The following is a 115,343-nucleotide window of genomic DNA, read 5'->3' on the forward strand; positions in this document are numbered from 1 at the left end:
TCGTCCGCGCCGTCCTCCGTGGGTACGACCTCGACGAGCCCACCGAGACCGACGCCGTACGGCTCCTCGGCAGCACGATCCACGGCTACATCACCCTGGAGCTCGCTGGTTCCTTCTCGCACAGCGAGCCCAGCGCCGGCGACAGCTGGCCACGCATCATCGACGCCCTCGACACCCTCCTCCGCAGCTGGAGCTGACATGATCACCACCCCCATCTCCCCCCGCCTTCTCCGCGGTGCGCTCGACCTCGAGCAGACCGACCGCGGCATCCTGCCGCACCGCCTGCCGGCTTGGGCGCGAGCGCAGTACGACGACGGCCAGATGTCGATGGTCGAGTCACAGCCCTCCGGCGTACGCCTCGTCTTCCGTACGTCGGCCACCGTCGTCGAGCTGGAGACGCTGCCGACGAAGCGGGACTACGTCGGCGCTCCCCCACGTCCGGACGGCGTGTACGACGTACTCGTCGACGGCCAGCTGGTGACGCAGCTCACCGCCAGCGGCGGCGATGTGATCACTATCGACCTGATGACGGGCGCCACCGAGACCCGGCCCGGTCAACCCGACACGCTACGAGTCGCCGGGCTGGCCGCCGTACCGAAGACCGTCGAGATCTGGTTGCCGCACGACGAGACCACTGAACTCGTTGCCCTGCGCACCGATGCTCCGGTCGAGCCGGTGCCGGCCGCGCGCCGGGTCTGGCTGCATCACGGGAGCTCCATCAGCCACGGCTCCAACGCCACCCACCCGACCGGCACCTGGCCGGCCCTGACCGCCGCTCAGGCCGGTGTGGAACTCGTCAACCTGGGCTTCGGCGGCAGCGCGTACCTGCAGCCGTTCATCGCCCGCACCATCCGCGACACGCCCGCCGACCTGATCAGCCTCAAACTCGGCATCAACATCGTCAACAGCGACGGACTGCGTCTCCGCAGCTTCACCCCGGCCGTCCACGGCTTCCTCGACACCATCCGCGACGGCCACCCCGACACGCCGCTGCTGGTCGTCTCCCCCATCCTCTGCCCGATCCACGAGGACACCCCCGGACCGACCAGCTGGGACCTGTCAGCCCTGGCTGCCGGCGAACTCCGCTTCACGGCCACGGGCAACCCCGACGAGATCCCGGCCGGCAAACTCACCCTGTCGATCATCCGCGCCGAACTCGCCCGCATCCTCACTCAACGCGCCCTGACAGACCCGAACCTCCACCACCTCGACGGCCGCGAGCTGTACGGCGAGGCGGACAACCTCGCCCATCCACTCCCCGACGACCTCCACCCCGACGGCCCCACCCAGCAACTCATCGCAGACCGGTTCACCCAGCACGCCTTCACCCCGAAAGGCCCCTTCACCGCCTGACCAATTTGGTCCCGCGGGCGTCGGGCTGCTCGACAGGCGCTGTGCTGGTTCGGCCGGCTGCGAGCGCGAGGCTCGGTTGCAGGCGGCGGACCACGTCGAGATGCGCATTGGTCCACAGGATCCGGATCGCTGTCGGCGTTGCTTGCCCGTCGGCGTCGTACAGGTCCTGCCGTACGGCCTCCACCAGACGGCGCTTGCCGACAAGATCGTGCGGCAGCGGCTCGGGCACGCGGCCTTGGCCGTCCAGGGCGGCGGCGAGAGCGGAGTACCACTGCAGCAGCCGGTCCGCCGACGCAACGAGCGTGGCCTGCGCGGCGGCGCGGTCGTCGGACGGCGGCCGGCCATCGGCGTACCGTTCCCACAGCTCGAGTACGGCGTCAGCAGCCAACCGGATGCCCACGACACCGGTGACGAGCGCGGTCATCTCGCTCAGCGGCACCGGCTTCGCGCCACGCTCGGTGAGGTACGTACGGAACGTGTCATCCAATCGACGCGCCGCGGCCGCTGCCCGTCGCCCGTCCTGTGGCGCCGGCGGCCCGGGCGCGCAGCAGGAGACCGCATACCCGACGACGCTGACGAGGTACTGCGCGCTGTCGACGTACGCCTCCGCCAACGCTTTCCCGACCGCGGTGGACGCGCCGCGCGGCCAGAACAGCAGGCCGACGAGCAGACTCACCGCGCAGCCGAGCGCGATGTCCTCGATGCGGAACAGGAGCAACGACCAGCCTTCCGGCTGCGCGATGTTGAAGAGGATGACCAGCGTGACCGTGAACGCGGCCTGCCCGGTCGCGAACGAGATCGCCGCGGGCACGATGCCGGCCAGCAGGACCGCGAGCGGGAGCAGCACCCACAGGACCACCTGGTTGTCGCCGATGAGGAGCAGGAGAGCTGCGCCGACGATCGACCCGACCACGGTGCCGCCGACGGCGCGGTACGCGTTCTGGCCGGTGTTGAGCGCGTTCGATCGCAGTACCGACAGCGTGCCGAGGATGACCCAGAAGCCGTGCTGGACCCCGGTGAGGTTCGCGAGCGCGACCGCGGCGGCAAGACCGGCCGCGCCGCGGATGCTGTTGTGCAGCCAGACCGAATGCGACTCGAGATGGGCGGCAGCCCGTTCGGCGGCGCTGACGACCGGCCCGGCGAGTGACTGTGGTTCCCGGCCGAGCAGGCGATCCGTCCAGCTGCGCTGGTCAGCGATCCGGGCGGTCTCCACGTTCTGGGCGATCAGCAGCACGCCGAAGGCGATCTCCTGAGCTCTGAACGGCACGTTGAGTCTTCCGAGAAGGTCGGCAGGCGATCCGTACGTCGACGGCAGCCGACCTACGGCCCGCTCCTCGAGGGACGCCACGGCATCCTGAAGTACGTCCTTCGCTGCGGAGAGCCCGTCGAGCTTCGGGTCCTCGAGCACTTCCGCGCAGCGTTCCAGGACCTCAGCGGCCGCGAGGTGGACGGCGGCGGACTCCGCGTCGTCCACAGGAGGAGCTGCAGGACCGGGATCGTCGAGAATCGCGCTCAGCCAGGTCAGTTCGTCGACCAGCCGCACCAGCGCCCTGGACCCGGTCGACAGACCGGTCGGCCGATAAGGCGTGGCGGTGAACGTACGCCGCAGCTCGTCGATCAGGGTCGCGGTCTGTTCCGTGCGTACGGCGCAGACCTCGATCGAGTCCCGCGCCTCCGAACGCAACTGCGCCGCCGCCGCTCGACACACGCGTGCCGCCGGCGCCGCGAGCGGGTCGGCCCACGGCTTCGGCCAAAGCAGCCAGACGGCGAAGACCGCTGCCACAGCAGCGATCGAGACGCCGGCCAGCCGATCCGGCAGCGTCGACAGCGGGGCCGGCGTGGAGACCGAGAGGATGAATGCGAGCAGCAACGACGTACCCGCGCCGGCCAGGACCGAGCTGACGACCCCGGAGAACAGGACGACGAACCCCACGACAGCTGTGGCCATGATCGCCGACCAGACGGACCGGCCCGCGACCGTGCCCAGCGAGACCAGCACGAGCCAGGCCAGTGCCAGCTGAACCTGCGCCCGGATCCGCTGAACCATCGACCCCGAGAAGTCGACCAGCAGCAACATCGCGAACGCCCCGAACGCCGCGAACGTCGCCACCGCAGGAGCCTGCAGAACCACGGCGCAGAACGCGAACAGGACCGGCATGACAACGGCGGTCCGCGCGGCCCGGCGCGTCGCACCAAGCCCGGGATCCCGCCCCCGCAACCAGGCGACGAGACGCCGACCGAGCAGCTGCACCCCGCACCCCGCCTCTCGCCCGAAGCCTCGAAGCCGACTGCGCCAGTCTCCTCCAACCAACGCCGCCGGTCACGCCCCTTGGCTGTGCTGACCTCCTGCCGCACCTAACCCAGGTGCCGCGGGATGTGGGGCTACTTCTTGTCGGGGTCGATGACTTCGCCTTGGACCACGTCATCTGTTGGGCGTTGTGGGCCGGGGGTGCCGGCGCCTGGGATGAAGGTGCCGAGGCCGGGGCCGCCTAGTTGGGTGGCGACGCGGCGGCCGAAGAAGGCGGTCATGGCGCGGCGGGCCAGTGGGCGCGTGAAGGGGAGGACGAAGAAGAAGCCGAAGATGTCGGTGATGAAGCCCGGGGTGAGCAGCAGCGTCCCGCCGACCAGGACCAGGGCGGCGTCAGCCAGCTCCCGGCCGGGCATCTTCCCGGTCTCGAACGAGCTCTGCAGCGCCCGCCACGCCCGCCGGCCCTCGCGCTTGATCAGCCACGCGCCGAGCGCGCTCTCCACCAGCAGCAGCGCGACCGTCGGCCACCCGCCGATCACCTGTCCGACCTGGATGATCACGAAGATCTCCGCAATCGGCACTACCAGCAACGCAAGCGCCACAAACCACGGCATGTCCTACCCCTTCCTGCCTGAGACACCAGCGTACGGAACGAGTGGGCACAGCAAACCCTGAGTGAACCCTGACTCAGACCGGGACCTTCTCGCGGCTGGGCGTCGCAGCCGGCGGCGGGGTCTTGTCCGTGCGCCCGCGGCGGCGCTTGACCAGCGCCAGCGCGAGACCGAGCAGACCGAGTCCGGTGAGGACCCACTCCGGCCAGCCGCCGAGGATCGTCGCCAGCGTCTGACCGTCCTGCACGGGAACGGTCGCGACGTACACGTCCGGCACGAACTGCGCCGACTTGTGCTCGACCGTGCCGTCCGGACGGATCACGCCGGAGATCCCGCTCGTCGACGCGATCAGCACAGTGCGCCCGGTCTCGATCGCCCGCATCCGGGTGATCGCGAACTGCTGCTCGGGCTGACCGGTTCCGCCGTACGTCGCGTTGTTGGTCTGCACGATCAGCACCTGCGCGCCGCCCTTGACCACGTCGTGGATGACGTTGTCGTACGCGAGCTCGAAGCAGATCACGTCGCCGTACGTGACCCCGCGGATCGGCATTACGCCCGGACCGACGCCCGGCACGGTCTGGGCCCCGATCATCTCGAGCCGCTTGATGTAGGGCAGCAACTGGTCGCGGAACGGGATGTACTCACCGAACGGCACCGGGTGCCGCTTCGCGTACCGCTGCCCGGGCCCCGTCGCGGGATCCCAGACGATGCCGGTCGTCTGCCGCTCGTTCTCCCCGGGCCCCTCGGTGACGGCGCCGACCAGGATCGGTACGCCGACCGCCTTCACCGCGGTCTCGATGTCAGCGCGGGTCTCCGCGTCCTTGTAGGGGTCGATGTCGGTCGAGTTCTCCGGCCAGATCACCAGGTCCGGCTTCATCTCGGTGCCGGCCTGGACCCGCTTCTGCAGGTCGAGGGTCGCGTTCATGTGGTTCCGCGTGACAGTCCGGGCGCGGCCGAGGAACTCCAGCCCCTTGCCCGGCACGTTGCCCTGCACCATCGCGGCCCGCACGGTCTTGCCGTCGCCCTCGATCGACAGGTGGATCAAGGCACTCCCGAACACGATCGCCAGCCCCGCGACGAGAGCCACGGCGCGCAGGCGCAGCGCGGTCCCCCGGCGCAGTACGGCGTACAGCAGGACGCCGACGAACGCGACGACGAAGCTCAGGCCCGGGATGCCGACGTACGCGGCCAGCTTGCCCAGGGACTCGTCGGAGAACGCCCACGCGAGCCGGCCCCACGGGAAGCCGCCGAACGGCACCGACGCGGTCGCGAACTCGGTCGCCACCCACAGGCACGGGATCCACAACGCCCACAGCCGAAGCTTCAGCACCTGCGTCGCGAACAACCCGAAGACCGCGTAGAACAGCCCCTCGAGGATCGCCAGCGCGATCGCCGCGTCGCCCCCGATGATGCTCAGCCAGGGGACCAGAACGGCGTAGTACGCGATCCCGAACCCGGCGCCGACCAGGAAGCCGGCTTTCATCGAGATCCCGTTCAGCGCGGCCAGGAACAGCGGTACGGCGATGATCGTGAGCCAGGGGTGGTCGTGCGGCTCGAACGCGAAGCCGAGCAGACCGCCGGCGACCACGGCCACCGCCACCCGCGGCAGCAGCCGCCCCAGCGCCTTCAACCGGTCCACGCCGTACCCCTTGTCCTCACTCCACCGGCGGACGCCGGTCGCATGACCGTACAACGTCCGGGGCACGCCAATGTATCCGGTCAGTAGCCAGAAGGTGTCCGGACCGAGGGGCGGAGAACTACACGCCTGGGATTCGGAGGGCGGGGGCCGGAAGGGAGGAAAGAGGCTCGGCGTGCCTTCGGACCAACCGTCGATGCGCTGGCTGCGCACTGTCGGGCTGTTGTCTACTGGCCGCCGAGCCTCTTCCACCTCTGCCCCGCGGGGGGCTCACCGCCGGCGATCTCAGCCCCCGTCGACTCAAGCCTGGCTTTGGCCTGGTCAGCGTCGCGGGATCATCCGGCGGCCGAACTTCGTGTGACCGTTGCACAAACGGGTTATGACGACTCCCAAAACGATGCTCGCTGGCGGCGACGGTGTCAACCTCTCCCCCGGCTCTTTGAGCCCGTTGTAACACTATCGCCTGCCCTACAAGGGAAAACGAGGATCCTTCAGCCGAGTCACGTTACAGAGCGGTATCGGCACTCCACGTGATCGTTACCCTGGGCAACCAATCGTCACCCAACCGGTACGACGACGGTTCCCTTGGCCCTCGTGATCTCCAACGGTTCGGCCAGCACCTCGGCCGCCGATTCGGATTGGTCCGGACGTCCGCGGCACACGACGTACGCGCTGAAGTCGAGGTCGCGGCTGCGGTTGCCGACCCGGGTGATGACTGCCTTCACCTCGACGACGTCACCGGCCCGCAGCGGCTGCAGGAACTGCACGTCGGAGTACGACGCGAACAGTCCCTCGTCACCGTCCGCCTGGATGCACACCTCGGTCGCGACGTCGCCGAACAGCGCGAGCACGTACGCGCCGTCGACCAGGTTCCCGGCGTAGTGCGCATGGCTGTACGGAACGTACCGGCGATGCGCGACGGTCAGTCCAATGGTTGCCTTAGACACCTTTATGCGACCCCGCTTCTAGTTGAATGCAGCCTGTAGGCATGACGCCGGGTCACCAGCGCGTCGACGAGATAGCTGGCCACTTCACCCGGAGTCGTTCCGCGGCCGAACACCCGGTCGACGCCGAGCTCGCCGGCCATCTGCTCGGTGAAACGGGGGCCGCCGGCAACAAGTACAGGCCGCGCGTCCTCGGCGTACGCCTCCCGGAACGCAGCGGACATCTCCTTGGTGTTGAGTACGTGCGCCTCGCGCTGCGTCACCACCTGCGACACCAGGATCGCGTCGGCCTTGTCGGCCTTGGCCCGCCGGACCAGCTCCGGTACGGCGACCTGCGCGCCGAGGTTCACGACCTTCACCTCGCGGTAGTACTCCAGGCCCTTCTCCCCCGCGAATCCCTTGATGTTCAGGATCGCGTCGATACCGACCGTGTGCGCGTCGGTGCCGATGCAGGCGCCGACCACGGTCAGCCGGCGGCGCAGGCCCTTGCGGATCGCGAGGTTGACCTCCTTCGGCGACAGCAGCGGGTAGTCGCGCTCGATCACCTCGACCTTCGACGTGTCGACCAAGTGGTTCACGGGCCCGTAGACCACGAAGAACGTGAAGTCCGGGCCGATCGGCTTCGAGTGCACGACCAGGGCCGGATCCATGCCCATCTTGTTGGCCAGCTGGACCGCGGCACCCTCGGCGCGCTTGTCGTGCGGGACCGGCAACGTGAACGACAGCTGCACCATCCCGTCCCCGGTGGTGTCGCCGTACGGCCGGATGATGCTCACTGGCCCTCCTCCAACAGCTCGATCGCCGGGTTGTAGTACGCCGACGACTTGCGCGCGACCCCGTCCAGACCACGACCGGCGTCCTGCGGACGTTTCATCAGGCCGAAGGTGCCGTCGCCGATCGCGTTCAGCAGGCCGTCGTCGACGATCCGGTCCAGCAGCTCGACCGACTCGCCGAGGACCTGGCGGGCGCGGGACGCGATGAACCCGTTCGGCTCCGGCCGGAAGTCCTCGTGAAGGTTGCCCGCGGCACCCAACACGTAGCGGACGTTCTGCAGCGCCAGGTCGCGGTCCGAGATCCACGGCGTCACGACGGCCTCGGTCATCATGCCGACCAGCAGGATGCCCTGCCCGGTCATCGCACCGACCAGGTTGAAGAACCCGTCCAGCAGGTACCCGCGGAACACGTCGCCGGTCATGTGCCGGGTCGGCGGCATCCACTTCAGCGGCGCGTTCGGGAACAGCTGCCGCGCCAGCATCGCGTGCGCGAGCTCGAGCCGGAACGAGTCCGGGATGTCCGGGTTGATCTCGAACGCGTGCCCGAGACCCAGCTGCCAGTCCTCGAGCCCGGCCTCCTTGGCGAAGTACTCGTTCAGCAGCTGCGAGACCGTCACCGTGTGCGCGGCCTCGACCGCGTCCGCGGTGGTCAGGTAGTTGTCCTCGCCGGTGTTGATGATGATCCCGGCGCGGGCGTGGATCTGGCGGCTGAACCGCTGGTCGACGAACGTCCGGATCGGGTTGATGTCGCGGAAGAGGATCCCGTACATCGAGTCGTTCAGCATCATGTCGAGCCGCTCGAGCCCGGCCAGCGTCGCGATCTCCGGCATGCACAGGCCGGACGCGTAGTTGGTCAGCCGCACGTAGCGGCCGAGCTCCTTCGACGACTCGTCCAGCGCGGCCCGCATCAGCCGGAAGTTCTCCTGCGTCGCGTACGTGCCGGCGAACCCTTCGCGGGTCGCGCCCTCCGGCACGTAGTCGAGCAGCGACTGACCCGTCGACCGGATCACCGCGATGATGTCGGCGCCCTCGCGCGCGGCTGCCTGCGCCTGCGGGATGTCCTCGTAGATGTCGCCGGTGGCAACGATCAGGTAGATCCACGGCCGCTGCTCCGGGTCACCGTGGCGCTTGATCAGCCGGTCCCGCTCGCGCCGCCGCCCGTCGATCCGCTTCATCCCGGCGGCCGCCGCCTTGCGTGCGGCGGACCGAGCCCGTACGGCGTCACGGCCCTCGGGCATCCGGAACGTCACGGAACCCGACGCGGCCTTCTGCGCTAGCACTGCTAGGTCCTCAGCCTCGCCACGGAGCAGCGCATCCCACACGGGCAGCGCGAGCCCGTGGTCGAGGCCGACGTCCGCGCGCACGGTGTCCGCGAGCCGGTTCACCCACGGGATGCCTTCGGTGTCGGCACCGGTCAGCCCGGCGAGCCGCAGTACCGCTCGCTCGACCGACACCGTGGTGTGCTGCCGGGCGAGGTTGACGATCGGCTTGCCCGCCTTGCGCGCGAGGCTGCGCGCCTTCCGGACAGTGACTGGATCGAGGTCCAGCTTCTTCATGTTGGCCATCCCTCGGCTTCGTACACGACGCGGCCGCCAACGGTCGTCCGCAGGCAGGTAGGTGTTCCCTGGGTCAGATCCGGCAGCACCGGTACACCGGCACGCGGGTCCGTCGACCACGCAGCGACGCGCGTGTCCGGTGTCTGGACGACGAGGTCGGCATCGCTCTGCCAGATCGCGTACGTCGCGGCCGTGCTGGGCGCGAGCACTCCGGCGTCATCGATCCCCGCGGCCCGCCAGCCGCCTCGTGTATGCGCCTGGAACGCTGCGCGGACGGTGATCCGCTCCGACTGCTCATGGTGGAACGCTGCCGCCCGCACGGCCTCCCAGCCACCCACCTCCGTCACCGGTGCATCGGAGCCGAACGCGAGTACGACGCCCGCACGGGCCAGCGAACCGAACGGGTTCATCCCGCGCCAGCGGTCGCCGACGCGCTCGGCGTACATGCCGTCCGGGCCGCCCCACAGGGCGTCGAACCTCGGTTGCACACTCGCCACCACGCCGCAGCGCGCGAGCGTCGCGATTGTTGCCTCGTCCGCCATTTCGACGTGCTCGAGCCGGTGCCGCGCCGCAACGAGCGCCTGCACGCCGACCTTCTCGGCGGCGAGCTCGAAACCGCGCGCGATGTTGTCGAGCGCCTGGTCGCCGATGCAGTGGAAACCTGCCTGCACGTTCCGCTCGGTGCAGGCGATCACGTGCTCGGCGATCTGCTCCGCCGTCAGGTACGCGTGGCCGCGGTGGTCGGCGCGATCGGCGTACGGCTCCCGCAAAGCCGCCGTACGCGAGCCGAGGGCACCGTCTGCGTTCAGGTCACCGGCAAGACCGGCGAGGCCGTAGGTGCCGAGGTGCTCGAACGCGCCCGGTTCGCCCCAGTACAGCGTCGCGGCCAGACCGAGCTGCTCGGCCGTCTCGCGCACGATCGGCAGTTCCCACAACGGCCCGATGTGCGGTGCGGCCATCTCGTGGAACGCACCGATTCCCTTGGCTGCCATGGCCTTCAGCGCGGCCTCGATGTCCTGCCGCCGCTGATCCGGTCCGATCAGGTCGCCGAGAGCATCCCGTACGGCGTGATTCGCGGAGCGCTCCACGCGGCCGGTCTCGTCGTACCCCTCTTGATCCTTCGCCACGGGGACGAGGGCCGACGAGATGACGCCGGAGTGGCCGTCGATGCGGGACAGATAGACGCGGCGGCCGCCGCCTGCGCGGTCGAGCTCCTCGACGGTCGGCGGGCGACCTTCCGGCCAGGCGGTCTCGTCCCAGCCGGCGCTGTCGATGACCGCGTCCTCCGGGAGGTTCGCGGCGAATGCTGCGAGCCGATCGAGCGCGTCCGTCAACGAGGTCGTGCCGGCAAGGTCGAGTCCGGTCAGCACCGCGCCGGCACCGGCCGTGTGGACGTGGGCGTCGACGAACGCCGGCGTCACCAGCTTGCCGTCGAGGTCGATCACCTCGTCCGCGCCGTCGGCGTACGAACTCGCGCCGGTGTCGTCACCGAGCCAGGTCACCACCCCGTCGTCGAACGCGATCGCGGTCGCGTGGGGGTCGGCGGGCGAGTAGACGGAACCGTTCGTCAGAAGTGTGCGCACGGCCTAATCCTCCGCCAGCCTGCTCTCGAACAGACCACGGACACCCGGCTCGGTCCGCAACAGCTCCATCGCATAGTCCGCATGCCCGGGCACGTACCCGTTGCCGACCAGCATCGTGACGTCGGCGGCGAGCCCCTCCGCGCCGAGCGCGGCCGCGGAGAACGAGGTCGCCATCGAGAAGAAGATCACGGTGCCGCCGGCCGCCGTCGACAGGACGGCTCCGTGCTCACACCCCGGTACGTCGACGCACACCACGGTGATGTCCGCGGGTCCACCGGCCTCCTCGACCGCCTTCGCCAGAGCCACCGGATCGCGGGCGTCGGCCAGCGTCACGACATCGGCCAGACCGGCTGCGGTCAGGCGATCCTGCTCATGCTCGACCGGCACCACACCGATCGTGCGAGCAGCCCCGGCCGCGCGGGCGGCGGCCAGCGACAGCGACCCGGATTTACCTGCGCCGCCAATTACTGACACGACAGGCTTTATGCCTTTATCGACATACGATCGCACCACCCGAGCGGTCAGCGCCGGGGCGCCGCAGACGTCCATCACGGCCAGCGACAGCTCCGGCTTCAGGTCGTCGGGCAGCTTCGCGACGATCGACCGCGCGAACAGGATCGCGTGCCCCTGCGCGGGTACCTGCTCGCTCTTGCCGTCCCAGTCCCGCAGTTCGTCGGTGATCTGCAATGGGGTCAGCGTGAGCGAGACGAGGGTCGCGACCCGGTCGCCCTTGCGGACCCCGAGCGGCGAGTCCGGGCCGGCCTCGTCGACCACGCCGACGAGCATGCCGCCGGAGCCGGTGACCGGGTTCTGCATCTTGCCGCGGGCCTCGATGATGTCCAGCACCGCGCGGCGGATCGCCGTACCGTCACCGCCGTGCTGTTCGGCGAGCTGGCGGTACGACGCGGCGTCCAGGTTCAGCCGCTCGACGGCGATGCGGACCTCGTCGGGCCAGATCCCGGGACGTGCGTCGAGTCTCTCCGCCGCCTGCGGCAACACGCCGGACGGCGCGAGTACACGGTGCAGTCCTACCGGGCTCGATGACACGGATCCTCCTGTGCGGCCAAGGCTGTGCGGTCGGGCAAAATACTACTCACAGCGCGTCGTGACGGGAATTCTTGCGGCGTACTGTTGCATATAGGGGAAGTTCTATCGCTATCCTCACATGAGACAGCAATACCCCCGAAGCCCCGCGGAGGACCCGTGACCGACCTGATCACCCCGGAGCTGGCTCGTTCGGAGCAGCCTGGCGACGGTCAGCCGTACCTGTACCGGCGTGCCGAGCTGGTCGAGCCGGACTGGACCCGGCTGCCCGGCTGGAAGGACGTCACGGCCGAGGAGTGGCGCTCGGTGCAGTGGCAACGGTCGCATTGCGTGAAGAACGTGAAGCAGTTGCGTGAGGTCATGGGCGACCTGCTCGAGGACCGGCTGTACGACGATCTGACCCGCGACCAGGCCGAGCGCGCCACGATGTCGATGCTGCTGCCGCCGCAGATGCTGAACACGATCGTTCCTTCCGGTGCGGCCGACTACACGGAGGCGTTCTACGCCGACCCGGTCCGCCGCTACATGCTGCCGGTGTTCAGCGACCGCCGTTCCGACTGGCCGTCGCACCCGCACGCGGCCCGGGACTCGCTGCACGAGCACGAGATGTGGGCCACGGAGGGGTTGACCCACCGCTACCCGACCAAGGTCCTCGCGGAGATCCTGCCGACGTGTCCGCAGTACTGCGGTCACTGCACCCGGATGGACCTGGTCGGGAACTCGACGCCGGTGATCGACAAGCTGAAGTTCGTCGCCAAGCCGCAGACCCGGCTCGACGACATGCTCGACTACCTACGCCGTACGCCGGGAGTCCGGGACGTCGTCGTCTCCGGCGGCGACGTGGCGAACATGCCCTGGCCGCGGCTCGAGACGTTCCTGACCAACCTGCTGGAGATCGAGAACATCCGCGACATCCGGCTGGCCACCAAGGCGCTGATGGGGATGCCGCAGCACTGGCTGTCCTCCGACGTCCTGGGTGGGGTGGAGCGGGTGGCGCGGCTCGCGCGGGATCGCGGCGTCATGCTCGCGATGCATACGCATGTGAACGCGGCGCAGTCCGTGACGCCGCTGGTCGCCGAGGCGTCGAAGGCGATGCTCGAGGCCGGTCTGCGGGACGTGCGGAACCAGGGCGTGCTGATGCGCGGCGTCAACGACTCGATCCCGCAGCTGCTCGACCTGTGCTTCGCGTTGCTCGACGGCGCGAACATCACGCCGTACTACTTCTACATGTGCGACATGATCCCGTTCTCGGAGCACTGGCGGGTGTCGGTCCGCGACGCACAGCACCTGCAGCACGGCATCCTCGGCTACCTCCCCGGCTTCGCGACCCCGCGGATCGTGTGCGACGTCCCGTACGTCGGCAAGCGCTGGGTGCACCAGCTGTCCGAGTACGACGAGGTCCGCGGCATCTCGTACTGGAAGAAGAACTACCGCACCGGCATCGAACAGCAGGACCCTGAGGCGCTGAACCGCACCTACGAGTACTACGACCCGATCGACACCCTCCCTGCCGAAGGCCAGGACTGGTGGACCCAGCACGCCGGCAACCACCTGGCCGAAGCCGAAGCCCGCGCCGCCGCCTCCCGCACCGCCGCCGAGGCCCAGAAACTCCTCGACATCAACTGACCCCCAGGCCGCCTTCGGTGCCACTTATGCAGGGGATGGCACCGAAGGCTTGCAACTTCCTGCAATTCGCTCTTCGTGACCCACTAGATGCACACGGCAACCGTTAGCATCTCCGATCGTCCGGTCAACCGATCTGGGGAGCGCCTGATCACGGACGTCCAGACGGGCGATCTACTCCGGAGTACAGCGGCTATCCGATGCGGTTCGTTGCCTCAAGTAACAAACAGCTCAGTGTCTGGGAACGGCCGTCGGCCGGAGCCGGCTGGCGGTTGACCTTCATCGTGCCGCCCAGCGCAGGGCAGAAGGTGCCGGACGTCGGCAGTGTGAGAGAGGTCGCACCAACTGCGGCAGCCGGACTGGTCGAGTCGCCGTCGGTCGCGGCCACGAAGTTCGCAGGCCTCCTCACGGTCGGTGCGAAGTCGCCGGACGCGACGTTGTTCGCACCAACTCCAGAGGTCAGCAAGCTGCAGCAGAATCTGGCGACCGACCACGCGACAGTCGACACTCGCTACATCCTCGCGGTGACGGACACCTTCAGGTGCTCGCCTTCTTCACGCTGACCGACGCGAATGTGATGCCTTCGCGGTTCGGCGCGATGTGGCCCGTTGGTCAGACGGGCGGGTACTGACGTCTGGACTTGGTGCGGGTTGTAGGCCCGGGGCGTTCGGTGGGCTGGGGTGGGGTTAGCATCACGCGTCTGTTTGTCGAGCGGTGTGTCTGGGGCATGCCGCGAACTCGGGAGTTCTTGTGCGGGTGATCCGCAGGATATTCGGCGTACTGCTGGCTTTGATCGGGTTGATCGTCGCGGTTGTTGGTGGTGCGGCGGCGTTCTGGTTGATCGGGCCGGACAACACGGTTCAGTCTGGTGAACAGCATCTGAGCAGCAAGGGGCTTGCGATCGCGAGTACGCCGGATCTGCTGAACCGGCATGGTCCGGTACTGCACGTCGACGTACGGTCGACGAAGAATCAGCCGGTGTTCGTCGGGGTGGCTCGGGACTTCGACGTCAGCAGCTATCTGAAGGGTTTCGCGCACACGAAGCTCGTGCAGGTGCAGTATCCGATCGCGTTGTCGACGCAGGACGAGAAGGGTACGGCGGGTCCGCTCGCGGCGCCGGACACGCTCGACTGGTGGGTCGCGAAGGCGAACGGCACCGGTACGCAGTCGATCGCGTGGCCGATCGAGGACGGCCCGTACGACGTCGTCGTCATGAACGCCGACGGGAAGACGGCTCCCGACGTACAGGTCGACCTGGGCATCGAGATCCCGAAAGCGTTTGCGAGCGCGCTGGGCGTGTTCGCCGTCGGGATCGTTCTGCTTGCCCTCGGCATCCTCCTCGTCCTCTTCCGCCGCCGTCCAGCCAAACCCCAGCACGGCGAGCCGGCGCATCTCCCCCACGCCCAGGACAACTCTCAGTCCCCGCAGGCTCAGTACCCACCGACCCAGCCCGCGCCGGTCCAGTACCCGCCCGCGCAAGGTGCACCGCCCGCACGTCCCCCGATGCCGACCGGTCCACAACACCAGGGCCAACCAGTCCAAGGCCAGCCTGTCCAGCAACCACCCCACGGTCAGCCTCAGCGGCCTGCGGGTGGTGGGGCGATTCGTCGGGTGATTGTTGGCGGGCTGGCGTTCGGGTTGGTGTCGGGTTGTGCGGCGGTTCCGCAGGCGGACAGTGTGACGGCGCTCACCCGGCCGGCGATCACAGACTCGGCCGCGGTGGCGGTGATCAAGCACTACAACGTCGTGAACAACAAGGCGAACAGCACCCGCGACGACAAGCTCATCGCGACCGTTGAAGGCGGCAACCTTGTTCGCGAGAGCCAAGCCGGATACGAAATCGACCGCGTCGCCAAGGACAAGCCCACAGGCCCATTCGTCTACACCAACCCGGTGATCGGCGCGCCGCAGTCCGCCGCCTATCCGATGAGCTTCGTCAGCAACTCAGGCATCTCAACCAACAAGGCCTACCGCCACCTCGGCGTGTGGGAGCGCGAGACCGCCGGCAGCCCGTGGATGATCACGTTCGCCGCAGGTGTGAAGACGGCCGTCAAACTCCCGGACTTCACCGGCCTCCGCGCAGCGACGAAGGCCGACGACACCAGGCTCGCGGCCGCCCCGCAGGTCGCCGCGACCAGCCTGGCGACGTACCTGACCGGCGGTGCCAAGTCACCGCGCGCCGCCGCGTTCCAGCCGAACGCGGACATCACGGAGATGCTTGCGGGCATCGTGAGCAACAGGGCCGCGAAGGCGAAGAAGCGCGGATCAACCCTGAGCATCAGCGACACGTTCACGGCACCAGAGCAGTCGCCCGCGTTCGTCACCAAGTCCGGTACGGCGGTGGTGTTCGTCTCGCTCAACCACGAGTACACGCTGGTGCCGGGCGTCAACTGGCGCTACTGGTGGGACGGGATGCCGGAGAACGCGTTCAGCCCGAAGTCGGTCATGTACTACAACCGCCTCACCTCGGAGACGATCCACGACGCCGTGCTGGTCATCCCGCCGAAGGGCAAAGGCAAGATCCAGGTCGCGTCCTTCGAGTCCCAGGTCGTCGCCGCCGGCGGTTCCTGAGCCAGGTCAGGCGAGATAGGTCGTGAGTTCGGCGTACGTCGTGATCGTCGGGCCGGACCAGCTCGGGTCGCTGTCGGCGTGCTCGATGGTGCGGATCGCGTGCATGCCGAGGGAGGCGGCGGCCGGGAGCTCGTTGTCGTTGCCGTCGCCAACGTAGATGCAGTCGCCGGGGTCGGCGCCGAGTGCCGCGCAGGCGGTCTCGTAGATCGCCGGCTCCGGTTTGGCGGCGCCGACCTCGGCGGAGAACGCGGTCGCGTCGAAGTACTGAGCGAGCGGGCTGGTCGGCCACTGGACCTGGGTTTCGGCGGTGATGTTGCTGACCAGCCCGATCCGCCAGCCCGCCGCCTTGAACGCGGCCAATGTCTCCAGCGTCGCCACAGGCGCTCGGCCGAGCAGCCGCTGGGCGAGCGCCCGGCGCAGGCCCGTTGCCTCCTGCACCTGTTCGTCGGTCGGCGTACCACCGCACCGCTCGGCGATCACCCGCAATGTGCTCGGCAGATCGCCGTACGCACCGATGAACCGCTCGTACGACGACGCGTCGAACGCTCGCTGGAACGCCACGGCATCGACCCCGAGCACGGCGCCCATCCGCGCATTGACTCCGTCCCGCTCGGCGTCCCCACCCGAGACCAGCGTGCTGAACAGGTCGCTGAGCAGGACCTTCACAGCGCCGGTGGGCGGCGTTCGTACGGCGTACTCAGCACGATCGTCGTGGTCGTGGAGACGTTCGCGCGGGCCCGGATCACGGCCAGCAGGTTCTCCAGCGCGGCCGGTGAGGCGACGCGGACGACGAGGACGTAGCTGGAGTCACCGGCCACCGAGTAGCAGGACTCGATCTCCGGGACCTCCCGCAGCCGCTCCGGTGAGTCGTCCGGCTGCGACGGGTCGATCGGCCGGATCGAGATCAGCGCGGTCAGCGGCAGGTCCAGTGCGGTGTGGTCGACGGTGGCGGCGTACCCCTGGATGATCCCGCGCTGCTCGAGCCGCTTCACCCGCTGATGTACGGCCGACGTGGACAGGCCGGTCGCCTTGCCCAGGTCGGTGAAGCTCATCCTGCCGTCGGACGCGAGCAGCCCGACGATCTTGCGGTCCAGGTCCTCCATCCTGGAGACCCTACTGCCGCGAGCGCCCGGCATGAAAGCATCTCCCTATGGCTGAGACACAGCGGCTGATGCTGCTCGACACCGCGTCGCTCTATTTCCGGGCGTTCTTCGGCGTCCCGGACACGATGAAGGCCGCCGACGGTACGCCGACGAACGCGATCCGGGGGCTGCTCGACTTCATCGCCCGGCTGGCCGACAACCACAAGCCGACCCATCTGGTCGCCTGCTGGGACGACAACTGGCGCCCGTCGTGGCGGGTCGCGCTGATTCCGTCGTACAAGGCGCAGCGGGTCGAGTTCGTGTCGGCGAAGGGCGAGCAGGTCGAGGACGTGCCCGACCGCCTGGAGGCGCAGATCCCGTACATCCGGGCCTGCCTGGAGGCGATCGGGATCACTGTCGTCGGCGCGGCCGACCACGAGGCCGACGACGTGATCGGCACGCTGTCGCATCAGGCGACGATGCCGGTCGACGTCGTCACCGGGGACCGCGACCTGTTCCAGCTGATCGACGACAGCCGCGGCATCCGCGTCGTCTACACGGCCGCCCGCGGCGTCGGCCGGGCCGAGGTGTACGACGAGAAGGCGCTGCTCGCGAAGTACGAGGTCCCCGCCCAGCGGTACGCCGACTTCGCGACGCTGCGTGGTGACGCGTCCGACGGACTGCCCGGCGTGAAGGGCGTCGGCGAGAAGACGGCCGCCTCGCTCGTCACGGCGTACGGCGACCTGGACGCGATCCGCGCCGCGGCCGCCGACCCGAGTACGCCGATGGCGCCCGGGGTGAAGAAGAAGATCGTCGCCGCGGCCGACTACCTCGACGTCGCGCCGAAGGTGGTCGCGGTGGCGAAGGACGCACCGGTCGGAACGTACGACGCGACGCTGCCGCGCACCATCAAGGACCCGGAACGCTGGCTGGATCTCGTCGAACTGCTCGAGCTCGGCAGTAGCGCCCAACGCGTCATGGCGGCCCTCGACCTGGGCCCGAAAGCATGAGGACGCGCGAGCTGGCGGAGCAGTTCCGCGAAGAGATCGTCATGTTGCGCCGGGCGCTGCACCAGGTCCCGGAGTACGACCTCGACCTGCCGAAGACGCAGCAGTTGATCCTGGACGCGCTCGAGGGTTTGCCGCTGGAGATCACGCTCGGTAAGGAACTGTCGTCGGTGACCGCCGTACTGCGGGGCGGTGGCGGGCCTGGTCCCGTCGTACTCCTGCGCGGCGACATGGACGCGCTGCCGGTCACCGAGCGGACCGACGTACCGTTCGCGTCCCAGCATCCCGGGATGATGCACGCCTGCGGCCACGACCTCCACGTTGCCGGGCTCGTCGGCGCCGCGAAGGTGCTGTGTGCGATGCGGGACGAGCTGCCGGGGGACGTGGTGTTCATGTTCCAGCCGGGCGAGGAGACAACGGGTGGTGCGCCGATCATGATCCGCGAAGGGGTGCTCGACGCGGCCGGCCGCCGGGCGGATGCGGCGTACGGGCTGCATGTCGGGGCGTCGTCGCAGCCGTTGGGGATGTGGAGCAGCAAGCCCGGATCGTTCATGGCCGCGGCCGACCAGTTGTCCGTGCGCGTCGTCGGCGCCGGTACCCACGGCTCGACGCCGTACCGCGGTAAGGACCCGATCCCGGTGCTGTGCGAGATCGTGACCGCGTTGCAGATGATGATCACGCGGCAGTTCGACGTGTTCGACCCGGTCGTCCTCACCGTCGGCCGGATCGCGGGCGGCACCAAGGAGAACATCATCCCGGACGACGCGTTCTTCGACGCGACCGTGCGGACGTTCTCCGAGGAGGCCCGGGCGAAGGTGCAGGAGGCGTCGGTCCAGCTGGCCGAGGGGCTCGCGGCCGCACACGGGCTGCAGGTCGAGGCGGAGTACCGGGTCGGGTATCCGGTGACGGTCAACAACGAGGCGGAGTACGAGTTCGCTCGGGACACCATCGTCGACGTCTTCGGCCCGGACCGATTCCGCCAACGCCCGAACCCACGCTGCGGCGCCGAGGACTTCTCCTTCATCCTGCAGGAGGTCCCCGGCGTCTACCTCAACCTCAGCGCCTGCGCCTCCCCCGACCCCGACGCAGCCGCCGACAACCACTCCCCACTGGCCAACTTCGACGACTCAGTCCTCCCCGACGGCGCGGCCCTCCTGGCCGAACTCGCCGTACGCCGCCTCCGCCGTACCCCTGCCTAGGAGCTCACTTGACGCTGACATACCGACACCTGACCGGTCCTGAGGAGATCGAGCTGTTCTGCCGGCTCACCTATGTCCTCGACCACGAACTGCCGGACGACTTCGCCAACGGCTGCCGGCGCCCCGAGTGGACCTGGGTGGCCGTCGACGGCGACCGTGTCCTCGCCCGGCTGGCCTGGTGGACGACCCCGGGCGGCGACGTCCCGCTGCAGTTCGACTTCTTCGACATCGACGACACGCTGCCGCAAGCCGACCGCGACGAGATCGGCCTTCAGCTGTTCGAGACGGCCAGGGCGGCGGTCTTTCCGGCTGGCGCGAAGCTGCCGGGGTACGGGCGCTTCGTCCCGCCTGACTGGCGTGAGAACCCCGCGGCCCGCGAGGTGGTCGAGTCCCGCACGCGCGTCCTCGAGAGCACGGGCGCGCGGCTGCTGGTCGAGCGGCTCCGGTTGGAGTGGACGCCGTCGTCCCTGCTCCCAGAGTCCAAGGGCCAGCTTGTGTTCCGGCCGGTGGCCGACCGCGAGGATCTGCTCGCTCTCATGACTCCGGTGATGGAGGGCACGCTCGACGCCCACGGCCAGGCGGACCTGGCCTCCGGGCTGAGCGCGCGCGAGGCGGCGGAACAGCACTACGACGAGGAGTTCGCCGGGTTCAAGAGCCCGCACGAATGGTGGCAGATCGCCGAACTCCCCGACGGGGGCGGTCCGGTGGGCTTCGTGGTGCCCGCCCGCAACAACTACCACCCGATCATCGCGTACATCGGCGTACTCCCCGCACACCGCGGCCACGGCTACATCGACGAGATCCTTGCCGAGGGCACCCGCATCCTGGCCGCCGAGGGCGTCGACCGGATCCGGGCCTCGACGGACCTGGGCAACGTGCCCATGGCGAAGGCTTTCGCCCGCGCCGGCTACGTCAACTTCGAACGCGCACTCAACCTGGTCTGGGACTGAGGGCGTCAGCTCAACGCCTTGTCCAGCCAGGCCATGAAAGCCGAGTAGTCAGCCGATACCGACATCGCGATCTCGACCCCGTCGGCGCTCGGCGTCATCCGCGCGATGGAATCCAGCGCGACGCGCTCACGCACGAAACGCACCCCCGGCCAGAGCAGCGCGGCCGCCAGCGTCAGCGCGTCGTGCTGGATGCACGGGTACTTCGCCATCCAGCGATCGAAATGCTCCCGCAGCACCCGCTCCCACGGCCGTGCGTCCGGCGCGGCCCACCGTTTGTAGAGCGGCGACTCGGCCGTGATTTCGATGGCCGGATTGAACGTCACGTCGGACAGCACGAACGTCGGCGGTCCCCAACGCCCCAGGGTCGGCAGGATCTCGATCGCCGCGTCCGGATCCGCCCGAAAGTTGTGCTCGGCCCGTAACGGATCCCGGTAGTTGATCGCCCCGCCCATCTGCGTGACCACCATCCGGGCCACCAACTCCGGCCGCTCCCGCTGCACGGTCGCCAGATTCGACAACGGCCCCATCCCCACCCACCGAAGCCGGCCATCCAGCCCAGCAAAGATCTCACTCACCGCCGCCACAACGTCCGTCTCCTGCCGAGGCACGCCGGCCGGACACATCCCCCCGACGACAAATCCCCTCCGGTTCCCCACATCGGACCCCGCCACGACGCGAACATCCGATCGCCCCGCGAGATCCAGCAACCACCGCACAAACCGAGCTCGCTCCCCATCGAACTCGTCACTCGTGACCACCAGCGCCAACTCCGGCACCAACCGAGCCGCCACCACCAACGCCACACTGTCGTCGGGATCCCCACCGGCGTCCGTGTCGATGATCATCGGCGCCCGAGCAATCGCGGGCACGCCGAAAGGAGGCGGAGGCCCGCCGACGAGCAGCGGACCGGACTCGTCAGAGGTCGCGTCCATCCACGCGAGGGCCATCCACTCGTCCTCGGGATCCCTCTCGCTGTCCTCGCCCATCCCCACCTCCGCCCGTTCGCATCGAGTTGAACACATTCTCGACGAACACCCGTTTGTCCCCGTCACTCCCGCACCGCTCGTACGCGGCCCAGATCGCCTCCCTGTCACGTTCCGGTACGTGCGCGCGGTCCAACGTCTTCTGCAGTGCTTCCACCTGCTGGTTGTCGGCCCTGTACACGAACGAGTCGAGCATCTCCGCAAGCCGCGGATCGGTCGATCCACCTCTGATCCACGCGCGGATCTCGCTGCGATACCGCCCGGCCCAGTCGTCCAGCCAGCCCCGGTAGTTGCTCCCGGCATCACGCAGTACGGCGACATCCCGCGCCAGATCCGCGACCGCCTTCAGATTCACCACTTTCACGCCCTCCCGTACGCGAGGCTCACGCAGCCGGGGCGACAGCCGCACTCGGCTCAACCCCCTCAGGAGCTCCGGATCGTGGCGTTGGCCGGACTGCTCAGGTCCATGGGCGCCGATCCGTTCCGGGCTTGTCATCGGGCCGTTCAGCAACTTCTCGATGCTGTGCAGGGCAAGCCGGTGCGCGAACGTCTTCGACTCGTCGGCGGGGAGGACCTCGAGAGCTCGCCCGTGCTGCGTCTCCGCCACGGACAGGTGCACCTCGTATCCCTTCTTGCTCCCTGGATGCGGGTCGTCCGGCGACTCGCCGTAGAAGGCGTACCGCCCGAGGAATTCCGTCTCCGGGTAAACCGCGGCGAGCAGCTCCTGCACGCTGCCTTTGAAACTCGTGTCGACCAGAGCCACCCGGCTCCCCGGCCGGCCAACCGGCACCTGCTCGTCGTGGAGGTAGTCGGTAAGCATCCGAAGCCCACCGATCGTGTTCGCAGGATTCACTCGTGGCGCCGCGCCCCGAAATGTCTGCAGCTCGGGAAACGTCAGGCCCTGATGACGCTCCAGATCCTGAAGCGCGTTCTCGACGAGGATCCGTGACAGGACCAGGTTCGACCCGTGCCGACGGAAGAACTGCCCGTCGAGTTGCTCCATCGCCAGCGCAAGATGATGTCCGTCGCGGCCGAGCGCGACGACCCGATCGACCTTCCGCGTAGCGACGTCGTCGCGAAGGTCGGCGAGCATGTCGTCGGCGACCCTGACCATCAGCGGGGCCGGAAACTCGTAGGCAACGAGGTACGCGTCCCGCAGCGTCGTGATGTCTGCGAGGTCGGAGATGCTCAACTGCGCAGCAACCCGGCGCGCGGTCCGGGCGCTGCGTTCAAGTGCGTGGGCTGAGTTCTCGGGCACGCATCAAGTACCGCACAGTTGACGATGCCGCCGCGGAAGTTATCCACAGGTCACCGCGAACGGGCGGGGACGCTCGGCTGCGTCCCCGCCCGTTCGTGGTCAGCGGGCCATTGGGCGGCCGGCTGGGGTGGCTACTGGGGTGGCGATGGCTGCTGCTTCTTCGTCGATGTCTACTACCGCGCCGCTGAACTGGGCGTTGTAGAGGCGGGCGTAAGCGCCGTCCAGGGACAGGAGTTCTGTGTGGTTGCCCTGTTCGACGATGGCGCCGTTCTCCATGACGAGGATCAGGTCCGCGTCGCGGATGGTGGACAGGCGGTGGGCGATGACGAAGCTGGTGCGGTCGGAGCGCAGGGCGGCCATGGCGCGCTGCACCAGGACCTCCGTGCGGGTGTCGACCGAACTGGTCGCCTCGTCGAGGATCAGCAACTGCGGGTCGGCGAGGAACGCGCGGGCGATGGTGAGCAGCTGCTTCTCACCGGCGCTGACGTTGCTGCCTTCCTCGTCGATGACCGTGTCGTACCCGTCCGGCAGGCTGTGCACGAAGCGGTCGACGTACGTCGCCTTCGCTGCCGCCAGCATGTCCTCCTCGGTGGCCTTGAGGTTGCCGTAGAGCAGGTTGTCCCGGATCGTGCCGCCGAACAGCCAGGTGTCCTGCAGGACCATGCCGATCCGCGAGCGCAGGTCGTGCCGGGTCAGGTCGGTGATGTCGACGCCGTCGAGCGTGATCCGGCCGCCGTTCAGCTCGTAGAACCGCATGATCAGGTTGACCAGCGTGGTCTTCCCGGCACCGGTCGGGCCGACGATCGCGACCGTCTGACCGGGTTCGGCGACCAGGCTCAGGTCGGTGATCAGCGGCTCGTCCGGCTTGTACGAGAACGACACGTGCTCGAACTCGACCCGGCCGCGCGAGTCCGTGACCTTCTCCGGTGTCGCGTCGTCCGGCACCTGCTCCTTGGCGTCCAGCACCTCGAACACGCGCTCGGCCGACGCCACGCCGGACTGCAGCAGGTTTGCCATCGAGGCCACCTGGGTCAGCGGCTGTGTGAACTGCCGCGAGTACTGGATGAACGCCTGGACGTCACCCAGCGACATGGTGCCGGAGGCGACCCGCAGACCGCCGACGACCGCGATCACCACGTAGTTCACGTTCCCGATGAACATCATCAGCGGCATGATCAGACCGGAGATGAACTGCGCCCCGAACGCGGCCTTGTACAGCTCCTCGTTCTTCTCCGCGAAGCTCGTCTCGATCTCCTTCTGCCGGCCGAAGACCTTCACCAGCTCGTGCCCGGTGAACGCCTCCTCGATCTGCCCGTTCAAGGCGCCGGTATGCCGCCATTGCTGGACGAACCGCACCTGCGACCGCTTGGCGATCGCCGCCGTCAGGATCATCGAGATCGGGATCGTGACGAGTGCGATCAGCGCCAGCAGCGGCGAGATCACGAACATCATCGTGACCACCCCGATGACCGTCAGCAGTGACGTCAGCAACTGGCTCAGGGTCTGCTGCAGGCTGGTCGAGATGTTGTCGATGTCGTTGGTCACCCGGCTGAGCAGCTCACCGCGCGGCGCACCGTCGAAGTAGCTCAGCGGCAGCTTGTTCAGCTTCTCCTCGACCTCGGACCGCAGATCGAGAATGGTCCGCTGGACGACGCCGTTCAGGATGTAACCCTGTGCCCAGGACAGGAAGAATGCGCCGACGTACAACCCCAGCGCCAGCAGCAGAACGTTGCGCAGGGCATCGGTGTCGATGCCGACCCCGGGAATCAGGTCGATCCCCTGCAGCAGCTCCGCCAGCCGGCCGTTGCCGGACGCGCGGGTCTGCTCGATGATCTGTTCCTTGGTCAGGCCGCGCGGGAACTGCTTGCCGATCGCGCCGGAGAAGATGATGTCGGTCGCGCGACCGAGGATCTTCGGACCGAGCACCGACAGGCCGACGCTGAAGATCGCGAGCAGGACGACACCCGACACCTGCACCCGGTGCGGACGCAGCCGCTTGAGCAGCCGCTTCGCCGAGGGCAGGAAGTCCATCGACTTGTCCCCCGGAATCCCTCCCGGAGGCCCGAACGCGCGCCCGGTGTTCGGCCGCTCGGTCGCCTTGACCGTCTTGCTGTCTGTCGTGCTGTCCGTCTTCCCGTCTGCCGTGCTCCCGGAAGCAGGCTGCTCCGACTCACTCATGCCGCCTCCTCCGCGGAACGCTGGGACTCGACGATCTCGACGTACGTCGGACACGTGTCGAGCAACTCCTGATGGGTGCCCTTGCCGACGATCGCGCCGTCCTCGATCACCACGATCTGGTCGGCGTCGATGATCGTCGAGACCCGCTGGGCGACGACGACCACGCACGCCTCCCGGGTGACCGGCCGCAGCGCCGCCCGCAGCCGGGCGTCCGTCGCCAGGTCGAGCGCCGAGAACGAATCGTCGAACAGGAAGATCTCCGGCTTCCGGACCAGCGCCCGCGCGATCGCGAGCCGCTGCCGCTGACCGCCGGACACGTTCGTGCCGCCCTGCGCGATCGGCGCGTTCAGTCCTTCCGGCATCGCCTGGACGAAGTCCTTGCCCTGGGCAATCTCCAGCGCCTCCCAGAGCTCCTCGTCGGTCGCGTCCGGGTTCCCGTACCGCAGGTTGCTGGCGATCGTTCCGGAGAACAGGTACGGACGCTGCGGCACCAGACCGATCCGCTCCCACAGCGCCTCGGGCTCCATCTCCCGTACGTCGATACCGTCGACGAGCACCCGTCCCTCGGTCGCGTCGAACAACCGCGGCACGAGCGACAGCAGGGTGGTCTTACCCGCGCCGGTGCTGCCGATGACCGCAGTCGTCTGGCCCGGCGACGCGACCAAGCTGATGTCCTGCAGGACCGGCTCGGCGGCACCCGGGTACTTGAACGAGGCCCGCTCGAAGACCAACTGCCCACGACCGGTGAAGCTCTTGATCGGCGTGACCGGCGGCCGCACCGACGAGTCGGTGTTCAGCACCTCGGAGATCCGGTCCGCGCAGACCGAGGCCCGCGGCACCATGATCATCACGAACACGCCCATCATCACCGAGAACAGGATCTGGATCAGGTAGCTCAGGAACGCGGTCAGCGCGCCGACCTCCATCGTCCCGTTCTCGATCCGGGAGGCGCCGAACCACAGCACCGCGATACTCGACACGTTCAGGATCAGCATCACCGTCGGGAACACCAGCGCCATCAGCCGGCCGGCCCGGATCGCGGTGTCGGTCAGGTTCTGGTTCGCCTCGCCGAAGCGCTCGACCTCGTGCGGCTCACGAACGAACGCCCGGACCACCCGGATGCCGGAGATCTGCTCGCGCAGCACCCGGTTCACCCCGTCGATGTTCTTCTGCATCTTCCGGAACTGCGGGACCATGCGGCTCGCGATGAACCCGATGCAGATCGCCAGCAGCGGTACGGCGACAGCCACCAGCCAGGACAGGCCGACGTCCTCACGGACCGCCATGATGACGCCGCCGACCATCGTGATCGGCGCCGCGACCAGCATCGTGCAGGTGGTGACGACCAGCATCTGGATCTGGGTGACGTCGTTCGTACTGCGGGAGATCAGCGTCGGCGCACCGAACTGGTTCACCTCCCGGGCCGAGAACTCGCCGACCCGGTGGAACACGGCGGCGCGTACGTCGCGTCCGAACAGGGCAGCCGTCTTCGCACCGAAGTACACCGCGGTGATCGTGCAGGCGATCTGCACGAGGCTGACCGCGAGCATCCAGCCGCCGGTGTCCATGATGTAGGCGGTGTCACCCTTGGCCACACCGTTGTCGATGATGTCGGCGTTCAGGCTGGGTAGGTAGAGGGAGGCAATCGTCCCGACCAGTTGCAGGACGACCACCAGGAACAGGTTTCCCGCGTACGGACGCAAGTGCGTACGCAAGACGCGAAGTAACATCAATCATCCCCAGAGTCGTGATGGCGGGCACCGTCGAGCGCGAACCCGACGATGTCCTCGGAGGCCGGTGGCTGACCGGTGTGGTGCTTGCGGAGACCGTCGAACGCGAAGTCGACGATCTCCTCGGCGGTCAGCACGTGGCCGCCGGAAATCATTGGGTGGGTGGCCGAGAAGGTGAGCAGGCCGATCATCCGGACGACGTCCTCCGGCGGCACCCGCAGCTGGTCGGCGTCCGGTCGCAGCAGGTCCGCGAACGCGGCGTTGGCCAGGTCGTTCTGACGTTTGCGCCGGGCCTCGTCCATCGGTGTCGCGTGCTTGAACTCAGGTGGCCGGCGGATCCGCAGCGAGAACAGCAGTTTGAACACCCCGCGCAGCCGCTTCTGGCTGATCTCGACCGCGACCACGGTGCGCTCCCGCAGCGGCAAGGACCGGTCGACCCGTTCGAGTGCCCGGATCAGGTCCGAGGGGTCGAACACCGTCGCCATCGCGGCCTCGATCAGCGCGTCCTTGCTGCCGAACGCACGGAAGATCGTCCCCTCGGCGATCCCCGCCGCCTCGGCGATCTGCTTGGTGCTGACCTCGGTGCCGAACTCCTCCAGCAACGGCAGCGCGGCCGCGAGGATGGCAGCGCGCCGTTCCTCGGGGGGCAGTGGGGTCGCTCGTGGGCTCACGGAGTCAAAGGTAACTGAGTGAGTACTCACTCACAACTACATTTACCCTTCCGGCGCAGTCCGGTTCCCGACCAGCGCGGACACGCCGTCCAACAGCCTTTCCAGACCATACTCGAACGCGTGTTCGGCGTCATAGGGGGCGTCGAACTCATTCCCGACCGCCGTCCCGACCCGGGACGACAGCGGGAACTTCTCCAGGTCACCGATCTGATCCAGATGCGGCACATGGGCCAGCCACCATTCCTTGTCGGTCATCCCGGACCGCTGGATCACCTGGCGCGCCTCGACCGCCGTACGGACGGCGCCGTGCACGTAGCCGTTGACGAGGGAGACGGTCGCGTCCATCTCGAGATCGGTGAGCCCGATCCCCTCGACCGCGGTCAGCTCCCACTCGTACTTCGCCATCACGTTCGGGCCGAGCGGCGGGCGGCTGATCGCGACCTGCAGCAGCCACGGGTGCCGCAGGTACAGCTCCCGGTTCTCCCGTGCGACCTCGTCGAGCGCTGCCCGCCAGTCCCCCGGTACGACGCGGCGCGGCAGCTCGCCGTACACGGTGTCGAGCATGACGTCGAGCAACTCGCCCTTGCCCGGGAAGTAGCGGTACAGCGTCATCGCACCGACGCCGAGCTCGTCCGCGACGCGGCGCATCGACATCGCGACCAGGCCGTCGGCGTCCGCGACCTTCAGGGCGGCCGTGACGATCCCGTCGACGGTCAGCGCCGGCTTCGGCCCGCGGGTCGGCGCGGGACGGCGGCGCCACAGCAGTTCGAGACTCTTCGCGGGGTCCCCGCTGCCGCTGTGCTCCTGATTCATGTGCGCGTTTCCTTCTCACCGGCTATTCTTCGTACAGTGTACGCAGTTGACCTCAAGTTCCGTCGAGGTTCTAGCGTGAGGTTTTGTCGGTGGTGTGCGGAATCATCGACCGTCCCAGCCGATCGATTCAGCGGAGCACAGCTGTGAGCATGGAAATGACCGCGTGGAACTCGCTTTACCACGCGATGCACGCCCAGGACGAGAAGCGACCCTTCTCCCGAGCGACCCTGCGACGAATCCTCGCCTTCGCCCGACCCCACCGGCGGTATCTGATCTCGTTCCTGGTGCTCAGCATCGGCGGTGCTGTGCTCGCGGTCGCCACGCCGGTGCTGGCCGGGCGAGTGGTCGACGCGATCGTCGGCGGCAAGGCCTTCAGTGTCGTACTGCAACTGTCGCTGCTGATCGCGGCCATCGCGGTCGCGGAGGCCGGGCTGGGCATGGTCACCCGCTGGCTGTCCGCGAGCATCGGCGAGGGACTGATCCTCGACCTGCGGACCGCCGTGTTCGACCACATCCAGCGGATGCCGATCGCGTTCTTCACCCGCACGCGGACCGGCGCACTGGTCTCCCGGCTGAACAACGACGTGATCGGTGCGCAACGGGCGTTCAGCGACACGCTGTCCGGTGTCGTCAGCAACCTCGTGATGCTGGTGCTGACACTGGTGGTGATGCTGGGGGTGTCGTGGCAGATCACTCTGCTCGCGCTGGTCATCCTCCCCGTGTTCGTCATCCCTGCGCGCCGGTTCGGGGCCAGGCTGGCCGGACTGCAGCGAGAGGCAGCGGACTACAACGCGACCATGAGCACCCAGATGACCGAGCGGTTCTCGGCGCCCGGCGCGACGCTGGTCAAGCTGTTCGGGCGGCCGGCTCGCGAGTCCCTCGAGTTCGCGGTCCGGGCGCGGCGCGTGCGCGACATCGGTGTGCGGACCGCCATGGTGCAGTGGATCTTCGTCACCTCGCTGACGCTGGTTTCCGCGCTCGCGCTGGCGGTCGTGTACGGGCTGGGCGGGTTCTACGCGTTGCGCGACCAGCTCGACGCGGGCGCGGTCGTCGCGATGGCGTTGCTGCTCACCCGGTTGTACTCGCCGTTGACCGCGCTCGCGAGTGCGCGGCTCGAGGTGATGACCGCGCTGGTGAGCTTCGAGCGGGTCTTCGAGGTGCTGGACCTGGAGCCGCTGATCAAGGACAAGCCGGACGCGGGGCGGGTTCCCGAGGGTCCGGTGGCGGTGGAGTTCTCCGGCGTCCGCTTCGCGTACCCGTCGGCGGACAAGGTGTCGCTGGCATCGCTCGAAGAGGTCGCGAAGCTGGACACGCGCGGTGGCGTCGAGGTGCTGCACGACGTCTCGTTCCGCGCCGAGCCGGGGCAGATGGTTGCATTGGTCGGCTCGTCGGGTGCCGGCAAGTCGACGATCGCGCAGCTGATTCCGCGGTTGTACGACGTGGACTCGGGAGCCGTGAAGCTCGCCGGGGTCGACGTACGCGATGTGTCCGCGGAGTCGTTGCGGGAGACGCTCGGGATGGTCACGCAGGACGGGCATCTGTTCCACGACTCGATCCGGGAGAACCTGCTGCTCGCGCGTCCCGAGGCGTCGGAGGACGATCTGTGGGATGCGCTGGAGCGCGCCCGTCTGGGTGAGTTGATCCGGTCGCTGCCTGATCAGCTGGACACAGTCGTCGGTGAGCGCGGGTACCGGTTGTCGGGTGGTGAGCGGCAGCGGCTGACGATCGCCCGGTTGCTGCTCGCGCAGCCGCGGGTGGTGATCCTCGACGAGGCGACCGCCGCGCTCGACTCGACGAACGAGGCCGCGGTGCAGGCGGCGTTGACCGAGGCGCTTTCCGGTCGTACGGCGGTGGTGATCGCGCACCGGTTGTCGACCATTCGGGCTGCCGACCAGATCCTCGTGATCGAGTCCGGGCAGATCGTCGAACGCGGTACGCATGCGGATCTCCTCGCGGCCGGCGGACGGTACGAGGAACTGCACCGGACCCAGTTCGACCAGCCTGGAACGGAAGGCGCCGAAGCGGTTCCGGTCTGATGTTGTTGTTCCTATCGAGTGGAAGGTTGTCGGGTTGGTGGGCACGGGGCAGGAGCTGGCTGGTTGTGCGGTGGTATTCCGGCCGGCTGATCCACCGCGGACAAGCCGAGTGGCGTTCTGGGATCCGGACGACGGCCCACTCCCCCTCGGCGTCGGCGACCAGGTCGACCTAGAGTTGGTCGGCGATGTGGGTCGGCACACCGTCCGGGCTGTCGAGCTACCGGTGGCGGACGCGGTTCCGATCCTTGGGCGGATGCGGCGGGCGCCTGGAGCGCACCCGGCGGCGGCCTTCTGGGGTGGTGCCTCCCTCGTCGCCCTCCAACTGGTTGCCCGCGGCAAACTCCTCCCCGGCGTCACCCCCGAAGGCCACGACGCCTGGCGGGTCGGCCCCCTCGACCCCGACGACGTCACCCGCCTCCTCACCCTCGCCGAAGCAATGCCCGCCTCGGCCCGAGCACTCCCACTCACCGACTTGCGGGTTCCTGTTGCTGAGGAGTTGTTGCGGGAGTTTCTCGACGCCGTGGCCGACGGCATGCCTCGCTCCCCCGCCGCCGCGAAGGCGCATCAGACCAACCTCTTCACCGCGACCGCACCCCAGCGCGCCGACCGCCTGCGGACCTGGGCCGACGAGGTGTCGGCCGGACTCGACACCGGCGTCCGGATCTCGCTCCGCATCGAGCTGGCCGACTCACTCGCCTTCGCCGCCGTGGTCCAACTGCACAGCCTCAAGGACCCCACCCTCGTCAGGGACGCGGACGATGTCTGGTCCGATGACGTCCCCGGGTTCGGCCCGCGAGCACGCATCGACGCCACCCTGGCGATCCGTCGCGCAGCGCGCGTCTGGCAACCGCTCAGCCGCCTGCTCGACTCCGCCGTACCGGACCGGATGGACCTCGCCGACGAAGAGGTGGCCGAGCTACTGGCCGGCTCCGCGCAGCGCCTCGCCGCGGCAGGCGTGGACCTGCACTGGCCACGCAGCCTCGGACGGGAGCTCACCGCACGCGCCGCGATCACGTCGGCGGACGGGCCGCCCAGCGATCTCCCGAGCTTCTTCGGCGGCGATCGCACCCTCGACTTCAGCTGGCAGGTGGCGCTCGGCGACGACCCTCTGACCGAGGCCGAGCTCGACCAGCTCGCGGAAGCGACCCGCCCGGTCGTCCGGCTCCGGGACCAGTGGATGCTGATCGATCCCGAGCTCGCCCGCAAGGCCCGCGAACGCATCCTCAAACCCGTCACCGCGATCGACGCGCTCGGCGTCGCCCTCACCGGGACCACCGAGATCGACGGCCGGCAGATCACCGTCACACCCACCAAGTGGCTCGACGACCTCCGCGCCCGGATCGCCGACCCGGACCGCGCCGACGAGCCGATCGAGGCGCCGGCCGGCCTCCAGGCGACCCTCCGCGACTACCAGCTGCGCGGTTTGCGCTGGCTGTCCCGGATGACGTCGCTCGGTCTCGGCGGTTGCCTCGCCGACGACATGGGCCTCGGCAAGACGATCACGCTCATCTCGCTCCACCTGCACCGCCAGCAGTCCGCCGATACCGCCGGGCCGACGCTGGTCGTCTGCCCGGCATCGCTGCTCGGCAACTGGGAGCGCGAGGTGCAGCGATTCGCTCCGGGCACTCCGGTACGGCGCTTCCACGGCACGTCACGTTCGCTCGAGGACGCGCGGGAAGGTTTCGTGCTGACGACGTACGGGACGCTGCGGCGGGACGCCGTACGACTGGCTGAGCATCCGTGGGCGCTCGTGGTTGCGGATGAGGCGCAGCATGTGAAGAACCCCTCGTCCGGTACGGCGAAGGCGCTGCGGACTGTGCCGGCCAAGGCGCGGGTGGCGCTGACCGGTACGCCGGTGGAGAACAACCTGTCCGAGCTTTGGGCGATCCTCGACTGGACGACGCCCGGGCTGCTCGGCCGGCTCGGATCGTTCCGCAACCAGTGGGCGCAGCCGATCGAGGCGGACAAGGACGAGGAGGTCGCGGCGCGGCTCGCAAAACTCGTCAAACCGTTCCTGCTCCGCCGGAAGAAGTCCGATCCAGGGATCGCGCCCGAGCTGCCGCCGAAGACCGAGACGGACCAGGCGGTGTCGCTCACCCGCGAGCAGGTCGTGTTGTACGAGGCAACGGTGCGCGAGCTGATGGCGGAGGTCCAGGCGAGTGACCGGATGGCGCGGCGCGGACTGATCGTGAAGCTCCTGACCGGCTTGAAGCAGATCTGCAACCACCCCGCGCAGTACCTGAAGGAACCCGCCGACGCGCGGCTGACCGGCCGTTCGGGCAAGCTCGAACTGCTCGACGAACTGCTCGAGACGATTGTCGCCGAGGACGGTGCCGTGCTCGTCTTCACGCAGTACGTCGCGATGGCGCGACTGCTCGAACGGCACCTCGCCGAGCGCGGCATCCCGACCCAACTGCTGCACGGCGGCACCCCGGTCGCCCGGCGTGAGGACATGGTCGACCGGTTCCAGGCGGGTGAAGTACGCGTGTTCCTGCTGTCGTTGAAGGCGGCCGGGACCGGGCTGAATCTGACTCGCGCGGATCACGTCGTGCATTTCGACCGCTGGTGGAATCCCGCGGTCGAGGACCAGGCGACCGACCGGGCGTACCGGATCGGCCAGACCCGGCCGGTGCAGGTCCACCGATTGATTGCCGAAGGCACCATCGAGGACCGGATCGCCGGAATGCTCGCTGCCAAACGCGAGCTGGCCGAGGCCGTGCTGTCCGGCGGCGAGGCGGCACTGACCGAGCTCTCCGACGCCGAACTGGCCGATCTGGTGCAGCTGCGAGGAGGTGCGCGATGACTGAGGCACAAGGCTTCCCGGCCTTCGCGGCCCAGCACCGCAGTACTCGGGGCCGGTCGTGGTGGGCCAAGGCCTGGGTCCAGGCGATGGAGGACACGTCGCTGGACAACGGTCAGCTGCGCAAGGGCCGCCGGTACGCGAACTCCGGACAGGTCGGCACGATCACCGTCAGCCCCGGACGGATCGCGGCCACTGTCTACTCACCCGAGGACACGTACGAGTCCGTGGTCCACGTCGACCAACTGAGCGATGACGACTGGCACCGCTTCCACGAGCAAGTTGCCTCGCGGGCCGGCCACATCGCGGCGTTGCTCGACGGCGAGATGCCGCACAACCTGGTCGAAGCAGCATCCGACGCCGGCGTTACGCTGCTGCCGGGTATCGGCGATCTCGATCCGAGCTGTACGTGCGACGCCTGGGAACTCCCCTGTCAGCACGCGGCCGCCCTGTGCTACCAGGTCGCGTGGCTCCTCGACGCCGACCCGTTCGTCCTGCTGCTCCTCCGCGGCCGCACCCGCGAAGCTCTCCTCGACGAACTGCAGGCCTCGTCGACCCAGCCCGTCGAGGCCGGCGTGCCCGTCACCGACGTACTGGACAGCACGCCCGGCGATCTGCCAGAGCCACCCGATCTCCCGGCGAGGGTTGCCCTCGACGAGCTCCCGGTTGCGGGAATCGAACCACCCGGCGACCTCGGCCCGCAGGTGCTCCAGTTGCTCGTGCTCGACGCCGCCCGCCGAGCCCGCTCGATCCTGAACGCGCTCCTCCACGGCACCGCCGAACCACAGCAGCTCGACGACTGGCAGGACGCCGTCCGCCTGGCAACGGACTTCCCGCAACTCGTCACGACACTGACCGAGTCCACCGGCCGGAACCTTGCCCCCGGCATCCAAGCCTGGCAGTACGGCGGCGCGCCCGGTCTCGACGTACTCGAGCACACCTGGACGCCCGACCCGGCCGAGCTCAACCGAGCGCGGACCGAGCTGCTCGCCGCGGACGACGACCTGACCATCAGTACGTCGGCGAACCAGTTGACGCTGGGCGCCGACATCCAGCTCCGACTGGACCGTGGCGGTCGCTGGCATCCGTACCGGCTCGTTGACGAGGTGTGGATTCCGGCTGGTCCGCCGTCCAAGGATCCGCTGGTTGTCGAGTGGTGAGACCGGTGGAGTTCGTCAGGACTGGGTGACGGGACGCATGGCGAGGCCCTCGGTGCCCGCCCAGTACGTGACGCGCTGGCCGTCGTCGGCCTCGAACGAGGTGACAGGCATCTTCACCTTGACCGGCTTCTCCGCCTCGGCCTCGCCGCCGGGGCTACCGAGACCGACGGTCATGAACTTCACGGAATAGGTGTCCATCTTGCCGCCGGTCGCGAGGATGCCGGCGTACGCCTTCTCACCAGGAGCGAGGGTGACTGCCTCGTCAGGGTTGGTGCCCTCCTTGACCGGGGCGTAGCCCTTGGCGTCGCCGAGTGTGACCTCGGGATAGTTCTGTACGTCGCACTTCTTGGCGCTCTTGTTGGTCGCCACGAGCATCAGGTGCCGAACCTCTTCGCCCGGCCCGTCGTAGTTCGTGACGGTGAAGGCCAGGTCCGCCATGGTGCACAGGTCGACGCCGGCGTCGTCGGTGGGCTTCTTCGACGGCGTCGCAGTCGAAGTCGATGCCGCCGGTTTCGTCGACTCCACCGGACTCGAGGAGGTCGGATTCGACGACGTCGTTGCGCTGGCCGAGGTCGTGGCGCTCTGCTGGTCCGAGGGCTTGCTTCCGTCCGACGCATTGGCGGACCCGCACGCGGCGCTCGTCAGGAGTGCGGCGACCACACCAGCCCCCATGGCGTACCTTCTCCAACTGCCTGCACACTTACGGTTCACTGAAGTTCCCCTTGTTCAGCTGACGAATTCAAGGTGATAGACGCGTCGCACTCGGCTAAAGTTGGCCGCGACTTCAGGAGAAGGAGGAGGTGAGTTGATGACCGCGTCAGCCCGCGCTGCGGCACGTCCGACAGCGCCATCGGTCAGTCAACTCATCCACTGAACCTCCGAAAGGGACCTTCGTTGTCCATCACCTGGAACACCCGTGTCGAGACACAGTCCGACATCGAACCTCTCCGCGACCTGACCCGCGACGCCTTCGGCCGGCAGTTCGAGGTCGACTTCCTGGACGCGCTCCGCGCCGACACAGTCGCCTGGATCCCCGGGCTCTCGTTCGTCGCCACCACGTCCGACGACGAGCCGATCGCCTACGCCCTCCTCACGCGTTGTCACGTCGACGACGTACCGGTCCTCTCGCTCGGACCGGTCGCCGTGCTTCCGGCGTACCAACGGCGAGGCGCCGGTGGGGCCGCCGTACGGACCGCTTTGGCGACGGCGCGTGACCGGCCTGAGCCTGCGGCCGTCGTCCTCGGCCACGCGGAGTACTACCCACGGTTCGGTTTCCGGCAGGCGACCGGGTTCGGCATCCATCACCCGCAGTACGACGGCCCGAACCTGATGGCGATTGCTCTCGGCAACCACACCGTCCCGACCGGAACGCTCACCTACCCGGTCACCGGCTGACCACCGCCGCGCCCTTGGCCGACCCAACTGAAGGGTTGGCCAAGGGCGCGGCACAGAGCGGTCCGTCACGAGGTACGTCGGGCGGTCGTAAAAGGTTCAGTCAAACTCGCCGAATCACTTGCGCACCACGCTTGTATACATGAAACAGTCGACAAGAACCCGCCTACCCAGGAGCAACCGCGATGACTCGTCGACTCCCACTGAACCGTTTCATCTCCGGCACCCGCCGTCGTACCGCGGCTGGGATCGGCGCGGCCGTCCTTGCGGTGGCCCTCGTCGGGACGGCCTGCTCGCCGGTCGAGCCGAGCGGCGGTGACAATCCGTCGAACGGGCAGTCGTCAGCCGGGCAGGACGTGTTCGGCGAGGCCGCCGACGCGGCGCAGGTGAAGCAGGGCGGCACGCTGACGGTCGCGCTCTCCGCCGACCCCGACAAGCTCGACCCGACACTGTCGCGCAGCCTGTACTCGCGGTACGTCTTCCACACCATGTGCGAGAAGCTGTACGACCTCGGCCCGGACGCCAAGCTGGTCCCGCAGCTCGCGACCGCGCTGCCCACGATCTCGTCCGACGGGCTCAGCCTGACGATCCCGCTGAAGGAGGGCGTGAAGTTCGCCGACGGCGGCACGTTCGACTCGAACGCGGTCAAGATCTCGCTGAACCGCGATCTCACGCTGGCCGGCTCGGCGCGCAAGAGCGAGCTCGGCCCGGTCACCTCGATCGAGACGCCGGACCCGAAGACCGTCGTCATCAAGCTCTCGAAGCCGTTCGCTCCGCTGACCGCCGCGCTGGCCGACCGGGCCGGGATGGTGCTCAGCCCGGCCGCGGTCGCGAAGCTCGGTGCGAACTTCTCCAACGCGCCGGTCTGCGTCGGCCCGTTCAAGTTCGCCAGCCGGGTCGCGCAGAACTCGATCAAGGTCGTCAAGGACCCGCAGTACTACGACGCCGCCAAGGTGCACCTGGACGCCATCGAGTACCGGATCATCACCGACTCCAGCATCCGCTCGGCGAACCTGAAGTCCGGGGACGCGCAGGTCGCGGACTCGCTGTCGTCGCAGGACGCGCCGACGCTGCAGAAGGACGACAGCGTCAGCGTGCTGCAGTCGCAGTCGCTCGGGTACCAGGGACTGACCATCAACGTCGGGAACGCCAACGGGATCGGCAACCCGCTCAAGCAGCTCGACACCCCGATCGCGAAGGACCCGAAGGTACGGCAGGCGCTGGCGCTGGCGATCGATCGGGAAGCGCTCGTGAAGTCGATCTTCAACGGGCTCAACACGGTCGCCTGTTCGCCGATCTCGCCGAAGAGCGAGTTCACCTCCGACGCGGCGCAGGTGTGCCCGGCGCACGATCCCGCGAAGGCGAAGCAGTTGCTCGCCGACGCCGGCGTGACTACGCCGTACAAGGTCGAGATGGTCACGTCGAACAACCCGGACAGTCTGCGGCTCGCGCAGGCGCTGCAGGGGATGGTGAAGGACGCCGGGTTCGACCTGGTCATCAAGCCGGTCGAGTACGCCGCTCTGCTGGATCAGCAGGACCGTGGTGACTTCGAGCTGCTGCAGCTCGGCTGGTCGGGACGGGTCGACCCGGACGCGAACATCTTCAACTTCGTCGGCACGACCGGCAGCCAGAACGTCTCCGGCTACAGCAACCCGGCTCTCGACAAGCTGCTCACCGACGCGCGCCAGTCCACCGACCAGGCCGAGCGCGTGAAGCTGTACGGCCAGGTCACCACCTTGCTGCAGCAGGACGACCCGATCATCTACATGTACCGCCAGCGCAACCTGACCGGCGTCTCCAAGAAGCTCCTCGGCATCCAGGTCTACCCGGACGGCGTGATCCGCACGGCCTTCGCAGGATTCGCGAAGTGAGGCGGTACCTCCTCAATCGGTTGTGGCAGTCCGCGGTGACGCTCGTGCTCGCGACGATCGTGGTGTTCGCCGGGGTGCGGGCGTTGCCGGGCGATCCGGCGCTGGCGCTTGCGGGTGAGGATCGGGATCCGGAGTCGCTGCGGGCGATCCGGCAGCAGTACGGGCTGGACCAGTCGTGGCTCGTGCAGTTCTGGCAGTTCGTGAGTCACGCGGCGCGCGGTGATCTCGGGGAGTCGATCCGGACCGGTACGCCGGTGCGGTCGATGATCGTCAGCGCGCTGCCGGTGACGATCGAGCTGTCGGTGCTGGCGATCCTGATTGCGAGCGTGATCGGGGTCGGGGCCGGGGTGATCGCCGCCGTACGCCGTGGGCGGCCGGCGGAATGGGCCGCGAACGCGCTAGCACTGCTAGGCCTGTCGGTGCCGCACTTCTGGCTGGGTCTGATGGCGATCCTGTACCTGTCCGTCGCGCTCGGTCTCTTCCCCGCCTCCGGCTTCGTCCCGTTCTTCACCGATCCGGTGGCGAACCTCCACCACCTCATCCTCCCGGCGCTGATTCTCGGCACCGGCCTCTCCGCCGTCATCATGCGCCAGACCAGGTCATCGATGCTCGACGCGCTGTCCGCCGACTACATCCGTACGGCGGAAGCCAAAGGCCTCTCGCCCAAGGCAGTCGTCGGAAAGCATGCCCTGCGCAACAGCCTGATCGTGGTCGTCACGATCGTCGGCCTCCAGCTGGGCGCGCTGATCTCCGGAGCCGTCGTCACCGAGCGGATCTTCGCGCTCCCCGGTTTCGGCAAGCTCACGGTCGACGCCGTCTTCCAGCGCGACTACCCCGTCATCCAGGCGGTCGTCCTGGTGACCGCGACGGCGTACATCGTCATCAATCTGCTGGTCGACCTCCTGTACTCCGTCATCGATCCGCGCATCCGCGTGCGAGGGGAGGCCTGATGGCAGTCGCCGAAGTCACCGAGGCCGTGACGGCCCCGCTCCGCAGCAACCGCCGTCGAGTGGTACGCCGGATCCTGCACAACCCGCTCGCTCTCACCGGGCTAGCAGTGCTAGCAATCGCGGTGATCCTCGCCGTGTTCGCCAACTGGCTGGCCCCGCACGAACCCACCCAGACCCACCTCGACCGCGCGTTCGCCCCACCGGGCACCGCCGGATACCTGCTCGGCACCGACGACCTCGGCCGCGACGTGCTCTCGCGGATCATGTTCGGGCTCCGGGCGTCCCTGCACGTCGGTGTCCTCGCGGTCGCGTTCTCGCTGGTCGTCGGCGTACCGCTCGGGCTGATCGCCGGGTACTTCCGGACCGTCGACGCGCTCATCTCCCGGCTCACCGACCTGGTGCTGGCGTTCCCGTTCCTGATCCTCGCGGTCGGGCTGGCCGCGATCCGCGGCGCGAGCCTCGGCAACGCGGCGATCGCGATCGGCATCGCGCAGATCCCCGGCATGATCCGGATCGTCCGGTCGGAGACGCTGCGGATCAAGTCGCTCGACTTCGTCGCCGCGGCGATCGTCGAGGGCGCGAGTGACGCCTGGGTCCTGGGGCGGCACATCTTCCCGAACGCCGGCTCCGCGATCATCGTCCAGGCCACCGTCGGCATCCCGGCGGCGATCCTCGGTGAGGCCGTGCTGTCGTTCCTCGGCCTCGGCATCCAGCCACCCGCTCCGAGCCTCGGCACGATGCTCGCCGACGCGCAGCAGTTCGCGTCCAGGGCGCCGTGGGCCGCGGTGATGCCCGGTGTCGCGATCATGCTGCTCACGCTGGCGTTCAACATCGTCGGCGACAGCCTCCGCGACGCCCTCGACCCGAAGGCGAGCCGCCGATGAAACCAGTTCTGGCAGTCAAAGACTTGTCCGTCACGTTCCGCACCGAGGACGGGCCGGTGTCGGCGGTCGATCGGGTCAGCTTCGAGGTCACTGCCGGCGAGGTGCTCGCCGTAGTCGGCGAGTCCGGCTGTGGCAAGAGCGTGACGGCGATGAGCATCGCCGGCCTGCTCCCCCGTACGGCGACCGTCAACGGCTCGGTCGAGCTCGACGGCACCGAACTGATCGGCGCCGACAAGCGCACGCTCCGCTCGATCCGCGGCCGCGAGGTCGCGTACATCTTCCAGGAGCCCATGACCTCGCTGAACCCGGTCTTCACCGTCGGCCACCAGATCATCGAGGTACTGCGGACGCACATCGGCCTCAACCGCCAGGCGGCGCACGCCCGGGCGATCGAGCTGCTCAAGCTCGTCGGCATCCCGTCCGCCGAGCGACGCGTCGGCGACTATCCGCACCAGCTGTCCGGCGGCATGCGGCAACGCGTGATGATCGCGATGGCGGTCGCCTGCGACCCGAAGGTGCTGATCGCCGACGAGCCGACCACCGCTCTCGACGTCACGATCCAGGCCGGCATTCTCGACGTACTGCGTGGTCTTCGCGAACGGCTCGGCACCAGCATCGTGCTGATCACGCACGACCTCGGTGTCGTCGCCGATCTCGCCGATCGGGTCGCGGTGATGTACGCCGGACGCGTCGTGGAGACCGCCGAAGTCCATGACCTGTTCGCACACCCGGAGCACCCGTACACCGTCGGACTGCTCGGCGCCTCCCCCGCCGCCGGCCGGCACGCGGAATCCCAACGACTGAACGAGATTCCCGGCCTGGTCCCGGTCCTCACCGAGCAACCCGACGCCTGCACGTTCGCCGACCGCTGCCCACGAGCCATCGACACCTGTACGTCGTCCCAGCCGCAGCTCACCGACGGTCCGCATCGAGTGGCGTGCTGGAACCCTGTGCGCGAACGAGTGGAGGTCTGATGACTGTGTTGAACGCCGCGCCTCCGGCGCAGGGGTCACGGGGCTGTGACTCCCGGCCTTCCCTCGTCGCTCCGGTCGCTTCGCTCCCTCCGCTCCTCAGTCCAGGCCGGGAGGCCCCGTGACCGGCTACGCCCTCGAGGTCGAGGATCTCGTCATGCACTTCGGTCCTGTGCGGGCCGTCGACGGCGTGACGCTCCGGATCCGGCAAGGAACGGTCGTCGCGCTCGTCGGTGAGAGCGGCTCCGGCAAGTCGACCGTCGGCCGCTGCATCGTCAGGCTGCTCGAACCGACCGGCGGAACCGTTCGCCTTGCCGACGCCGACATCACCCACCTCAGCCGCCGCCAGCTCCGGCCTCACCGCCGCGACGTGTCCATCGTGTTCCAGGACCCGGCCGGCTCGCTCGATCCGCGGCTGTCCGTCGGCGACATCGTCGGCGAACCACTCCGCCTGATGCGCCGCAAGGACATCTCCACCAAGGTCTCCGAGTCACTGCGCCGGGTCGGCCTCCGCCCGGAGGTCGCGCAGCGCGCACCACACGAACTGTCCGGCGGTCAGCGGCAACGGGTCAGCATCGCCCGTGCACTGATCTCCGAACCGCGGTTGCTGGTTGCGGACGAGCCGACCAGTGCGCTGGACGTCTCGGTGCAGGCCTCCGTACTCAATCTGCTCGCCGACCTCCAGCGTGATCTCGGGTTCGCGTGCTTGTTCATCACCCACGACCTGTCCGCCGTCGAGTACCTCGCCGACGAGGTCGCGGTGATGTACCTCGGCCAGCTCGTCGAGCAAGGTCCCCGCGCGAGGATCTTCGGGAAGCCGGCCCACCCGTACACGCAGGCGCTCCTGTCCGCGGCGCCCGTACCCGATCCTGCCGAGCAGCGCGCCCGCCGACCTGTCCTGCTCGGCGACGACCTCCCGTCGGCGATCGACCCGCCGCCCGGCTGCCGCTTCCACACCCGCTGCCCGGTGGCGGTGGACACATGCCGGACAGTCGTCCCAGAACGACGGACGATCGGCGAAGGTGGACACCAGGTCGCCTGTCACCTCGTCAACGACGACGGCACCGGCCCCGACGTACGACCAACTGAAGGAGTTGCCCCATGACGTTCACCACCCGGCCTACGCTGCGTGGCACGTTCGGGATGGTTTCGTCCACGCATTGGCTGGCGTCGCAGTCGGCCATGCGGATCCTCGAGCTGGGCGGCAACGCGTTCGACGCGGGTGCCGCGGCCGGGTTCGTGCTGCACGTGGTCGAGCCGCACCTCAACGGCCCAGGCGGTGAGGTTCCGGCGATCATCGCGACCGCCGACGACCCAACGCCGCGGGTGCTGTCTGGTCAGGGCGTCGCGCCGGCCGGTGCGACCATCGAGCACTACCGGTCACTCGGCCTGACGCTGGTACCCGGCTCCGGTCCGCTCGCGGCCACGGTTCCCGGCGCGGTCGACGCCTGGCTGCTTCTGCTGCGCGATCACGGCACCCTGCCGTTGAGCGTCGTACTCGAGCCCGCGATCGACTACGCCCGTAACGGGCACCCGCTCGTGCCGCGGATCGCCGACACCATCAGCACCGTGCAGCAGCTCTTCGAGAAGCACTGGCCGACGTCCGCCGCGCTCTGGCTCAAGGACGGCAGCCCCGTGACCGGCCGGTTCAGCAATGAGGCGTACGCCGCGACGCTCGAGAAGCTCGTCAGCGAGGGCGAGGCGGCCGGAGCCGACCGGCAGGCGCAGATCGAGCAGGCGCGGAGGACCTGGCGGGAAGGGTTCGTCGCGGAGGCGATCGACAAGTTCTCGCGACTTCCACATCGCGACTCCAGCGGCGAGGACCACGCCGGCCTGATCACGGGCGACGACCTGGCCGCGTTCGAGGCGACCTGGGAGGACGCGGCGACGTACGACTGGAACGGGTACACCGTCGCCAAGACCGGTCCGTGGGGTCAGGGCCCCGCCCTGCTCCAGTCCCTCGCCGTACTCGCGGAGCTCGGCAACGTCGACCTCGACACCGCCGAGGGCGTGCACACGACGGTCGAGGTGATGAAGCTGTCGTACGCCGACCGCGAGGCCTGGTACGGCGACGGCGCCGACGTACCGCTCGCCACGCTCCTCTCCCCCGCTTACGCCGCCGAGCGCGCGAAGCTGATCGGCTCGGACGCCGCGCTGGACCTCCGCCCGGGCAGCCCCGACGGGCGCACCCCGAAGCTGCCGTCAATTGCTACCGGCAACGAGACGGGCGACGCGACGACCGGTGAGCCGACCGTTTCCCCGGTCGGCGAGACGCGCGGCGATACCTGCCACGTCGACGTGGTCGACCGCTGGGGCAACATGATCTCGGCGACGCCCAGCGGCGGCTGGCTGCAGTCGTCGCCGACGATTCCCGAGCTCGGGTTCTGTCTCGGCAGCCGCGCGCAGATGTTCTGGCTCGAGGAAGGGCTCCCGGCCTCGCTCGCGCCCGGCAAGCGGCCCCGCACGACGCTGACGCCGACCCTCGTGCTCCGCGACGGCGAGCCGATCATGGCCTGCGGATCGCCTGGCGGTGACCAGCAGGACCAGTGGCAGCTGCTCTTCCTGCTCCGGCACCTGGGTGCCGGCTTGGACCTGCAGGAGGCGATCGACGCGCCCGCGTGGCACACGACCGGCTTCCCGTCCTCGTTCTATCCGCGCGCCACCGAACCAGGTGGGCTCGTGATCGAGAGCCGGGTCGGCAAGGGCGTCCTCGACGAACTGGTACGACGTGGGCACGTCGTGACCGAGTCCGATCCGTGGAGCCTCGGCCGGCTCTGCGCCGTACGGAAGGAAGCGGACGGCGTCCTGGCTGCCGCGGCCAACCCACGCGGTATGCAGGGGTACGCGGTCGGACGCTGAGTCAGGCCTTCGGGCCGAGCGCTGCCTTCGCCGCGGCCTCGACGTGCAGGCGGGCGGCCGTACTCGCGGCCGCCGCGTCGCCTGCCTCGATCGCCTCGACCAGCCGCATGTGCTCCTCGGTCGAGTGCGGTGCCCGCTGGGCCGCGCCGACCCGGAACACCCAGTGCACGTGGTGATACATCGCGGCCGAGATCGAGTGCAGCCAACGGTTCCCGCTGACCTCGATCACGGCCCGGTGGAACGCGCTGTTGAGCTCCGCGACCCGGTCGAAGTTCTCGGCCTTGGCGGCCACGTTCGCCTCCTCGACCAGCCGGCGCAGCGTCGCGATCCCCTCGGGCGTGGCCCGCTCCGCCGCGAGGCCGGCAGCGAGCGTCTCGAGTTGCTGCCGTACGGCGAACAGGTCCCGGACCGCAGTCTCGTCGAGGGTCGCGACGACCGCGCCCCGGCGCGGAAGGATCTGCACGAAGCCTTCGGCCTCGACCACCCGCAATGCTTCCCGGACCGGATTCCGCGACACCCCGAAGTCGTCCGCCAGCCGGGTCTCGGTCAGCCGCTCGCCCTCGTGGTACTCACCGTCCACGATCCGCCGGCGCAGTTCCGCGAGAACCTGCTCGCGGAGCGCAATGTGATCGGCACCGATCGTGCGGACCATCCGGTCCCGGCGGGCGTCCTCGTCCAGCTGCTCCACCCTGGCTCCTCTCCCCGCTCCCCGTTCGGCCTGCGCGCCACGGTAGCGGATCGATCGCCACGCGGCACGTGATCCCGGGACAGCGTTATGTTGACGGCTTGAGCATCCGACTGATTCCCCTGACAGATCCCGACTACAAGCCGTTCAGCCGCCGGATCGCCTGGCTGGCCGCACAGGCTGACGGTACGCCGGTCGGTTCCGCGTTCCTGCGGCTCAACAGCCGCAAGGCACAGGCGCACCTCGGCGACCTGGAGATCAACGTGCACCCGGCCGAGCGCGGCCGCGGGATCGGGTCGCTGCTGCTCGGCGCCGTCGTCACCGGCGCGCGCGAGCACGACGTGCGGACGCTGATCACGGACGTCGACGTCAACTCGGTCGGCGACCGTTTCCTCCAGCGGCACGGGTTCGTCATCGGTCTGACGCTGATCTACGCGCGGCTCGATCTGTCGACAAGGACTCCCGACGTACCGGAGGTCCCGGGCTACCGGCTGGTGTCCTGGGAAGGCGTGGTGCCGGAGGAACTGCTGCAGACCTTCACCGATGCGCGCGCAGGGATGAACGACGCGCCGTCAGGCACGATCGACGCCGGCGTCGACGTCTGGGACGTCGAGCGGACCAGGCACGCCGCACAGCTGATCGAGCAGCGCGGCGAGCGTCTCACGGTCGTCGCGGCGGTCGACGGCACGGGCCGCATCGCCGGCTTCACCGAGGTCGTCGTCGCAGGTGACGGGAAGGGCGACGGGCAGAACTACGGCACCGCCGTCCTCCCCGAGCATCGCGGCCGCGGGCTCGCCCTGTGGATGAAGGCCGCCCAGATCCACGAGACCCGTCGCCGGTTCCCCGATCTCGACGGCCTGCTCACCGACACGGTCGACACCAACACGGCCATGCGGCGTACCAACGACCGTCTCGGCTACCGCCCGCAGTACGAGATGCACCGTCGGACGCTCGACCTATAGCAGCCCGGCCAGCCGGTACAGCACGAGCGAACCCGCGACCGCGACGTTGAGGCTGGCGCCGGTCCCGATCATCGGGATCTCGACGACGACGTCCAACTCGTCGACCGCCTCAGGCGGGATCCCGGTCCGTTCGTGCCCGAGAACGGCGATCGTCCGGTTCCGCGCCGGCGGCAGATCAGCCAGCCGGATCGCCTCGTCGGCCAACTCGACCCCGATCACCGTCGTGTCCGGTCGGCTCCGCTGATCGATCAGCCAGCGCACCGGATCGTGGCCGGTCCAGTGCACGCAGGTCCGTCTGCGCAGCGTGTTGCCCTTGGCAAGCGCATCCGGCACCCACGGCAGCTTCGGTACGGCGAGACACGCGCCGACCGCGTCACAGGTCCGGAGCAGCGTCCCGAGGTTCACGTCGTACATCGGCCAGAGCGGCGCGATCAGCAGATGGTCCCAGCACGAGTGGGACCTGCGGCGGCGTTGGTGCTTGAGGTCCTTGCGGCTCCGCACCCGGATCCCGCTCATCGAGCAGCGGGATCGATCCTCCCGTCAGGAATTCGCGTCATCATAAGACCCAGTCTACTGGCCCAGGATCTTCTGCACCGCCGCGGTCGTGATCGGGTGGTACCCGGGGCGCGCCTTGGCGAAGACCTCCGCGGCGAACGCCCGGTCGGTGCCGGCCAGCGCCTGGTACACCGGGAGGACGAGCTTCATCCGGCCGACCTTGGTCAGGAACTCGGCCATCTCGGCGTACGACGCCTCGTAGCTGCTCGCGGCAACGATCTGGTACCAGCGCCGCGCGATCTCACCGTTCGCCGTGCCGGTCAGGCCGAACGCACGGTCAAGCTGCTGCAGCAGCAGCGGACTCAGTACGTCGGGAGCCGCGTCGAGGAACCGCAACCACTCCTGCGTCGTCCACCGCTCCGCGCCGTGCGGCAGCTCGCCCGTCGTCAGCCACAGGCCGCGCGCCTCGTCCACGACCTGGAACCGCGCCGACACCGCGCGCCGCGCGAACGCCGGGATCCCCGGCTCGTACAGCCAGGCGGTCAGCTCGTCCTCGGTCACCACGCCCGGATGCGGCGCGGTCAGGTGCTCCCGGAGGTGCTCCACGAAGTTGTCGGTGTTGATGCTGCGGAACGCGAACCGGTCGAAGTACCCGCGCAGGAACGGATCGAACACCTCCCGCGTGAACCGCTCCTCGAGCCAGGACAGGAACCACGACCCCTTCAGCGGGCCGGTCGACGTCGTCCCGTGGTACTCGGACCGGTGGTGCAGGCCCGGCAGCTCGACCGCGAGCTCAGCCGGCGTCAGCGGATCGAGCTTCACCACGGTCGCGTGCTGCTTGATCGCGGTCTCCATCACCGCGAACTCGGTCCCGTAGACAGCCTCGACGATCCGGTTCTCGACGTACGACGTGAAGCCCTCGTTGAGCCAGATGTCGTCCCAGCTGTCCTGCGTGACGAGGTTGCCGGACCAGCTGTGCGCCAGCTCGTGCGCGATCACGCTGACCAGCGACTTGTCGCCGATCACCACGGTCGGGGTCGCGAACGTCATCCGCGGGTTCTCCATACCGCCGTACGGGAACGACGGCGGCAGCACGAGCAGGTCGTAGCGACCCCAGCGGTACGGGCCGAAGAGCTCCTCGGTGACCCGCATCATCTCCTCGGTGTCGACGAACTCGGTCGCCGCCCGCCGCGCCATCTCGGGCTCGGCCCACACCCCCGACCGCTCGCCGAGCGGCTCGAACACCAGATCGCCCGCGGCGATCGCCAGCAGGTACGACGGGATCGGCTCCGGCATCACGACGTCGTACGAGCCGGTACGGCGGGACGTCGTACCGTTGTCGGCGCTCATGAGCACCATCAGCTCCGGCGGCGCCGTCACGTGCGCGGCGTAGCTGAACCGCACGCTCGGCGTGTCCTGCACCGGGACCCAGCTGCGCGCGTGGATCGCCTGCGACTGGCTGAACATGAACGGCATCACGCCGCCCGCCGTCATCGCCGGCTCCAGCCACTGCAGGCCGGTAGCGGTCGGCGAGGTCCGGTAACTGACCTTGACCCGCGGGTTGCCCGCCGTCCGGATGGTGAGCGCGGAGCCGAGTTCCGGGTCCGGAACCGCGAGGCTGTACTCCAGCGGCTCCCAGCCGTCGGCGGTCAGTCCCTCGACACCCAGCACCGTGAGGTCGCGGGTGTCCAGGACGAGCCGGCTGGTCGCACCGGTCCAGGCGAGGGTGTGCGTGGCACTACCGGCCAGCACGTTCTCGTCGAAGTCGAGCGCGAGGTCGAGTTCGAGGTGGGTGGTCCGAACCACATTCGGCTCGGCGTAGGAGTGGCGATCGTGCGTCAAGGGATGCTCCCCGAGTGAGGCGTCCGAGGAACAGTACCCACGTCGCGGGCGGATCGGACGACCAATCTGGGCCAGACGCACCACCGTGCCAAAACCCTCGGACGGTCCTGACTTGGCAGACTAGGGCCATGACGTCCCAGCGGAACCTCGAGCTGGTGCTGAAACGGCGCCCGTTCGGGTCCTGGCTGCTCGGTCCGGCCGACCAGAGCACCAAACGGCTGCGGATCCGGCTCCACCTGCTGCTCACCGTGTTCTCGATCGGCACCAACCTGATCGGCGCCTTCGTCACCTTTGTCCTCGCCGTCTTCGTGCTGCCGGGCCCGTCGCTGGTCGACCAACTCCAGCTCATCGACGCGATCGTCATCCCGGCGTACTTCCTGTTCGCGATGGGGGTCTGTTACATCTGGAGCAGCCGCCTGACGAAGCGGGTCACCCACTGGATCGACCTGGAGCGGCCGGCCAGCCGGCGGGAGCAGATCGCCACGCTGCAACTGCCGCTGCGGCTCACCCTGATCGAGGTGCTGCTCTGGTTCGGTGCCGCCGTGCTGTTCACGGTGATGACGCTGATCCTGCAGCCGGAGAACGCACTCCGGGTCGCGCTCACCGTGATCGACGGGATGATCATCACCTCCGCGGTCTCGTACCTGCTGACCGAGTTCGCCCTCAGGCCCATCGCCGCGCGGGCGCTCGTCGACTCCCCGCCGCCGCGCCGCCTGCTCGCGGCCGGGTTGAAGGCCCGCACGGTGTTCTTCTGGGCGGTCGGCTCCGGCGTACCCGTGGCGGGCCTGATGCTGGCCGCCGTACTCGCACTGATCGAGGGCAACGTCACCTCGACCCGGCTCTCGGTCGTGATTCTTGCCCTGGGCATCGTGGCGCTCGGCAACGGTTGCCTGCTCACCTGGTTGTCGGCGAAGTCCGTGGTGGCGCCGGTCCGGTCGGTGCGGGACGCGTTGAACCTGATCGGCGAGGGGCGGCTCGACGTGAGCATCCCGGTCTTCGACGGCACCGAGCTCGGGTCGCTGCAGGCCGGGTTCAACCGGATGGCGGACGGGCTGCGCGAGCGGGAGCGGATCCGGGACCTGTTCGGGCGGTACGTCGGGCCGGGCGTCGTCCAGGAGGCGCTGACCAGCGACAGCCTCGGCGGCGAGGAGCGGTACGCCGCGGTGCTGTACGTCGACCTGGTCGGATCGACCGAGCTGGCGGCGCAGCGGCCGCCGGCCGAGGTCGTGCAGCTGCTCAACCGGTTCTTCGCGCTCGTGGTGGCCGAGGTGGACCGGCAGGGCGGGTTTGTGAACAAGTTCGCCGGTGACGCGGTCCTGGCGGTCTTCGGGGCGCCGGCCGAGCTGGCGGATCCGGCGGGCAGCGCTCTCACCGCGGGACGGGAGCTGGCCCGGCGGCTCGCCGACGAGTTGCCGGAGGCAACCGCCGGGATCGGCGTCACGGCGGGGATCGTGGTGGCCGGCACGGTGGGCGACGTACGGCGGCACGAGTACACCGTGATCGGAGACCCGGTGAACGAGGCGGCGCGGCTCAGCGAACTCGCCAAGACGGCCCCCGGCCGACTGATCGCGTCAATGACCGCTGTCGAGAAGGCCGCGCCGGCCGAGTCCGATCAGTGGCGGCAGAGCGACCTGATCACGGTACGAGGGCGATCGGTGCCGACGCGTCTTGCTGTCCCGCACCGACTTTGAGCACCCACCAACCGTTTCGGCGCCACTCAAATGGTTGGTGGGTGCTCAAAGAGGTCGGGGTTGCTCGATGAGCTCATAGAGGAGGGCGGCGCCGTGGAGCATTGCCTTGGTTTGGCGGTCGTGGGCGGCGCGGCGTTCGGCGATCGCGGTGCGTAGGGCATCGGTGCTGCCAGTACGGCGCAGGCCGTCGAGGACGGGCTTGATCTGCTCGAAGTAGTACCGGCCCTGGCGGAGCATGTGGATGATCCGTGCGTCGCGCACTTCCTCCGGGCCGTAGCGCCGGTACTTCGTGCCCGGTTCGCGGGTCGGCGCGAGTAGGCCCGCGGCCTCCCAGACGCGGAGGGCCGACGTACGGATGCCGAGGCGGTGGGCGAGTTCGCCGACGAGCAGCGACGGTCCGGCGACCGGCTGCTCGTCGACGTACTCTGCAGCCAGCGCACCGAGCGCCTCACTGGCGGCGTCGGTGGCGAGTCGCTGCTCGTGCAGGGCGGCGTGGGCCGCGTCCACGAGCCTGTACGCGAGCGCCTCGTCGCCGTTGTGGACGGCGCGCATGATCTCGGTGGCGGTCTCGGCGCCGAAACCGGGTGCAAGCGCGCGATACGTCAGCAACGCCGCCACATGCTCAGGCCCGTACTGCCGGTACCCGGTGTCCGACCGCGGCGCCGGCGGCAGAATCCCGGCCGCCTCGTAGTTCCGCACCAACTGCGTCGACACGCCCGCCCGGCGCGCCAGATCCACCGGCCGCAGTCCCACTCCCAACCTCCTACCTCTCGACTTTGTGCACCAGATCCGTACGACGGACGCTCGAGAACGCGGAACCCGTGCACAAAGTGGTGCTAGCGGCCGCCGGAGACGTCGACGGTGGTGCCGGTCATGTACGAGGAGCGGGTTGAGGCCAGGAAGGCGATGACCTCGGCTACCTCTTCCGGCTTGCCGGGGCGGGCCAACGGCGGGGTTGCGCCGAGGCGGTCCAGGCGGCCGGGCTCGTGGATGTCGGTCTGGATCAGGCCGGGCCGGACCCCCAGAACGCGGACGCCCTCCTTCGCGACCTCGTTGGCCAGGCCGGTCGTGAGCGCGTCGACGGCAGCCTTGCTCGCCGCGTAGTCGACGTACTCGCCGGCCGATCCGAGCACCGCGGCGCGCGACGAGACGTTCACGATGACGCCACCGTCCCCGCCGTACGCCGTCGACATCCGGCGGACCGCGGCGCCCGCGACGAGGAACGCGCTGATCGCGTTGATCCGGAACACCCGGTCGAGCCGTTCCGCGTCGTACTCCGCGACCCGTCCGGCCGGCGAGACGACGCCGGCGTTGTTGATCACCGCGCTGATCGGGCCCAGCTCCGCGGTGACCGCGTCGAACAGCCGCTCGATCTGATCGGCCTCCGTAACGTCCGCCTGGACGGCGATTGCGCGACCGCCGCGCTGCTCGCAGGCCTTCACGACTCGCGCGGCTTCGTCGGCCTGCGTCCGGTAGTTGACCCCGACGTCCCAGCCGTCCGCCGCGAGAGCAAGCGACGCGGCCGCGCCGATCCCGCGACTTCCACCGGTGACCAGTACAACCCCACGTCCTTCAGTCATGGGCCTACTGTTTCATGTGGGGTCACGCAGGCGGCTTCGCGAACCCGAGCTGGGTCTCCGAGTCGGTGAATCCGAGCGAGCGATAGATCCGGATCGCGAGATACTCCGGATCCGCGACCATCACGAGGGTCCGCGCACAGCCTTCGGTCAGCCCGTACGTCGACGCGTGGTGGACGAGCGTGGTCGCCAGCCCGCGACCACGATCGTCCGGGGACGTCTGCACATCCTGGAACCGGGCCAGCCCCTTGCCGTCGAACATCAACCCGAGCGCACTCTGCAGCCGATCCCCGTCGAACGCGCCGAACCACTTCCCGTGACCGGCGTCGACCAGCTCGCGTTTCGCCGCCAACCTGCGCCGGGTGAAGTCCTCGTACGCCGCGTCGACCTTCATTGACGCGGTGGCGAGGCTCTGGTGGTACAGCTGCTCCCAGTCGTCGTCACTGTTCAGGAAGCGGTACGTCGAGTCCGCGTTGGGCCGTTGCGGTGGCAGGACCCGATCGGCCGTCATCACGACACTTCCGTCGACTGTGAACCCGGCGGCGGTCAGCTCGTCCTCGGCCCCGATCTCGCCGTCGACGGTATCGATGCCGATGGCAACGTGGTCCGCGTCCGGGAACTCCCGACGGAAGTCGTCGAGGCGGATCTTGGTGTCGTCCGGGGCGAACGGCGTGCGGTACAGCAGGAAGTTGCCCCACCAGAAGCCGGGGTTGGCCGGCGTACGGATCACGACGTACTCGCCGGTGTCGTGGAAGGTGCTTCCACTCAACTCCAGCAGCAACAGGTCGGTGCGATAGCCGAGGCTCGTGATCTCCACCTCCTCATCCTCGCCCACCCGTCAATCGCCTTCTTTGACGATGCAGTGGTTGACATGCAGCCGATTGGCTGCATATGTTGGAAAGGCAGCCAGACGGCTGCATGAAGCGATCGGAGTGCGATGGACGACGAGGTGTTCCGGGCGCTCGCGGATCCCAGCCGGCGACGGCTGCTCGATCTGCTGAACGTGCGCAACGGGCAGACGCTGCGCGAGCTGTGCGCCGAGCTCGACATGGCGCGGCAGTCCGTCAGCAAGCATCTCGCCGTACTCGAGAGCGCGAACCTCGTCAGCACCGTGTGGCGCGGCCGGGAGAAGCTGCACCACCTGAACGCGGAGCCGATCAACGCCATCGCCGATCGCTGGATACATCAGTACGACCGTCGGCGGGTTCAGCTGTTCGCCGACCTCAAGACGGCTTTGGAGGCTGAAGTGACAGACAATGACTTCGTCTACACCACGTACATCCGGACCACGCCCGAGCGGTTGTGGCAGGCGCTGACCGACCCGGCGTTCACTGAGCAGTACTGGCAGCTCCACCACGAGACCGACTGGAAGCCCGGCTCCCCGATGGTGTGGCACCAGGGCGACGTCGTGATCTCCGGACCGGGGCAGGTCGTCGTCGAGCACACGCCGTACACGCGGCTGTCCTATGCCTGGCACCACATCACGCCCGAGTTCGCGCAGAAGTTCGGGATCGACGAGGCGACGTACGAGCGGACCAGCCGCGAGCCGTTGTCGACGGCAACGTTCGAGCTCGAGCCGGTCGACGGCCAGGTGAAGCTCACCGTGATCCACAGCGGCTTCGAACCGGACAGCACGATCCGGACCATGATCCAGGACGGCTGGCCGCAACTGCTGGCGGACCTGAAATCCTTGCTGGAGACCGCAGCCGCCACCGTGTAGCAGGAGTCCCGCGTGCCCCGTCCGAACATCGTGATCATCTACACCGACGACCTCGGCTGGGGCGACCTCGGCTGCTACGGCAGCCCGGACATCCGGACGCCGCATCTCGACGCGCTGGCCTCCCGCGGTGTCCGGATGACTGATTGGTACTCGAACTCCCCCGTCTGCTCGCCGTCGCGGGCCGCGCTGCTGACCGGGCGGCATCCGGCGCACGCCGGTGTCGAGTCGATCCTCGGCGCGAAGCGGGACACCCACGGTCTGCCACCGCAGTCCACGCTCGCGTCGGCGATGTCGACGGCCGGCTGGCGTACGGCGGTGTTCGGCAAATGGCACCTCGGCGTCGAGCCCGGGTCGGCACCGCTCCGGTTCGGGTTCGACCACCACTTCGGGTTCCGGGCCGGCTGTGTCGACTACTACTCGCACATCATGTACTGGGGTGTGCGGAACCCGTTGCACGATCTGTGGTCGGACGACGACGAGGTCTGGCACAACGGCGACTACCTGACCGACCTGATCACCGATCGCGCGGTCGAGTTCATCACGGACGCTCACGATCCGTTCCTCTGCTACGTCGCGTACAACGCGCCGCACTACCCGATGCACGCGCCGGCCGACGCGATGGCGCAGTACGCGCACCTGCCCTGGGACAAGCAGGTGATGGCGGCGATGATCAGCCGGGTGGACGACGGCGTCGGGCGGATCGTCGAGGCGCTGGAGCGGACCGGGCGGCTCGACGACACGATCATCTTCTTCTCGTCCGACAACGGGCCGTCGGCGGAGGAACGCAACTGGCTCGGCGGCGAGGAGATCGCGTACGCCGGCGGCTCGACCGGCGGGCTGCGCGGTCACAAGGGGTCGCTGTTCGAGGGCGGCATCCGCGTCCCCGGTATCTGGTCCTGGCCGTCCACGCTGCCGTCCGCTGTCACGTCCGCCGAGCCCGCGATGATGATGGACGTGACGCCGACGGTGCTGACCGCCGCTGGCCTCACCCCGCCTGCCGATGTCGATGGCATTGCGCTCTTCACCGCCAGCACGCCCGAACGCACCCTGACCTGGGAGTACGCCGGACAGCAAGCGATCCGCCGCGGCCCGTGGAAGCTCGTCACCGACCCGGCCGAACGACTGGGCGCCCCGCAGACGCCCGGCCAGCACCTCTTCAACCTCATCGAGGACCCGGCCGAAACCAAGGACCTCTCGAGCTCACACCCCGAGGTCCTCGCCCAACTCCTCGAGGCGAACCGCGACTGGACCAGCACCCTCGAGAGCTGGCGAGCCTCTTAAGGACGCTTGTGGATGATCAGCGGGAGAACCGCGGCCGCACCTGCTTCGCGAAGTTTGGCCGCAGCTACCGTGACCGGCCACTGCGACGACGTGGAGTCGACGAGTAGCAGGACGGTGCGTGCTGTGACGGCCTGGGCCGTGGCGCCGTCCACCTGGATACCGTCCCGCCAGACTTTCGCCTCCTCGGCCGACGACAGGTCGTCGGTGTAGCCGGTCCGGTCGATGGTCAGCTCCGCCCGCTCCAACCGTCCTACGCCGGCAACGTGATCCGCAACCGCGGACGTGAGGTCCCGGTAACCCCCGGCAGCGAGCGGTACGACGACATCCGGCCGGGCGGACCACGACCCCCGCCATCGGGACAGCGCCGCGACGGCACCGGCCTGCAACGCCTCGACTGCATCCGTCGCGGGCGAGCCGCCGAACGCTCCCTGCAAGACCTCGCGCCACTCGGGCGCGTCGGCGTACACGATGATGCGGCCCGGCTCGGCGGAGAGGGCGGGTGGGATCTTCCCGCGGGCGCCGAACGCGCCGCCCGGCCACATCTTCCGCGTCTCCAGGACGTGGACCTCGCCGCGCAGCGACCGCGTGATCGTCGCGACGGTCTCCGGATCGGGCCGCTCCACCAACGGCTCCGGCAGCGCGCCCAGACACACCGAGCACCGGCCGCACGGCTCGGCCGACGGATCGTCCAGCGACTCCTGGAGAAGTTGCATCAGACAACGATCGCCGCGGGTGTACGCACGCATGATGTCGGCCTCGCGCCGTCGTACCGACACGATCCCGTCGTAGTGAGCCGCGTCGAACGTCCACTCGGCGCCGGTCCGGACCCAGCCGCGCTCGACCCGGTCGACGGCTCCGTCGACTGCGAGTTGCTTCAGCATCAGCTCGACCCGGGTCCGGCGCAGTCCGGTCTCGGCCTCCAACGCCGGCACGGTCGCGGGCTGATCCGGCCCGTAGCTCTCCAGCGCGCGGAGCAGGCGCTGCACGTTCTCCGGCACCGGGATCGTCGCGGTCGCGAAATAGTCCCACACGCCGGCGTCCGCGTCGGACGGCAGCAACGCCACCACCGCGTGATCGATGCCGCGGCCGGCGCGGCCGACCTGCTGGTAGTACGAGACCGGTGAGGGCGGCGAGCCGACATGCACGACGAACCCGAGGTCCGGTTTGTCGTACCCCATCCCCAGCGCCGACGTCGCGATCAACGCCTTCAGCTGGTTGGCGCGCAGCGCGTCCTCGAGACGCTCCCGCTCCCCCGCCTCCAGCTGGCCTGTGTACGCCGCGACCGGTACATCCTGCCCGTGGACCTCCTGGATCACCGCGGCGAGGCGTTGCGCGTCGGCGACCGTCAACGCGTACACGATGCCCGATCCAGGAAGCGTCGGCAGCACGTCGACGACCCACGCGAATCGATCCAGTGGCGACAGCGCATCCACGACCGCGAGCTGCAGACTCGATCGCGCCAGCGGACCACGCAGTACCAGCGTCGACTCACCGAGCTGCTTCGCGACGTCCTCCGTCACGCGCGAGTTGGCCGTCGCTGTCGTCGCGAGCACCGGCGTCTTCGGGTTCAGTTGCTGCAGGACCTCGGACACCCGGCGATAGTCCGGGCGGAAGTCGTGACCCCAGTCCGACACCGCATGCGCTTCGTCGATCACCAGCAGACCGATCTGCCCGGCCAGACCGTCCAGCACGCGCCGTCCGAAGCCCGGATTCGCCAGGCGCTCCGGGGAGACCAGCAGGACGTCGACCGCGCCGGAGCGCAGATCGTGCTCGATGCTCGACCACTCGTCGATGTTGTTCGAGTTCAGCGTCGCGGCGCGGAGCCCTGCACGGCTCGCCGCGGCCACCTGGTCACGCATCAACGAGAGCAGCGGTGAAACCACCAGCGTCGGGCCGAACCCCTCGGCCCGCCGGATCGCTGTCGCGGCCCAGTAGACCGCAGACTTTCCCCAGCCGGTCGCCTGGACGACGAGCACCCGCGCGGCCGCCTCGCACAACGCGGCAACCGCGGTCTCCTGATCCGTCCGCAGCCGCGCGTCGTCCCCCGCGATCGCGTGGATCAGGTCACCCGCAACCTTCGCCCGGTCGTCGGTCAGAGTCAGCATCGCCGCAGTCTCGCCCATGCCGACGACAGTAGACGCCTCTACCCCCAAACCGCGGCCCCCGAGCCCACCACCTGTGGATAACCCGGCCGGCATTGGGTCAGGCGCACTTGCCGGGGTGGCAGGGTTCTCCGTTGGTGGCGACGAGGCGGCGGGGACCAGGGCCTGTGGTGGCGAGGGTGTCGTGGGGGTTGGCCAGGGCGCAGCGGTCGATCGAGAGGCAGCCGCAGCCGACGCAGTCCTTGAAGTCGTCCCGGAGCTGTTCGAGGTGCACGATGCGGCGGTCGAGCTCCGCCTGCCAGCACTCCGAGATGCGCTCCCAGTCCGCCCGCGTCGGCGTACGGTTCTCCGGCAGCAGCTTGAGGATCGCGGCCACCTCCGCGAGCGGTACTCCGACCCGCTGGGCGATCCTGACCAACGCCACCCGCCGCAACGTGTCCCGCTTGTAGCGGCGCTGGTTTCCCGACGTACGGCGACTGATGATCAGCCCCTGCCGCTCGTAGAAGTGCAGAGCCGAGATCGCCACGCCGCTGCGCTGCGACAGCTGCCCGACCGTCAACTCACCCGGCTCGATGTCCATTGCCCATCCCTCCAACCTCAACTTATATCGAGGCTAGCGGAAGGAGTCAGGCGGTTACGAGGCGGCGTCCGATGCTCGCGGACATCAAGGCGGCCGCCGCGCAGAGCCCGCCGGCCAGGTACCACGCCAGGTTGTAGCTGCCCTGCGCGTCCCGGATCACACCAGCACCGGTCGCGGCCAGCGCTGCGCCGACCTGGTGCGACGCGAACACCCAGCCGAACACGATCGGCCCGTCCTCGCCGAACCACTCGCGGCACAGCGCGACGGTCGGCGGCACGGTCGCCACCCAGTCCAGCCCGTAGAAGATGATGAACACCCAGGTACTCGGAGCAGCCGTCGGTCCGAGCAGCGACGGCAGCACCAGCAGCGACAGGCCACGCAGCGAGTAATAGGCGATCAGCAGGTACCGCGGGTCCCACCGGTCGGTCAGGTACCCGGAGAGGATCGTCCCGCCCACGTCGAACACACCTACCAGCGCCAGCAGCGACGCTGCAGTCGTGACCGGCATGCCGTGATCGTGCGCCGCCGTCACGAAGTGCGTCCCGATCAGACCGTTCGTCGACGCACCACAGATCGCGAACCCGCCCGCCAGCATCCAGAACGCAGGCCGCCGCGCTGCCATCCGCAGGGCGTTCAGCGCTCGCATTGCGCTACTACCGGTCATCTCCACCCGCTGCCCCGCAGTACTGCCCTCCGGAGCGCCGTACGCACGCAACCCGACATCACTCGGGTAGTCCCGCAGGAAGAACAGCACCAGCGGTACGACGGCCAGCGCCGCACCCGCTGCTACGAGCGCGGGCACCCGCCAGCCGTAGTTCGACGCCAGAGACGCGATCAGTGGCAGGAAGATCAGCTGACCGGTCGCACCGGCCGCTGTGAGGATCCCGGTCACCAGACCGCGACGGTGTACGAACCAGCGCCCGGTGATCGTCGCTACGAACGTCATCGACATCGACCCGGTGCCAACGCCGACCAGGAGCCCCCAGCAGAGCAGCAGCTGCCAGGAGGCGGTCATGAAGACGGTCAAGCCGCTGCCCAGCGCGATCAGGACCAGTGCGCCGCTGACGACCTTCCGCAGCCCGAGCCGGTCCATCAGTGCGGCAGCGAACGGCGAGATCCCGCCGAACAGCAGCAGGTTGATCGACACCGCGGCCGAGATCGTCGCGTGCGACCACCCGAACTCCTCGTGCAGCGGATCGAGCAGCACACTCGGCACCGACCGGAACCCAGCCGCGCCGATCAGCGTCACGAACCCGACCACAGCGACCGCCCAGGCCAGGTGCACCCGGGGAGCCTTCTTCGTCTCCAGAATCTGCGTCACCCGATCAAGAATGAGGGTTCGATCGTCATCGAACTAGTGGCCAGATAGCCAACATGTGTCAAGATATGGCCATGAGTCGTCATCTGGCCGCCGTCGGTCCCCATGTGGTCGCCGTCCTCGCCCTCGAGCCAGTGGTCGGGTTCGACCTGACCATCCCGCCGACGGTCCTGGGTGCCGCCACCAAGGCCGACGGCACCAAGCTGTACGACATCCGCATCTGCGGACTCGGCGGACCGGTGCGGGCCGGCGCCGGGTTCAACCTCGTCCCGGACCACGGCCCCGAGGCCCTCGCCGAAGCGGACACAGTGATCGTCCCAGGAACCTACATCCCCCAGCCGCGGTACGAAGGCACGCTGCCCGACGACCTCGCCGCCGCGCTCGCCACGATTCGCCCGGGCACGCGGATCGCCTCGATCTGCACCGGCGCGTTCGTCCTCGGCGCGGCCGGCTATCTGGACGGGCGGCCGGCGACGACGCACTGGGAGCGGGCCGAACTGTTCCGCAGCGTGTACCCGCAGGTGAAGCTCGACGAGGACAAGCTGTTCATCGACGACGGCGACGTACTCACCTCGGCCGGTCTGGCGGCGGGCGTCGACCTCTGCCTCCACCTGATCCGCCGTGACTTCGGCAGCGAGGTCGCCAACCGGGCCGCCCGGCACTGCGTCGTACCGCCGTGGCGTGACGGCGGGCAGTCGCAGTACATCGAGCGCGTCGTACCCGAGGAAGGCAGTGAGGGTACGTCGCCGACGCGGGCCTGGGCACTCGAACGGCTCGGTGAGGACATCAGCCTCGCGGCGATGGCGGAGCATGCGCGGATGAGCGTGCGCACGTTCAGCCGGCGCTTCAAGGCCGAGACCGGACAGTCGCCCGGCACCTGGCTGCTGCAGCAGCGCATTCGGCACGCGTGCCAGCTGCTCGAGACCACCGACCTGTCCGTCGACCGCGTCGCCGAGGAGGCCGGCCTCGGCACGGCGGCCTCCCTACGACACCACCTGCGGTCCGAGCTGGGCGTCTCCCCGCTCGCCTACCGCAAGACATTCCGGGCGGGCTAGGTCAGAACGACCAGGTCGTGCGGCTGGTTGTTCATCGACTCGACGCCGTCCGCGGTCACCACGACGATGTCCTCGATGCGCGCGCCCCAGCGACCGGCCTGGTAGATGCCCGGCTCGACGCTGAACGCCATGCCTTCCGCCAGCGGCAGGTCGTTGCCCGCGACGATGTACGGCTCCTCATGGACGTCCAGCCCGATCCCGTGCCCGGTCCGGTGGATGAAGAAGTCGCCGAAGCCCGCCGCTGCGATGACGTCCCGGGCGGCGGCGTCGATCGACTCGGCGGTCGCACCGGGCCGAACGGCATCCACCGCGGCCTGCTGAGCCTCCTGCAGTACGGCGTACGTCGCGGCGACGTCGGCGTCCCGCGGCGTACCCACGGCGTACGTCCGTGTGGAGTCCGAGTTGTAGCCCTCGGCAACCGGACCGCCGATGTCGACGACCACCACGTCGCCGGCCTCGATCACCCGGTCGGACAGTGCGTGGTGCGGGCTCGCGCCGTTCGGGCCGCTGCCGACAATCACGAAGTCCGCCCCGGTGTGGCCCTCCTCGACGATCGCGGCCTCGATGTCGGCGCCGACCTCGGCCTCGGTCCGGCCGGGACGCAGCCACTCGCCGACGCGGGCGTGCACGCGGTCGATCGCCGCGCCCGCCTTCCGCAGCGCGTCGATCTCGGCCGCGTCCTTCCGCATCCGCAACTCACCGACGATCGGCCCGGCCAGCACCTGCTCGGCCTTCGGCAGCGCCTCCCGGAACCCGAGGACGTGCAGCGCCGGCGTGAAGTCGCTGACCGCGACCCGCTCGGCGCCACCCAGTCGCTCGGCCGCGAGGTTGTACGGGTCGACGCCGTCCACCCAAGTGATCACGTCGACGCCCAGCTCCGCCAGCGGCAGATCGGCGTACCCGGGCGCTTCCAGCTTCGGTACGACGAGTGCCGGGGCGCCGTCGGCCGGGATCACGAGCGTAGTGAGGCGCTCCAACGAGCCACCCGGCTGACCGATCAGGTAGCGCAGGTCGGAGCCTGGCGTGATCACCAGACCGGTGCCGGCCGCGGCCTCGCGGGCACGGTCCAGGCGGGCACGAAGGACGGCGACATCATGGACGGGAGGGAGTGCTGAGCGACGGGCCATACCTGAATCTAAAACTGTCGGGAGGGGTTGCTACAACTTGCCCCATGACCCTGCACCATGTGTCCTTCGGCGAAGGCGTACCGGTTCTCGCGTTGCACGGCTGGACGCCGGACCACCGGCTGATGACCGGCTGCCTGGAGCCGATCTTCACCGAACTGCCCGGCTACCGCCGCCTCTACCCCGACCTGCCCGGGATGGGCCAGAGCCCGGCCGGCGACATCGACAGCTCCGACGGCATCCTGGCGGCGGTGCGCGCGTTCATCGACGAGCAGATCGGCGACGAGCCGTTCGTGCTCCTCGGCGAGTCGTACGGCGGGTATCTCGCCCGCGGCCTGGTCGCCGAGCGACCCGAGCAGATCCTCGGCATCGGACTGATCTGCCCGACCGGCGAGCTCTGGCACAAGGACCGTAAGCTGCCCGACCACGTCGTACTGCGGACCGAGCCGGGAGTACTCGAGTCGCTCGAGGAGGGCGAGGACTTCACCGATCTCGCCGTCGTGCAGACCGCCGCGGCGCTGGCCGCGTACCGCTCGGACGTGGCGCCGGGTCTCGCGGTCGCCGACACAGCGGCGATGGACCGCATCCAGAAGAACTGGGCACTGTCGACGGCACCGGAGAGCGGTCCGCCGTACGACGGACCGTCCCTCATCATGTGCGGCCGGCAGGACGCGGTGACGGGATACGAGGATCTGTACGGTCTGCTCCCCCACTACCCGCGCGCCACGTACGCCGTACTGGACGTCGCCGGCCACAACCTCCAACTCGAACAACCCGCCCTGTTCGGCGCCTTGATCCGCGAATGGCTGCAACGCCTGCCGTAAATCGCTACCAGCGGGTAATGTCAGGCGCATGGTGGCTGGGAAGCGTCCTCTGGGGTGGCCGTTGCTCGTCGCGCTGACGAACGGGCGGACCGGGATCTCCGACGAACGGCTGGCCGCGGCCGTCCGGGACAAGGTGATTCTGGTGACCGGTTCGTCGTACGGGATCGGTGAGGCGACCGCGCGGCGCCTGGCCGCTGCCGGGGCGACGGTGCTGCTCGTGGCGCGGACGGCGGACCAGTTGCAGCTCGTGGCGGACGACATCCGGTCGCGCGGCGGGACCGCGTACGTGTACCCGGCGAACCTCGCCGACCCGGACGCGATCGAGGAGCTCGTGCGGACCGTGCTGGCCGAGCACGAGCGGGTCGACGTCCTTGTGAACAACGCCGGCAAGTCGATCCGGCGATCGATCGCGGACACGTACCAGCGGTTCCACGACATCGAGCGGACCAACGCGGTCAACTACCTCGGGCCGGCCAAGCTCGTGCTCGAGCTGCTGCCGTCGATGCGCGAACGCGGGTCCGGCCACATCGTGAACGTGTCGACGGCCGGCGTCCGTACGCCGCCGATGGCGCGCTGGTCGGCGTACCTGGCGTCGAAGAGCGCGTTCGACGTGTGGCTGCGGTGTGTGGCGCAGGAGGTGCGCGGTGACGGGGTGACGACGTCGACGGTCTACATGGGCCTGGTGCACACGCGGATGAGCGAGCCGACGCCGCTGCTCAACAAGATGCCGGGGCTCACGCCGGAGCAGGCGGCCGATCAGGTGTGTACGGCGGTGGCGGAGCGCCCGCACAACATCACGCCGCCGTTCGTCCGGCCGGCCGATGCCCTCGGCAACCTGTTGCGGGTGCCGACGGATCGGTTGCTCGAGCAGTACTTCCGGCGTACCGGAGGCGGGAAGAAGCGATGAGGACGATCCGCCCGATCCCACCGCTGCGGCCGCCGGAGTGGCTGATGCAGAGCGCGGCCGAGGTCGGCGGGTTGTCGGTCGCGCTGATCAAGTCCGGGGTATGGAGATCGGCGGGGCCGGCGCAGCTCGTGCGGATCGAACGGGCGCTGCGGACCTGGGGTCAGTCGATGGCGGCGCTCGGGGTGATCGCGGCGATCCGGTACCCGGAGCGGGCGGCGGTGATCACCGGGGACGACCAGATCACGTACGCCGAGCTGGATCGGCGGTGCGAGCGGATCGCGGCCGGGATGCAGGCGCAGTACGGGATCGTTGCCGGGAGCAAGGTGGCGGTGCTGTGCCGGAACCACCGCGGATTCCTCGAGGCGACACTGGCCGCGTCCCGGGTCGGCGCGGACGTCCTGTTCGTGAACACCGAGTTCGCGCCGCCGCAACTGCAAGCGGTTCTCGAACGGCACCGCCCGGATCTCTTGGTCCGTGACTCCGAGTTCGCCCCACCGGCAGGCCTTCCGTCAGTCGTCTCTGATTTGGCTGAGCTTGCCGAGAGTGCGGCGCCGACGGCACCTGCTCCGTCGGCGGCTGGGCACATCACGATTCTCACCTCGGGGACTACCGGTACTCCCAAGGCGGCGCCTCGGGTGCCGACCGCGGCGGGGTTGGCGGGGTTGACCGGGAGTGCGCTCAGCCGGTTCGGGCTGCGGGCGGGTGAGCCGATGGTCGTGGGCCCGCCGCTGTTCCACGGCCTCGGTCTGCTCACCTCGATGCTCGCATTGTTCCTCGGCTCGCCGCTCGTACTGCGACCGCGGTTCGACGCCCCCACCTTGCTCGCCGACGTCGAGGCGACCCGCGCGGGCGCGATCGTCGCCGTGCCGGTGATGCTGCGCCGACTGCTCGATCTCGGTCCGAATGCCATTGCGGAGTACGACCTGCGCTCCCTGCGAGCCGTCATCTCCGGTGCGTCGCAGCTCGGCGCGCCGCTGGCTGAGCGGTTCATCGAACGGTTCGGGCCGGTGCTGTGCGACGCGTACGGATCGAGCGAGGTCGGCATCGCCACGATCGCGACGTCCGCCGACCTGCTCGCCGCGCCCGGGACCGTTGGGCGGCCCTGTCTCGGCAGCACGATCCGGATCCTCGACGACCAGGACCTCCCGGTGCCGGCCGGCGAGACCGGACGGATCTTCGCGGGCGGCGGGCTGGTGTTCGGCGGGTACTCCGACGGCTCCAGCAAGACCGTCGTCGACGGGCGGATGAGCACCGGCGACCTCGGGCACGTGGATGCCGCCGGGCGCTTGTTCGTCGACGGCCGCGAGGACGACATGATCGTGTCCGGCGGTGAGAACGTGTACCCGGTCGAGGTCGAGCAGTGCCTCGCGGCACATCCCGCGGTCGCCGAAGCAGTCGTTGCCGGAGTCCCCGACGACGAGTTCGGCCAGCGGCTGATCGCGTACGTCGTACTCCATGCGCCGGCGACCGAGGACGAGTTGCTGACGCACGTGAAGGCGAACCTCGCGCGCTACAAGACGCCGCGCCAGATCGTGATCCTCGACGAGTTCCCGCGCAACGCGACCGGCAAGGTCCTGCGCGGCAAACTCAGCCCACCGTGAAGAGCTTCCGGAACCTCGTCATCCGGTCCAGCGCGCTGCTCTCGTCCCCGAACGACACCGCCACAGTCTCCGCCCCGGCGTCGACGAGCTCGTGAGCCATGGCGACGACCGGCTCGGGATCGCCGTCGGACCAGTCGAGTCGCGTCCCGACCTTGATGGGCCGGTCGCCGAACGACCTGAGCCGCGACACCGCCGCCGCGAATCCGGCACCGTCCAGGTTGAGCCCCTGCCATTCGTCGCCGTAGCGCGCGGCGCGACGCAATGCGGGCACCGTCGTACCGCCGATCATGAGCGGGAGCGGCGCCCGGAGCTTGGGCTCGAACACCCCGCCGCGGTCCCGGCCCGCGAAGAGATCACGGATGATCCCGAGCGACTCGTCCGTCCGGCGGCCGCGCTCCTCGAACACGGCACCGACCGCCGCGAACTCGGCCTTCGCCCACCCCGCGCCGATCCCCAGTACGACGCGCTCGCCGGACAACCGGTGCAGCGTCGCCGCCTGCTTCGCGACCACGTACGGGCTCCGCATCGGCAGCACGAGCACCGAGGTCCCGAACCGGATCCGGCTCGTGCGCGCCGCCAGGTACCCGATCGTGACGAGAGGCTCGTACACACCGCCGTACGTCGGGCCGAACTCACCCGGCGGGAGGAGGTGATCGGGCAACCACGCCGTACCGTAGCCCAGGTCCTCCGCCGCGATCGCGAGCTCGACCAGTCGCTCGGGCGGCATCGTCGCCGACTCGTCCGGGAGGACCACCTGGAGTTCGACCATGTGCTCGACCCTAACCGCCGAGGTGATCAGAGTGAGCGGGGTGGGTGGCCGGTGTACGTGGGGATGACGGCCTTCGGGAGGGGGCCCTTGATGCGCGTCGGTTCTTGTTGCTGCTCGCGGGCGTGGGCGAGCAGGCCGACGGAGCGGGACAGGATGAACAGGCCGCGGCCGAGTTCGGCGGGGAGGCCGAGCTCGGCATAGATGGTCGCCGTGGCACCGTCCACGTTCATCGGGACGGGTGCGAGGACGGATTCCAGCGAGAGAGCGATCTCCAGGTGCTGCCCGCTGATGGTGCCGTCGGCAACTGCTTGCTGGGCGGCGGCGATCAGCGGGTCACGGCGCGGGTCGCGCGGGTGGAAGCGGTGCCCGAAGCCAGGGACGTACGCCTTGCGTTCCTTGTACGACGCTACAAGCTCTCGCGCGGCCGTCGTCGGGTCGGTGCCGGCGTCGACCGTGCGGCGCAGGTCGTACAGGACTTCGAGGCACTGCTGGCCGGCGCCGCCGTGGACGTCGCCGAGCAGGTTGACGCCGGTGGCGATCGCATTGTTGAGCGCCAGCCCGCAGGAGACGGCCATTCGCGTGGCGGCGATCGAGGGTGCCTGCGGGCCGTGGTCGACGGCGGCGACGAGTGTCTGCTCGACCAGCCGCGCCTCCCCCGGCGTCGGCAGTTCACCGCGGATCATCAGCCAGATCATCTGGGGAAACGTGACGCCGCCGATCAGCTGCTCGATCGGGTACCCGTGGAACCGGATCACGCCGGGCGCAATGTCCGAGATCCCGGTTGCCCACCAATCCGCGGCCTCGGTGCTCATGTAGCTCCCTTTGCTCGTAGTTCCGCGATCTCGTCCGGGGTGTAGCCGAGCTCGGCCAGGATCTCGTCGGTGTGCTCACCCAGACGCGGCGGCCGCGTCGACGGTCCGACCGGCCCGCCGTCAACGTGCACGCTGCTGCCGAGCACCCGCAGTTCGCGGTCCCGTCCGTCGGGCATCTCCACCGCGTGCAGGAGTTCGCGCTCGGCGAGCTGCGGCAGAGAGAGCGTTTGCTCGACGTTCAGCACCGGCGCGACTGGGACGCCGGACTCCGCAAGCAACTCGTCCCAGTGCGCCGCGGAACGCTGAGAGAGCGTTTTCTCGAGTTCATCCTTGAGCTCGGCCCGATGCACCTTCCGAGCCTCGCGGGACCCGAACCGCTCGTCGGTGAGCAGCTCCGGCCGGCCCAGTGCCGTGCACAGTTCGACGTACTGCTCCTGCTTGTTGGCCGCGATGTTCAGCGCCCCGTCCGCGGTCCGGAACGTGCCGGACGGCGCCGACGTCGCGTTCTCGTTGCCCATGGCACCGGGTTTGCGGCCTGCGACCAGGTAGTCCGAGACCACCCACCCCATCGCCGCGACCGCGGTTTCCAGCATCGACACGTCGAGGAAACTGCCGGCGCCGGTCCGTTCCCGTTTCACGAGGGCCGCCGAGATCGCGAACGCCGCCGCGTACCCGCCGAGCGTGTCCGCGATCGGGAAACCGGTCCGGATCGGCGCGGTCTCCGGCGTTCCCGTGACGCTCATGATCCCGGACAGCCCCTGGATGATCTGGTCGTACGCCGGCCGTCCGCGCATCGGCCCGGTCTGGCCGAACCCCGACACCGCGCAGTACACCAGCCCCGGATTCAGCGACCGCAGCACGTCGACCGAGAAGCCGAGCCGCTCGAGCACTCCCGGCCGGAAGTTCTCCAGCAGCACGTCCGCCTCGCGGACCAGCCGCTCGAAGACCTCGCGACCGTCGGCGCTCTTCAGGTTCAGCGTGAGAGAGCGCTTCCCCGCGTTCTGGGCGAGGAACGAGATACCTAACCCGTCCTTGGACAGGTCCGGGTCGCCGCCGAGGTTCCGGGCGAGGTCGCCCGACCCGGGCACCTCGACCTTGATCACCTCGGCTCCCATCAGGGCCAACTGGTAGCCGGCGAACGGTCCCGCGAGCACGTTGGTCAGGTCGAGCACCCGCACCCCGGCCAGCAGATCCGCGTCAGGCCGCACCTCACGCCGCACCTCAGGACGCACTGAAACCGCTCCACCCCGTCCGGCTGATCGTCTCCGCGCACCGCCGTACGGCGGTGATGTACGGCGGCAACCGGTCGTCGCTGAACCGGGTCGTCGGCCCACCGATCGCGATCGCCGCAACGACCCGCCCGTCGGTACGCCGTACCGGAGCCGCGACACCCGAGGCGCCGAGCTCACGCTCACCGTGGCTGACCGCGAACCCGCGCGCGGCCGCGTCCGTGACCGTGGCCCGCAACTTCTTCGCGAACCCCGGCTGCCGCGGCGCCTCCAGCGCGAGCTCCTCGATCAGCGACGGATCGACGTCGAGCACCGGCGGATCCGTGAGCAGCACCTTCGACGCCGCTCCGCCCCACAGCGGCATCGACGAACCGACGACCACCATGTGCCGGACACTCAGCGAGCCCGGCGCCTGCGCGAGACAGACGCGGGTCCGGCCGACGCGGATGTACAGGTTCGCGGTCTCGCCCGTGTCGGCCGACAGCTTGCCCATCGCCGCGCGGACCGCCGGCGGGATCTCCATCGTCGCGCTGCTGAGCCGGGACCAGCGCAGGAAGCCTGGACCGATCGCGTACTTCCCCGGGCCGATCGCCGCGACCAGGCCGCGCTGCTCGAGCGTGGTCACGAGCCGGAGCACCGTCGTCTTCGGCAGCCCGCTCGCCGCCGTCAGCGCCGCCAGCGACCAGGTCGGATGCTCGTCGTCGAACCGCTCGAGCAGGTCCAGCGCCCGGTGCACACTCCGTACTCCGTCACCTTCACTCATGGCCCGACGATAACCCGCCGTGCCACACAACGGAATCTCTGTACCTCCTGGTGGAATGCTGCTACGGTCGCCCGCAGTACTCCCTCGCCCTCAGGAGGTAGCTGCTCATGTCGCGACCCAGGACGGCGCTGGTCGCCGCGGGTCTGGTTGTCAGCCTGCTTGTCAGCGGTTGCTCGGCACTGGAGAAGACCCTCGACGGCGGCAGCGTCGCCGGCGACTTCCCGAGCCGCAACGTCGAGATCATGGTCCCCGCCGCACCTGGTGGTGGGTGGGACCTGACCGCCCGGCAGTTCCAGCACGTGGTCCAGGAGAAGAAGCTGCTCGGCGAGAGAGCGGTCTCCGTGGTGAACGTGACCGGCGCCGGCGGCGCGGTCGGCATCTCCAAGCTGGTCACGAAGAACCGCAAGGACCCGCACACGCTGATGATCACCGGCCTGGTGATGGTCGGCGCGCTCACCCTGAACCAGTCCGAGATCACCGTCTCGGACACCACGCCGATCGCGACGCTCACCGCCGAGCAGGAGGTGCTGGTGGTGAAGTCGGACTCGCCACTGAAGTCCCTCAAGGACCTCGTGGAGATGTACAAGGCCGACCCGTCGCAGGTGAGCTGGGGCGGCGGCACGATCGGCGGCACCGACCACATCACCGCCGGCACATTGGTGAAGGCGGCCGGCGCGGACCCGTCGAAGGTGAAGTACATCAGCTACTCCGGCGGCGGCGAGGCGACCGCGGCGATCCTGTCCGGCGACGTGACGGTGGGCATCTCCGGGCTGAGTGAGTTCGAGGAGCAGATCACCGCCGGGAAGATGCGGGTTCTCGCCACCTCCGGCACCGAGCCGGTGACGCTCAACGGCAAGCAACTCCCGACGATGAAGTCCGAGGGGTACGACGCGGAGGTGCAGAACTGGCGCGCGATCGTCGCACCACCCGACGTACCGGCCGCGGACCGGCAACGGCTGATCGACTTCGTGACGAAGGTGAACCAGTCCCCCGAGTGGGCCGAGATCCGGAAGAAGAACGGCTGGACCGACTTCTTCAAGACCGGTGACGACGCGACCAAGTTCATCGCCGAGGAAACCACCCGTGTCCAGGGCCTGGAGAAGGAGCTGGGGATCCTGTGAGCACCTCAGAGGAATTACTCGAAGAAGCAGTGAAAGCTTCGGATGTCGAAGTCGAGGCATCCCGCCTGGTGCGGATCATTGCGGCGCTCGTGCTGATCGTGTTGAGCGCGACGTTCCTGGTGGGCGTGTTCGACATCCGCAGCCCCAAGGGCTTCGACCCGGCGGGGCCGCGGTTCTTCCCGCTGCTCGTGACGTCGGCCTGGTTGGTGCTGTCGATCGCCTACCTGATCGAAGGACTCCGGTCGCCTAGGACCACCCGCTCGACCGACCGTAGCTGGTTCGAGCCGGTGGCACTTTCCGCACTGCTCGTGCTGTACGCGCTGCTGGTCGTCCCGCTCGGCTATCTCATTGCCACGGCGTTGCTGTTCTTCGCGGCGGCCCGCGTACTCGGCAGCCGGCAGTTGGTACGGGACATCGTGGTGGCCGTCGTACTCACCGTTGTCGTGTACGTCGCGTTCACGCAGTTCCTCGACATCTCGTTGCCGGGAGGGGTGCTGGGACTGTGATCGGCTTGAGTGTTTTCGGTGAGCTCATGCACGGTTTCAGCGCCGTGCTCGAGCCGATGAACCTGCTGTGGGCGATCCTCGGCGTGACGCTCGGCATGCTCGTCGGCATCCTGCCCGGGATCGGCCCGGCGCTGACGATCGCGCTGCTGCTGCCGATCACGTTCAACTTCTCCGACCCGATCGGCGCCTTCATCATGTTCGCCGGGATCTACTACGGCGCGATGTACGGCGGTTCGACCACGTCGATCCTGATCAACACCCCCGGCGAGTCGGCCTCGGTGGCCACCGCGATCGAGGGTCACAAGATGGCGCTGAAGGGCCGCGCCCGGGCGGCGCTGGCGACCGCGGCGATCGGGTCGTTCGTGGCCGGGACGATCTCGACCGTGCTGCTGACGTTCGTCGCTAAGCCGATCGGGAACCTGGCGAGCCACTTCCAGGCGACCGACTACTTCGCGATCACGCTGCTCGCGATGGTCGCGGTGACCGCGATCATCGGGCACTCGCTGGTCCGCGGGCTGCTGTCGCTGGTGGTCGGGCTGTTCATCGGGCTGATCGGTCTCGACAGCCTGTCCGGCGCCCCGCGGTATACGTTCGGGACGCTGCGGCTGCTGGACGGGATCGACGTGGTGATCGTGATCGTCGGGTTGTTCGCGATCGGCGAGACGTTGCACGTGGCCTCGAAACTGCGGTCCACTCCGGAGCGTCCCGCCGTATTGGAGAAGGGCCGGCTGCGGACCGGGTACCTGAACAAGTCGGACTGGGGCCGGTCGTGGAAGCCGTGGCTGCGGGGCACCGCGCTCGGGTTCCCGTTCGGGGCGATCCCGTCGGGCGGCGCCGAAGTACCGACGTTCCTGTCGTACTCGATCGAGCGGCGGCAGGCGCGCAAGAAGGGTCACGACGAGTTCGGCGAGGGCGCGATCGAGGGCGTGGCGGGACCGGAGGCGGCCAACAACGCGTCATTCTCGGGTGTGCTCGTACCGCTGCTGACACTCGGTCTGCCGACATCGGCGACGGCCGCGGTGATGCTCGCGGCGTTCCAGATCTTCAACGTGCAGCCGGGGCCGCAGCTGTTCGAGGACGAGAGCACGCTGGTCTGGACGCTGATCGCGTCGCTGTACATCGGCAACCTGATCCTGCTGATCATGAACCTGCCGCTGATCCAGATCTGGGTGCAGGTCCTCAAGGTCCCCCGGCCGTTGCTGTACGCCGGGATTCTGGTCTTCGCGTGCCTCGGGGTGTACTCGCTGTCCGGCTCCGGCTACGAGGTGCTGATGGCGCTCGTGATCGGCGTGGTCGGGTTCTTCATGCGCAAGCTCGACTTCCCGATCGCGCCGGTGGTCCTCGGCGTGATCCTCGGGCCGGCGATGGAGGAGCAGTTCCGCCGGTCGCTGGTGATCTCGAACGGCGACGCGAGCGTCTTCGTCACCCGCCCGCTGAGCGCGGTGATCATCGTGCTGACGGTGCTCGCGCTGTTCGTCCCGTACCTGCCCCGGATCGTCGCCCGCCTCCGCGGCACCCAGCCCACCCACGACCGCCTGACCTTCGGCGAGGACGATTGATGGGAGAGTGTGACCGTGAAGATTCTCGTCGGATACGTACCAACGCCTGAGGGTGAGGCGGCGCTGACTGCCGCGGCGACCGAGGCCGAGCTGCGCGGGGCCTCGATCCTGCTGCTGAACACGAGCCGGGGCGATGCCTACATCGACGCCCGCTACGCCAACGCCGACGAGTTGGCGGCCGCCGAGGCCAAGCTGCGCGAGCACGGCGTCGAGGTGACGATCCAGCAGGCCGTCTCCGAGGGCGACGTGGCCGGCGCGCTCCTGAAGGCGGCCGCGGCCGAGGACGTCGGCCTGATCGTCCTCGGCCTGCGCCGCCGCAGCCCGGTCGGCAAACTCATCCTCGGCAGCACTGCCCAACGCGTCCTCCTCGAGTCCCCCGTCCCGGTCCTCGCGGTGAAAGTCCCGTCACCCCACGACTGATCGCAAGAACCGGACGTCTGCTCCGACCGATGACTGAGTGGGCACCTTCGGGGTGCCCTGGGATCGGAAGGATCAGGGAATGTCTCTTCCCGAGGTGGGCGTCGGGCTGCCGGTGGTCGGGCTCCGCGGACCGGACGCGGTGGTCGAGATCGCGACAGCGGCTGACGAGCTGGGATTCGCAGCGGTCTCCGTCTTCGAGCGGCTCCTGGTGCCTGCGGCTCCGGACTGGGTGAACCACGCCGGCTTGCCGGAACAGGCGGCGTACGACGCGTTGGAGACCTTGACGTATGTCGCGGCGCGGACACAGCGGGTGCGGTTGCACACCGCCGTACTCGTGCCGCTCTTCCAGCAGCCGGTGGTGCTGGCGCGCCGGGTGGCGACGATCGATCAGCTCTCCGGTGGCCGGATGGATCTGGGCCTCGCGCTCGGCTGGCTGCCCGAGGAGTTCGTCGCCACCGGCGTCCCGAGCCGCGGCCGAGTAGCTGCGTTCGAGGAGTCGATCGCCGTACTGCGCGCCTGCTGGGGACCGGATCCGGTCGAGTTCAGCGGCGAGCACTACACAGTGCCGATGGCCAGGATCGGACCGAAGCCGGTCGCTCCCCTGACGCTGTACGGCGGTGGCGTGACCCAGCCCGCGATCGAACGTGCCGCCCGGATCGCAGACGGACTGACTCTCGCGCACCGCGACTGGGAATCCACCCGCGCCGCCGTCGGCTGGTACCACGAGGCCGGCGGCACCGGGCCGATCAACCTCCGCGCCGGCCCGATGCAACCCCACCCGATGCTCGAAGGCCAGGTCGGCTTCACCCCCGCCACGATCGTGGACGACCTGCGACGCGCCGCCGACGAGGGCATCACCCGGGTCGATTGGGACCTCAGCATCACCGGCACCCCGATCCCCGAGCAGCTCGCCGCTCTCGAGAGCCTGGCCGGACGCCTCTACGGCTGACCCGGACGCCCAGGCCATCACAATTCGACGCGGCTGCGGTGCCGCCCGCTCGGCGCGCGCTCGGCGGGTCGATTGTGATGGCCTGGCGGTCCCGTAATCCAGGTGAGGTGCTGGGGTAGGGCGCCTAAACTGGTGTGGTTATGCCTGATGCCCGGACCGAGTCCACGAGTCCATCCCCAGCCCCCTCGCAGGACCCGGCCAATCGCCGGCGCCGTCGGCGCGGCGGAAAGGGACGGCAAGCCGCCGCCCCCGGAGCCGCAACCGACGCCGCCCCGGGCGGTGCGGAGCGCCCCGACGGCGAGCTGAACCTTGCCGACGTGCTGGCGCGGCTGGACGATCTGACGGCGTACGACCGGGACCACCTTGGGCGCCGGCTCGAGCGGGTTCGCCGTACGACGGACGCTCGCAAGCGCGCCGCCGAACTGCAGAGCGTGGCCGGGGCCGTCGAACAGGCCGAGCGGCGGGTCGACGTACGGCGCAACGCCGTACCCGAGATCACCTACCCGGAAGAGCTGCCGGTCAGCCAGCTCAAGGACGAGATCGCCGCCGCGATCCGGGACCACCAGGTCGTGGTCGTCGCGGGTGAGACCGGGTCAGGGAAGACCACCCAGATCCCGAAGATCTGCCTCGAGCTCGGCCGCGGCGTGCACGGCATGATCGGCCACACCCAGCCCCGACGGCTCGCCGCCCGCACGGTCGCGGAGCGGATCGCCGAGGAGCTCGGCACCGAGCTCGGTGAGACGATCGGTTTCGCCGTACGGTTCACCGACAAGGTCAGTGAGCGTTCGCTGGTCAAGCTGATGACCGACGGCATCCTGCTGAACGAGCTGCAGCGCGACCGCGACCTGACGCGGTACGACACGCTCATCATCGACGAGGCGCACGAGCGCAGCCTGAACATCGACTTCATCCTCGGCTACCTCAGGCGTCTCCTCCCCCGCCGCCCGGACCTCAAGGTGATCATCACCTCGGCGACCATCGACCCGGAGCGGTTCGCCGCGCACTTCGCGGCCGCCGACGGCACCCCGGCGCCGATCGTCGAGGTGTCCGGCCGGACCTACCCGGTCGAGGTGCGGTACCGCCCGGTCAACGATCCCGAGGACCCGCGCACGATCGACCGCGACCAGACCCAGGCGATCCTGGACGCCGTCGACGAGCTCGAGTACGAGGCGGACGGCGACGTACTGGTCTTCCTGTCCGGCGAGCGCGAGATCCGCGACACCGCCGACGCGCTCAACGACAAGTTCCGCGACGAACGCCGTACGACCGAGATCCTCCCCCTGTACGCCAGGCTGTCCAACGCGGAGCAGCACCGGGTCTTCCAGGCGCACTCGAACCGCCGGATCGTGCTCGCCACGAACGTCGCCGAGACCTCGCTGACCGTCCCCGGTATCAAGTACGTGATCGACCCCGGTACGGCGCGCATCTCGCGCTACAGCCACCGCACCAAGGTCCAGCACCTGCCGATCGAACCGGTGTCGCAGGCCAGCGCGAACCAGCGCAAGGGCCGCAGCGGCCGGACCAGCGACGGCATCTGCATCCGGCTGTACTCCGAGGAGGACTTCACCAACCGGCCGGAGTTCACGGACCCGGAGATCCTGCGCACCAACCTCGCCTCCGTCATCCTGCAGATGACCGCGATCGGGCTCGGCGACATCGCCGCGTTCCCGTTCATCGACGAACCCGACAAGCGCAGCATCACCGACGGCCTGCAACTGCTCACCGAGCTCGGGGCGATCGACACCCCGAAGGGCGGCCGGCTGACCCCGATCGGCCGGCAGCTCGCGCAGATCCCGCTCGACCCGCGGCTGGCCCGGATGATCGTCGAGGCCGACAAGCACGCCTGTGTCCGCGAGGTCATGGTGATCGCGGCCGCGCTCTCGATCCAGGACCCGCGCGAACGCCCGACCGACGCCGAGGCGCAGGCCCAGCAGGCGCATGCCCGGTTCCGCGACCCGAACAGCGACTTCCTCGGGTACCTGAACCTCTGGGGCTACCTGAAGAAGCAGCAGAAGGAGCTGTCCGGCAACCAGTTCCGCCGGATGTGCCGCAGCGAGTACCTGAACTATCTCCGGGTCCGCGAGTGGCAGGACATCTTCGCGCAGCTCCGCCAGGTCGCCACCCAGATCGGCGTGAAACTCAACAGCGGCGAGCCGGCCGACCCGCAGAGTGTGCACATCGCGCTGATGTCCGGTCTGCTCAGCCACCTCGGGATGAAGGACCCCGCGAACCAGCACCAGTACCTCGGCGCGCGCGGCACCAAGTTCGCGATCTTCCCCGGCTCCGGGCTGTTCAAGAAGCCGCCGCAGTTCGTGATGGCCGCCGAGCTGGTCGAGACGTCGAAGCTGTGGGCGCGGGTGAACGCGAAGATCGAGCCGGAGTGGGCCGAGGATCTCGCCCCACACCTGATCAAGCGCTCGTACTCCGAACCGCACTGGGAACGCAAGGCCGGCGCCGTGATGGCGTACGAGAAGGTCACGCTGTACGGCGTACCGATCGTTGCCCGGCGCAAGGTGAACTACGGGAAGGTCGACCCGGAGGTGTCGCGCGAGCTGTTCATCCGGCACGCGCTGGTCGAGGGCGACTGGGACACCCACCACAAGTTCTTCCACGAGAACCGCAAGCTGATCGAAGAGGTCGAGGAGCTCGAGGAGCGGACCCGGCGGCGCGATCTGCTGGTCGACGACGAGACGCTGTTCGCGTTCTACGACGAGCGTCTCGGCCCCGAGGTGGTCACCGGCCGGCACTTCGACACCTGGTGGAAGACGGCACGGCAGCGCGACGCCGACCTGCTCGACTTCGAGCGTTCGCTGGTGGTCCGCGAGGGCGCGGACGTCAAGGAGGATGAGTTCCCGCTGCGCTGGACGCAGAACGGAATGACGTTCGACCTGACCTACGCCTTCGAGCCCGGCACGGACGCCGACGGCGTGACCGTCCACATTCCGCTGCTCGTCCTGAACCAGGTGACCGCGGACGGCTTCGAGTGGAGCGTTCCCGGGTTCCGCGAGGAGCTGGTCACGACGCTGATCAAGTCGCTTCCGAAGGCGGTACGGCGGAACATCGTGCCGGCGCCGGACCACGCGCGGCAGATCCTCCCCGAGCTCGACCCGGCGTCCGGGCCGCTGACCGACGCGATGGCGCGCGCCCTGCAGGAGTTGCGCGGCGTGGTGATCGAGCCGGAGGACTGGGACTGGACGCGGGTGCCCGAGCACCTGCGGATGACGTTCCGGGTCGAGGACGACAAGCGCAAGACCGTGGCCGAGGGCAAGGACCTCGCCAAGCTGAAGGAGAAGCTGAAGCCGAAGACGAAGGCCGCGATCTCGCAGGTCGCGTCGAAGGCGGTCAGCGGGCTGGAGAGGTCCGGGCTGACCGACTGGACGTTCGGGGATCTCCCCCGCAGCTTCTCCGAGCACCGCAACGGGCTGACAGTCGCGGGCTACCCGGCGCTCGTCGACGACGGCAAGAGCGTCGCGATCCGCTTGCAGGAGACCGAGCGCGACCAGGCCGCCGCGATGTGGGCGGGGACGCGGCGGCTTCTGCTGCTGACGATGCCGTCGGTGATCGACGTCGTACAGCGGAATCTGACCAATCAGCAGAAGATGACGTTGATGGCAGGTCCGCATCGCAACGTCGGCGAGCTGCTCGATGATGCGATCGCGGCGGCTGTCGATCAGCTGATGGCAGCGGCGGGTGGGCCGGCGTGGAACCTGACCGCGTTCTCGATCCTGCGGGACGCCGTACGGTCGGATCTCGCGGACACCGTGCTGACGATCCTGCAGCAGGTCGAGCAGGTGCTCGGGCATGCGCGGACCGTGGACAAGCAGATCTCCCGCGCGGCCAGCCCGGCGTTGCTCGCGGCCCTGTCGGATGTCCGCGGCCAGCTCGAAGGCCTGGTGCATCCGGGGTTCATCACCGAGACCGGCGCGAAGCGGCTGCCCGACCTGGTGCGGTACCTGCGCGGTATGGAGCAGCGCCTGGACAAGCTCAGCGCCAACGCCGCGCGCGACCGCTCCGGCATGGCTGTCGTCGACATGCTGACCGACGAGTACCGCAAGAGGCTCCGAGCGGTGCCGACGGGCAAGTACCCGAGCCCCGGACTGCTCGAGGTCCGCTGGATGCTCGAGGAACTCCGCATCAGCCTGTTCGCCCAGACCCTCGGCACGCCGTACCCGGTCTCCGAGAAACGCATCCGCAAGGCCTTGGCCGACAGTTAGGAGTCGAGGAGGCGGCGGGCCAGGTCGTGTACGGCGGCGCGCAGCTCGGGTGGATCGAGGATCTCGAACGGCCACCGGATACGGGTCACCTGTCCGACGAGCGGACCCAGGTCGTTGGCGGCGAAACGGATCTCGCAGCTCGCCGCGTCAATCGGTTCGACCACGCCTTGGCCTGGCGGAATCACCTTGGTCACGGTCTCGGCGGCCGCTTGGACACGAATCCGGGCGACGATGTCCCACGGCGTCACTCCGGTGCCCTCGGCAACGAGTGCGACCGGGTCCGGCGGGTCGTCGAAGGTGTACCGGGAGCCGGTGAGCACCGGCTGCTCGATGCGGTCGACCCGGAAGGTTCGCCACGCCTGCCGGTCGCGGTCGCGGGCGACGAGGTACCAGCGGCGGCCGGTGTGCACGATCTGCAGAGGCTCGACGCTGCGTTCGGACTCGCTGCCGTCGTGGGTGCGATAGCGGAACCGGATCCCTTCGACATGCCGGCAGCCGGCCGCCAGGACGACCAGCACGTCGCCGTCCACCGGCGGCAGCTCGCCCTGTGGCAGCTGAGTGGTGTGCGCGCCGATCGCGGCGACCTGCTCGCGCAGCCGCACGGGCAGTACCTGATGGAGTTTCGCGAGCGCGGAGATCGCCGCCTGCTCGACTCCGGTCACCGTCGTGCTCGTCGCGACGCGCAGGCCGACCGCGATCGCCACAGCCTCGGAATCCTCGAGCAGCAGCGGCGGCAGGCGTCCACCGGGGCCGAGGCGATAGCCACCGCCGATCCCCGCCTCCGCGTCGATCGGGTAGCCGAGAGACCGCAGCCTGGTGACGTCCCGCCGTACGGTCCGAGGCGTGATCTCGAGCCTTGCGGCCAGCTCGGCGCCGTCCCATTGAGGGCGCGAGTGCAGCAAGGACAGCAAACGGAGCAGCCGGGCCGCGGTATCCATCGTGGGTCCATTCTGCCTCGACCTGCGGACCGACCCTGTCCGCAGGTCGTCCTACGGTGATCACATGACGACGCTCACGCAGAACCTGCTGGACCTGTCGGACTTCGCTTGGCAACGACTGCGGGACCGGGTCGAAGGTTTGACCGACGCGGAGTACTTCTGGGAGCCGTTCGACGGCTGCTGGTCGGTTCACAAGGCCGACAACGGGTACGCCGCCGACTGGGCCTGGATACCGCCCGGTCCCCCGCCGTTCACCACTCTGGCCTGGCGGATCACACACATCGCCGACCTGTTGCAGGCCGAGCGTACGGCGACCTGGTTCGGGCACGAACCTGTTGCCACGGACGATGCGCCCGCGGTTCCGGGGTCTGCCGAGGCCGCTCTTGAGGCGCTGGATCACGCGTACGAGATCTGGCGTCGGCGCCTCGCCGCGCTCAACCAGGAGGACCTCGACCGGCCGATGGGCGAGATCGCGGGCCCGTACGCCGACAACGACGGCACCTCGTTCGCGCTGCACATCCTCGACGAACTGATCCACCACGGCGCCGAGGTGGGCACCGTCCGCGATTTCTACCGCGGTGCGCACGCCGAAGACCCGTTCGCGGCTGCCCTTGCGGGTGACCTCACACCGGCCGACCGCCCCGCACTGCTCGCCGAGGCGGCCGCCGCGCAGCGCTGGGAGGTCATCCCGCAACTCGCGGATCTGGGCTTCGCCGTGAACGAGGCTACGGCGGACAGTGTCACCGCAGCCCACCTCGCGGCCGGAACAGGTTCCCTCAACACTCTCCGGTTCCTGGTGGAGAACGGCGCGGACCTTTCGCTGACCGACTCCCGATTCAACGCCGACGTACGTGGATGGGCGCAATGGTTCAAGCAGACCGACGCCGCGGAATATCTCGCAACGGTCTGATCAGGACGTGTGCGTACGTGAGTCTTGCGCCAACCGACGCTGGTGGTGCTCAGAAGGGTGCAGGGTCGGCTTGTCGGGTGATGGGACCGCGGGCGGGTGGGATTGTCCTGTAGCGGTGGCCGGTCGGGGTCGTCAGGGTGATGGAGCCGTCGGGGTGGCTGGTGGTGTGCCAGCCCCAGGCGGAAGTGTCTTTGATGACGTGGTGATACTCGCAGTACGGGGCCATTCCGGACAGGTTCGTACGGCCGGTTTGGGCGAATGGGGTGAGGTGGTCGCGGTCGCATTCGCGGGAGGTGCGGTTGCAGCCGGGCCAGGCGCAGACGGGGTGGCGGGCCAGGAGCGTTTCGGTGACGAGTGCACCAGGATTGTGCCGGGTGGTGGATGCCTCGACCACGGCGCCGTTGGCAGGGTCGGTGAGGAGCCTGCGCCAGGTGCCGTCGGCGGCGACGCGGCGGGCCATCTCGGCGGGGATGGGTCCGTAGCCGGTGAGTTCGGCCGGGTCGTCATCCATGCCGAGCAGGGTGGAGGCGGGGACGATGACCTCGATGTGCGGGCGGCGGCGGTGCTGGTCGGGCAGCCGGCGGCCGAGCCAGTCCAGGCCGTTGCGGAGGATGTGCTCGAACAGGTCGGCGGTCGCGTCGGCGCGGCGCTGTTCGGCGGTACGGGCGTCCTTGTCCGCTCCCGCACCCGAACTGGCGGCCGTGCCGGTGGCGTTGTCTGTCGGTGGCCCCGTGTCGTTGGCTGTCGGCGCCGTCTCCCCGGCAGTGTCGCCCTCGGTGGTGGGGCCGGCCGTGGACCCAGCTGCGTCGGCAGTGGGGTCGGTGGTGGGGGCGTCGCGTTTGGCGAGGGCGGCGATGGCTTGGATGGTGACCCACATCTGCTGGATCTTGTCGGCGGTGTGGACGATCCACAGCCCTGCCATGCCGTTGGCCAGGGGGACGATCTTGCAGGTGCGCTCGGCCGCGGCGGCACGGTGATCCTCCGCCGCGCGAGCGGCGGTGTGTTTGGCGACCTGGCGGCGCAACGACTCCAGCAGGTTCCGATGGGTCTGCTTGGCGGCGCGTTTCAGCACATGCGTCTCCACAGCTCGTGCCGCGTCCTCCGGCAGGTCGCCGGTGGCTTCGGAGATGGCCAGAGCCTTGCCCCACGTCAGCGCACCACACCGCAACGCCGTATGGGTCGCTGACAGCGTCGAGGTCAGACGCAACGCCGTTTCGACCCGCCGCCCGACGGTATCCGGCGACAACCCGAGCGCCAGCCCGATCTCGGCGTACCAGGACCGCTCGGGGTCGATCGGGCGGCCCCTGGAATCGATCTGCGTCGGGCGGGGCGACTCGCGATGCTCGGCACGGCGTTGCCGGACGAACGACGCCATCGCACTGGCCTTGATCGCCTCCCCCCAGCCGATCAGCCGGTCCGCGGCCCTCATCAACTCCACCAGCGCCATCGGCGACATCGCCCCCGGCCGCGTTACCTCCAACGCGGCCGCGAGCGCACCACCGGGCGCCAACAACACCCACGCGGGCGCCTCCCGGCGCAACATCTCCCGCTCCGCCTCGTCCTGCTCTAGCCCGTCCCACTCCTGCCACTCGAACTCATCCACCCGCGAGTAGCGGTTCCGGCCCAGCAACTCATCCAGCTCGGCGTCCAACTGGTCTTCCTCAGAGACGAAGCGCGCATCATCCGGGAACCCGGAACCAGTCAGGTGGTACAGGTCGTCTGGGACGTAGTCATCGTCCAGCGGCTCAGCGTCGCATCTGCACTGACCACACGCGACGCCATGGTGAGGGGCTGCATCGGTGCGCGAGCCGGCGTCAGCGGTGACCCGATGGTCGCCGCCTGCCCCGGTTCCAACACCTGCTCGCATGGTTCTTATATTAGAACCTCTGTTCGATTCCGCCAAATCAGGTTGACCCTGATTGTGTTATGTCGCAGGACATAGGTGACGGTTCTGCATCAGGACATCGGTGACACTGCAGGGGTTCTTGGTGGTGACACTTCCGTCCCGAGGCTCGGGCGGTGGCTGCCAATGAACCCATCGATCCTCGTGTCCGTCTCGCGATCACGCAGTGGCCGTCTGATGCGCCCCGCGGGGCGGTGACGACGTTCTGTGCTGAGCACGGCATTTCGCGCAAGACGTTCTACGAGATCCGGCGGCGCAGTCTCGTCGATGGGCCCGCGGCGGCGTTGGAGCCGAAATCGCGGCGGCCGAAGTCGAGCCCGTCGAAGTTGGCCGATGAGGTCAGGCGGCAGGCGATCGGGGTCCGGGCTGCACTCGAGCAGTCCGGGCTGGACTGCGGCCCGATCAGCGTGCACGACAAGATGCACGCGATGGGCCTGGAGGTGGTGCCCTCGATCGCGTCGCTGGCCAGGATCTTCCGCGAGGCCGGCGTGGCGCGGCTGGAACCGAGGAAGAAGCCGAGGCGGCGTGGCGCCGGTTCGTGTATCCGGCTCCGAACGCCTGCTGGCAACTCGACGCCACCGAGTACGTACTCACCCGCGGCGCAGATGCGTGATCTTCCAGCTCATCGACGACCACTCCCGCCACGCGGTCGCTTCGCACGTCGCGTGGGGCGAGACCTCCGAAGCAGCGATCGTCGTGTTCGACAAGGCCGTGGCCGCCCACGGCGTGCCCCAACGGCTGCTGTCCGACAACGGGTCCGCGCTCAACCCGCCGCGGCGCGGCCTCCTGGGCCAGCTCGTCGTCCACCTGATGGCCTTGGGCGTCGAGCCGATCACCGGCAAGCCGTACAAGCCGACCACCCAGGGCAAGAACGAACGCTTCCACCAGACCCTGTTCCGCTACCTCGACAAGCAGCCACTGGCCGCCGATCTGGCCCAGCTGCAGGCCCAGGTCGACGCCTTCGACCACATCTACAACACCCAGCGGCCCCACCAAGGACTGCCTGGTCGCGTCACACCCCTGACTGCCTGGCAGGCCACCGCGAAGACCGAGGCTCCCCGCCCCATCCGTGAGCAGATCGCCCGCTCCCGCATCCAGCACCCCCGCGCCCACCGGCCGAGGCTCGCACCACTACCAGCCGATCTGCCACCCGACACCGTCGTCAAGAAGCTGACCAGCGCCGGCGTGCTCTACCTGAACAAGCTCCAATACATGGTCGGCGCCCAGCACCGCTTCCAGCAGGTCCTCGTCATCACCAACGGCAACAAGACCGGCGACAAGATCACCGTCACCGACCTCGAAGGCGAAATCCTCATCGAGCACAGGCGCCCCGCACCCGGCATCGCCTGCGTCGGCAACGCCAAACCACCCGGACCAAGCACCGACAAGCCGCGACCGTCACCGAAGTCCTGAGACATCAACCGTTACCGATGTCCTGATGCAGAACTGTCACCAAGTCCTGAGACATCACAGTTGACCCTGATTGTTGTGTCCCGGCTGTCAAGCCGGCCGGTTGTCAGGGGACGAACGCGCGTTGGGAGCGGTGGCGGAACTCGCTCGGGGTGAGGTCGTGGGCCGTGGTGAAGCAGCGGGTGAAGTAGGACTGGCTGGTGAAGCCGCAGCGGGTCGCGACGGTGGCGATCGTGGTGTTGGTTGCTGCCAGCAAGGATGCGGCGTGCTCCAGGCGGAGGTCGGTGACGAAGGCCGTCGGCGTGACGCCGTACGCCGCGCGCATCGAGCGGGACAGGTGCGCGGCGCTGACGCCGGCGAGTTCGAGCAGGCGCGGTACGCCGCCGCGGAGGTTCTCCTCGGCGCGCATCGACGTACACGCCTTGGCCAGCCAGTCCGGTACGCCGGAGCCGCCGGGGTCGCCTGGCGTCAGTAGGTCGAGGAGGTCGATCCAGAAGCGCAGCAGGTCGTAGGCGGTCGGCACGTCCTGGAAGCGGTCGAGGGCATGCTCGAAGATCGGTACCGCGGCGGGCTGATGGAAGCTGATCGGGCCCCGGGACGACCAGGTCGCCGTGCGGGTCAGGTCCAGGAAGCCTTGCCAGATCGAGCTCGGAAACGCCACGTTGACGAACTCGAGGCCGTCCGGTGCCGCGCCGCGGACCGCATGCCGGTCGCTCGGCCGGACCAGGACGACGTCGCCGGCCCGCAGCGGCGCGACGCCCTTGGTCAGCAGGTGCTCGCCGCTGCCGGACACGACTCCCATGAACTCGTGAAAGTCCGCGTGGGTGTGCAGTTCGGTGTCGCGGGCACGGGCCGGGATCCGCACCCGCGCCGCGTGGTACGGCCGGCCGAACGCGTGCGCCTCGAAGCGCAGGATCTGATCCACATCAAGACAGTACAAATTCTCGTCGTACCGCTGCTAGTCCCCGGGCACGCCAAACCCGGACGCTAGGAGCATGTTCGAAACCGACGGCTATGTCATCTTCCGTGACGTCATCGACCAAGACCTGATCAAGGAAGTGAACGATCATGTCGAGTGGCTGCAGGCCCGGCATCCCGAGGTCCGGCCCGAGCAGCTCGGGCACATCTACCTGCGTGACGACCCGTTCTGGGTCCGGCTGGTGAGCGACGACCGGCTCGTCGACATCGCCGAGAAGTTCGTCGGGCCGGACATCGCGCTGTTCGCGTCGCACTACATCTCCAAGCCGCCGTACTCCGGGCAGCCGGTGCTCTGGCATCAGGACGCCGCGTTCTGGCCGCTCGACCCGATGGAGGTGGTGACGCTCTGGCTGGCCGTCGACCACTCGACACCGGAGAACGGATGCGTCCGGGTGATCCCGGGAAGTCACCGCGCCGAGGTCGCCGGGATGCGGGACAACACCGACGTGGAGAGCGTGCTCGGCAAGGAGATCGCGGTCGAGGTCGACGAGGCGCAGGCCGTCGACATGGTGCTCGCACCGGGCGATGTCGAGGTGCACCACCCGAACATCGTGCACGGCAGCAGCGCGAACACGTCCCCGCATCGGCGCTGCGGGCTGACCATCCGCTACATCCCGACGTCGACGAGGATCACCGACCCGGAGTCGCCGTACCCGAGCGCGTTCCACCTGCGCGGCGAGCCTGGGGTGAACAGCTACCAGCCGCGGCCGCGGTACGTCGAGGGCCGGCACTTCCCGTTCGCCGGCGCCTGAGACGTCCCCCGGGCATGCGAAGAGCCCGCCCCGGCGAGGGGCGGGCTCTTCGGTGACTCACTCGAGGCAGATCCGGAACGGGTGCCCCGCGGGGTCGGCGTAGATCCGCCAGCCGCGCGCGTTGTCCGCGGGCGGCGGGTCCAGCGGATCGAGCGGCTCGGCCCCGAGGGCGACCACGGTCGCGTGACCGCTGGAGAGATCCTCGACGATGAGGTCGAGGTGGAGATCCTGCGCGTCGGTGCCGGGCCACGTGTCCGGCACGTACTCCTCCGAGCGCCGGAAGGCCAGCGTCGAGAACCCCATCGACGACCCCGGGCCGGTCAGGCTCCGCCAGTCCTCGTCACCGTTCTCGTCGATCTCCAGCCCCAGCAGCGCCGAGTAGAACTGGGCGAGCTCGAGTGGGTCCGGGCAATCCAGAACCACCGAGCCGAGCCGCCCGGCAGTACTGCCCGGCTGCTCTGCCACCTGCGTCATCTGTCCTCCACAATCTGATTCGTCAGCCTGCTCCTCGTCAGGGGCAGGTCCGGCCAAGGCCCTCTTGTCGGAAGGCCCGGCCGCCTACGATGACAGGTCGCGGGGACAATTCGCACCTTTCGACACGCGTTCTCGGCCAGTGAGCCGGTCGCTGACAGTGAAGGTTCGAGCGCGCTACCCCTCAGGCTGCTGTACGCCGGTAGCACGCCGGCGCTCACCGAGCTTGCGGATCTTCGCCCGCGTCCCGCAGTCCTCCATCGCGCACCACCGCCGCGAACCGTTCCGGCTGCGGTCGAGGAACAGCCATCCGCAGCCTCCGTCGTCGACCGGACAGGCCCGCAACTGGCGCAGCTCGACGGTCCGCACCAACTCGACCGCCGCGACCACCAGCCGATCGGGGATCAACTGTGCCGGCGACGTACCGACCACCAGTTCCGCGATGCCGCGCTCCCGGCCCGCAGCCGGAATCAGCATCGAACGCGCGGCCGCGGCCGACCAGCGCAGCATCAGCCGCTCGAACGCGGAACCCTCGCTGTGCTTGACGCCGTCGGCCGCAACCACGGCGCCGGCCGCCTGCGGTGCGAAGACGTCGTACGCCGCCTCGCGGATCTCCAGCGTCGCGTTGAGAGCCTTCGTGGCCAGCTCCGGCGACGAGCGCCAGGTGCCTTCGACGGCGCTGTAGTCGCGCAGATCGATCAACTCGATCCGGCGGGCCCAGGCGACGAGCTCGGCGGGCGACGTCAGGTAGTCGTGCTCCACCGCACCGCCTCGGAGCCGCGGGGTGACCGTGTTCACCAGGTCGAGGGCAGGGTGTCCACCCACGATACGGAGCTCGGCATTGCGGCTGTCGGTCATGAGTGAGATGCTACCACCATAAGCCCTTTTACTGGAATCACAGGTGAGAACATGTCCATGTCGACCCGCCGGACCTCCCTAGCGCTCCTGATGCTCTCGGTCGGCACGTTCTCGTACGTGACCATCGAAGTACTGCCGATCGGCCTGCTGACCGTGATGGCCGACGACCTGCACCGGTCCCGCTCACAGATCGGCCTGCTGGTCAGCGGGTACGCCGTCATCGTCGTCCTGATGTCCATCCCGCTGACCCGGCTCACGCGCCGATGGCCGCGCCGATCTGTCCTCAGTGGGACCCTCGCGGTCGTCACGATCGCGAATCTGCTGGCTGCCGCCGCACCGACGTACGAGGTGCTGTTCGGGGCCAGACTGGTCACGGCGCTGTCGCAGGCGCTGTTCTGGTCGATCGCTCCGTCGATCGCGACCAGTCTGGTCTCACCGGAGTTCCACGGCCGGGCGGTGAGCCGCATCTCGATCGGCGCCGCACTGGCGTCGGTTCTCGGCGTACCGCTCGGCACCTTGCTGGGCGAGCACACGAGTTGGCGAATCCCCTTCCTGGTGATGGCTGCTCTGGGTGCCGCGATGTTTGCCGGCGCTATGACGCTGTTGCCGCGAACAGAGCCTCAGGGCGGCGTCTCCCGCCGCGGCAGCACACCTGATGTGCGTCGGTATGTCGCAGTGGTCGCCACGGCGGCCATCGGGGTGACCGGCTTCATGACGTTCAACACCTACGTCACGCCGTTCCTGCTGGACATCAGTGGCTTCGGCAGCAATGCGCTCGGACCGATACTGCTGGCCAGCGGGCTCGGCGGTGTGGTGGGCGCTGTGACCGTCGGGCGGGCCCTCGACCGGAACCCCTGGCGCACACTGGTTCTGGCGCTTGCGCTCCTCACCACCTTCCTCTTCGGGCTCGCCGCATTCGGGCGGTGGCAGGTGCCCACAGTCGCGCTCATCGCGGTGACCGGCCTGGCCTACAGCGCCATGGCCGTCGCCCTGCAGGCCAGGACACTCCAGATCGCGCCGATGCGCACAGAGCTTGCCTCAGCCGGGATGAACTCGGCCTACAACGCCGGCATCGCAGCAGGCGCGTTCATCGGCGGACTGCTGATCGACAACACGACCGTGCGCAGTGTGGCCCTCGTCGGCGGTCTGGTGCTGGCTGTCGCGACCCTCCTGACGTTGAGCGAGCCGGTGCTGGCCCGCCGCCCGGTCCGGCTGGCAGAGTGCGAACATGACCGCCCTCGACGACAGGTTTGTGAAGAGGCGGCATGACGCGCCGACGGGGTATTTCGAGGTCGAGGCGGCCGGTCTGCGCTGGCTGGACGTTCCTGGCGGAGTACCGGTCGCTGAGCCGCTCCATGTCTCCCCCACTCAACTGACGACGACCAGGTTGGACATGTCTCCGCCGACCGAGTCTGCCGCCGAGGACTTCGGCCGGCGGTTGGCTGTCACGCATGACGCCGGAGCCCGCTACTTCGGCGTATCGCCGGACGGGTGGAGTGGAGACGGCTACATCGGCACCATCCCGTTGCCACACGCGCTGGAGCCAGTGAGGTCGTGGGGTGAGTTCTACGCGAACCTGCGCCTCCGGCCGTACCTGCGGGCCGCCTACGACCAGGGCATCCACCTGGACGTCATCGGGCGCGTCTGCACTCGCCTCGAGGCAGGTGAGTACGACGACCCGTCCGACGAGCCGTGCCGGATCCACGGCGACCTGTGGTCCGGCAACGTGCTCTGGACGCCGGACGGCGTACACCTGATCGATCCGGCCGCGCACGGCGGTCACCGGGAAACGGACCTCGCCATGCTCGCGCTCTTCGGGCTACCCCGGCTGGATCGGGTGCTGCGCGCGTACGACGAGGCGCACTCGCTGAGAGACGGGTGGCGGGAGCGGATCGGGCTGCACCAGCTGCATCCGTTGCTGGTGCATGTCGTGCTGTTCGGCGGGGGCTACGTGGCACAGGCGATCGAGGCTGCCAGGCGGTATTGAAGCCTCTTGACGTAATGCCGGGAGCCGCGAACACTTTCGATCATGATTCCGCAGCCCACGGCGCAGCAGGCGCTCCCCGACGAGACGTTCACGCTGCCATCCGACGCCACCATCGGCCTCGACGACTCCTCTGCTCAAGACCCGGCCCAGGCGATCGCCGACCGCTTCGCCGCGCAGCTCCGCCGGTCGACCGGCTTCGCGCTGCCGGTCCAGCAAGGCACCGGCACGATCACGCTGTCCACGAGCGGCCCGGAGTCGTTGGGTGCCGAGGGCTACGACCTCCGCGCCGACGCGTCCGGCGTCACCGTCACCGCGGCAACCGCCGAGGGACTGTTCCGCGGCGTCACCACCCTCCGGCAACTCCTCCCCGCCAAGGCCGAGGCCGACACCGAGCAGGAGGGTCCGTGGGAGATCGCCGGTACGAGGATCTCCGACTCCCCGCGCTACGGCTACCGCGGCGTGATGCTCGACGTGTCGCGGCACTTCTTCACCGTCGAGCAGGTGAAGCACTTCATCGACCTGGTGTCGCTCTACAAGATCAACCGGCTGCACCTGCACCTGTCCGACGACCAGGGCTGGCGGATCCAGGTGGACTCCTGGCCGCGCCTCACGGAGTACGGCGGCAGCCTGCAGGTCGGCGGCGGTACGGGCGGCTCGTACACGAAGGCCGACTACGCCGACCTCGTGCAGTACGCCGCGGAGCACTACATCACCGTCGTACCGGAGATCGACACCCCAGGACACACCAATGCGGCGCTGGCGTCGTACCCCGAGCTGAACAAGGGTGACCAGGCGCCGGAGCTCTACACCGAGACCGAGGTCGGTTTCAGCTCGTTCGCCATCGACAAGGACGTGACGTACGAGTTCCTCGACGACGTGTTCCGGGAGGTGGCCGAGCAGACGCCCGGTGAGCTCCTGCACCTCGGTGGGGACGAGGCCCACTCAACACCTCACTCGGAGTACCTCGCCTTCGTACCCAAGGCCGCCGAGCTGGTCGTGAAGCACGGCAAGCGGGTGATGGGGTGGCACGAGATCGCCGACGGGCCGCTGCCTGCCGGCACTGTCGTGCAGTACTGGGGCACCGAGGACGCCAAGGCTCAGGTGCTGGCGCAGAAGGCGGTGGAGCAGGGCGCGACGCTGGTCCTCTCCCCCGCGAACCGGGCGTACCTGGACATGAAGTACCACGAGGAAACGCCGCTCGGCCTGCAATGGGCCGGGCTGGTCAGCGTGGAGCAGTCCTACAGCTGGAACCCGGCCACGCTGGTCCCGAACGTGCCGGCGAGTGCGATCGACGGCGTCGAGGCGCCGTTGTGGACGGAGACGCTCGACGACCTGGAGAAGGTCGAGTTCATGGTGTTCCCGCGGCTGCCGGGCATCGCCGAGCTCGGGTGGTCGCCGGAGTCCGCGCTCGACTGGGCGACGTACCGCGACCGGCTGGCCGAGCAGGGGCCGCGGTGGGAGGTGCTCGGCGTCAACTTCTACCGGGCACCGGAGATCGACTGGCGCTAACTGAGGATCGCTAACTGAGGATGCGGTCCAGCAGCCAGGCCGTGGTCGCGTCCACGTCCTGCTCGGCGACCGTGTGGTGCGTGGCGTCCGCGGCCGTGGCGTCGGCGGCGTCACGCACCTCCAGCCGATACACGTACCGGTCCGGCTGCGGCCGGCCGGTACCCAGGTCCTTGGCTCCCAGCTCCCGGACCGCGGCCTCCAGCCGGTCGGCGTCCGGCTGGCTGCTGGTGTCGAGCTCGCCCTGCTTGGTCAGCCCGGCGAAGCCGCCGCTACGGGTCACGCTGACGATCACTGTTGCCTCCTCGCTGTTGTTTGCCGCGCCCGGAGACGCACTGTCCAGAGCCGCGCGACACGCCGGGAACTCCGATCAGAATCATGCGCCCATCACCCGGCGTACCGGGCCATTGTCCTTCGTTGCCAACGTCGCGTCCCCACCTCCGGCCGCGAAACAGCAGGTCGGCGCGGGATTTCCGGTTCCGGACAGCCCCTGTGCGGCCCAGAATCAGGGGTGCACGGAGGGTAGCGACCTGCGACAGTCAGCGACACGTGTTTGTGGTCACCCCTACCATCAGCCCGCAGAACGGCTACAGTTATGGCGTTGCAGTTTTGGACTCCCTGACTTTTGCTGTGCTGCATGGCCGGTCTGTCGTCTGGGGCCTTTCGGCGACGCGCGGCTCATGAGGTGTGGGTCGCGGATTGTTAATAGCCATCGAGGAGATAGACAAATGGCTGTCGGTACTGTCAAGTGGTTCAACGCTGACAAGGGCTTCGGCTTCATCACCCCGGATGACGGTGGCGCGGACGTGTTCGCGCACTACTCCGCCATCCAGATGTCGGGCTTCCGTTCGCTGGACGAGAACCAGCGCGTGGAGTTCGAGATCACCCAGGGCCAGAAGGGTCTGCAGGCGGAGAACATCCGCGCGATCGGTTCCTGATCGCCCTTCCAGCACACTGACGAGAGGGTCGCACACCACCAGGTGTGCGGCCCTTTCGCCGTCTCACCGCAACCGCGGTACGCCGTCGCGCAGAAGCCCGGACCGGCCTTCGCCATGACGATGGTCGTCCCGGCCCTCAAGGCCGGCTTGTTTCTCGCGCTGGAGCCGTCCACCGGATCGGGTATCGGCACAAGCTCGACAAGGCCTGCTCCCGATCGCCAGCCGTATGACGACCGCCGGCATGCGACGCTGCGAAATCCTCACCATCAGTGCAGCATCTTGATCGCTTCACGAACAGAGACTAGAGCAGCTCCTGACGATTCGCCGCCCCCGAGAGGTGAGCAAGCAGTGCATGGATGTCATCCTGGTCCATGCCAGCCGCGAACAGGGCTGGCTCCTCCTCGGGGTCAGCCAGCTTCTTGACGGACGGATCGTCCAGGATCTCGCCCATGAAGGTCAGCTTCTTAGCCAGCCGGTCGGCGACGATCACGTCAACCGTTCCCTCGGAGATGAGCACTGTGATGTTGGTCTTGGTACCAGCAGCGAGCCCGAGGCGATGGATTCGATCGAGGCTCTGGAGGTAGCGGCCGGCTTGAAAGTCACGGTCCACGAACACAGCGTCGTGACACACGTGGTGCAGGCTGATGCCTTCGCCTAGTGTTGCCGGGTTCGAGACGAGTACAGCGCAGTCTGGGTCCTCCCGGAATCGTCGAAGCTCCTCTTCACGGTCTGCCGTACCGCCGTGGACCACAGCCGGCTGGAACGGACTCAAGAGCGTCTGCAAAGTAGCGATGCTGCGCACGAAACTCGCCCAGACCAGAGTCTTCCGGCCGGCCTTGGCATTCGCAGCCACGATCGAGACCGTCTCCTGGTACTTCGGCGGGACCTCATACTGAGGTAGCCGGCGGAACAGTGGCCAGAGGGGACCGCCTTCCGGGATGTCGAGCGGCGGCACCTGGAACGACAGTGGCTCGTACGCGCTCGAGCCCTCCACGAGGAGCGCCGGACTCGTGGCGGCCATGAGAAGCCGCAGAACTGCGCGACCGAGCGCCTCGAAATCCTTGCTCTCTGCCTCCGCCCGAGGCGACATCGTACCAATGAGCGCGTCATAGATCTCTCGATGCAACGGCGGCATCGGAAGCATGCGGATGCGAGTCTGCACGGGAGGAAGTCCGAGCTCATGTTTGGTCGTGCGCGTATACAGCGGCCGCAATACCGAGCTGGCATACGCGAGGTTGCCGCCGCCGACAGCCTGCGTGACGACTCGCCGCCCAAACCCCGGCCAGACGAACGAAAGGAGGTTTTCGAGATCTTTCGCGCCGTTCGGAGCCGGCGTGCCGCTGAGAATCATCCTTACCCGGCTGAGCGGACCAAGCGCGATGCAGGCAGCCCCGTAGACACCCGCTCCCCCGAGCTTCATCCGGTGCGCCTCGTCAAGCACAAGGATCGAGGGCTCGGCCTTCAACCAGTCAGACAGCACACCGAGAGACCGGTCGAGACGTTCGTAGTTCACAAGAACGATGTCGGCGTTGGCGGCCGGCCGCTTCTCGAGGATCTGTACCGACGGCGGTTCGCCGAAGCACACCTGGGACTCCTCAGCCCAGGCCTCGTACGCCGATTTCGGGCTGACCACCAGCATGCGGGACACGCGCCGCTGCTCGCGGAGGGCTGCGAAGACCGCTAGCGACACTCTGGTCTTGCCCGCGCCCGGAACGCTGAAGTTCGCGCCATGCTTCATCGACAGTAGGCGCGCCACATCACGTTCCTGGAACTTGGTCAGATCGCCCGTCCAATCCACGCCAAGCATGCCGCGTACGTCGGCGGGATTGATCACTTGGTCCGGAGGCGCACCGCTCAGCAGCTTGTCGACGTCATCGGCCGAATCCAGCAGGTCTACGATGAGAACCTCGAAGTCAGGCTCCCAGAGCACGTGCTCGGGATCCGGCCACTCGGCGAGCGCGGCGATTCCGGCGACGAACCCATCGATCGGGATGGAAGCGGCCAGCTGGTCCACCATCCGGCCAGCCGGGAATCTCGCCATCAGGCGGCCGAGCGGCTCTCGATACGCCGGCACACACCGAAGCAATGCCTGCGTGCGGGTGAGGTCAAACCCGATCACGAGCCCGGCATTAGGACCTGGCTCCACTCAGAATCCCTTTCCGAACTCCTCGAGCAACCACGACGCACCGTCACCCGGATCCTTCACAGTCTTGCGTGTCTCACGGGCCAACGCCTCGAGGCTCTTGCGAAGATCCAGCAACGCATCATCGAACGCCTCCTCATCGAGGCTCTGCGTCGCACGCGACTGAGCTAGATCGGTAACACACTCATTGACGTCCGCGGTGGCATCCAGCAAGCGCTTCGGTGCTGCTTGTTTCCGCTTCCTGACTCGGCTATCGCGGCCCGCGCGCTCGATTGCTGAGTCCATGGCTGACCTCAACTTGGCCAAGTCTGGACCACTGTCACTCTGCACGGCATCTGGTACCCCGCTTGTCACCATGCGGGCCCGGAGTGCCGCATCAGTAAGCGCCTTCGCCTTCACCAATGATCTTGACTCTTGCTTTACCGACCGGCCGAGCCCAGGGATCACCACTCCGCCGCCGGCGGCCTTGGGTGCGCCGTCGGCAGGTAACACAGCCGACAGGTACTGGTTCTCAAATCCCGGCTCGATGAGCCGAACATCAGTCTTCGAGAAGCCGAGGATGATCGCGGTCATCCGGCTCTCGAGCAGCAGCTCCGCCTTCTCAGGGTTTGTGGCCTGGAGCTTCTCGTAGGCGCGGTGCAGCTCTCGCAGCTTCTCCTGGTGTTCCTCGAACGAGATGAGTGACAAACGCGCGCCATCCACATCGCTCCTTGCGATCATCGCTTCGATGCATGACAGGACCCACTGATCTTGCCTGCACCGAGCTGCGGTCGTCCGGAACGTAGCCGCGATCGTCGCGAGCGGCGCGCCGGCATCAACCAGCTCCTGAACAGCTAGGAGGCGGTTGATGTACGAGTAGTCCCGGCGATGCTCCTTCCGCAGCTGCAGCGACAACTCGATGTCCGCGATGTCCTGCCAGTCGCACGAGGCTGGGAGAACGGCAACGCGCATCGGATGGTTCGGGCCATGAATCTCCAGCAGCGCTGCGCGGCGAGTATTGCCGTTCACCAGGACACCGTCGTGCGTCACGAGCCCGGGTTCGCTCTGACCATACTCACTCAGGCTCTCGGCCAACTCGTTGAACTCTGGATCCCTCCGCGAGGGATCTGAGGGCTGCGCCTTCAGCAGACTGTCGAGGTACGCCTGGCTCCCTGAACTCCACGGATCCACCTCAAGCAGCTCGTCGCGGTGAGCGTCGTAGCTTCGCTGAGCGCGGACCCGATGCGTCGCCGGGTTGAAGTGCAGGTTGCCGACTGGCATCTGGATGACATCCAGATGCTTAGGTGTCCCGCGCCAGTCGACCGTCAGCGTCTCGCGTGGGCCGTTGCCGTCGACGAGCTCGTCAAGCCGGCTCTTCACAAGTGCGCGGTTCTCGTCCGCGTTGGCTGGTCGGCCGTAGTCCTTAGTCACGTGTTATCCCTGCTCCTCATCACGCATCAGCGCAGCTTCTCACAGCTGCGCCTAATCCAGATCCAACTCAGCCCGAACGACCTCCCGCGATTCCGCAGGCAGCGTCCGGTACTCACTCCACACCCGCTCGAGCCTGCTGAACTCCCGGGCATCGGCCTCCATCCATCCGGCCAGAACCCGGCGCTCGGCCGAGCTCAAGGCGGTCACGCCCGCGACGACCGCCGGGAGACTCGCCTCAAGATCCCGGCCACCCACCCGGCAGCGATTGCACTCCGTCACCAACTCGATGTCCACGCTACCGTCCGGCTTCACCACCTTGCGCCGCGCAATGTCCAGCTGAGCGGTCTCGTAGGTGCCGGCGTACGTATCGCCCGGAGTGATACCGCACGATCGGCACATGTGCCTGTCAGCCGAGAGCACCTGCCGACGCCGCCCCGCACCGATCGCGGCGGGGCCCTTCGAACGCTGGCCAGCCCTTCCAGGCTCCCACACCGGGACACCCAGCGTAACGAAGCGCTGTTGGTGCGTGCCAAGCGCCACATCCTCCCTGCTCGTGTCGATCCGCCAGCCGAAGTCGCGCAAGTCGCGAAGTCGGCGGTCGACCTGCGACACACCAGGAAAGGCGTCTCGCAACGACTCCTTGGTGAAGTCGTTTCCCTCGCCGACCACCTGGATTAGCCACAACGCGACCCGCTTCATCGTACCCAGCGAATCGTCCTGCCACGACGGCAAGACCATCGATCCTCCACTAGCCAATCACCGGCCGCACCCCGATCGGCACGCCCATCTGATAGTTCACTTCAGGAGAATAGAAGACTGCACCCGACCGGCGCAAGAGACTGTAAACATGGACCTGGCGTAAACACTCAGCTAAGTAATTAAATTCTTGACTACAAATCTGTAGCCACACTTTCTGCGCCGTCCAGGCATTTTGTCCCCGGGAGGGTCTACGATGCTCTCGTGGGTGACTCAGCCCACAACCGACAGAGGGAGGATAGTGGCACTCCGAGGAGAAATCTCAGCGTCATACGCGGCGGAGGCGACACGGGAGCAGTGTGATCTAGCGCTCGCGCTGCGTGTCCTGTACGCCGCCAGCGAGCCGATCAACATGCGTGCCCTTGGCAAGCATCTCCAGTACTCGACTGCCGCAATCTCGCATTATCTCCACGCTCGCAGGATCCCGCCGACAGGCGTAATCCTGAAGCTGTACGATCTGGCTCTCGCCCGTCAGAGTCTGCGCGGCGTGACCAAGCTTCCTTACAGCGTAGGCGATTTGCGACTACTTGAAGCCGCCGCGCGAGGATGGCCAGCGCGTGATCCGGTCGCGGCGGCCCCTCCGCCGGTTCGCAGGGGGGACCGGCGCAACGGCCCCGCCGACACCGCGCCAGCAGCGCGGGGGTACCGGCGCAACGACAACCGGCCGGTGCCGGACGTTGTCCACGCTGCCAGCCGGGGCAGGCACCGCCATCTGATCGGCAGCCTCCTCAGCGCTTCGCCGACCGATCGGGTGGCCGCCCTCTGGCATCTCGGCGGCGAGCTGTCCAGCGAGGAGCTCGCCGAGTTCTGCGCCGCCCTGACCCAAGCCGGTCTCCGCGATGAAGTCGATGCCCTCCTGAACGGCGCGCTGGCCCGGGGAAAGGATCTCGTGGGGGTGATAAGAACTCTCCTGGTGGCGTAGAATCGATCGGCGGTGAATCGCGAGGAAGGAGATCTGACGGACAGGATCAATAATTGAATATCCGTGGGTGCAGGTCGTTCTCACTCCTGCTGACCTACGGTGCTGCCACGCTCTCAATATTTGATTATCGGAGAGCCGATGAAACATGCCTTATTGCAAATAAGGAAGTGCCCAACCACCTTGGCTTGGCAACCGGAGGCTGGGCACTCCATTTTGGCGACTCCCCTGGAGGGAAGAACACCGTGGTCTATTGTAGGCGGCGCAAGTCAAACGCCCGCTCCACACGCTCGAGACCAGGCAGACTGTCGTCACGCCGACGTCGGGTGGTTCGATGTGACGGTACTCCTCGTCACGCAAGGTCACCAGTCAGCCGACTGCAGTTCGTCGGCAAACTGCTGCTCAAGACCGCGCTCGGCGCAGTCCTCGCGGCGGTGATTCGCTGGGTGAGTAGCGACGTTGTCCCCTGGCTGCTGCAATCGGTGCAGCACTGGATGTGACTGCCCTGTCTGTGATGGCCTGTGCCGGCGCTCAAGCATCACATACTCGGTCTGTGCCTCGAGCTGCCCAGCGCAGCCGCGGTACGACGTCGGTCGCGATCTGCTCGAGGACGGTCTCCGAGCCGGCGTACACGCCCTCGGTGCGGGGCCAGTGGGTGATGACGTCGGTGAAGCCGAGGGCTGCGGCGCGGCCGACGGAGTCCTCGAAGGCGGCCGGGCTGGACAGCGCGTAGACCCGGGAGTCGAGGGACAGGTACCGGTCCAGGTGGCGGCCCTCAAGGAGGTCGTCGAGGCGGTGGCTGAGGTCGGCGACCGACGCGAACCAGCTGTCCAGGTCGTCACCCGCTCCCCCGGTCGTCATCCAGCCATCGCCATGCCTGGCAGCGAACCTGAGCGAACGCGGCCCGTTGCCGGCCAGGATGAACGGGACGCGTGGTTGCTGGACGCAACCAGGCAGCGTACGGGCGTTGCGCGTCTCGAAGTACTCGCCCTTGAAGTCGACGCCGTCCGTGGTGAGCAGGGTGTCGAGGAGCTGCACGAACTCCTGATAGCGGTCCTGCTTGTGCCGCGGCGTCAGGTCCGGCCCGCCCTGGATCGTCGCGTCCAGGCTGCCGCCGGCGCCGATCCCGCACAGGAACCGGCCGTCGGACACGTCGTCGATCGCGAGGATGTCGCGGGTCAGCGCCAGCGGGTGCCGGAAGTTCGGCGAGGTGACGAACGTGCCGAGCTTGATCGTCGACGTGACCAGTGCGGCCGCCGTCAGCGTCGGCGTCGTCCCGTACCACGGTGAGTCCTGGAGACCGCTCCAGGTCAGGTGGTCGTACGTCCACGCATGGTCGAACCCGTACTCCTCTGCTCGCCGCCACCGCGGCGCGGCGTCCTGCCAGCGGTACTCCGGCAGAATCGCTATCCCGAAACGCATGACCGCACCTTACCGAGTGTGGCCGAAACCACGATTGTTGCGTTTTGCCACGATCTCCGACACGGTCGTAAGGCATTGTCCCCGACACAACAGAACGGAGGCGCGCCTAAGCGAGGCGTGACTTACCTGTGGCGATCGATATCGACAACCAGGCAGACACTCAAGACCCCGCACCACATCCCGCGATCGCAACCCCGCCACCACCCGGCAGCCGAAGTCGCGGCGCCGGACTCGACCGCATCACCTTCGGTGTCACCGCGGTCATCTCCCTGGCCTTCGTCGCCTGGGGCATCGCCGACGCCGCCGGTCTCGGTACGGCGTCCACCTCGGCCCTCGGATGGGTCGAGCAGAACACCGGCTGGCTGTTCGTCCTGCTGGCCTCCGGCTTCGTCGTCTACGTGATCTGGCTCGCCGCCGGACGGTACGGGCGGATCCCGCTCGGCCGGGACGACGAGAAGCCCGAGTTCAAGACCGTGTCCTGGGTCGCGATGATGTTCAGCGCCGGCATGGGCATCGGCCTGATGTTCTTCGGCGTCAGCGAGCCGCTCTCGCACTTCACCAGTCCCCCGCCCGGCACCGTCCAGGGCGGGTCGCCTGAGGCCCTCGAGACCGCGATGGCGACCACGTTGTTCCACTGGACCCTGCACCCGTGGGCGATCTACGCCGTGGTCGGCATCGCGATCGCGTACGGCACGTTCCGGCGCGGGCGGTCGCAGCTGATCAGCGCGGCGTTCGCTCCGCTGCTGGGACGCCGTACCGAAGGACCGATCGGCAAGGTGATCGACGGTCTGGCGATCTTCGCGACCCTGTTCGGGTCGGCCGCCTCGCTCGGACTCGGCGCGCTGCAGATCGGCTCCGGCGTCCGGATCCTCGGCTGGCTGGACAAGACCGGGAACGGCGTCATGGTCGGCGTGATCGCCGTACTCACCGCGGCCTTCGTGGCCTCGGCGGTGTCCGGCGTAGCGAAGGGCATCCAGTGGCTCTCGAACATCAACATGGTGCTGGCCGTCGTCCTCGCGGTCTTCGTGTTCGTGGTCGGCCCGACGGTGCTGATCCTGAACCTGGTGCCGACCGCGATCGGCGACTACTTCCGCGACCTGGCCGACATGGCCGCGCGGACCGAGGCCAGCGGCGGCGACGCGATGGCCACCTGGCTGTCCGGCTGGACCGTCTTCTACTGGGCCTGGTGGATCTCGTGGACGCCGTTCGTCGGCATGTTCATCGCGCGGATCAGCCGCGGCCGCACGATCCGGCAGTTCGTCACCGGCGTACTGCTGGTGCCGTCACTGGTCAGCGTGCTGTGGTTCTGCATCTTCGGCGGTACGGCGATCGACATCCAGCGTGGCGGTACGGACATCGCCGGCGCGTCGACGACCGAGGGTCAGCTGTTCGGCATGCTCGACCACATCCCGCTGAGCGCGGTCACGACGGTCATCGTCGTCCTGCTGGTCGCGATCTTCTTCGTGTCCGGTGCGGACGCCGCCTCGATCGTCATGGGCACGTTGTCCGAGCGCGGTGCGATCGAGCCGAAGAAGCCGCTGGTGATCTTCTGGGGCGTGCTGACCGGTGCGGTGGCGGCGGTCATGCTGCTCGCCGGCGGAGGTGGCGCCGACGCCTTGCAAGGCCTGCAGAACCTCACGATCGTCGCGGCGTTGCCGTTCGCGGTCGTGATGGTCGGGCTGGCGATCGCGCTGGCCAAGGACCTGCGCACGGATCCCTTGATGCTGCGCAGCGAGATCGGCTCGGAGGCGGTCGAGGCTGCGGTCATCGAAGGGGTCAGCAACCACGGCGAGGACTTCACGCTGGTGGTCAGCGGCAACGGCGACAAGCAGGACGAGGTGCCTAAGAAGTAGGCGTCGGGAACGTGGCTAGGGAGCTCGTGCCGATGCTTCCTAGCCACACCTTTCCGTCGCGCTCGCGGACGCCGGTGGGCATGTGGAAGCTCGGGTGCTTGGCGCGCAGGTCGTGGATCAGTTCGCCGGTCTCGTCGTACGCCTGGATCTCGATGATGTCCGCGGCCTTCGGCTTCAGCGCGTCCGGCAACGCCCACACCACCTTGCGGAGCACCGGATGCTTGGGCAGCAGCAGATCGAGTACGGCGTTGCGCGGCGAGCCGACCGCGACCCAGATCAGGCCGTCCGAGCCGCGGGCGATGTTGTCCGGCAGGCCCGGGATCTCCGCGATCTGCACCGGCTCGGCGCCCTCGGTCGTGAGATCGAGCTTGTACAGCCCGTACGTCGCGGTCTCGGCCCAGAAGAGGCTACGGCGGTCGCTGCTGAGCGCCACGCCGTTCGGGAAGCCGCGACCGGTCGCCAGCCGGGTGAGCTCGCCGTCGGGCGTACGGCGGTACACGCTGCCGGTCGTGGAGTGTTCGAGGAGATCGGCCATCCACTCGTCGATACCGAACCGGGTGGACGAGTCGGTGAAGTAGATCGTGCCGTCCTCGGTGACGTCCGCGTTGTTGCAGAACCGCATCGGGCGGCCGCCGATCTCGGACAGCAGCGTCGTGATCCGGTTGTCCTTGTCGAGCGTCAGCAGACCGCGGTTCGCGTCGCAGATCAGCACCTTGCCGTCCGGCAGCCACTCCAGCCCGAGCGGGCGGCCGCCGGTGTCGGCCAACGTCGTGATCGTCTTGCCGTCGGCGCTGACGCGCAGGATGCGGCCGTCGTACAAGCCGGTGAGGACGCTGCCGTCGTCGTCGATCAGCGTGTCCTCGGGGCCCGCGCCCGGTAGCGCGACGACCTCGACGTCGATGCCCTTCGGATGCCGCACCGGCGGTGCGGGCGGCGGGGTCCAGCGAACAGGCGCGATCGACGTCTTCATGGCGCCGACCCTAGCGCGCTGCACCCGCCCGACCACAGGGGGTACGGGAACGTCGAAGCCCGGACCAGGTCGGTCCGGGCTCAGACGTAGTTGCTAGAAGATGACCTCGCCGCGGGCGCGGCGGGCGCGGAGTTTCTCGAGCGCTTCGTCGAGGATCTCCTGCGCCTCCTGCTCGGAGCGGCGCTCCTTCACATAGGCCAGGTGGGTCTTGTAGGGCTCGATCTTCGGCGGCGGAGGCGGGTTGTTCACATCGGTGCTGGTCGGCAGACCGCACCGTGGACAGTCCCACTCCTCCGGGATCGCCGCCTCGACCGCGAACCAGGTCGCCGTCTCGTGCCCGTTCGCACAGAAGAACACGATGCGCTGCCGGGGCGCGGTGTCGCCGCGCTCCGCCTCGCCCATCGGCCCGGCACCGACCCGGCTGCCACGAATCGCACTGCCACCACCAGCCACGGGAACCGACCCCTCAGCCGAGCTTGTAGAGCAGGCCGACCGCGACGATGCTGGCGAACCAGATCAGACCGACGCCGATCGTGATCCGGTCCAGGTTCCGCTCGGCGACCGACGAGCCGCCCAGGCTGGACGACACACCGCCACCGAACAGGTCCGAGAGGCCGCCACCGCGGCCTTTGTGCAGCAGCACCAGCAGCGTCAGGAACAGGCTGCAGACGATGACGACGATCGAGAAAGCGAGAATCACGAGGAGTAGCCTAACTGAAGGTCCAGGTAACGGCAGATGCCGGCGAACTCGTCCACCTGGAGGCTCGCACCTCCGACCAGGCAGCCGTCGACATCCGGTTGGGCCATGATGCCACCTGCACTGGCCATCTTCACCGATCCACCGTAAAGAATCCGTACCGAGTCGGCGACCGAGGGTGAGATCGTCTCCTCGATCCGGCCCCGGATCGCGGCGATCACCTCCTGCGCGTCCTCCGGCGTCGCGACCTCGCCGGTGCCGATCGCCCAGACCGGCTCGTACGCGATGACGACCTTGCGGACGTCGTCCTGCTTCAGCCCGGCCAGGCCGGCGTCGACCTGCGTCAGGCAGTGCGCCACATGCTCGCCGGCCTTCCGGATCTCCAGGCCCTCGCCGACACACATGATCGGCACCAGCCCGGCCTCGAGCGCCTTCGCCGTCTTGGCGTTGACGACCTGGTCGGTCTCGTCGTGGTACTGCCGGCGCTCGGAGTGCCCGGTCAGCACGTAGGTGCAGCCGAGCTTGGTGAGCATCGACGCCGAGATCTCGCCGGTGTACGCCCCGGAGTCGTGCGTGGACACGTCCTGCGCGCCGTACTTGATCTTCATCCGGTCACCGTCGACCAGCGTCTGCACGCTGCGGATGTCGGTGAACGGCGGCAGCACCGCCACCTCGACCCGCTCGAAGTCGTGCTTCTTGTCCTGCAGCGTCCAGCTCAGCTTCTGCAGCAGGTGCACGGCCTCGACGTGGTTCAGGTTCATCTTCCAGTTGCCCGCCATCAACGGCGTACGGGCAGCTGAGTTGTCGGTGGCCATCTCAGTCCTCTTCCAGTACCGCGAGACCCGGGAGCTCCTTGCCCTCCAGGTATTCGAGCGACGCGCCGCCACCGGTGGAGATGTGGCCGAACGCGTCGTCGGCGAAGCCTAGCTGCCGTACGGCGGCCGCGGAGTCACCGCCACCGACGACACTCAGCCCGTCCACCTCGGTCAACGCCTGCGCGACGGCCTTGGTTCCGCCGGCGAACGCCGCCATCTCGAACACGCCCATCGGGCCGTTCCAGAACACCGTCTTCGCCGCGGCGACCTCGGCGGCGAAGACCTTGGCGGACTCCGGGCCGATGTCCAGGCCGAGCTGGTCGGCGGGGATCGCGTCCGCGGCCACCACGGTGGCCGGCGAGTCAGCCTTGAACTCCGGGGCGACCACGATGTCGGTCGGCAGCACGATCTTGTCGCCGGCCTCCTTCAGGTAGCCGCGGACGATGTCCAGCTGGTCTTCCTCGAGCAGGCTCTTGCCGACCTCGTGACCCTGCGCCTTCAGGAACGTGAAGACCATGCCGCCGCCGATCAGCAGCTTGTCGGCCTTGGCGATCAGGTTGTCGATCACCGCGAGTTTGTCCGACACCTTGGCGCCGCCGAGTACGACGACGTACGGCCGGGCCGGGTCCTCGGTGAGCTTCTTCAGTACGTCGACCTCGGCGAGCACCAGCCCACCCGCCGCGTGCGGGAGCCTGCGCGCGACGTCGTACACACTGGCCTGCTTGCGGTGCACGACACCGAAGCCGTCGCTGACGAACACGTCGGCCAGCGCCGCGAGCTCGTCGGCCAGCGCGCCACGCTCGGCCTCGTCCTTGCTCTCCTCGCGCGGGTCGTAGCGCACGTTCTCCAGCAGCAGGACCTCACCCTCGTCGAGATCCTGTACGGCGGTCTGCGCCGCGTCACCGGTGACGTCGGAGGCGAACCGCACGGTGATGCCCTCCGGCTGCAGCAGCTCACCGAGCCGCTTCGCCACCGGAGCCAGCGTGTACTTCGGGTTCGGCTCGCCCTTGGGGCGGCCGAGGTGCGCGGTCACGATCACCTTCGCGCCCGCCTTCGCCAGCTTCACCAGAGTCGGCAGCGACGCGCGGATCCGGCCGTCGTCGCCGATCACCTCGTCCTTGATCGGCACGTTCAGGTCGGAGCGCACCAGCACCCGCTGGCCGGCCAGGTCGCCGAGATCTTCGATGGTCTTCACAGTTCAGCTTCCTTCAGCTCAACCACTAACGTCCGAAGAACTGTGCGTTGGAGGCCACAGTTCTTCGGACGCAACGTGATGGGAGTAGACGTCAGAGGGACGCGCCGACGTGGTTCACCAGGTCGACCAGACGGTTCGAGTAGCCCCACTCGTTGTCGTACCAGCCGACGACCTTGACCTGGTTGCCGATCACCTTGGTCAGGCCGGCGTCGAAGATGCAGGACGCCGGGTCGGTGACGATGTCGCTCGAGACGATCTCGTCCTCGGTGTAGGTCAGGTAGCCCTTCAGCGAACCCTCCGCCGCGGCGACCTTGTAGGCCTCCTTGACCTCGTCCACGGTGACCTCGCGGCCGACGGTGACGGTGAGGTCGGTCGCCGAGCCGGTCGGGACCGGGACGCGCAGCGCGTAGCCGTCCAGCTTGCCCTTGAGCTCCGGCAGCACCAGGCCGATCGCCTTCGCGGCGCCGGTCGAGGTCGGGACGATGTTCAGCGCGGCGGCGCGGGCGCGGCGCAGGTCCTTGTGCGGGCCGTCCTGCAGGTTCTGGTCCTGGGTGTACGCGTGGATCGTGGTCATCAGACCCTTTTCGATGCCGAACGCGTCGTTGAGGACCTTCGCCAGCGGGGCGATGCAGTTGGTGGTGCAGGACGCGTTCGAGATCACGGTGTGCTTCTCGGCGTCGTACAGGTCGTGGTTCACGCCCATCACCACGGTCAGGTCCTCGTTCTTCGCCGGGGCGGAGATGATGACCTTCTTGGCGCCGTTGTCGGCGTGGGTCTTGGCCTTGGTGGCGTCGGTGAAGAAGCCGGTGGACTCGATCACCACGTCGGCGCCGACGTCCGACCACTTCAGGTTGGCCGGGTCGCGCTCGGCGAACGCCTTGAAGCTCTTGCCGCCGACGGTGATGTCGTCGTCGGTGGCGGAGACCTCACCCGGGAACCGGCCCAGGATCGAGTCGTACTTCAGCAGGTGAGCGAGGGTCTGGTTGTCGGTCAGATCGTTGACGGCGACGACCTCGATGTCGGCACCGGACGCCTGCACGGCGCGGAAGAAGTTACGGCCGATGCGGCCGAAGCCGTTGATACCTACGCGTACGGTCACGGGTCTGCGTCTCCTCAGAACTAGCTATGGCACTGCCGCTACAGCCCGAAGACTAGCCCAACAGCCCACTCGATCAACTGGTAGCGTCCAGATGAGACCACCGGTTATTTTTCACGGCTTCAGACCAGACCACTTGCTGGTACGACGAACGGCGATTTCCGGAATGTCTCTCCGGAAACCGCCGTTCGCACCACTGGCTACGTGAGGTTCACCCGATCACGGGAGCACGTTCACCGCGGTCCACGCCTTGTCGACCGCGGCCCGCTCCGCGCTGCTCGCGCCGTACAGGTCCGTGGCGGCGTTCAGCGTCGCGGTCCTGGCACCGTGGTAGTCGGTCCGCGACGTCATGTACGTCGTCAGCGCGCGGTACCAGATCTTCTCGGCCTTGCTGATCCCGATGCCGCTCACCGTGACGCCGTTGGCCGTCGGGCTGTTGTACGCGACGCCGTTGATCGTCTTCGCGCCGCTGCCCTCGGACAGCAGGTAGAAGAAGTGGTTGCCGACACCGGACGAGTAGTGCACGTTCAGCCGGCCGACGCTCTTCGACCACGAGTCGGCGCTGGCACCGTCCATCGACGGCTTGTCGAGCCGCCGGATGTAGTTCGTCGCCGGGTTGTAGTCGGTGAAGATCTCCTCACCGAGGACGTAGTCCGGCGTGTCCTGGCTGTTGGCGGCGTACCACTCGACGGCCGTGCCGAAGATGTCCGACGTGGACTCGTTCAGGCCGCCGGACTCGCCGCTGTAGCGCAGGCCTGCCGAGCGGCTGGTGACGCCGTGGCTCATCTCGTGGCCGGCGATGTCCAGCTCGACGAGCGGGCCGATCCCCTGGCTCGGGTCGCCGTCGCCGTACTTCATGCAGAAGCAGGAGTCGCTCCAGGACGCGTTCACGTACGCACCGTCGTGGACGTACGACTTCGCGCCCTTGCCGTCGTTGGCGATGCCGTTGCGGCCGTGCACGCTCTTGTAGTAGTCCCACGTCTTGGCGATGCCGTAGTGGGCGTCGACACCGGCGGTCTGCGCGTTCGAGTTGCTGCCGGTCCCCCAGACGTTGTCGGCGTCGGAGAACAGCGTGCCGCCGTTGTACGTCGCGTTGCCGCCGCGGACCGGGTCGACCATCGTCCAGCTGGTGCCGGACTTCGTGGTGTCCAGGCCGACCGTGCCGACGTACAGGCCGGTACCGCTGCCGAGGTCGTCGTTCACCGTCGTCCAGCTGTCGAGGACCTTGCCGTTCTGCGCGTCGACGTACGTCTCGGTGCCGGTCGGCTCGCCGTTGGCCTTGCGGCCCTCGCTGACGACCTTGTACGCGAGCTTGGACTGGCCGGCGTTCGTGACGAAGACGACGAGCTGCTGCTTGCCGGCCTTCTGCTTGGTGGCGGCGGTGGCGGACGCCGCTGAGACCGCAGGCTTCACGGACAGGGCGAGCTTGCCGACCCCTCCGGTCGCCGATCGGGCCTTGCCGGCCTTGTCCTGGTGGACGACGACGTCGCCGCCGACGACCGGCAGACCTTGGTACGTGCGGTCGAACCGGACGTGGCTGCTGCCGTCGCCGTCCACGACGACGTCACGGACGACCAGGTCGCCGCCGTCGCCGATGCCGAGCTGTGCGGCGTTGGCCCGCGCGGCTGCGACCGGAGACGCGGCAGAGCCACCGGGTTGGGCGGCCTGCACGTTCACGGTGATGGTGACGACGGCCAGACCGGCGATCGCGGTAGCGGCCAGACCGGCGCGATGAATGCGCTTCATGCGTTACTCCTTGGGCGGGAGACGCGCACGATCCGGGACAGGACGTGCGCGAATGGGCACGCACACCCTCGGCGAGCCCTCCGCCAAAAGGAACCGGTCGGACTCGAAAACCCCGGAATCACCGGGAAAACCTTCGGTCCGGGGTGACCGGACCTCCGCCACTCACCAACCCGCACGCGGGTTGGACATCCAGCGGTCGCCTACCGTGCGGACCTCACGACCCGGCCGGTTGGTGAGTGGCGGAAGTCCGGCTCACCGTGCGGTCAGCCGAGGCCGAGCGCCGGCTTCGCGGCCCGCGACCCGGCCGCGCTTTCCTTCGCGCCGTCGGCGGTCGGCTCCGGCTGGGCCACGCCGCCGAGGGGTGCCTGACCGCTGTTCAGCAGGTCCCGCGCGAACGCCACGTCACCGGCCGCGCCGATGCCGAGTGCGCCCTTGACCCCGTCCAGCCGGCCCGGCGCAGCAGCCTGGAACCCGTCGTCCGGCCAGTTCGCGACGGCCGACTCCGGATCGGCGACCATGTTGACCTTCTTCGCCGCGTCCTCGGCCGCCTTTCGCGCCGCTTCCTCCTCGCGGAACTTCGCAAGCGCTTCCTGCTGCTTCCGGGTCTGTTCCTCGACCCTCAGTCGCTCGTCCATCTGCTGCCGTTTGTACAGCTCTTCTTCGTTTTCTGTGCCCATGGGCGCAATCCAACCGAGCCGGCAAGGAGCAGGCAGCCGGTTGTCGGTAACGATCCGATCAAGCGGGGTCGAGCATCTCCGGGGTGAGGTTGGCCTCGGTGTTCGGGACGCCGAGGTCGCTGGCGCGCTTGTCGGCCATCGCGAGCAGCCGGCGGATCCGGCCGGCGACGGCGTCCTTGGTGAGAGCCGGCTCGTGCAGCTGGCCGAGCTCTTCGAGGCTGGCCTGCTTGTGCTCCAGCCGCAGCTTGCCCGCAACCTGCAGGTGGTCCGGTACGTCGTCGCCGAGGATCTCCAGCGCCCGCTCGACTCGCGCGCCCGCGGCCACCGCGGCTCGTGCGGAGCGGCGCAGGTTCGCGTCGTCGAAGTTGGCCAGCCGGTTCGCGGTCGCGCGGACCTCGCGGCGCATCCGCCGCTCCTCCCACGCCAGCACCGACTCGTGCGCACCGAGCCGGGTGAGCAGGGCGCCGATCGCGTCACCGTCGCGGATCACCACGCGGTCCACGTTCCGCACCTCACGCGCCTTCGAACCGATCCCGAGCCGCCGCGCCGCACCGACCAGCGCGAGCGCCGCCTCCGGGCCGGGACAGGTCACCTCGAGCGAGGACGACCGACCAGGCTCAGTCAGCGAGCCGTGCGCCAGGAACGCGCCGCGCCAGGCCGCCACCGCGTCACAGGACGCACCGGACACGACCGCGGGCGGGAGGCCACGGACCGGACGGCCACGGTTGTCCACGAGGCCGGTCTGCCGGGCCAGCGCGTCACCGTCCCGGACGACGCGTACGACGTACTTGGTCTGCTTGCGGATGCCTGACGGGGAAATCACTACCACGTCCGACGGGTGACCGAAGATCTCAGCGATGTCCTTGCGCAGTCGCCGGGCCGCGGCACCGCTGTCCAGTTCGGCCTCGACGACGATGCGTCCGGACACCAGGTGCAGCCCGCCGGCAAACCGCAGGATCGACGACACCTCGGCCTTGCGGCAACACGGTTTCGTCACCTGAATACTGGTCAACTCGGACTTCACCTGTGCTGTCATCGCCATGAAGGCCATCCTCCCACCCATGTCAAAGACCGTTGCCTGCTGGGAAAGCGAACGTCGGTTTGCTCCATCAGGCAGCCTCGCCTTGCGGTGAGGCAGTCCCCGTCTGATCCAGCGGGTGCTGGGGCGGGGTTGACGTTTCACAGCCTGCTGCGTCGCCCGCTGGCGCGGGTCCGGTCTCCTGCATGGCTCCACGTCCGGCCACCGGACCACTCCCGGCGGGACTCCGTTCACTCAGGGTGTGAGTCTCGCCGAGTCGCGCGAGGTTGATTGCGGCATTCAGGTCTCGGTCGATGACCAGGCCGCAGTGTTCGCAGACGTAACTGCGCTCGGCCAGCAGAAGCCTTGGTTTTCGGCTTCCGCATCCCGAGCAGGTCTTGCTGGACGGGTACCAGCGGTCGGCTTCGACCAGCCTGGACCCGTACCAGATCGTCTTGTAGGCGAGCATGCGTCGTACCTGCGCGAGGGCGGCATCCGCCAACGCGCGGTTCAGGCCACGCTTGCACGCACCGCCGGCCGTCCGCATGCCCGAGACGTTGAGGGTCTCCACGGTGATGGTCAGGTGCTGCTGGGCGAGCCGGGTGGTGGCCTTTTGCACCGTGTCCCGCCTGATGCTCGCGGCTCGCGCGTGGGCTTTCCCGATCAGGGCCTGGGTGCGTCGCCACCGCTTGGAAGGCAACCGTTTGTGCTTCGACTGAGGATCGTACGGGCCCTGCTGGCGTGAGGCCTTGCGTTGCAGCGCGCGCAGCCGGACCGTTGCCCTGGCGAGGCTCCGGGGCGCAGGCACCCGGTCGACCTCGGCGCCGTCCGGAGTGGCGACCACCAGCAGATCCTTCACACCGACGTCCACACCCACCACGGCGTGCCGTATGCCCGCGTGCGCCGGACGGGTGGTGGTGCGTTGTACGAGTGTCTGGAAGGACACACACCAACGCCCATCACTGTCCCTGGCAACCGTCGCGGAAAGCACCCGCGCGGTCGCGTTCTCGATGCGGAGTGCGAGTTTCCGTGTGGACTCGTGCGTGCGGATCCTGCCGAGCCTGGGGAGGGTGACATGATGCCGGTCGGGCTCGAGCCGGAGGGGACCGGTGGTGAACCGCACGCTCGCGCGCGCACGCTTGGTGTGGAAGCGGGGGAACCCGACTGGCCGCCCGGCACGCCTGCCTCCACGGGACTTCGACCACGACTCCAGTGATCTCGCGAGGGAATCCAGGCCGCTGTTGTATGCCTCCTTGGAGTTCTCCTTCCACCACGGCGCCGCCGAGTTCTTGCGCGCGTTCCACACCCTGCGCAGCGCCGGTAGCGACCACCCCAGGACTGGGGTCAGGACATCCTCGGCAACGCCGTACGACCTCTCAGCCGACCGCTGGTCCAGCACCGCCTTCACCAATCTGAGCATGTGGTTGCGAGCGAACCTCGCTGCTCCAGCATGGGAGGCCAGGCCGCGCTCCTGGGCGGGCGTGGGATCCAGCGCGTACCGGTATGCCTGCACCACCCAACCGTCCGGAATCTTGAACCTCGCCATCTCACCACCCTCCCATCGACCACCGACAATCACCGGTCGCTCGCAGACCTAGTTGCTTCATCAGCCCTCGCAACGAACCGCAGGCCGCGTTCGGCGTCGATCACTCCAACGGAAGTGGCGAGGATCCGTTACGAGAGCTGCAACCTTTTGATGCACTGAATGCGTTACCCCGACGACGTTCCGAGAGGAGGGGTATGAAGGCACCGGACGACGCCGAGTTCACCGAGTTCGCCGCGACCACGGTCCGGCGGCTGCGCAGAACGGCGTACCTGATGTGTGGCGACTGGCACCGTGCGGAGGACGCGGCGCAGGACGCGCTCGTGAAGGTGTACCGCCGCTGGCACCGGATCGACCGCACCCAAGGGCTGAACGGCTACGCGCACCAATGCCTGGTCACGGCCGTGTTCGACCAGTCCAGGAAGCCGTGGCGGCGAGAGCGGCTCGTCGACACCGACGAGAAGACCGCGCCCCTGCCCGATCCGGTCGGCACCGTCGACGACCGGATGCTCGTCGTCCAGGCGCTCGGCGCGCTGCCGCCGAGCCAACGGGCCTGCGTCGTACTGCGGCACTACGCCGACCTCAGCCTCGAACAGACCGCCGACATCCTCGGCATCGGCGTCGGCGGCGTGAAGAGCCAGACGTCCCGCGGCCTCACCCGCCTCCGCGAACTACTCGACCAGACCGAGAGGAGCGCCTCATGAGTACGGAGATCGAACGCCTGCTGGCCGCTGCCGCCGACGACACCGACCAGCCACTGACCACCGACATCGACGATCTGCTCGTGCGTGCCCGGCGCTCCGTGCGGAAGACGCGGATCGCGACGGCGTCCACCGCCGTCCTCACCACGGGCGTCATCATCGCTGGTGTCGCCACGTGGTCGGCGAATCGCAACGAGAGCACCGAACCCGCGGACGGCCCGAGGCTCACGATGGATCCGAGCACCGGTCGCATCATCAAGGACGAGACCGGCAAGGCCGTCCAGGCGCCTCCGCCGGTCAGCCAGCTGAGCGACGCCAACCTGCGCAACCAGTGCAAGCAGGCCGACAAGGAGTACGTCGACTTCTTGCGCGAGCGCGGCGCCAACGCCTTCGACAAGGGACAACCGCTCGACGCCCGCTGGAAGGTCGTCGTGAAGGCCGGCAGTGGCAACCGGGTGCAGGCGATGTTCCTGTCACCGGACCAGTCGATCGTCAGCACTTGCACGTTGATGAGCGTCGGGCAGGCGCAGTCCTACGGGCGGAGCAGCACGAAGCCGGAGGCCACCTCGGGCCGGACCCCGACCGGGACGGCCGTGAACCGGGTTCCGGACGGTGTCCGCGAGGTTCTGGTCGACCTCGACGACGAGATCGAACCGCGGCAGGCACTACTCGGCGAGAACGGCTTCTACTCGCTCGGGTTCGACGCCTCGACCAGCGGTCGGCTCCGGCAGGTCCGCGGGTACGACGATCAAGGCCACAAGATCTTCGAGTACACGCGCCCGCCGCTCCCGACCGCGCACTGGCCGTCCGTGCCGGACAACGTCACGGTCAAGACCGCCGAGCCGATCACACCGAACGTCGTACTCACGAAGGACCCGCTGACCGGAAAGTCCCTCGCTCCCCCGCCGCCGGTCAGTCCGCTGACCGACGAGCAGATCACCACCCGATGCCGTGGAGTTGACGACATCTACTTCAGCGGCAAAAGCAGCGCGCAGGATCCGCGGAACAAGGCCGCCGGCCCAGTCACGAAGGACTGGCAGGTCGCACTCAAGACGGGCACCGGCAACAAGCTCACCGCCGTACTGATCTCACCCGACAAGAAGGTGTACGCGTGGTGCCACATGCTGGCGGCCACGGCGAAGGGTCCGTACGACTACACGCGGAGCGCCGTCCAGGCGAACGGGAAGTTCGCCGACGACTTCAGTTTCGGGATGGTGCCGGACGGCGTCGCGCAGCTCGTCGTCGACCTGCCGAAGCAGGGCCCGACCCGCGCGCTGATCTCGAACGGCTACTACATCTGGGGCCTGACCGGCGGGAACTCCGACATCAAGAGCGTCCGGATCCGCGGATACGACGCAAACGGCAAGCAGGTCTACACCGCGAAGAAGGACGTCGACGCGGACTTCGACTAGCTGAAGATCTCCCGGTACACCTTGGCGAGCTTGTCCGGGGCGTGGTGCAGGTCGCGGTCCTCGTCGGCGATGTCGGCGATCACCAGCTCGGCCCCGAGGGACTCCGCCGTACGGCGCAGCGACTCGGGGTCGGGCACGTGACCGGCGTCGGCGAGCACGACGTCGATCCGCAGATCCGGCGCGTGCCCGGCCAGCACCTCCAGATGCGTCTCGGGCGAGAACCCGTCGGTCTCTCCCTTCTGCTCCCCCAGGTTCAGGGTCAGGAGCCGGCGGGCGCTGGTCTGCTCGAGACCGCGGCACAGCGCGGGCACCAGCAGGTTCGGGATGACGGACGTGAACCAGGACCCCGGTCCCACCACGACCCAATCCGCTTCCGCGATCGCCACCAGGGCCTCGGGACAAGCGGGCGGGTCGGCCGGGTCCAGCGCGACGTCGACGACATGCCCTTCGGTCGACGCCACCTCGGCCTGACCGCGGATCTCCGTGATCACTTCCGGATGCGCCGGATCGAGCCCGAGCACCCGCGCGGTGATGTCCAGCGGTACGGCGGACATCGGCAGCACCCGGCCCTCCGCGCCGAGCAGCCGGCCCACCCAGTCGAGTCCGTCGACCGCTTCGCCGAGTAGCTCCCACAACGCGACGATCAGCAGGTTGCCGACCGCGTGGTCGTGCAGCTCACCGTTGCTGCGGAAGCGATGCTGCAGCACGTTGGCCCACGTCCGGCCCCACTCGTCATCACGACACAGCGCGGCCAACGCCATCCGCAGGTCACCCGGCGGCAGTACTCCGAGCTCCTGGCGCAGCCGCCCGGACGAGCCGCCGTTGTCGGCGACCGTGACGACCGCGGTCAGCTGATCGGTGACATGGCGAAGTGCGGACAGGGATGCGGCCAAGCCATGTCCCCCACCCAGCGCGACGACCCGGGGCGATCGCGTCACTCCCGCCCCAGATCCCGGTGTACCACTAACGTCGGTGAACCCTTCTCGCGCAGCCTGCGGGCGATCTCCTCCGCCATCGCGACACTGCGGTGCTTACCCCCGGTGCAGCCGATCGCGACGGTGACGAAGCGCTTGCCCTCGTTCAGGTAGCCGGTCCGCAGGGTGTCCAGCACGTCCACGTAGTTCTGCAGGAACTGCTGGGCCAGCGGATGGCCGAGCACGAAGTCTGACACAGGCTTGTCCTGCCCGGTCATCGGGCGCAGGTCGGGCTGCCAGTACGGGTTCGGGATGAAGCGCATGTCGGCGACCACGTCGGCGTCCACCGGGATGCCGTACTTGAACCCGAACGACACCACGGTCGCCCGGAGCTCGGCGTTCTCCTCGTCGCCGAACGCGTTCACGATCTTCGCGGCGAGCTGGTGGATGTTCAGGCTCGAGGTGTCGATCACCAGGTCGGCGCCCGCCCGGATGTCGCCGAGCAGTTCGCGCTCGCGCTGGATGCCGTCGAGCAACCGGCCTTCGCCCTGCAGCGGGTGCGGCCGGCGGACGCTCTCCTGCCGGCGCACGATCACGTCGTCGGACGCCTCCAGGAACAACGTCAGCGGCCGGTACCCCTTCAGCCGCAGGTCGTGGATCGCCGAGCTCAGCTCGTCGAAGAACAGGCCGGTCCGGACGTCGACGACGACCGCGAGCCGCGGTGCCGCGCCGGTCCCGACGACCTGCTCGACGAGGGTGGTCAGGAACATCGGCGGCAGGTTGTCCACGACGAACCAGCCGAGGTCCTCCAGTACGTCGGCGACGGAGCTCCGTCCCGCGCCCGACATACCGGACACGATGATGAGGTTGCCGCCCGTGTCGTCCATCAGTTCTCAGTTCTCCCTGGATCCCCGTCAGGCGTCCCGGCCGGCGCCGGGACGTCGTCCCCCAGTATCTCGCCTGTGGCCGTGTTCACCGACGGAGCCCGGCCGGTTTCCGCCTTCGTTGCGGCAGCGTTAACCGCGAGTACGACGGACTCCGCCGTACGGCGCCCGAAACCGGGCAGATCGGACACCTCGTCGATCGTGGCCAGCCGCAACTTCTTCAGCGACCCGAAGTGCCGCAGCAGCGTCTTGCGCCGGACCTCACCGAGACCCGGCACCTCGTCGAGAACGCTCTCGACCATCGACTTCGACCGCCGGCTGCGGTGGTGCGTGATCGCGAACCGGTGCGCCTCGTCCCGGAGCCGCTGCAGCAGATAGAGCCCTTCCGACGTACGCGAGAAGATCACCGGGTCTTCCTCGTCCGGCAGCCACACCTCTTCCAGCCGCTTCGCCAGACCGCAGACCGGGATGTCACCGAGGCCGAGCTCGTCCATCGCCTGCCGGGCCGCCGCGACCTGCGGCGGACCACCGTCGACCACCACTAGTCCCGGCGCATAGGAGAACTTCCTGGCCCGCCCGGTCTCGGGGTCGATGAGGGCGCCGTTCGGATCCTCGTCGGCGGTCATGGTGGCGCGCTCGTCCAGGAGCCGCTTGAACCGGCGGGTCAGGACCTCGGCGATCGAGGCGACGTCGTTCTGTCCGTCGACGCCCTTGATCACGAACCGCCGGTACTCACTCTTGCGCGGCAGGCCGTCCTCGAACACGACCATCGAGGCGACCACCTCGGTGCCTTGCAGGTTCGAGACGTCGTAGCACTCCAGCCGCAGCGGCGCCTCAGGCAGGTCGAGCGCGGCCTGGATCTCCTCGAGCGCCTGGTTGCGGGTGGTCAGGTCGCTCGCCCGCTTGGTCTTGTGCATCGTCAGCGTCTGCAGCGCGTTGCGCTCGACGGTCTCCATCAGCGCCTTCTTGTCGCCACGCTGCGGGACCCGGATGTCCACCCGCGCGCCGCGCGTCGCCTCGAGCCACTCGGTCAGCGCGGCCGCGTCCTCGGGCATCGTCGGGACCAGGATCTCCCGCGGGATCGCGTCGGCCGAGTCGCCGGCGTACGTCTGCTGGATGAACCGGGACACCAGGTCGCCGGTGCTCGCCGTACCGTCGGCCTTGTCGGCGATGAAGCCGCGCTCTCCGCGGATCCGGCCGCCGCGGACATAGAAGATCTGCACCGCGACCTCGAGCGGATCCTCGCTGAGCGCGATCACGTCGGTGTCGGTGCCGTCGCCAAGGACCACCGCGTTCTTGGCCAGTGCCTTCTCCAGGGCGGCCAGGTCGTCGCGGATCTTCGCGGCCCGCTCGTACTCGAGCTCGGCGGCCGCGGCCTGCATCTCCTTCTGCAGCCGGCGCACGTACGTCGCGGTCTGCCCGGAGAGGAACGCGGCGAAGTCGTCGACGATCTGCCGGTGCTCCTCCTGCGTCACCTGACCCGTGCAGGGCGCGGCGCACTTGCCGATGTACCCGAGCAGGCAGGGCCGGCCGATCTGTCGGTGCCGGTTGAACACGCCCTTGCTGCACGAGCGCATCGGGAACACCCGGAGCAGCAGGTCGACGGTCTCCCGGATCGCCCACGCGTGGCTGTACGGACCGAAGTACCGCACGCCCTTCTTCTTCTGGCCGCGGCCGACCATCACCCGTGGATACTCCTCGTTGAGGGTGATCGCGAGCCACGGGTACGACTTGTCGTCGCGGTACTTCACGTTGAAACGCGGGTCGTACTCCTTGATCCAGGAGTACTCCAGCTGCAGTGACTCGACCTCGGTCGAGACCACCGTCCACTCGACCTTCGCGGCCGTCGTCACCATCGCCTGCGTGCGCGGGTGCAGGTTCACCAGGTCCTGGAAGTACGACGACAGGCGCGCGCGGAGGTTCTTCGCCTTGCCGACGTAGATCACCCGGCCGCCGGAGTCGCTGAAGCGATAGACACCGGGCGAGTCGGGGATCGATCCCGGAGCAGGACGGTACGAGGACGGATCAGCCACTCAACCACCCTAGTTCGGCCCGCCGACAAACACCCTCCAGCACCCGCCGACGAAGGCTGCGAGCGAGGAAAGTCTCCATTGCTGCTTCAATGACAAACTTGAAGGTATGAGACTTGAAGAACTGGATCGACTGATTCGCGCGTACGACGGCGTCCGGGTGCTCGAGGCCCAGGACGACCTGTTCTACCTGTTCGACCCGGCGGGCGTCCTGCCGCCGGAGCGGCAGCAGCCGTTCGCCACCATTGTCACCGGTGACCACTACGAGAAGGTGTCCCGGCTCGACGAGCCCGGCTCCTGGCGTCTCAACCTCGGCCTCAGCAAGGCGACGTACACCTCGCTGTTCGGACCGGTGCCGACCGAGCGCGACGCCGACTGGGTGCTCGACTCGGGCCACGACTACGCCGCCCGCGACGTGTTGATGCCGCATCCGTTCTATGCCACTCAGCACTGGGTCGCGATCGTCGACCCGACCGGTCTGGACCAGCTGCTCCCGCTGATCGTGGAGGCGTACGAGTTCGCGACGCGCAAGTATTCCAATCACCAGGCACGGCAAACCAGCTGAAGATTGCGGTCGTATTGCGGGTTTGCCCATAAGGCTGAGTTGACCCCCGGCTGGGATGGGCGCGCTCCCTAGCGTGTGGACCAGGGTAGATGCGCAGGTCCTTTGCGTGAGGCAACAAGGCCTTGCGCTGACTCGAGGGAGTTCCGCCCATGTCCCCATCCCTTCGCAGACCGCGCGCTTTACTGGGTGCCGTCGCTGCGTCCGCGCTCGCCGTCACCGGAATCGCCGTTACCGCGGCCGGCAGTGACGCGTCGCAAACCGCTCCCGTCACCATCCGCGGCGCCGGCAGCTCGAACGCGATCCCCGGCAGCTACATCGTCGTACTGGCCGGCCAGAACTCGCGGGCCCAGACCCGGGCCGCGACACAGAGCCTGGCCTCGAGCTACGACGTCAAGGTCCACAAGCAGTTCGAGTCGTCGATCAAGGGCTTCTCCGCCGGCATGAACGAGGACCAGGCGAAGAAGCTGGCCGGTGACAAGCGGGTCGCGTTCGTCCAGCAGAACCAGAAGATCACGGTCAGCCAGGACGACCCGCCGTGGGGCCTGGACCGCGCCGACCAGCGAGACCTGCCGCTGGACAAGAAGTACGAGGCGTCGACCACCGCCGAGAACGTGAACGTCTACGTGATCGACACCGGTATCTACGCCGCCCACAAGGACTTCGGCGACCGCGCGTCGGTCGGCACCGACACTGTCGGCGACGGCCAGAACGGCGTCGACTGCATGGGGCACGGCAGCCACGTGGCCGGCACCATCGCGGGTACGACGTACGGCCTGGCCAAGGGTGCGAAGGTCTTCGGCGTCCGGGTGCTCGACTGCAAGGGCTCCGGCACGACCGAGTCCGTGGTCGCCGGGATCGACTGGGTGACCAAGAACGCCAAGAAGCCGGCGGTCGCGAACATGAGCCTCGGCGGCGGCGCCGACGACGCCCTCGACGCGGCGGTCAAGGCCTCTGTCGACTCCGGCGTCACCTACGCGGTTGCTGCTGGCAATGAAAGCGCGGACGCCTGCCAGGGCTCGCCGTCCCGGGAGCCTTCGGCGATCACCGTCGGCGCCACCGACGACCAGGACAAGCGCGCGGACTTCTCGAACTTCGGCAAGTGCGTGGACCTGTTCGCGCCGGGTGTCGACATCACCTCGGTCGGCATCACCGACCCGGACGCCACCGCGAAGATGAGCGGTACGTCGATGGCCACGCCGCACGTCGCCGGTGGGGTCGCGCTGTACCTGGCGGACCACCCGGACGCCACGCCGGCCGATGTCGCCAAGGCGCTGGTCGACAACGGGACGGCGGACAAGGTCGGCGACCCGGGCACGGGCTCGCCGAACAAGCTGCTGTTCGTCGGAGCTGCCGACCAGTCCTGACCCATTTCATGGGTTGACCCATGAAATTGGGGGTTCCCCACCCTGATTCCGGGTGGGGAACCCCCAACTTGCGTGGTGGACCCACCAACTTGACTGGTCAGCCCAGCAAATGGGTCAGGCGGATTCGACGATGTTGCCGCCCTCGACCTTTACGTTCACGGCCGGCAGCGCCGTCTGTGCCGGGCCGCTGACCGGGCTGCCGTCGGTGATGCTGAAGTGGCTCTGGTGGAACGGGCAGACGATCTGGCCGTTCTCCACCGAGCCGATCGGGTTGCCCTGGTGCGTGCACACCGCCGAGAAGCCCTTGTACTGACCCGCGGTCGGCTGCGTCACCACGACCTTCGCGTCGGTGAACACCTTCCCGCCACCGACCGGTACGTCGGACACCGGGCCGAGCACCGAACCGCCACCGGCCGGCGCACTCGACGACGGTGCACTCGATGACGGGGCACTGGACGAGGCGCTGCCGCTGGCACTCGGTGCCGAGCTCGAGCCGCTCGCGGACGGCGTCGTACCGCCGCCCGCGGCGTCGTCGCCACCGCAGGCCGCGAGGATCGGCGCGCTGGCACCCACGAGCGCAGCCATCGCCGCGCAGCGGAGCACTGTCCTCCGGTCGCGCAGACCATCGGCCGCCGGGTTGGCCTGCTGCGGGGTGGTGGGTGGTGCCATCGTGTCATCGCTCATGAATTTGGACCTCCAAGAGCCTGCTGATCGAAATAGTTGAACGCTATATACCGAGTCAAACGACCGGATCGGCCGAACGGTTCAACGTCGTCGGGATTGAACCGCAGTTTGAAGGTTTGCTGTGAATCAGCTGGCAGTCTGCGTCACGATCCCGACGACGCGGGCCGCGAGTTCCAGGACGGCGCGCCGCGTCTCGGTCTCCAGTTCGCTCGAGTGCAGCGGCCAGGCTCCGGCGATGTGCGGGTCGTACGGCACCACCACCGGGTCCAGTCCGCGCTGCCTGAAGGCGTCGCGCAGCCAACGGGCCGTGTCGGCCGTGGAGCTGTCGACGACCGCGATCACGACGACGCCGCGATGGAGCAGCACGTCCTGTCCGGCGGGCGCAAGCTGGTCGAGCTGCTGCAGGCAGTAGCTCGCGACCTGCGGCACCGACGGTACGACGAGCACTGTGCAGTGCCCGGTGGTCGCCATCTCGGTGGCGATCTCGTCGAACATGCTCCCCGGGCAGTCCACGACAGCGAGCCCGACGTCGCGCGCGCCCTGGCTCTGCGTGGCGGCGAGCGTCGCGCGGAGCGCCGGAACGGTGGGGTCGCTGCGGACCAGGGTCGCGCCCTCGATCGCGCCGGAGCCGCGGGTCAGCTCGAGCCGTCGCGACAGCTCGGCACCGCCCGGATCCACGTCGACCGCGACAACCCGGTCCGCGCGCTGGGCCGCCAGCGTCGTCGACAGCAGCGCCGTCACCGTCGACGTACCACCGTCCAGCACCGGGCTCGTCACGCCGACCCGGCGGGTGATCGCGATCGGACGGCGACACGTGGCGATCAGGTCCACGTCATGCTGCAGCTTGCCGGATCCACCGATCAAGTACGCCGCCTCAGACGCAACCCGCCGAAACTTGTCGAACACCGACTCCCCACTGTCCCCCGCCGCCCGCCCCCAATCTGCACGCGGCTGATTCTCCTGGTACGCCGGATGCTGCTGCTCGTACACCGGCGGCGGGTACGAAGGCGGCTGCTGTGGCTGCGGCTGGAGCCGG

100 protein-coding genes and 1 pseudogene (2 of these 101 only partly in view) are annotated in these 115,343 nt (G+C 68.5%); 45 read left to right on the plus strand and 56 right to left on the minus strand.

Annotated features, from left to right (window positions below; genetic code table 11):
- Positions 1-197, plus strand: the 3' portion of a protein-coding gene (locus tag E0H45_RS16410) for a TetR/AcrR family transcriptional regulator (RefSeq protein WP_131338200.1). Its footprint begins 376 nt before the window's first position; 197 of the gene's 573 nt are visible here — the last part of the coding sequence; the start codon falls outside the window, past its left edge; its stop codon occupies positions 195-197.
- 1 nt (position 198) lies between these two features.
- A complete protein-coding gene (locus tag E0H45_RS16415) occupies positions 199-1,353 on the plus strand; it encodes an SGNH/GDSL hydrolase family protein (protein ID WP_131338201.1) in 1,155 nt (384 codons plus the stop codon).
- Here the strand turns inward: E0H45_RS16415 and E0H45_RS16420 are convergent.
- The 8 genes from E0H45_RS16420 to kdd all read right to left on the minus strand — a co-directional run bounded on the left by E0H45_RS16420 (position 1,343) and on the right by kdd (position 11,751).
- Complete coding sequence (locus E0H45_RS16420; protein WP_202872364.1) at positions 1,343-3,604, minus strand: FUSC family protein; 2,262 nt, start codon at positions 3,602-3,604, stop codon at positions 1,343-1,345. The two genes, E0H45_RS16415 and E0H45_RS16420, sit on opposite strands and share 11 nt — an antisense overlap.
- Before the next feature lie 131 nt (positions 3,605-3,735).
- A complete protein-coding gene (locus tag E0H45_RS16425) occupies positions 3,736-4,215 on the minus strand; it encodes an FxsA family protein (protein WP_131338202.1) in 480 nt (159 codons plus the stop codon).
- Positions 4,216-4,288: 73 nt separating this feature from the next.
- Positions 4,289-5,917, minus strand: a complete 1,629-nt coding sequence (lnt, locus tag E0H45_RS16430) for an apolipoprotein N-acyltransferase (protein WP_238155046.1) — start codon at positions 5,915-5,917, stop codon at positions 4,289-4,291.
- Between the two features lie 488 nt (positions 5,918-6,405).
- A complete protein-coding gene (gene kal / locus E0H45_RS16435; protein WP_131338203.1) occupies positions 6,406-6,795 on the minus strand; it encodes a 3-aminobutyryl-CoA ammonia lyase in 390 nt (129 codons plus the stop codon).
- Positions 6,796-6,797: 2 nt separating this feature from the next.
- Positions 6,798-7,568, minus strand: coding sequence for a lysine 5,6-aminomutase subunit beta (kamE, locus tag E0H45_RS16440; protein ID WP_131338204.1), 771 nt, complete (start codon positions 7,566-7,568; stop codon positions 6,798-6,800).
- Positions 7,565-9,121, minus strand: coding sequence for a lysine 5,6-aminomutase subunit alpha (kamD, locus tag E0H45_RS16445; RefSeq protein ID WP_165546486.1), 1,557 nt, complete (start codon positions 9,119-9,121; stop codon positions 7,565-7,567). The genes kamE and kamD overlap by 4 nt, the downstream gene beginning before the upstream one ends.
- Positions 9,118-10,704 (minus strand): amidohydrolase, encoded by a 1,587-nt coding sequence (locus E0H45_RS16450; protein ID WP_131338206.1) that lies wholly within the window; start codon positions 10,702-10,704, stop codon positions 9,118-9,120. The genes kamD and E0H45_RS16450 overlap by 4 nt, the downstream gene beginning before the upstream one ends.
- 3 nt (positions 10,705-10,707) lie before the next feature.
- Positions 10,708-11,751: an L-erythro-3,5-diaminohexanoate dehydrogenase gene (kdd, locus tag E0H45_RS16455; RefSeq protein WP_131338207.1), complete on the minus strand. Its 1,044-nt coding sequence runs from the start codon at positions 11,749-11,751 to the stop codon at positions 10,708-10,710.
- A gap of 156 nt (positions 11,752-11,907) precedes the next feature.
- Here kdd and E0H45_RS16460 point away from each other — a divergent pair, with 156 nt between their 5' ends.
- From E0H45_RS16460 to E0H45_RS16470, 3 genes are all read left to right on the plus strand, one after another.
- On the plus strand, positions 11,908-13,374 hold the full coding sequence (locus E0H45_RS16460) for a KamA family radical SAM protein (RefSeq protein WP_131338208.1): 1,467 nt from the start codon (positions 11,908-11,910) through the stop codon (positions 13,372-13,374).
- A gap of 269 nt (positions 13,375-13,643) precedes the next feature.
- Complete coding sequence (locus tag E0H45_RS16465; RefSeq protein ID WP_131338209.1) at positions 13,644-13,934, plus strand: hypothetical protein; 291 nt, start codon at positions 13,644-13,646, stop codon at positions 13,932-13,934.
- Positions 13,935-14,127: 193 nt separating this feature from the next.
- On the plus strand, positions 14,128-15,942 hold the full coding sequence (locus tag E0H45_RS16470; RefSeq protein WP_131338210.1) for a DUF8094 domain-containing protein: 1,815 nt from the start codon (positions 14,128-14,130) through the stop codon (positions 15,940-15,942).
- A gap of 6 nt (positions 15,943-15,948) precedes the next feature.
- On the opposite strand, the gene E0H45_RS16475 is transcribed toward E0H45_RS16470, so the two are convergent.
- Positions 15,949-16,608, minus strand: a complete 660-nt coding sequence (locus E0H45_RS16475; RefSeq protein ID WP_131338211.1) for an HAD family hydrolase — start codon at positions 16,606-16,608, stop codon at positions 15,949-15,951.
- Entirely contained in the window at positions 16,605-17,045 is a 441-nt protein-coding gene (locus tag E0H45_RS16480; protein ID WP_130385587.1) for an Lrp/AsnC family transcriptional regulator, read from the minus strand. Before E0H45_RS16480 ends, E0H45_RS16475 begins: the two co-directional genes overlap by 4 nt.
- Before the next feature lie 68 nt (positions 17,046-17,113).
- On the opposite strand from E0H45_RS16480, the gene E0H45_RS16485 reads away from it, so the two are divergent.
- From E0H45_RS16485 to E0H45_RS16495, 3 genes are read left to right on the plus strand one after another with little or no spacing between them, the layout of a single operon-like run.
- A complete protein-coding gene (locus E0H45_RS16485) occupies positions 17,114-18,034 on the plus strand; it encodes a 5'-3' exonuclease (protein WP_131340487.1) in 921 nt (306 codons plus the stop codon).
- Complete coding sequence (locus tag E0H45_RS16490) at positions 18,031-19,230, plus strand: M20 metallopeptidase family protein (RefSeq protein ID WP_131338212.1); 1,200 nt, start codon at positions 18,031-18,033, stop codon at positions 19,228-19,230. Before E0H45_RS16485 ends, E0H45_RS16490 begins: the two co-directional genes overlap by 4 nt.
- A gap of 8 nt (positions 19,231-19,238) precedes the next feature.
- Positions 19,239-20,180 carry a GNAT family N-acetyltransferase gene (locus E0H45_RS16495; protein WP_202872365.1) on the plus strand — a complete coding sequence of 314 codons (942 nt, stop codon included), beginning with the start codon at positions 19,239-19,241 and terminating at the stop codon, positions 20,178-20,180.
- A 5-nt stretch (positions 20,181-20,185) separates the two neighbouring features.
- Here the strand turns inward: E0H45_RS16495 and E0H45_RS16500 are convergent, their stop codons facing one another.
- The 6 genes from E0H45_RS16500 to E0H45_RS16525 all read right to left on the minus strand — a co-directional run bounded on the left by E0H45_RS16500 (position 20,186) and on the right by E0H45_RS16525 (position 27,813).
- Complete coding sequence (locus E0H45_RS16500; protein ID WP_202872366.1) at positions 20,186-21,166, minus strand: nucleoside hydrolase; 981 nt, start codon at positions 21,164-21,166, stop codon at positions 20,186-20,188.
- A complete protein-coding gene (locus E0H45_RS16505) occupies positions 21,096-22,421 on the minus strand; it encodes an ABC transporter permease (protein WP_131338213.1) in 1,326 nt (441 codons plus the stop codon). The genes E0H45_RS16500 and E0H45_RS16505 overlap by 71 nt, the downstream gene beginning before the upstream one ends.
- A gap of 99 nt (positions 22,422-22,520) precedes the next feature.
- On the minus strand, positions 22,521-24,599 hold the full coding sequence (locus E0H45_RS16510; RefSeq protein ID WP_131338214.1) for an ABC transporter ATP-binding protein: 2,079 nt from the start codon (positions 24,597-24,599) through the stop codon (positions 22,521-22,523).
- On the minus strand, positions 24,596-26,329 hold the full coding sequence (locus E0H45_RS16515) for an ABC transporter ATP-binding protein (protein ID WP_131338215.1): 1,734 nt from the start codon (positions 26,327-26,329) through the stop codon (positions 24,596-24,598). Before E0H45_RS16515 ends, E0H45_RS16510 begins: the two co-directional genes overlap by 4 nt.
- Positions 26,329-27,000: a TetR/AcrR family transcriptional regulator gene (locus tag E0H45_RS16520; protein WP_238155047.1), complete on the minus strand. Its 672-nt coding sequence runs from the start codon at positions 26,998-27,000 to the stop codon at positions 26,329-26,331. The genes E0H45_RS16515 and E0H45_RS16520 overlap by 1 nt, the downstream gene beginning before the upstream one ends.
- A gap of 42 nt (positions 27,001-27,042) precedes the next feature.
- Positions 27,043-27,813, minus strand: coding sequence for a TetR/AcrR family transcriptional regulator (locus tag E0H45_RS16525; RefSeq protein ID WP_131338216.1), 771 nt, complete (start codon positions 27,811-27,813; stop codon positions 27,043-27,045).
- Between the two features lie 155 nt (positions 27,814-27,968).
- Here E0H45_RS16525 and E0H45_RS16530 point away from each other — a divergent pair, with 155 nt between their 5' ends.
- From E0H45_RS16530 to E0H45_RS16540, 3 genes are all read left to right on the plus strand, one after another.
- Positions 27,969-29,849, plus strand: a complete 1,881-nt coding sequence (locus E0H45_RS16530; protein WP_202872458.1) for an ABC transporter ATP-binding protein — start codon at positions 27,969-27,971, stop codon at positions 29,847-29,849.
- A 109-nt stretch (positions 29,850-29,958) separates the two neighbouring features.
- A complete protein-coding gene (locus tag E0H45_RS16535; protein WP_238155048.1) occupies positions 29,959-32,652 on the plus strand; it encodes a DEAD/DEAH box helicase in 2,694 nt (897 codons plus the stop codon).
- Positions 32,649-33,809 (plus strand): SWIM zinc finger family protein, encoded by a 1,161-nt coding sequence (locus tag E0H45_RS16540; RefSeq protein ID WP_131338219.1) that lies wholly within the window; start codon positions 32,649-32,651, stop codon positions 33,807-33,809. The genes E0H45_RS16535 and E0H45_RS16540 overlap by 4 nt, the downstream gene beginning before the upstream one ends.
- A gap of 15 nt (positions 33,810-33,824) precedes the next feature.
- Here E0H45_RS16540 and E0H45_RS16545 read toward each other — a convergent pair whose 3' ends face one another.
- A complete protein-coding gene (locus E0H45_RS16545) occupies positions 33,825-34,481 on the minus strand; it encodes a DUF4232 domain-containing protein (RefSeq protein WP_131338220.1) in 657 nt (218 codons plus the stop codon).
- Positions 34,482-34,703: 222 nt separating this feature from the next.
- Here E0H45_RS16545 and E0H45_RS16550 point away from each other — a divergent pair, with 222 nt between their 5' ends.
- The 7 genes from E0H45_RS16550 (at position 34,704) to E0H45_RS16580 (ending at position 42,736) form a co-directional block, all read left to right on the plus strand.
- Positions 34,704-35,204, plus strand: coding sequence for a GNAT family N-acetyltransferase (locus E0H45_RS16550; protein WP_131338221.1), 501 nt, complete (start codon positions 34,704-34,706; stop codon positions 35,202-35,204).
- 182 nt (positions 35,205-35,386) lie between these two features.
- Complete coding sequence (locus E0H45_RS16555) at positions 35,387-37,072, plus strand: ABC transporter substrate-binding protein (protein WP_131338222.1); 1,686 nt, start codon at positions 35,387-35,389, stop codon at positions 37,070-37,072.
- Positions 37,069-38,022, plus strand: coding sequence for an ABC transporter permease (locus E0H45_RS16560; RefSeq protein ID WP_131338223.1), 954 nt, complete (start codon positions 37,069-37,071; stop codon positions 38,020-38,022). Before E0H45_RS16555 ends, E0H45_RS16560 begins: the two co-directional genes overlap by 4 nt.
- Complete coding sequence (locus E0H45_RS16565; RefSeq protein WP_131338224.1) at positions 38,022-38,906, plus strand: ABC transporter permease; 885 nt, start codon at positions 38,022-38,024, stop codon at positions 38,904-38,906. Before E0H45_RS16560 ends, E0H45_RS16565 begins: the two co-directional genes overlap by 1 nt.
- Complete coding sequence (locus tag E0H45_RS16570; RefSeq protein WP_131338225.1) at positions 38,903-39,880, plus strand: ABC transporter ATP-binding protein; 978 nt, start codon at positions 38,903-38,905, stop codon at positions 39,878-39,880. The genes E0H45_RS16565 and E0H45_RS16570 overlap by 4 nt, the downstream gene beginning before the upstream one ends.
- A gap of 118 nt (positions 39,881-39,998) precedes the next feature.
- Complete coding sequence (locus E0H45_RS16575) at positions 39,999-40,982, plus strand: ABC transporter ATP-binding protein (protein WP_202872367.1); 984 nt, start codon at positions 39,999-40,001, stop codon at positions 40,980-40,982.
- A complete protein-coding gene (locus E0H45_RS16580; RefSeq protein ID WP_131338226.1) occupies positions 40,979-42,736 on the plus strand; it encodes a gamma-glutamyltransferase family protein in 1,758 nt (585 codons plus the stop codon). The genes E0H45_RS16575 and E0H45_RS16580 overlap by 4 nt, the downstream gene beginning before the upstream one ends.
- Before the next feature lies 1 nt (position 42,737).
- Here the strand turns inward: E0H45_RS16580 and E0H45_RS16585 are convergent, their stop codons facing one another.
- Positions 42,738-43,424: a GntR family transcriptional regulator gene (locus E0H45_RS16585; RefSeq protein ID WP_131338227.1), complete on the minus strand. Its 687-nt coding sequence runs from the start codon at positions 43,422-43,424 to the stop codon at positions 42,738-42,740.
- Positions 43,425-43,522: 98 nt separating this feature from the next.
- On the opposite strand from E0H45_RS16585, the gene E0H45_RS16590 reads away from it, so the two are divergent.
- Positions 43,523-44,383, plus strand: a complete 861-nt coding sequence (locus tag E0H45_RS16590; RefSeq protein ID WP_131338228.1) for a GNAT family N-acetyltransferase — start codon at positions 43,523-43,525, stop codon at positions 44,381-44,383.
- Here the strand turns inward: E0H45_RS16590 and E0H45_RS16595 are convergent.
- Together E0H45_RS16595 and E0H45_RS16600 are read right to left on the minus strand one after the other, a co-directional pair.
- A complete protein-coding gene (locus tag E0H45_RS16595) occupies positions 44,378-44,899 on the minus strand; it encodes a TrmH family RNA methyltransferase (protein ID WP_131338229.1) in 522 nt (173 codons plus the stop codon). The genes E0H45_RS16590 and E0H45_RS16595 overlap by 6 nt on opposite strands.
- Before the next feature lie 54 nt (positions 44,900-44,953).
- Positions 44,954-46,720 carry a M1 family metallopeptidase gene (locus E0H45_RS16600; protein ID WP_131338230.1) on the minus strand — a complete coding sequence of 589 codons (1,767 nt, stop codon included), beginning with the start codon at positions 46,718-46,720 and terminating at the stop codon, positions 44,954-44,956.
- A 128-nt stretch (positions 46,721-46,848) separates the two neighbouring features.
- Here E0H45_RS16600 and E0H45_RS16605 point away from each other — a divergent pair, with 128 nt between their 5' ends.
- Positions 46,849-48,411, plus strand: coding sequence for an adenylate/guanylate cyclase domain-containing protein (locus E0H45_RS16605; RefSeq protein WP_131338231.1), 1,563 nt, complete (start codon positions 46,849-46,851; stop codon positions 48,409-48,411).
- 45 nt (positions 48,412-48,456) lie between these two features.
- On the opposite strand, the gene E0H45_RS16610 is transcribed toward E0H45_RS16605, so the two are convergent.
- The 3 genes from E0H45_RS16610 to E0H45_RS16620 form a co-directional block, all read right to left on the minus strand.
- Positions 48,457-49,164 (minus strand): MerR family transcriptional regulator, encoded by a 708-nt coding sequence (locus tag E0H45_RS16610; RefSeq protein ID WP_131338232.1) that lies wholly within the window; start codon positions 49,162-49,164, stop codon positions 48,457-48,459.
- A gap of 83 nt (positions 49,165-49,247) precedes the next feature.
- Complete coding sequence (locus E0H45_RS16615) at positions 49,248-49,991, minus strand: SDR family oxidoreductase (RefSeq protein WP_131338233.1); 744 nt, start codon at positions 49,989-49,991, stop codon at positions 49,248-49,250.
- A 22-nt stretch (positions 49,992-50,013) separates the two neighbouring features.
- Positions 50,014-50,805, minus strand: a complete 792-nt coding sequence (locus tag E0H45_RS16620) for a GNAT family N-acetyltransferase (protein WP_131338234.1) — start codon at positions 50,803-50,805, stop codon at positions 50,014-50,016.
- 120 nt (positions 50,806-50,925) lie between these two features.
- Between E0H45_RS16620 and E0H45_RS16625 the strand changes: the two genes are divergently transcribed.
- Together E0H45_RS16625 and E0H45_RS16630 are read left to right on the plus strand one after the other, a co-directional pair.
- On the plus strand, positions 50,926-51,708 hold the full coding sequence (locus E0H45_RS16625) for an ArsR/SmtB family transcription factor (RefSeq protein ID WP_131338235.1): 783 nt from the start codon (positions 50,926-50,928) through the stop codon (positions 51,706-51,708).
- A gap of 12 nt (positions 51,709-51,720) precedes the next feature.
- Positions 51,721-52,989 (plus strand): sulfatase-like hydrolase/transferase, encoded by a 1,269-nt coding sequence (locus E0H45_RS16630; RefSeq protein ID WP_131338236.1) that lies wholly within the window; start codon positions 51,721-51,723, stop codon positions 52,987-52,989.
- Here the strand turns inward: E0H45_RS16630 and E0H45_RS16635 are convergent.
- The 3 genes from E0H45_RS16635 to E0H45_RS16645 all read right to left on the minus strand — a co-directional run bounded on the left by E0H45_RS16635 (position 52,986) and on the right by E0H45_RS16645 (position 56,992).
- A complete protein-coding gene (locus E0H45_RS16635) occupies positions 52,986-55,112 on the minus strand; it encodes a RecQ family ATP-dependent DNA helicase (protein WP_131338237.1) in 2,127 nt (708 codons plus the stop codon). The two genes, E0H45_RS16630 and E0H45_RS16635, sit on opposite strands and share 4 nt — an antisense overlap.
- A gap of 79 nt (positions 55,113-55,191) precedes the next feature.
- Entirely contained in the window at positions 55,192-55,671 is a 480-nt protein-coding gene (gene soxR, locus E0H45_RS16640) for a redox-sensitive transcriptional activator SoxR (RefSeq protein ID WP_131338238.1), read from the minus strand.
- Between the two features lie 46 nt (positions 55,672-55,717).
- Positions 55,718-56,992 (minus strand): MFS transporter, encoded by a 1,275-nt coding sequence (locus E0H45_RS16645; RefSeq protein ID WP_238155049.1) that lies wholly within the window; start codon positions 56,990-56,992, stop codon positions 55,718-55,720.
- A 71-nt stretch (positions 56,993-57,063) separates the two neighbouring features.
- Between E0H45_RS16645 and E0H45_RS16650 the strand changes: the two genes are divergently transcribed.
- On the plus strand, positions 57,064-58,044 hold the full coding sequence (locus tag E0H45_RS16650; protein WP_131338239.1) for a GlxA family transcriptional regulator: 981 nt from the start codon (positions 57,064-57,066) through the stop codon (positions 58,042-58,044).
- Here E0H45_RS16650 and E0H45_RS16655 read toward each other — a convergent pair.
- Positions 58,041-59,171 carry a M24 family metallopeptidase gene (locus E0H45_RS16655; RefSeq protein ID WP_131338240.1) on the minus strand — a complete coding sequence of 377 codons (1,131 nt, stop codon included), beginning with the start codon at positions 59,169-59,171 and terminating at the stop codon, positions 58,041-58,043. The genes E0H45_RS16650 and E0H45_RS16655 overlap by 4 nt on opposite strands.
- A gap of 44 nt (positions 59,172-59,215) precedes the next feature.
- On the opposite strand from E0H45_RS16655, the gene E0H45_RS16660 reads away from it, so the two are divergent.
- From E0H45_RS16660 to E0H45_RS16670, 3 genes are read left to right on the plus strand one after another with little or no spacing between them, the layout of a single operon-like run.
- Positions 59,216-59,992 (plus strand): alpha/beta fold hydrolase, encoded by a 777-nt coding sequence (locus E0H45_RS16660; protein WP_131338242.1) that lies wholly within the window; start codon positions 59,216-59,218, stop codon positions 59,990-59,992.
- Between the two features lie 28 nt (positions 59,993-60,020).
- The gene (locus E0H45_RS16665) at positions 60,021-60,899 is read left to right on the plus strand and encodes an SDR family NAD(P)-dependent oxidoreductase (protein ID WP_131338244.1); all 879 of its coding nucleotides are present in this window, start codon (positions 60,021-60,023) and stop codon (positions 60,897-60,899) included.
- The gene (locus E0H45_RS16670) at positions 60,896-62,500 is read left to right on the plus strand and encodes an AMP-binding protein (protein WP_238155050.1); all 1,605 of its coding nucleotides are present in this window, start codon (positions 60,896-60,898) and stop codon (positions 62,498-62,500) included. Before E0H45_RS16665 ends, E0H45_RS16670 begins: the two co-directional genes overlap by 4 nt.
- Here E0H45_RS16670 and E0H45_RS16675 read toward each other — a convergent pair.
- The 4 genes from E0H45_RS16675 to E0H45_RS16690 are packed head-to-tail and all read right to left on the minus strand — an operon-like array spanning position 62,487 to position 66,073.
- Positions 62,487-63,269, minus strand: a complete 783-nt coding sequence (locus tag E0H45_RS16675) for an LLM class flavin-dependent oxidoreductase (protein ID WP_131338246.1) — start codon at positions 63,267-63,269, stop codon at positions 62,487-62,489. The two genes, E0H45_RS16670 and E0H45_RS16675, sit on opposite strands and share 14 nt — an antisense overlap.
- A gap of 26 nt (positions 63,270-63,295) precedes the next feature.
- Positions 63,296-64,081: a citryl-CoA lyase gene (locus E0H45_RS16680; protein ID WP_131338248.1), complete on the minus strand. Its 786-nt coding sequence runs from the start codon at positions 64,079-64,081 to the stop codon at positions 63,296-63,298.
- Positions 64,078-65,313: a CaiB/BaiF CoA transferase family protein gene (locus E0H45_RS16685; protein ID WP_238155051.1), complete on the minus strand. Its 1,236-nt coding sequence runs from the start codon at positions 65,311-65,313 to the stop codon at positions 64,078-64,080. The genes E0H45_RS16680 and E0H45_RS16685 overlap by 4 nt, the downstream gene beginning before the upstream one ends.
- Positions 65,303-66,073, minus strand: a complete 771-nt coding sequence (locus E0H45_RS16690) for an IclR family transcriptional regulator (protein WP_131338250.1) — start codon at positions 66,071-66,073, stop codon at positions 65,303-65,305. Before E0H45_RS16690 ends, E0H45_RS16685 begins: the two co-directional genes overlap by 11 nt.
- Positions 66,074-66,180: 107 nt before the next feature.
- Between E0H45_RS16690 and E0H45_RS16695 the strand changes: the two genes are divergently transcribed.
- From E0H45_RS16695 to hrpA, 6 genes are all read left to right on the plus strand, one after another.
- The gene (locus tag E0H45_RS16695) at positions 66,181-67,194 is read left to right on the plus strand and encodes a Bug family tripartite tricarboxylate transporter substrate binding protein (protein WP_131338252.1); all 1,014 of its coding nucleotides are present in this window, start codon (positions 66,181-66,183) and stop codon (positions 67,192-67,194) included.
- Complete coding sequence (locus tag E0H45_RS16700; protein WP_131338254.1) at positions 67,191-67,700, plus strand: tripartite tricarboxylate transporter TctB family protein; 510 nt, start codon at positions 67,191-67,193, stop codon at positions 67,698-67,700. Before E0H45_RS16695 ends, E0H45_RS16700 begins: the two co-directional genes overlap by 4 nt.
- The gene (locus tag E0H45_RS16705) at positions 67,697-69,259 is read left to right on the plus strand and encodes a tripartite tricarboxylate transporter permease (RefSeq protein WP_131338256.1); all 1,563 of its coding nucleotides are present in this window, start codon (positions 67,697-67,699) and stop codon (positions 69,257-69,259) included. The genes E0H45_RS16700 and E0H45_RS16705 overlap by 4 nt, the downstream gene beginning before the upstream one ends.
- A gap of 15 nt (positions 69,260-69,274) precedes the next feature.
- Positions 69,275-69,679 carry a universal stress protein gene (locus tag E0H45_RS16710; protein ID WP_131338258.1) on the plus strand — a complete coding sequence of 135 codons (405 nt, stop codon included), beginning with the start codon at positions 69,275-69,277 and terminating at the stop codon, positions 69,677-69,679.
- Between the two features lie 79 nt (positions 69,680-69,758).
- Positions 69,759-70,628: a TIGR03619 family F420-dependent LLM class oxidoreductase gene (locus tag E0H45_RS16715; protein WP_131338260.1), complete on the plus strand. Its 870-nt coding sequence runs from the start codon at positions 69,759-69,761 to the stop codon at positions 70,626-70,628.
- A gap of 140 nt (positions 70,629-70,768) precedes the next feature.
- Positions 70,769-74,842 carry an ATP-dependent RNA helicase HrpA gene (hrpA, locus tag E0H45_RS16720; protein ID WP_131338262.1) on the plus strand — a complete coding sequence of 1,358 codons (4,074 nt, stop codon included), beginning with the start codon at positions 70,769-70,771 and terminating at the stop codon, positions 74,840-74,842.
- On the opposite strand, the gene E0H45_RS16725 is transcribed toward hrpA, so the two are convergent.
- A complete protein-coding gene (locus E0H45_RS16725; RefSeq protein ID WP_131338264.1) occupies positions 74,839-75,780 on the minus strand; it encodes a helix-turn-helix transcriptional regulator in 942 nt (313 codons plus the stop codon). The two genes, hrpA and E0H45_RS16725, sit on opposite strands and share 4 nt — an antisense overlap.
- Before the next feature lie 64 nt (positions 75,781-75,844).
- On the opposite strand from E0H45_RS16725, the gene E0H45_RS16730 reads away from it, so the two are divergent.
- Positions 75,845-76,690, plus strand: a complete 846-nt coding sequence (locus E0H45_RS16730) for a DinB family protein (RefSeq protein ID WP_131338266.1) — start codon at positions 75,845-75,847, stop codon at positions 76,688-76,690.
- 49 nt (positions 76,691-76,739) lie between these two features.
- Here the strand turns inward: E0H45_RS16730 and E0H45_RS16735 are convergent, their stop codons facing one another.
- Positions 76,740-78,341, minus strand: a complete 1,602-nt coding sequence (locus E0H45_RS16735) for an HNH endonuclease signature motif containing protein (RefSeq protein WP_165546488.1) — start codon at positions 78,339-78,341, stop codon at positions 76,740-76,742.
- A 368-nt stretch (positions 78,342-78,709) separates the two neighbouring features.
- Between E0H45_RS16735 and E0H45_RS16740 the strand changes: the two are divergent.
- Positions 78,710-79,646: pseudogene (locus E0H45_RS16740) on the plus strand (integrase core domain-containing protein); the annotation flags it as partial.
- A gap of 463 nt (positions 79,647-80,109) precedes the next feature.
- On the opposite strand, the gene E0H45_RS16745 reads toward E0H45_RS16740, so the two are convergent.
- Positions 80,110-80,928, minus strand: a complete 819-nt coding sequence (locus E0H45_RS16745; RefSeq protein WP_131338270.1) for a helix-turn-helix transcriptional regulator — start codon at positions 80,926-80,928, stop codon at positions 80,110-80,112.
- Between the two features lie 70 nt (positions 80,929-80,998).
- Between E0H45_RS16745 and E0H45_RS16750 the strand changes: the two genes are divergently transcribed.
- Positions 80,999-81,733, plus strand: coding sequence for a phytanoyl-CoA dioxygenase family protein (locus tag E0H45_RS16750; RefSeq protein WP_131338272.1), 735 nt, complete (start codon positions 80,999-81,001; stop codon positions 81,731-81,733).
- 57 nt (positions 81,734-81,790) lie between these two features.
- On the opposite strand, the gene E0H45_RS16755 is transcribed toward E0H45_RS16750, so the two are convergent.
- Positions 81,791-82,207: a VOC family protein gene (locus tag E0H45_RS16755; protein WP_131338274.1), complete on the minus strand. Its 417-nt coding sequence runs from the start codon at positions 82,205-82,207 to the stop codon at positions 81,791-81,793.
- 174 nt (positions 82,208-82,381) lie between these two features.
- A complete protein-coding gene (locus tag E0H45_RS16760) occupies positions 82,382-83,062 on the minus strand; it encodes a CGNR zinc finger domain-containing protein (RefSeq protein ID WP_131338276.1) in 681 nt (226 codons plus the stop codon).
- 51 nt (positions 83,063-83,113) lie between these two features.
- Here E0H45_RS16760 and E0H45_RS16765 point away from each other — a divergent pair, with 51 nt between their 5' ends.
- Genes E0H45_RS16765 through E0H45_RS16775 form a run of 3 tightly spaced genes read left to right on the plus strand, consistent with a single transcriptional unit; the run spans position 83,114 to position 86,558 of the window.
- A complete protein-coding gene (locus E0H45_RS16765) occupies positions 83,114-84,331 on the plus strand; it encodes an MFS transporter (RefSeq protein ID WP_131338278.1) in 1,218 nt (405 codons plus the stop codon).
- Positions 84,291-85,049, plus strand: a complete 759-nt coding sequence (locus E0H45_RS16770; RefSeq protein WP_131338280.1) for a fructosamine kinase family protein — start codon at positions 84,291-84,293, stop codon at positions 85,047-85,049. Before E0H45_RS16765 ends, E0H45_RS16770 begins: the two co-directional genes overlap by 41 nt.
- Before the next feature lie 42 nt (positions 85,050-85,091).
- Positions 85,092-86,558 (plus strand): beta-N-acetylhexosaminidase, encoded by a 1,467-nt coding sequence (locus tag E0H45_RS16775; RefSeq protein WP_131338282.1) that lies wholly within the window; start codon positions 85,092-85,094, stop codon positions 86,556-86,558.
- A 10-nt stretch (positions 86,559-86,568) separates the two neighbouring features.
- Here the strand turns inward: E0H45_RS16775 and E0H45_RS16780 are convergent, their stop codons facing one another.
- On the minus strand, positions 86,569-86,850 hold the full coding sequence (locus tag E0H45_RS16780; protein WP_131338284.1) for a protealysin inhibitor emfourin: 282 nt from the start codon (positions 86,848-86,850) through the stop codon (positions 86,569-86,571).
- A 433-nt stretch (positions 86,851-87,283) separates the two neighbouring features.
- Here E0H45_RS16780 and E0H45_RS16785 point away from each other — a divergent pair, with 433 nt between their 5' ends.
- A complete protein-coding gene (locus E0H45_RS16785) occupies positions 87,284-87,493 on the plus strand; it encodes a cold-shock protein (RefSeq protein ID WP_130385526.1) in 210 nt (69 codons plus the stop codon).
- 301 nt (positions 87,494-87,794) lie between these two features.
- Here the strand turns inward: E0H45_RS16785 and E0H45_RS16790 are convergent, their stop codons facing one another.
- The 3 genes from E0H45_RS16790 to E0H45_RS16800 are packed head-to-tail and all read right to left on the minus strand — an operon-like array spanning position 87,795 to position 91,784.
- Positions 87,795-89,612: an SNF2-related protein gene (locus E0H45_RS16790; protein ID WP_238155052.1), complete on the minus strand. Its 1,818-nt coding sequence runs from the start codon at positions 89,610-89,612 to the stop codon at positions 87,795-87,797.
- 27 nt (positions 89,613-89,639) lie between these two features.
- Positions 89,640-91,046 (minus strand): transcriptional regulator, encoded by a 1,407-nt coding sequence (locus E0H45_RS16795; protein WP_131338286.1) that lies wholly within the window; start codon positions 91,044-91,046, stop codon positions 89,640-89,642.
- Positions 91,047-91,097: 51 nt separating this feature from the next.
- Complete coding sequence (locus E0H45_RS16800; protein ID WP_165546489.1) at positions 91,098-91,784, minus strand: hypothetical protein; 687 nt, start codon at positions 91,782-91,784, stop codon at positions 91,098-91,100.
- Between the two features lie 214 nt (positions 91,785-91,998).
- On the opposite strand from E0H45_RS16800, the gene E0H45_RS16805 reads away from it, so the two are divergent.
- Positions 91,999-92,724 (plus strand): hypothetical protein, encoded by a 726-nt coding sequence (locus E0H45_RS16805; protein WP_131338288.1) that lies wholly within the window; start codon positions 91,999-92,001, stop codon positions 92,722-92,724.
- 528 nt (positions 92,725-93,252) lie between these two features.
- Here the strand turns inward: E0H45_RS16805 and E0H45_RS16810 are convergent.
- The gene (locus E0H45_RS16810; protein WP_131338290.1) at positions 93,253-94,143 is read right to left on the minus strand and encodes an LLM class flavin-dependent oxidoreductase; all 891 of its coding nucleotides are present in this window, start codon (positions 94,141-94,143) and stop codon (positions 93,253-93,255) included.
- A gap of 128 nt (positions 94,144-94,271) precedes the next feature.
- Between E0H45_RS16810 and E0H45_RS16815 the strand changes: the two genes are divergently transcribed.
- Positions 94,272-95,996 carry a BCCT family transporter gene (locus E0H45_RS16815; RefSeq protein ID WP_131338292.1) on the plus strand — a complete coding sequence of 575 codons (1,725 nt, stop codon included), beginning with the start codon at positions 94,272-94,274 and terminating at the stop codon, positions 95,994-95,996.
- Here E0H45_RS16815 and E0H45_RS16820 read toward each other — a convergent pair.
- From E0H45_RS16820 to tnpB, 10 genes are all read right to left on the minus strand, one after another.
- The gene (locus tag E0H45_RS16820; protein WP_131338294.1) at positions 95,986-96,966 is read right to left on the minus strand and encodes an SMP-30/gluconolactonase/LRE family protein; all 981 of its coding nucleotides are present in this window, start codon (positions 96,964-96,966) and stop codon (positions 95,986-95,988) included. The genes E0H45_RS16815 and E0H45_RS16820 overlap by 11 nt on opposite strands.
- 93 nt (positions 96,967-97,059) lie before the next feature.
- Complete coding sequence (locus tag E0H45_RS16825; RefSeq protein WP_131296896.1) at positions 97,060-97,419, minus strand: RNA polymerase-binding protein RbpA; 360 nt, start codon at positions 97,417-97,419, stop codon at positions 97,060-97,062.
- 13 nt (positions 97,420-97,432) lie between these two features.
- Entirely contained in the window at positions 97,433-97,666 is a 234-nt protein-coding gene (secG, locus tag E0H45_RS16830) for a preprotein translocase subunit SecG (RefSeq protein ID WP_130448352.1), read from the minus strand.
- Positions 97,663-98,478, minus strand: coding sequence for a triose-phosphate isomerase (gene tpiA, locus E0H45_RS16835; RefSeq protein ID WP_131338296.1), 816 nt, complete (start codon positions 98,476-98,478; stop codon positions 97,663-97,665). The genes secG and tpiA overlap by 4 nt, the downstream gene beginning before the upstream one ends.
- A 1-nt stretch (position 98,479) precedes the next feature.
- Entirely contained in the window at positions 98,480-99,673 is a 1,194-nt protein-coding gene (locus E0H45_RS16840; RefSeq protein ID WP_131338298.1) for a phosphoglycerate kinase, read from the minus strand.
- Positions 99,674-99,764: 91 nt separating this feature from the next.
- Complete coding sequence (gene gap, locus E0H45_RS16845) at positions 99,765-100,772, minus strand: type I glyceraldehyde-3-phosphate dehydrogenase (protein ID WP_131338300.1); 1,008 nt, start codon at positions 100,770-100,772, stop codon at positions 99,765-99,767.
- A gap of 216 nt (positions 100,773-100,988) precedes the next feature.
- A complete protein-coding gene (locus tag E0H45_RS16850) occupies positions 100,989-102,515 on the minus strand; it encodes a M4 family metallopeptidase (RefSeq protein ID WP_131338302.1) in 1,527 nt (508 codons plus the stop codon).
- Positions 102,516-102,778: 263 nt separating this feature from the next.
- On the minus strand, positions 102,779-103,192 hold the full coding sequence (locus tag E0H45_RS16855) for a hypothetical protein (RefSeq protein ID WP_131338304.1): 414 nt from the start codon (positions 103,190-103,192) through the stop codon (positions 102,779-102,781).
- Between the two features lie 58 nt (positions 103,193-103,250).
- Positions 103,251-104,234, minus strand: coding sequence for a DNA-binding protein WhiA (whiA, locus tag E0H45_RS16860; protein ID WP_130448357.1), 984 nt, complete (start codon positions 104,232-104,234; stop codon positions 103,251-103,253).
- Between the two features lie 67 nt (positions 104,235-104,301).
- Positions 104,302-105,756: an IS607 family element RNA-guided endonuclease TnpB gene (gene tnpB / locus E0H45_RS16865; RefSeq protein WP_131338306.1), complete on the minus strand. Its 1,455-nt coding sequence runs from the start codon at positions 105,754-105,756 to the stop codon at positions 104,302-104,304.
- Positions 105,757-105,950: 194 nt separating this feature from the next.
- On the opposite strand from tnpB, the gene E0H45_RS16870 reads away from it, so the two are divergent.
- Together E0H45_RS16870 and E0H45_RS16875 are read left to right on the plus strand one after the other, a co-directional pair.
- Entirely contained in the window at positions 105,951-106,457 is a 507-nt protein-coding gene (locus E0H45_RS16870) for a SigE family RNA polymerase sigma factor (RefSeq protein ID WP_131338308.1), read from the plus strand.
- Positions 106,454-107,866 carry a hypothetical protein gene (locus E0H45_RS16875; RefSeq protein ID WP_131338310.1) on the plus strand — a complete coding sequence of 471 codons (1,413 nt, stop codon included), beginning with the start codon at positions 106,454-106,456 and terminating at the stop codon, positions 107,864-107,866. The genes E0H45_RS16870 and E0H45_RS16875 overlap by 4 nt, the downstream gene beginning before the upstream one ends.
- On the opposite strand, the gene E0H45_RS16880 is transcribed toward E0H45_RS16875, so the two are convergent.
- From E0H45_RS16880 to uvrC, 3 genes are read right to left on the minus strand one after another with little or no spacing between them, the layout of a single operon-like run.
- Positions 107,863-108,804, minus strand: a complete 942-nt coding sequence (locus E0H45_RS16880; RefSeq protein ID WP_131338312.1) for a gluconeogenesis factor YvcK family protein — start codon at positions 108,802-108,804, stop codon at positions 107,863-107,865. The two genes, E0H45_RS16875 and E0H45_RS16880, sit on opposite strands and share 4 nt — an antisense overlap.
- Positions 108,801-109,667, minus strand: coding sequence for an RNase adapter RapZ (rapZ, locus tag E0H45_RS16885; RefSeq protein ID WP_131338314.1), 867 nt, complete (start codon positions 109,665-109,667; stop codon positions 108,801-108,803). Before rapZ ends, E0H45_RS16880 begins: the two co-directional genes overlap by 4 nt.
- Entirely contained in the window at positions 109,667-111,697 is a 2,031-nt protein-coding gene (gene uvrC / locus E0H45_RS16890) for an excinuclease ABC subunit UvrC (protein WP_131338316.1), read from the minus strand. Before uvrC ends, rapZ begins: the two co-directional genes overlap by 1 nt.
- 106 nt (positions 111,698-111,803) lie before the next feature.
- On the opposite strand from uvrC, the gene E0H45_RS16895 reads away from it, so the two are divergent.
- Entirely contained in the window at positions 111,804-112,259 is a 456-nt protein-coding gene (locus tag E0H45_RS16895; protein ID WP_131338318.1) for a DUF6194 family protein, read from the plus strand.
- Between the two features lie 149 nt (positions 112,260-112,408).
- Positions 112,409-113,623 carry a S8 family peptidase gene (locus tag E0H45_RS16900; RefSeq protein WP_131338320.1) on the plus strand — a complete coding sequence of 405 codons (1,215 nt, stop codon included), beginning with the start codon at positions 112,409-112,411 and terminating at the stop codon, positions 113,621-113,623.
- Between the two features lie 114 nt (positions 113,624-113,737).
- Here the strand turns inward: E0H45_RS16900 and E0H45_RS16905 are convergent, their stop codons facing one another.
- Positions 113,738-114,307 carry a Rieske (2Fe-2S) protein gene (locus tag E0H45_RS16905; RefSeq protein WP_238155053.1) on the minus strand — a complete coding sequence of 190 codons (570 nt, stop codon included), beginning with the start codon at positions 114,305-114,307 and terminating at the stop codon, positions 113,738-113,740.
- 126 nt (positions 114,308-114,433) lie between these two features.
- Positions 114,434-115,343, minus strand: partial view of a MinD/ParA family ATP-binding protein gene (locus E0H45_RS16910; protein WP_131338322.1) — the 3' portion only. 122 nt of this gene lie beyond the right edge of the window; the window shows 910 of its 1,032 coding nt (coding positions 123-1,032); the start codon falls outside the window, past its right edge; it ends in the stop codon at positions 114,434-114,436.

Origin of the sequence: Kribbella soli (assembly GCF_004331345.1) — a bacterium.
Taxonomy (GTDB): Bacteria; Actinomycetota; Actinomycetes; order Propionibacteriales; family Kribbellaceae; genus Kribbella; species Kribbella soli.

Bases quoted from the DNA above. Each gene is read 5' to 3' on its own strand.
- E0H45_RS16760 (WP_131338276.1), bottom strand. From the start codon at position 83,062: ATGACCGACAGCCGCAATGCCGAGCTCCGTATCGTGGGTGGACACCCT.
- E0H45_RS16485 (WP_131340487.1), top strand. From the start codon at position 17,114: ATGCTGCTCGACACCGCGTCGCTCTATTTCCGGGCGTTCTTCGGCGTC.
- E0H45_RS16875 (WP_131338310.1), top strand. From the start codon at position 106,454: ATGAGTACGGAGATCGAACGCCTGCTGGCCGCTGCCGCCGACGACACC.
- E0H45_RS16870 (WP_131338308.1), top strand. From the start codon at position 105,951: ATGAAGGCACCGGACGACGCCGAGTTCACCGAGTTCGCCGCGACCACG.
- E0H45_RS16545 (WP_131338220.1), bottom strand. From the start codon at position 34,481: ATGGGGGCTGGTGTGGTCGCCGCACTCCTGACGAGCGCCGCGTGCGGG.
- tpiA (WP_131338296.1), bottom strand. From the start codon at position 98,478: ATGGCCACCGACAACTCAGCTGCCCGTACGCCGTTGATGGCGGGCAAC.
- E0H45_RS16775 (WP_131338282.1), top strand. From the start codon at position 85,092: ATGATTCCGCAGCCCACGGCGCAGCAGGCGCTCCCCGACGAGACGTTC.
- E0H45_RS16595 (WP_131338229.1), bottom strand. From the start codon at position 44,899: ATGAGCGGGATCCGGGTGCGGAGCCGCAAGGACCTCAAGCACCAACGC.
- E0H45_RS16765 (WP_131338278.1), top strand. From the start codon at position 83,114: ATGTCCATGTCGACCCGCCGGACCTCCCTAGCGCTCCTGATGCTCTCG.
- E0H45_RS16810 (WP_131338290.1), bottom strand. From the start codon at position 94,143: ATGCGTTTCGGGATAGCGATTCTGCCGGAGTACCGCTGGCAGGACGCC.
- E0H45_RS16555 (WP_131338222.1), top strand. From the start codon at position 35,387: ATGACTCGTCGACTCCCACTGAACCGTTTCATCTCCGGCACCCGCCGT.
- E0H45_RS16500 (WP_202872366.1), bottom strand. From the start codon at position 21,166: ATGGGCGAGGACAGCGAGAGGGATCCCGAGGACGAGTGGATGGCCCTC.
- E0H45_RS16770 (WP_131338280.1), top strand. From the start codon at position 84,291: ATGACCGCCCTCGACGACAGGTTTGTGAAGAGGCGGCATGACGCGCCG.
- E0H45_RS16715 (WP_131338260.1), top strand. From the start codon at position 69,759: ATGTCTCTTCCCGAGGTGGGCGTCGGGCTGCCGGTGGTCGGGCTCCGC.
- rapZ (WP_131338314.1), bottom strand. From the start codon at position 109,667: ATGGACGACACGGGCGGCAACCTCATCATCGTGTCCGGTATGTCGGGC.
- E0H45_RS16670 (WP_238155050.1), top strand. From the start codon at position 60,896: ATGAGGACGATCCGCCCGATCCCACCGCTGCGGCCGCCGGAGTGGCTG.
- E0H45_RS16635 (WP_131338237.1), bottom strand. From the start codon at position 55,112: ATGGGCGAGACTGCGGCGATGCTGACTCTGACCGACGACCGGGCGAAG.
- E0H45_RS16570 (WP_131338225.1), top strand. From the start codon at position 38,903: ATGAAACCAGTTCTGGCAGTCAAAGACTTGTCCGTCACGTTCCGCACC.
- E0H45_RS16820 (WP_131338294.1), bottom strand. From the start codon at position 96,966: ATGAAGACGTCGATCGCGCCTGTTCGCTGGACCCCGCCGCCCGCACCG.
- soxR (WP_131338238.1), bottom strand. From the start codon at position 55,671: ATGGACATCGAGCCGGGTGAGTTGACGGTCGGGCAGCTGTCGCAGCGC.
- E0H45_RS16895 (WP_131338318.1), top strand. From the start codon at position 111,804: ATGAGACTTGAAGAACTGGATCGACTGATTCGCGCGTACGACGGCGTC.
- E0H45_RS16490 (WP_131338212.1), top strand. From the start codon at position 18,031: ATGAGGACGCGCGAGCTGGCGGAGCAGTTCCGCGAAGAGATCGTCATG.
- E0H45_RS16900 (WP_131338320.1), top strand. From the start codon at position 112,409: ATGTCCCCATCCCTTCGCAGACCGCGCGCTTTACTGGGTGCCGTCGCT.
- E0H45_RS16805 (WP_131338288.1), top strand. From the start codon at position 91,999: ATGCTCTCGTGGGTGACTCAGCCCACAACCGACAGAGGGAGGATAGTG.
- E0H45_RS16655 (WP_131338240.1), bottom strand. From the start codon at position 59,171: ATGGCCCGTCGCTCAGCACTCCCTCCCGTCCATGATGTCGCCGTCCTT.
- E0H45_RS16680 (WP_131338248.1), bottom strand. From the start codon at position 64,081: ATGAGCACCGAGGCCGCGGATTGGTGGGCAACCGGGATCTCGGACATT.
- E0H45_RS16615 (WP_131338233.1), bottom strand. From the start codon at position 49,991: ATGACTGAAGGACGTGGGGTTGTACTGGTCACCGGTGGAAGTCGCGGG.
- E0H45_RS16510 (WP_131338214.1), bottom strand. From the start codon at position 24,599: ATGAGTGAGTCGGAGCAGCCTGCTTCCGGGAGCACGGCAGACGGGAAG.
- E0H45_RS16785 (WP_130385526.1), top strand. From the start codon at position 87,284: ATGGCTGTCGGTACTGTCAAGTGGTTCAACGCTGACAAGGGCTTCGGC.
- E0H45_RS16625 (WP_131338235.1), top strand. From the start codon at position 50,926: ATGGACGACGAGGTGTTCCGGGCGCTCGCGGATCCCAGCCGGCGACGG.
- E0H45_RS16850 (WP_131338302.1), bottom strand. From the start codon at position 102,515: ATGAAGCGCATTCATCGCGCCGGTCTGGCCGCTACCGCGATCGCCGGT.
- E0H45_RS16695 (WP_131338252.1), top strand. From the start codon at position 66,181: ATGTCGCGACCCAGGACGGCGCTGGTCGCCGCGGGTCTGGTTGTCAGC.
- E0H45_RS16425 (WP_131338202.1), bottom strand. From the start codon at position 4,215: ATGCCGTGGTTTGTGGCGCTTGCGTTGCTGGTAGTGCCGATTGCGGAG.
- E0H45_RS16725 (WP_131338264.1), bottom strand. From the start codon at position 75,780: ATGGATACCGCGGCCCGGCTGCTCCGTTTGCTGTCCTTGCTGCACTCG.
- E0H45_RS16605 (WP_131338231.1), top strand. From the start codon at position 46,849: ATGACGTCCCAGCGGAACCTCGAGCTGGTGCTGAAACGGCGCCCGTTC.
- E0H45_RS16660 (WP_131338242.1), top strand. From the start codon at position 59,216: ATGACCCTGCACCATGTGTCCTTCGGCGAAGGCGTACCGGTTCTCGCG.
- kamD (WP_165546486.1), bottom strand. From the start codon at position 9,121: ATGAAGAAGCTGGACCTCGATCCAGTCACTGTCCGGAAGGCGCGCAGC.
- E0H45_RS16565 (WP_131338224.1), top strand. From the start codon at position 38,022: ATGGCAGTCGCCGAAGTCACCGAGGCCGTGACGGCCCCGCTCCGCAGC.
- E0H45_RS16905 (WP_238155053.1), bottom strand. From the start codon at position 114,307: ATGAGCGATGACACGATGGCACCACCCACCACCCCGCAGCAGGCCAAC.
- tnpB (WP_131338306.1), bottom strand. From the start codon at position 105,756: ATGGCGAGGTTCAAGATTCCGGACGGTTGGGTGGTGCAGGCATACCGG.
- E0H45_RS16730 (WP_131338266.1), top strand. From the start codon at position 75,845: ATGACGACGCTCACGCAGAACCTGCTGGACCTGTCGGACTTCGCTTGG.
- E0H45_RS16580 (WP_131338226.1), top strand. From the start codon at position 40,979: ATGACGTTCACCACCCGGCCTACGCTGCGTGGCACGTTCGGGATGGTT.
- E0H45_RS16415 (WP_131338201.1), top strand. From the start codon at position 199: ATGATCACCACCCCCATCTCCCCCCGCCTTCTCCGCGGTGCGCTCGAC.
- E0H45_RS16665 (WP_131338244.1), top strand. From the start codon at position 60,021: ATGGTGGCTGGGAAGCGTCCTCTGGGGTGGCCGTTGCTCGTCGCGCTG.
- E0H45_RS16755 (WP_131338274.1), bottom strand. From the start codon at position 82,207: ATGACGCAGGTGGCAGAGCAGCCGGGCAGTACTGCCGGGCGGCTCGGC.
- E0H45_RS16525 (WP_131338216.1), bottom strand. From the start codon at position 27,813: ATGAATCAGGAGCACAGCGGCAGCGGGGACCCCGCGAAGAGTCTCGAA.
- E0H45_RS16515 (WP_131338215.1), bottom strand. From the start codon at position 26,329: ATGTTACTTCGCGTCTTGCGTACGCACTTGCGTCCGTACGCGGGAAAC.
- E0H45_RS16530 (WP_202872458.1), top strand. From the start codon at position 27,969: ATGACCGCGTGGAACTCGCTTTACCACGCGATGCACGCCCAGGACGAG.
- E0H45_RS16750 (WP_131338272.1), top strand. From the start codon at position 80,999: ATGTTCGAAACCGACGGCTATGTCATCTTCCGTGACGTCATCGACCAA.
- whiA (WP_130448357.1), bottom strand. From the start codon at position 104,234: ATGGCGATGACAGCACAGGTGAAGTCCGAGTTGACCAGTATTCAGGTG.
- E0H45_RS16675 (WP_131338246.1), bottom strand. From the start codon at position 63,269: ATGGTCGAACTCCAGGTGGTCCTCCCGGACGAGTCGGCGACGATGCCG.
- E0H45_RS16540 (WP_131338219.1), top strand. From the start codon at position 32,649: ATGACTGAGGCACAAGGCTTCCCGGCCTTCGCGGCCCAGCACCGCAGT.
- E0H45_RS16650 (WP_131338239.1), top strand. From the start codon at position 57,064: ATGAGTCGTCATCTGGCCGCCGTCGGTCCCCATGTGGTCGCCGTCCTC.
- E0H45_RS16800 (WP_165546489.1), bottom strand. From the start codon at position 91,784: ATGGTCTTGCCGTCGTGGCAGGACGATTCGCTGGGTACGATGAAGCGG.
- E0H45_RS16690 (WP_131338250.1), bottom strand. From the start codon at position 66,073: ATGAGTGAAGGTGACGGAGTACGGAGTGTGCACCGGGCGCTGGACCTG.
- E0H45_RS16480 (WP_130385587.1), bottom strand. From the start codon at position 17,045: ATGGAGGACCTGGACCGCAAGATCGTCGGGCTGCTCGCGTCCGACGGC.
- hrpA (WP_131338262.1), top strand. From the start codon at position 70,769: ATGCCTGATGCCCGGACCGAGTCCACGAGTCCATCCCCAGCCCCCTCG.
- E0H45_RS16855 (WP_131338304.1), bottom strand. From the start codon at position 103,192: ATGGGCACAGAAAACGAAGAAGAGCTGTACAAACGGCAGCAGATGGAC.